Below are 115,343 nucleotides of genomic sequence, written 5' to 3'. Positions count from 1 at the left end.
CGACTGGCTGCGCCGGATCTCCGGCGAGCTCGCGACGGCGACCCTCAAGCGCCTGGAGGACACGCTCCCCTGGTACGCGGAGATGCCGCCTGGGCGGCGCTCTGCCGTCGGACTCGTCGCACAGGCCGGCATCAGCTCGTTCATCTCCTGGTACGACGATCCTCGGTCGACGCCGTGGATCGCAGCTGACGTGTTCGGGGCGGCTCCTCGTGAGCTGCTCCGTTCCGTCAGCCTCCAGCAGACGCTGCAGCTGATCAAGGTCACCGTCGAGGTCGTCGAGGAGCGGGTCGCGTCCGGCAGCGTCGACCTCCGTGAAGCGATCCTGCTGTACTCGCGTGACATCGCCTTCGCCTCCGCCGACGTGTACGCACGCGCCGCGGAGGCACGCGGCCTCTGGGACGCACGGCTCGAGGCGCTCGTCGTCGACTCCATCCTGAGCGGTGAAGCAGACGACGAGCTCCCGAGCCGGATCGCTGCCCTCGGCTGGCACGGACACGGCGAGGCGTGTGTGCTCGTCGGCACCACCCCCAAGATCCTCGACGTCGACATGCTGCGCCGCACGGCCAGGCACCTCGACGCCGACGTCCTGATCGGCGTCCAGGGCAACCGGTTGGTCCTCGTGATCGGCCGGGCGGAGCTCCCGGGCGCCGAGTCGGACGAACAGGCCGCCGAGCAGCTGACGTTCCTGGAGATCGCCGGGCGGTTGGAGCACGGATTCGGTGCCGGCCACCTCGTGCTCGGGCACACTGTTCCGTCGCTCATCGAGGCCTCACGGAGCGCGCGAGCGGCTCTCGCCGGGTTCGCGGTCGCACGATCATGGCGGCACGCACCCCGCCCGGTCGCAGCAGACGACCTCCTACCAGAGCGCGCCCTCGCCGGCGACCCGCTCGCGAAGACGACCCTCATCGAGCGCGTCTACCGGCCGCTCAAGGCATACTCGGCCGAGCTCGTCACCACGCTCTGGTGCTACCTCGACAACGGGCGTTCCCTCGAAGCGACTGCCCGGGAATTGTTCGTGCACCCGAACACGGTGCGCTACCGCTTGAAGCGCGTGTCCGATGTCATCGGCTGGGACGCCACGGGAGCGCGCGAGTCGCTCATCCTGCAGGCGGCCCTCATCCTGGGATCCATCGCCGAACCGGAGCCGTCGCGCCGACGCATCACGAGCTGAGCGAAGCGGCCGGGACGTCCGGCCGCTACCGGGCCGAACCGTCGATGACGGCCCGGCCCGATCCGGTCAGCTGTGCAGTTCGCGGATGAAGCCCTGCACGTGTTCCTGCAGTTTGAGCATCCGCAGTTCGCGTGCGGTCTCACGGTCGTATCCCTCGTAGGCGAGGGGCGGCAGCATGCGCACGTTCTTCGAGCACCCGAAGTTCGCGCAGATCAGCGTGCCGAGGGTGTCCCCCTTGCGACCAGCGGGTCCGGCCTTCTTCGCAGCGAACAGCTGGACGTCGTTGCGGAGGGTCACGTCGTGGCACCAGGAGCACTGTGCCCTGGCGAGGGTGCGCTGTTCCGCCTGCTGCAGCAGGACGGAGGCCGGAGCGCCGTCCTCCGTCGTGGTCACGACGTAGGCACGCCTGGGCATCTTCGGATCGGACCACCCGAGGTAGTCGATCGTGTCGAAGTCGATGTCGGTGAACCCGGCCGGCAGGGTCAGGGACGACGCCTCTTTGCGGGAGGCGTTGATGAAGGAGTCGCGGAGTGCGCGCTCGTCGATGGGAAACATGTTTGCTACTGCTCTCTGCCTCGGTCGAGGCATGGCGATGAAGCGGCACCGTCGGTGCCTGCTGAAGGACGGCTGCATTGCGCAGCCCGGTGATGATCCGACGGGCGCAGCCCGCGGATACGACGAACGACCGACGATCTCAGTCGATCGTCGGTCGGGGCATCAGCCTCTACCGCCGGCGCGAAGAGCACCGGCGACCTCCTTCGGCGCCACAACGGCGCTCATCGCGACAAACATGCTTCGATCATAACCGCCCAGTGGCGAGGACGTGCCGGTCGCGGCTCGCAGACGCCCCGGTCACCAGCTGAGCGCCGAGCAACACGATGAGCGCGACGATCGGCACTCCCCATCCGCCGGTCACCGTGTGCAGCGCGCCGATGCCGAGCGGTCCGAAGCCCGCGAGCAGATAGCCGGTGCCCTGCGCCATCGTGGAGACGTGCGCGGTGTGCCTCGCGTCAGGCGACCTGAGGACGATGTAGGTCAACGACAGGGAGATGGAGGCGCCCTGCCCGAGCCCCAGCAGCGTCATCCACAGCAACGCGAGGCTCGTCGGGGCGATGAGCAGGCCGGCGAAGGCGACGGCGCAGAACACCGCGGCGATCGCGACGAGGACCCAGCCCGGCCGGACCCGGTGGACGACCACCGGCACGATCAGGGCGGCCACGATGCCGGGGAGGCTCGTGTAGGACAGCGGCAGCCCGGCGTCATGGGCCGAGACACCGGCGTCCTGCAGGATCGTGGGGACCCAGGTCAACGCCGCGTAGTAGCTGAGGCTCTGCAACCCCATGAATCCCGTGACAGCCCAGGCGACCCGATCGCGGAAGAGCCGCGCGAGCTTCGGTTCGTCACGCGCCTCGATCACCGCATCGACGGGCACGGATGTGCCTGGTGCGCGTGCCGGGGCGTTCACCGCCCTCGGGATCCAGACGACGAGGGCGACCAGGGCCGGGACAGCCCAGAAGCCGAGGGCACCACGCCAGGATCCGTCGAATGCGGACAGGAGCGGCACGGTGAACGCGGCTGCCACGGCGGCTCCGATGAACATCGAGGTGGAATACAGACTCATCATGAGTCCGACGCGGTGGCCGAAGTCCTGTTTGATCGCAGCTGGCATGCACACGTTCGCGACCGCGATGGCCGCACCGACGAGCACTGTGCCACCGAATAGCGCAACGGGCGACGGGATGAGGCGGAGACCGATGCCGAGGGCGACGACCGCCATCGTCACCCCCAGGAGGCGGTGCAGCCCGATCAGGCGGGTGAGGGCAGGCGTGAGGAAGGCGAAGGCGCCGAACGCGAACACGGGGATGGTCGTGAGCAGGCTCGCCGTCGACGGCGAGACGCCGAGGTCCTGTTCGATGGGTCGGAGGACCGGGCCGACCGAGGCGACGCCGATGCGCAGGTTGAACGCGATGAGCAGCAGTCCAGACGCCACGTACACGGCGAAGACGGCGCCGCCTCGCTGTCCTGTGCGGTGTCCGCTCGGGATGGATCCGGTGTCCGGTGGGTCGGTGATCGTTGTCATGACCGGAGTCAAACAGGGACCTGGATGCGCGGGAAACACGTAAACTACAGCCGTATGTCGATTTCGCGCCAATCTCCGAATCTCACCGAGCTGACCCTCGATGGGGACGACCTGTTCGCCATGGAGGGGTCCTACCAGTTCGACCACGCGGAGACGTCCCCACCCCACTCCCACCCGCTCGGACACCTCGTCCACGCCGCGCAGGGGGTGCTGTCGCTCCTGACCGACTCCGGATCCTGGATCGCGCCGTCGAACCGCATCGCCTGGGTGCCGGCGCGCTTCGAGCACTCCCACCGCGCGCACGGCCGCACCGACATGCGGGTCGTGTACATCCACGATGCGCTCGCATCCCTGTTGCCGAGCACGCCTGCCGTCCTCGTCGCGACGCCGCTGGCACGGGAGGCGGTCCGCGCGGCCACGGCTGGACGTGGGCGCACCGATGCATCACTCGATCGCCTGCGGCACGTCATCGTGGACGAAGCGACCACGGCCCCAGAGCAACCGCTGCACCTCCCGGAACCCCGCGACCCACGACTCAGAGCCGTCGCCGACGCCGTCGCGGCGGACCTCGCCACCCCGCAGTCGCTCGCCGAACTCGGAGAACGGACCGGGACGGGCGCCCGCACGCTCAGCCGGCTGTTCCAAGCGGAGACGGGCATGGGTTACCGGCAGTGGCGTCTGCAGCTGCGAATGCACCGCGCGCTCGTCCTCCTCGCCAACGGCGCGAGCGTCTCGCGGGCGGCAGCCGAGTGCGGCTGGGCGACGACGAGCCAGTTCATCGAACAGTTCACCCCGCTCATCGGCATGACGCCCGGGCAGTACCGCCAGACGGACCGAGTCGGCGACGTCCCGCCGCTCTGATCGATGCATCGAGACGCGCCACGCCCGCTAGTTGTAGACACGTACAAACGATTTCAAGATACCTTGTCGATGTCCTCCACCTCTGATTCCGAACTGATTGGCAGACTGAATACGTGATCGTCATCGCTTGCCCTGGTCAGGGCTCACAGACCCCAGGCTTCCTCGAACCGTGGCTCACCGACGCGTCCGCGCGTGAAGCCCTCGAGCGCTTCTCCGACGAGGCCGGACTCGACCTCGTCAAGCACGGCACGACGTCGGACGCGGACACGATCCGCGACACGGCCGTCGCGCAGCCGCTCATCGTCGCCGCCGGCATCGTCGCGCTCGACGCGCTGCGCGCAGCAGCTCCGGTCGGAGCCTTCGGCGGCATCGCCGGACACTCGGTCGGCGAGATCACCGCGGCCTACGGGGCCGGCATCCTGAGCGACGCCGACGCGATGAGCTTCGTGAGCGAACGCGCCGTCGCGATGGCCGAGGCCGCAGCAGCAACCCCCACCGGCATGGCAGCCGTCCTCGGCGGCGACCAGGACGAGGTCGTCGCCCACGTGCGCACCTTCGGCCTTGAGCCCGCCAACTACAACGGCGGCGGCCAGATCGTCGTCGCCGGCGCAGTCGACGCACTCGCCCGCCTCGCTGACGAGCCACTCAAGGGCAGACGCGTCATCCCACTGCAGGTTGCCGGCGCGTTCCACACCTCATACATGTCCGCTGCACGCGACTGGCTGGCCTCGGCCGACCGCACCGTCGCACCGCAGGACCCCTCGCTGCGCATCTGGACAAACCACGACGGCACCGTCGTCGAATCCGGCGCAGCGTTCTTCGACCTGATGATCGGCCAGGTCGCGTCGCCGGTACGCTGGGATCTGTGCATGGAGGCGTTCGCCGCCGACGGCATCACCGGCATGATCGAACTCGCGCCGGCCGGCGCGCTCGTCGGCCTCGCGCGGCGCGGACTGAAGGGGGTGCCGACGGTGGCCATCAAGACTCCCGACGACCTCCCCGCCGCACTCGAACTCATCGCGCAGCACAGCTAGCCAAACGGAGACCTGTAGATGTCAACACCCACCCTCAAGCAGTCCCGTGGGCCCGAATTCACCCGGATTCTCGCGCTCGGAGCCGCACGCGGCGACCTGAGCGTCCCCAACGACGACCTCGTCGGCCCGATCAACTCCTCCGATGAGTGGATCCAGCAGCGCACCGGCATCGTCACCCGCACCCGTGCATCGGCCGGTGTCTCGGCGACCGATCTCGCGACCGCGGCTGCGAAGGAGGCCATCGAGACCTCCGGCATCGCGCCGGAGCTCATCGACCTCGTCATCATCGCGACCATCAGCAACGTGCAGCAGACGCCGTCCATGGCTGCAGTCGTCGCCGACCGCGTCGGCGCGAACCCCGCTGCGGCGTACGACATGAACGCCGCCTGCGCCGGCTACGCGTACGGCGTCGCCCAGGCGGACGCCCTCATCCGCGCAGGAGCGGCGAAGTACGCGCTCGTGATCGGCGCCGAGAAGCTCTCGGACATCGTCGACCCGACCGACCGCTCCATCTCCTTCCTCCTCGGCGACGGAGCGGGCGCCGCGGTGATCGGCCCGAGCGAGACCCCCGGCATCGCGCCCACCGTGTGGGGCTCCGACGGGTCGAAGGCCGATGCCGTCGGTATGAACTCCACGCTCGTGGAGTTCCGCGACGGCTCTGCGCCATGGCCGACGCTCCGCCAGGAGGGCCAGACGGTCTTCCGCTGGGCCGTCTGGGAGATGGCCAAGGTCGCCAAGCAGGCGCTCGAAGTCGCCGGGGTGACGCCGGACCAGATCCAGGCGTTCATCCCCCACCAGGCGAACATGCGGATCGTCGACGAGTTCGCGAAGCAGCTCAAACTGCCGGAGACCGTCATCATCGCGCGTGACATCGAGACGACCGGCAACACCTCGGCTGCCTCGATCCCCCTCGCGACCCACCGTCTGCTCCAGGGACACCCGGAGCTCAGCGGCGGACTCGCCCTGCAGATCGGCTTCGGCGCAGGCCTCGTGTTCGGCGCGCAGGTCGTCGTTCTCCCCTGATCCGATCCCCCAAGGTCCCCGGGCCGAGCGCCCGACCCGACTACACTCGACTACGGTCAAACCACACCCAAGGAGATAACAATGGCATTGTCCACCGAAGAAGTCCTCGCCGGCCTGGCCGAGCTCATCAATGACGAGACCGGCATCGCGACCGACACCGTCGAGCTGGACAAGTCCTTCACCGACGACCTCGACATCGACTCCATCTCGATGATGACCATTGTGGTCAACGCCGAGGAGAAGTTCGACGTGAAGATCCCGGACGAGGAAGTCAAGAACCTGAAGACCGTCGGCGACGCCGTCGACTTCATCACCAAGGCTCAGGCGTAATTCAAGCCCCGTTCATCGGGTCGGTCCGGCGTTCGTCCGACCGACCCGGTGAACGTGCTGTTCTCCTTCATCCACAGAGAGTGTGATTCAATGACCGCGAAACGCATCGTCATCACCGGTATCGGCATCACGTCGCCCCTCGGCGGCACGACGCAGGACACCTGGAAGAACCTGCTCGGCGGTATGTCGGGCGCCAGCTCCCTCCAGCAGGAGTGGGCCAAGACCTACGAGCTCCCCGTTCACTTCGCTGCCCAGGCCGCCGTTCCGGCCGTCGACGTGCTGCAGCGCATCGAGACCAAGCGTCTCGACCCCTCGAGCCAGTTCGCGCTCATCGCCGCCCGTGAGGCCTGGCAGGACGCCGGCGCCCCGGAGGTCGACCCCGAGCGTCTGCTCGTCGACTGGGCGACAGGCATCGGCGGCGTCTGGACGCTCCTCGACGCATGGGACACGCTCCGCGAGCGTGGACCGCGCCGCGTCCTCCCCATGACCGTTCCCATGCTGATGCCGAACGGCCCCGCCGCGGCGATCGGCATGGACCTCGGCGCCCGCGGCGGCGAGCGGACCGTCGTGTCCGCGTGCGCCTCCAGCACCGAGTCCCTCGCGAACGCCTACGACCACCTCCAGGCCGGCCTCGCCGACATCGTGGTGGCCGGCGGCTCTGAGGCAGCCATCCACCCGCTCCCGCTCGCATCCTTCGCAGCGATGCAGGCGCTCTCGAAGCGCAATGACGACCCGTCGATCGCTTCGCGCCCCTACGACGTCGACCGTGACGGCTTCGTCCTGGGCGAGGGTGCAGCAGCGCTCATCGTCGAGACCGAAGAGCACGCGAAGGCCAGAGGCGCTCGGATCTACGCCGAACTCCTCGGTGGCGCCGTCACGAGTGACGCGTACCACATCACCGCTCCGGACCCTGAGGGCTCGGCCGCGGCCCGCGCCATGCGTGCCGCCGTCGAGAACGTCGGCTACTCGCTCGAGGACGTCGTCCACGTGAACGCACACGCCACGAGCACACCCGTCGGCGACATCGCAGAGTACAACGCGCTCCGTCGCGTCTTCGGCGATCACCTCGACTCCATCGCCGTCACCGCGACGAAGGCGTCCACTGGACACCTGCTGGGCGGCGCCGGTGCGATCGAAGCGGCATTCACGGTCCTGGCGCTCTCCGAGCGTGTGATCCCGCCGACCATCAACCTGGACAACCAGGACCCGGAGATCCCGTTGGACGTCGTCACGACGCCGCGTGAGCTCGGTTCAGGCGATCTGCTGGCGATCAGCAACTCGTTCGGCTTCGGCGGCCACAATGCCGTCGTGGCGCTCAAGAGCGTCTAGCGGCAGCAGCTCGAACCTCTCCTCCCGGCCTTGAGCCGGACACACGAAGACCCCGGCGCGGGAAGCCATTCCCACCGGGGTCTTCGTGCATGTCAGGTGTTCGTGCTTCGTCTCATCGCACTCGCCGGGGATTCCGCCGACTTGTGCGGTACGCGCCGCCCTGTACCTGGCGAATCGTGTTCAGTTGTGGATCGGTGCTGCACGATGCGTATCGTGCGTCAGCCGACGTTGTGCAGCCAGACGACCGAGGTGTCGTCGCTCGCGTGACGGAAGGGTTCCAGTTCGTCGTCCCAGGCCTGTCCGAGCGCGACGCGCAGTTCACGCTGCAGCTCGTCCATGCTGCCGGCCGCGACCTCCATCGCGTACCTGATCCGGTCCTCAGGGATGACGATGTTGCCGACGCTGTCGGTCTGCGCATAGAAGATCCCGAGATCCGGCGTGTGCATCCACCTGGCGCCGTCGACCCCGCTCACGGGATCCTCGCTGACCTCGTAGCGGAGGTGCTCCCACCCACGGAGTGCCGATGCGATGGCTGCACCTGTGCCGTGCGGGCCCTCCCAGAAGAACTCCGCGCGCTGAGCACCACGAAGGATGGGCTGGTTCTCCCAGGTGAAGTTGACGGCGCGACCAATGGCGCGTCCTGCTGCCCACTCCAGGTGCGGGCACAACGCTCGTGGTGAGGAGTGCACGTAGAGCACGCCCCTCGTCATCGGTGTCGACATGGCTTCCTCCGCTTGCTCTTGGGTACGTCTTCCCCAACGACCCTGCAAGCGATGCCACACGACGGTCCGCTGACCGACATCTTCTGAAATTCTTCCGGCTCACGCCGTTACTGGCATTATGCCTCACCTGTCTGCGTGAGAACAAGCATCGGATGCCCGGTGCGGCGTGTCGAGGCGATCGCGGCGCGCCACGATCCCGAAGGACTCCGCTCTCCCCCGCCGAACGCCTCCACATGCAGAACGGCGGCCCCGGCATCAGATGCCGGGACCGCCGTGTTGCGCTGCTGTGGGTGTGTTACTGGCGGGTCAGCGGCTCGAGGGTCGGGTCGTTGGCGTACGCCTCAGCTGCGTTCTCCTTGGTCACGATGACCGGTGCGAGCAGGTACGCGGGGACGATCTTCTTGCCGTTGTCGTACGACTTGTCGTCGTTGACGTCGACCTTCTCGCCCTTCTGGAGCTGCTGCGTCATCTTGATGGCCTGGTCGACGAGGGCACGGGTGTCCTTGTTGATCGTGGAGTACTGCTCGCCGGCCATGATCGACTTGACGGATTCGACTTCAGAGTCCTGACCGGTGACGATCGGGATCTGCTTGCCGGCGGCCTTCACCGAGGTGATGATGGCGCGGGCCAGGGTGTCGTTCGGCGACAGGACGCCGTCGAGCTCCTTCGAGCCGTAGGTGCTGGTGAGCAGCGAGTCCATGCGGCTCTGTGCGTTCTCAGCCTTCCAGCCGGCCGTAGCCGTCTGCTTGATGTCCGTCTGGCCGGAGCCGACGACGACGTCGCCCTTGTCGATGGCCGGCTGCAGGACGCTCATGGCGCCGTCGAAGAAGACCTTCGAGTTGGCGTCGTCCGAGGAGCCGGAGAACAGCTCGATCGTGTACGGACCGGTCGCCTTGCGGGACTTCATGCCGTCGAGCAGGGCCTGACCCTGCAGCTCGCCGACCTTGAAGTTGTCGTAGGCCACGTAGTAGTCGACGTTCTCGGTGTTGAGGATGAGGCGGTCGTACGCGATGACGACGGCACCGGCGTCGTGCGCCGCCTTCGCCTGCGTCGCGAGCTGCCCACCATCGGCTGCACCGATGATGATGACCTTGGCGCCCTTGGTGATCATGGACGAGATCTGGTCCTGCTGGTCCTTGACCGTGGTGGACGCACCGGCGTACTGGACGTCGCCCTTGAAGCCGGCCTTCTTGAGGCCGTCTTCGAAGAGGCCACCGGCCAGGACCCAGTTCTCCGACGTCTTCGACGGAAGGGCGACACCGATGAGCGAGTCGGCCGCGAAGCCGGACGCCTCACCGGACGAGCCGGAGCCGCTGCCGGCGTCACGCGAGGAGCAGCCGGACAGGGCCAGGGCTGCGACTGCGGCGACTGCCGTCGTCGCGAGAAGGATTTTCTTCATCGTTGAGTACTTTCTCTCTGTGTGTGGTGCGGGTTGTGGTGCTGGGATGGGTAAGCGGGTTGGTGTGGCGGGTCAGTTGGGCGTGACTGCCGGCGGACGAGCCGTGTCCGGAGTTCCGCCTTCGGGGACGATGTTGTCCGCCGAGTCGATGAGCACGGGTTCGTCGGCGGCCTTGTTGCCACCATCCGATCCGCGCTTCCTGGTCATAAAGCCGATGAGCGACGGACGACCCTGCGTCTTGTTCCAGACGTCGAGGCCGACGGCGATCAGGAGCACGAGGCCCTTGATGATCTGCACGCGGTCCGCGCCGACGCCGAGCAGCTGGAGGCCGTTGTTGAGGACCGCCATCACAAGACCACCGATGATGGAGCCTGCAACGGTGCCGATGCCGCCCGAGACGGCCGCGCCACCGATGAAGACCGCCGCGATCGCGTCGAGCTCCCAGCCGAGGCCGTCCTGCGGGCCGGAGGCCTGCGAGCGTGCGACGAAGATCATGCCGGCGAGGGAGGCGAGGATCGACATGTTCATCATGACGAGGAAGTTGACGCGGCGCGAGCTCACACCGGACAGTTCAGCGGCGTGCTTGTTGCCACCGACGGCGTAGATGTGACGACCGAAGATCGTGTTCTTCGTGAGGAACGCGTATGCGAGGACGAGCACACCGAGGATGAGGCCGGAGATCGGGAAGCTCGTGCCGACGCGTCCGCCTGCGAACAGGAAGGTGACGAAGATGATGAGGGCGACGAGGACGACGACCTTGACGATGCTGACCCACAGCGGCGCCTGCTCTGAACCCATGGTGCGCTGCGTACGACGCGCACGCCATTCGTTCCAGACGACGGCCGCTGCGATGATGATGCCGAGCAGCAGCGTGAGGTTGTTGTAGCCCGTGTCGGGGCCGACCTCCGGGAGGTAACCTGCACCGATCGAGGTGAAGCCGTCCGGAACGGGAACCGTGTCCGCGTTGCCGAAGAACTGGTTGCCACCGCGGAAGATCAGCATGCCCGCGAGGGTCACGATGAACGCCGGGACGCCGACGAACGCGACCCACATGCCCTGCCACGCGCCGATGAGGGCGCCGATGACGAGGCCGTAGAGGATGGCGACGGGCCAGGGGAAGTGCCAGTCCTGCATCGCGAGGGCGACGAGGATGCCGGTGAATGCGGCGACCGAACCGACGGAGAGGTCGATGTGGCCGGCGATGATCACCATGACCATGCCGATCGCGAGGATCAGGATGTAGGAGTACTGGCTGACGAGGTTGATCAGGTTCCCGGGCGAGAGCGTCAGACCGTCGGTCAGGATCTCGAACAGGAAAACGATCGCGATGAGGCTGAACAGGATGCCGAACTGGCGGGCGTTAGAGGTGCCCGACCCGAACATCTTGCCCAGGTCCTTGATCGAACCCCGCTTCTTCACGGGGACTGCACTGGTGTCACTCACGGTTAAGCAACCTTCTTCTTCTTGGAGGTCATGTTCCTCATCAACGTTTCTGGATCTGCCTCGGCCACCGGCAGGTTGTTCGTGATCGTGCCTTCGAAGATCGTGTAGATCCGGTCGGAGACGCCGAGCAGTTCTGGCAGCTCGGACGAGATCATGATCACGCCCTTGCCCTGGGCTGCGAGCTCGCGGATGATCGCGTAGATCTCGGCCTTCGCGCCGACGTCGATGCCGCGGGTCGGCTCATCGAGGATGAGCAGGTCCGGGTCGGTGAACATCCACTTGGCGAGGACGACCTTCTGCTGGTTGCCGCCGGAGAGCTTGTTCACACCCTCGTCGACGGTCGGGGTCTTGATGCGGAGGCTCTTTCGGTACTCCTCCGCGATGCGGTACTCCTCGGACTCGTTGACGACCTCGGCGCGGGAGATCTTCGTGAGCTTCGCGGAGACGACGGAGCGCTTGATGTCGTCGAGCAGGTTGAGGCCGAGGGCCTTGCGGTCCTCACTCACGTAGGCGAGACCGTGCTTGATGGCGTCGGAGACCGTCTTGACGCTGATCTCCTTGCCGTCCTTGATGATCTGGCCGGAGAGGAAGTTGCCGTAGGAGCGGCCGAAGATGCTCATCGCGAGTTCGGTGCGCCCTGCGCCCATCAGTCCTGCGAATCCGACGACCTCGCCGCGGCGGACGGTGAAGCTGGAGTTCTTCACGACCATGCGCTCCGCGACCTGCGGGTGCTGGACGTTCCAGTTCTTGACCTCGAAGAAGACCTCGCCGATGTTCGGCGTGCGGTCAGGGAACCGGTTCTCGAGCGTGCGGCCGACCATCCCGCGGATGATGCGGTCCTCGTTCACGCCGTCGGCCTTGACGTCGAGCGTCTCGATCGTGTGGCCGTCGCGGATGATGGTGATCGCGTCTGCGACCTCTTCGATCTCGTTCAGCTTGTGGGAGATCATGATCGACGAGATGCCCTTGCCCTTGAGGCCGCGGATCAGGTCGAGCAGGTGCTGCGAGTCGGACTCGTTGAGCGCTGCGGTCGGCTCGTCGAGGATGAGGAGCTTGACCGACTTGTTGAGGGCCTTCGCGATCTCGACGAGCTGCTGCTTGCCGACGCCGATGTTCTTGATCTGCGTGTCCGGGTCATCGGTCAGTCCGACGCGGGCGAGCAGCTCGATCGCGCGGCGCTTGGCCTCGACCCAGTTGATCGCTCCGAAACGCGTCGGCTCGTTGCCCAGGAAGATGTTCTCGGTGATCGAGAGTTCCGGGATGAGTGCGAGTTCCTGGTGGATGATCACGATGCCGGCTGCTTCGCTCGACTTGATGTCGCGGAAGCGCATGACCTCGCCCTGGTAGACGATGTCCCCCGAGTAGGTCCCGAACGGGTAGACGCCCGAAAGCACCTTCATCAGCGTGGACTTCCCGGCACCGTTCTCCCCGCAGATCGCGTGGATCTCGTTCGCGCGCACCTTGATGGAGACATCCGCGAGCGCCTTGACGCCGGGGAATTCCTTCGTGATCTGTCGCATCTCGAGAATGACCGGACCGGTGGTTCCTGCCGATTCGAAAGCGTTGGTGCTCAACTCCACGGACCCGACCTCCTTGTCTTCGTAGCAGCGCCACCTTGGGCTGCTGATGTAGTCAACATCGTCTTGACGCTGTGGTCAAGTTGTTAACGCAAAACGTTGCTTACGAAACGATCACGAAATCGTCGACGTCCAGTTCCTGCAATCCGAGCGATGCGGCGCCGAGCGCTTCTGCGCGGTCGGTGAACGACGACATGCTCAGCCTCGTGTTGGCGCCGACGATGGGCGCCGCATAGCGCAGGAGCCCCTCTCTGACGGGCCCGAGCAGGAGTTCACCCAGCCCGGCGAGCGGTCCGCCGACGACGATGACCTCCGGATTCACGAAGTTCGCGATGGTTGCGAGCGAGCGCCCGACGGCGAGTCCAGCGTCATTGACGACCCGCAAGGTCGCCGTATCGCCGGCGAGAGCGGATTCCACGAGTTCCGCCGCGTTGGTGATGTGCTGCGGCGACCGGCTGAGGAGCTCGATCATGATGGCCGTGGACGCAACCGTCTCGAGACACCCGCGGTTGCCGCATCGGCAGACGAGTCCATGGTCGTGGACCGGGATGTGGCCGATTTCACCGCTGACTCCCAGGCTTCCCTTGAACAGGCTCCCGTTCAGAATGAGGCCACAACCGATACCGGTTCCGATCTTCACGAAGACGAGGTTGGAGACGCCGCCGTGCGGCCCCCACGTCACTTCGGCGAGGGCGCCGAGGTTGGCGTCGTTCTCGATCCTCACCGGGAACTGGAGGCGTTCCTCGATGTAGGAGGCGGTGATGCCGACCCACTCCGGCAGGATCGTTCCGTCGATGACTGTTCCCGTACGCCCGTCGATCGGCCCAGGAATACCCACTCCGACGCCCAGGACGGCGGTTCTGGCCACCCTCGCCTCGAAGAGGAGACGTCCGAGGAGCTCTGCCGCGGTCTGCAGCGCGTCGTGGGCCTGGTGCCCGAGCGGCAGCCGGATGACCTCCTCCGCCACGACCCGGTAGTCCAGCGTCGTCACCGCGATCCGCACGTGCGAGCGCCCGAAGTCGATGCCGACGGAGACGGCTCCGTCTGCGGACAGGCTCACTTCCAGGGCGCGTCGCCCGGAACTCGTCGTCGGCTCCGTCTGCAGGATGCCCCGCGCGACGAGAGCCTTCACGATATTCGATACCGTTGCAGTAGACAGTCCCGTATGTCTGGACAATTCAGCCTGGGTCAAGGGCCCTCGCACGAGCAGCGCTTGCAGAATGCGTTGCTGATTGGACTGACGGAGGGCGGATTGCGACCCCGGATTGCGATGTCGACGAGGTCGTTGGGGTGGCTTGCTCACAGATGCTACGGTGGCGCAGTCTCCTGTTGTAGTCAAGTAGTGAACACAAAACGGATTGAACGAGATCATCTTGTGATGATGTGAAAGGGGCAGCGTGGATTACGCTCTTGCGATCGACCTCGGCGGTACGAAGGTCGAGGCGGCACTCGTGTCCGCTGACGGCGTCGTCGACCCGGCCACCCGATTCCGCGGACCGACCGGAGCGGCATCGAGCAGGGAGGACATCGTCCGCTCGGTCGTCGAGACGACCAGGCAGGCGTTCGCGTCGCTCCCGGACGGCGCGAACCTCATCGGTGTCGGCATCGGATCCGCCGGACCCATCAATCTCGTGGACGGCACCACCTTCCCCATCAACCTCCCGGCGGCGGCAGGATTCGACATCGTCGGCGCCGTCGCATCGGCCGTCGACCCCGGCACGGATGTCGTCCTCCGACTCGACGGCACCTGCATCGCCCTCGCAGAGCACTGGAAGGGCGCGCTCCGCGGCACCGTCAACGCCATGGGCATCGTGGTGTCCACCGGCATCGGCGGAGGCATCATCATCAACTCCCAGCTCGTCGCCGGACGCTCTGGCAACGCAGGCCACCTCGGGCAGATGCAGTTCCGTCGTCGTCGGCCGGAGCTGCCCAACGCGCCCTGGACTCTCGAAGGACGCGCCTCTGGTCTCGCGACGGTCCGCTGGGCCCGTGCTCACGGGTGGTCGGGCGCAACGGGTGAGGAGCTGGCAGCGGACTACGCCGCCGGCTCCCCCATCGCACTCCGCGCCGTCCGTCGTTCTGCCACGTCCGTCGGTGAGGCGCTCTGCAGCATCTCCACCCTCCTCGACCTGGAGAAGGTCGCCGTCGGCGGCGGGTTCTCCCGTGTCGCACCGGACTACCTCGACCTGGTCCAGGCCGCAGCGACCGACAGTGCGCTCACAGAATACGCCGGCGCCGTCCGTGTCGTCCCGTCCGGCCTCGACAGCGACGGTCCGCTCATCGGCGCCGCGGCGCTCGTCCACCTCAAGACGGCGAGCTGACGCGCTCCAGAGTCATCTGAGACAGGAACGGGCCGGGCGATCATTCGCCCGGCCCGTTCCGTCGTTCCGGTGTCCGTGTTGTAGGGCGGGTGGGACTTGAACCCACGCATCGTTCGGTTATGAGCCGAATGCCTTCACCAGCTTGGCTACCGCCCCGTGCAGAGACCAGCATATCCACAGGGCGCGGATCGGCTCTGCCGCCGGCACCGATCAGGCGGACTCGGTCGCCGGATCCGTCGCCGGGACATCGGCTTCGGCCGACTGCTCCGCGACGCGCTCGCCCCGGTACAGCGCCTCGAAGGTGTTGAGCGTGCGCTCGATGTCGTGCACCTCGACACCCGTGAGCGAGGCGTCTTGCAGACGCCGGTACTCCTCCGGGGACGCGGTCAGGACGGTCCGCAACCGCTCGGCGAGCTCCTCGACGCTGCCAGGGGTGAACAGGTAGCCGTTCTCCCCGTCGTGCACGAGGTGCGGCAACGCCATCGCGTCGGCGGCCACGATCGGCAGGCCGGACGCCATCGCCTCCATCGTCGCGATGCTCTGCAGTTCGGCGATCGACGGCATCGCGAACACCTTGGCGTTCGTGTATGCGGCCTTCAGGTCTGCATCGCTGACCTTGCCGAGGAACGTGACCCGGTCCCCCAGCCCGAGCTGTTCGACGAGCTGCTCGAGGTGCTTGCGCTGATCGCCTCCCCCGACGATGTCGAGACGCGCATCGAGTTCGGCCGGCAGCGTGGCGAGCGCACGGATCAACACGTCGATCTGCTTCTCCGTCGTCACCCGGCCGACGAACAGGATCGTGTTCGGCTTCGGCTCGAAGCTCGGCGTGTACAGGTTCGCCTCGATGCCGCACGACACCGCGTGCACGCCGGTCAGGCCGGTGAACTCCTCGAGGAACTCCGCTGCCTTCCTCGTGGGCGTCGTGACCGCACTCGCGCGGACGAAGCACTTCTTCGCCGCCTGCCACTGCTCACGGACCAACCACTCCTGCGTCTTGGCGGGGATGAGGGTGAAGTCGAGGATGTTGTCCGGCATGATGTGGTTCGTCGCCACCATGCGGATCCCGCGCTTCTCCGCCTCGATCGACAGGCCTCGGCCGACGATGATGTGCGATTGGAAGTGGACGACGTCCGGCTTCACCTGATCCAGGATCTTCGCGGCGTTGCGCTTGATGGTCCACGGCATCGCGAACCGCAGCCAGTCGTGCGGGTACCAGCGCAGGCTGAAGAGCCGGTGCACGGTCATCCGCTGCCCCTCGTGCGTCTCCTGCCACGTGCCGAACTTCGCTGAGCCCGCCGGTGCGACGATGTGCACCTCGTGCCCGCGGCGGACGAGGCCGGCCGCGAGGCGTTCAGCGAATCGTGCTGCGCCGTTGACGTCCGGTGAGAACGTGTCGGCGCCGATGACGATGCGCAGGGGTCGTTCGCCCGTGCGCTCGCCCGTGCTGGACGATTGGTGCTGGTCGTTTGGAGAAGTCAAGGTGGTGGTGATTCCTCTGTGTCTGGCCAGTTGACGAGCCGTCACACGTGATCGGTCTCGTCCCGGAAAGGCGGGGTACGCCGCTTCCAGCATACCCGGAGGGCCGTTTTCGCTCGGGGTTACGCCCGCGAGTCGACTTCAGCGGCGTCCTCTGCGGCGTTCTCCGATTCGCGGTTCGCAGCGGCGGCATGCGGCGTCGCGTCGACCTGCGGGTGGTGCTTCGCCAACTGGAAGACACCCCAGACCGCGATGGCGCCGGCGACGACGAACCCGAATCCGGCCCACAGTGGCGCAGCGCTCGCCTCGCCCAGCACAACGATGCCGATCCCGACGGCGACCATCGGGTCGATCACGGTGAGTCCGGCGATCACGAGGTCGGGCGGACCGGACGAGTACGCGGTCTGCACGAAGTAGCCGCCGAGGATCCCCGCGACGAGGAGGCCGGCGCCGCAGGTGATCGTGAGCCACTCGACATCACCCTGCTGCAGTCGGCCGATGATGACCTTGGCGAGCGTTGCGACGAAGCCGTAGAGCACTCCGGCGCCGATGATGTAGAAGATCGCCGTCGCCCGTTTGCGCAGCACGACGAACGCGCCGCCGAAGACGACGAGCACCCCGGCGAGCAGCAGGAGGATCGTGATGAGCTCCCCGTCGTCCACGGGGTGCTCCACGGCGAACACCGCTGCGATCGTCACGAAGAGGCCGACGCCGCCGACGCACGCGATGATCGCGATGACCGACCGTCGGTTCAGGCTCACCTTGCTGATGCGGCTGTTCATCACCGCCGTGATCACGAGCGCGAACGCGCCGAGCGGTTGCACGACGGTGATCGGTGCGATCGCGAGACTGCTCAACTGCAGGACGATCGCGAGTCCGAGCATCAGCGTGCCGAGGACCCAGGACGGCCGGCTCAACAGCGCGAACAGCTGCTTCAGATCGAGACCCGCCGCGCCGCCCTTCCCCGTCGACACTTCGACCTTGACCACACCGCGGTGCTGCAGCTGCGCACCGATCGAGAGGAACACCGCCCCGATGAGGGCGAGCGGAATACCGAGCAGCAGGGCTGGATTCCGGGTGAAGTCGACGGCGAGGTCGGCAAAGTCAGTCGCGGAATGGAGCACCCCTCGACTGTAACGTGCGGGTGCGCCGGATAAGCTCAACGAATGGCACTCCTCGAAATTCGCGTCACCGGCGATCCAGTCCTGCACACCGTGGCCCAGCCCGTGACCGACGTCGACGACGAGCTCAGGCAGCTCGTCGCCGACATGTACGAGACGATGGACAAGGCTCCAGGCGTCGGTCTCGCGGCTCCGCAGGTCGGCGTCCCGTTGCGCCTCTTCGTCTACAGCTATGTCGATGACGACGACCAGCCCTGGCGCGGCGTCGCGATCAACCCCACGCTGTGGATCAGCCCGGCGGACGTCGAGGAACTCGACGAGGAGGAAGAGGCGGAAGGCTGCCTCTCCGTCCCTGGCGAGCGGTTCCCGCTGCGCCGCGCAGCATCAGCGTTGCTCATCGCGACGGATCTGGAGGGCGAGCCGGTCGAACTCCGTGTGGACGGCTGGCGTGCACGCATCCTCCAGCACGAGTTCGACCACTTGAACGGCGTGCTCTACGTCGACCGGTTGATCATGCCGTACTCGCGCCGCGCAGAGAAGGCCGTCCGCAAGTCCGGTTGGGGCGTGCCCGGCATCAGCTGGCTCCCTGGCCGCGACGACCTCGAAGGCTGACCGGCCAGGCTCCTGTCTCCCGCTGGCCCTGACCGAACACCCCCGTTCTCGGGCGAGGTGCCGAACATCGGCGCGAAACCTCGCACGAGAACGGGGGTGTTGTGCGTTTCGGGGGTGTTGTGCGTTTCGGGGGTGTTGTGCGTTTCGGGGGTGTTGTGCGTTTCGGGCGTGTCGGCCACACGTGCACAAAAAGACATTCCCGCGCAGGCATACAAAAAAGCCCCAGGTCGTGGAGGACCTGGGGCTTTCGCTCCCCGACTTGGACTCGAACCAAGAACCTACCGGTTAACAGCCGATTGCTCTGCCAATTGAGCTATCGAGGAATGTGTTTTTGTTGCGTGACTACTTTACCAAAAGATTCGCGTAGACCAAATCGAGCGGAGCATCAATCCGTTCCGACGGCCTCCGGCGTCTCGTACTGGGTCTCCGTGCCGCCGGACTGCGCGAGCGCTGCGAGGAACTCGTGCGGCGGATCGGCGAGCAACGAGTCGATGGGGCCAAGCCCGACGACGCGTGACTGGTGCAACGCCAGGACGTTCTGGGTGACCTCGCGCAGCATGCCGAGATCGTGCGTGACGACGATGATGCTGCCGCCCTCCCGCTGCACGCCGGCAAGCAGGTTCGTGACCGTGTGGCGGACCGTGATGTCGATGCCGGCGGTCGGCTCGTCCGCGATGAAGAGCTTGGGGCCCAGCACGAGCGCCCTGGCGATGGCGATGCGCTGACGCTGGCCGCCGCTCAATTCGTACGGATACTTGTCGAGGCTCGCGAGCGGCATCTGCACCGCGTCGAGGAGCGTCGCCACACGCACGCCCAGCGCCTTCTGGCTGTATTTGCGGTCCCGGATGAGGATCGGTTCGGAGATGAGCTCCGTCACCGTCAGATCGGGCGTGAGGAGCGTTCCGGCCTCCTGCGGCAAGAACGACACGTCGAACGTGAGTCGTCGCAGCTCCTTCTTGCCGATCTTGCGGAGCTGCCGGCCGAGGACGGTCGCATCGCCGCCGCCGATGACGGGGCGGGAGTCGCTGGCCTTGCCGGCGAGATGACGACCGGACAGCACCCGCAGGAGCGTGCTCTTGCCCGAGCCGGAACTGCCGACGATCCCGAGCGCACCACCCTCCGGCAGGGAGAAGCTGACACCGTCGAGCGCCCGGTTCGCCGGACTCACACCGTGCGCCGGATAGTCGACGCTCAGGTCGCTCGCCACTGCGGCGAACCCGCCTGTGTCTGGTTCCTTCATCGAATGCTCTCCTGCCGCGAAATACCCACTGAGTGTACCCGGCGGGGATTCGAGTGCTGGGGCGGCGCGCTCAGCGGTGACGTTTGGCCCGTCATCGGGAGGCCCGCCATCCGATCAGGACTCCGTGCGGAGGGAGCGGCGTTCGGATTCGACGTCGGTGATCTGGCGTCCGACGGCCCGGTAGGCGTCGGCGTCGTTCGGGTCGGTGCGTCGCAGGGTGCCGAGGAGCTCGGCCTTCCGTCGGAGCAGGTCCCGTTCGATGAGGGAGATCGTGATGTCCTTGACGTACGCTCCGAGCTTCTCCTCGTTGCCCTCCGGCACGGATGCGAGACCGAGCTCGTGCACCAGGCTCGTGAACGTCGGAGGCACCTGCGCGGCGACCGACGCAAGCCAATTGGGTCCGTCGGCATCCGCGAGGCTCACCGACATCGCGTCGCGGACGACCGCGAGGGTGCCGTTGGTGAAGCCCGTCTGCACGGCGCGATCGAGCAGCGCCTGCCCGGCGAGTGACGGGTACTGCAGGAGCGCCATGACCGCGTCCCGCTCCAGACGGGTGTTCGGGTCGGTGGGGAGGTCAGACATCGACGCAGGGCGCTCCACGCGCTCTGCGGGAGCGTCGGAGGAGCCCCGGTCCGCGCCGTCCCGGGCGCTGCTGCTCGACGGGCCGCCTGCGGCGTCCTGCCGCGTCTGACGGCTGCCGGCCGCCCGTACCGCCCTGGTGACCTCGTCGAGGTCGAGACCGAGCTGCTTGGCGAGCACACGCGTGTATCCCGGACGGAGCGACGGGTCGCGGATGTCGGCGACGACCGGCGCAGCAGCTCTCAGCGCACCGACACGACCTTCGACGGTCTCCAGGTTGAATGAGGCGAGCGTGCGCCTGATGATGAATTCGAACATCGGCTCACGGCCGTCGACGAGTCGCCGGATGGCCGCGTCACCACGCGTGACCCGCAGATCGCAGGGATCGAGGCCGTCGCTCGCGACGGCGACGTAGGTCTGCGCCGCGAAGCGCTTCTCCTCGCCGAACGCGCGCACGGCCGCCTTCTGCCCTGCCTCATCCGGGTCGAAGGTGAAGATGACCTCACCGACGGCGGACTCATCGCCCATCACGCGTCGCAACACCTTGATGTGATCGACGCCGAAGGACGTTCCACAGGTCGCCACGGCGGTCGTCTCCCCCGCGAGATGGCACGCCATCACATCGGTGTACCCCTCGACGACGACGACCCGGTGCTGCCGCGAGATGTCGCGCTTGGCAAGATCGAGCCCGTACAGGACCTGGGCCTTGTGGTACACCGCCGTCTCCGGCGTGTTGAGGTACTTCGGACCCTTGTCGTCCTCACGGAGACGTCTGGCGCCGAACCCGACGGTCTGTCCGGTGAGATCACGGATCGGCCAGACGAGGCGCCCGCGGAACCGGTCGTAGATGCCGCGGTCACCGCTGCTGACGAGCCCGGATGCCGCGAGCTCCTCGTCGCTGAATCCGCGCTTGCGCATCCCGATGATGAGCCCGTCCCAGCCGGCAGGGGCGAAGCCGATCCCGAATCGTTCGGCGGCCGCGGCGTCGAACCCGCGCTCACCGAGGAAGCGGCGCCCGAGGTCGGCGTCCGCGCCGTGGAGCTGCTCGCGGAAGAATTCACCGGCCGCCTCGTTCGCGGCCAGGAGCCGGGCACGGTTGCCGTGGTCGACCTGGCCGCCCTGCCCGTCCTCGTACTGCAGCTGGTAGCCGATGCGCTGCGCCATGCGTTCGACGGACTCCGCGAACGTGACGTGGTCCATCCGCTGCAGGAAGCTGTAGACGTCGCCGCTCTCGCCACAACCGAAGCAGTGGTACAGCCCGACGCCCGGACGGACATGGAAACTGGGGCTTCGTTCGTCGTGGAAGGGGCACAGCCCCTTCATGGAACCGACGCCGGCGGACTTCAGCTGGACGTAGTCGCCGACGACGTCCGCGATGTTGACACGGGACTTGACCTCTTCAACATCGCTCTGTCGAATCCGGCCTGCCATACGCCAATCCTAGCCGCGCCGGCGACCCTCCCGCCCTCTGCCCGCGAACTGTCAGTCGTGGCTGCTCTGCAGCCGGTCGAACCAGCCACGACTGCCCGCTCGCGAGAACGGTCAGGACAGGTGTGAGCGCTCGTGCCAGGAGAGCGCGCTCTGGTCCGTCAGACTCGCGATCTGGTCGACGACGACGCGCTTGCGGGCGACATCGTCCGATGCTGCACGCCAGTCCGCCGCGAATCCGACGTCGAGTGCCGACTCGCCCGCCGCGAACACACTGTCAGCGAGGGAGGTGAGGATCTCACGCTGGCGCACATACAGCGGCTGCCTGGAATCGTTGTACATCACGAACGCCGCGACAACACCCTTGAGCAGCGCGATCTCCGCTTGGATGCTGTGCGGCACCACAACATCGGCGCCGAACCGCACGAGCGAGGACTGCTGGAAGCTCTCCCTCGTCGCCGCGGTCGCCGCGCCGGCGAATCTGCCGATCATCTGACTCGTGAAGTTCTTCAACCGCCCGAGGTCGCGCCGTGAGCCGTCCCAGGAGGTGATCCAGGTGTGCGAGCTGGAGAGCCGGTCGAACGCAGCCGCCAGGTCGTCGTGCGTGAAGTCGTCACCGGCCCACGCGAGCGCTGTGCCGATGAGCGCCTCATGCCCGGCACGGGCGTTGAGGAACGCCGGGTCGATGTACTCCCCCACCACCGCGTCCTCGAAGTCGTGCACCGAGTACGCGATGTCGTCGGCCAGGTCCATCACCTGCGCCTCGATGCAACGCACCCGCTCCGGAGCGCCGGCTCGCAGCCACCGGAACGCGGCCTCGTCATCGTCGAAGAATCCGTACTTCGCACGGCCGCCGGGATCCGCGACGGCGTGCGATGCCGGCCACGGGTACTTGCAGCTCGCGTCGAGACTCGCCCTCGTGAGGTTCAGGCCGTAGGGCTCGCCGTCCGGACCGAAGACCTTCGATTCGAGCCGCGTGAGGATGCGCAGCGTCTGCGCGTTGCCCTCGAACCCGCCGATGTCGATGGACCAGTCGTTGAGCGCCCGCTCGCCGTTGTGGCCGAAGGGCGGGTGCCCGAGGTCATGCGCCAGGCATGCGGTGTCGACGACGTCCGGCGCGAGATCGAGACTCGTTGCGAGCTCCCGGCCGACCTGCGCGACCTCGAGCGAGTGCGTGAGGCGATTCCTTGCGAAATCGACGCCGCTCGTCGGGCTGAGCACCTGCGTCTTCGCGGCGAGGCGTCGGAGCGCACTCGAGTGGAGCAGCCGCGCACGGTCCCTGGCGAAGTTGGTCCGTCTGGTCGAGTGGTGCTCCGGCAGCCAGCGTTCCTCATCGTGGGACGAGTAGCCAGCGGCGTCGGATGGCGTGTCCTGGACGGTGCCTCCCGCCCTATCCACCACTGTGGTCCAGCTCTGCGCCGGCGATCTCGCACTGCTCCTCGACGCCGAGCGACTGCGAATCGAGCCAACCGTCGGGCAGCGCGGGACGCTTCGGGGTGCCGGCGCGGCCACGTGGGCCCTCCGCGGACTCTCCGGGGTACGGCTGCTCCCAGTCGAGCGTCGCAAGGAGCTCGTCCATCTGTTCGAGCGACTCGACGGTCGCGAGCCGCGCCCGGAGGTCGCCGCCGACCGGGTACCCCTTGAAGTACCAGGCGACGTGCTTCCGGATGTCGCGGCAGCCGCGCTCCTCGCTCTCGAAGAACTCCGAGAGGAGCTCTGCGTGGCGACGGAACGCCGCGGCGACCTGGCCGAGGCTCGGCTCCGCTTTGGTGGTCTGGCCGGAGAATGCGGCGGCGAGGTCGCCGAACAGCCACGGACGCCCGAGGCAGCCACGCCCGACGACGACGCCGTCGCAGCCGGTCTGCTCGACCATCGCGAGAGCGTCCTCACCGGACCAGATGTCGCCGTTGCCCAGCACGGGGACGCTCGTGATGGTCTCCTTGAGCTTCGTGATGGCGGCCCAGTCGGCGTGACCGGAATAGAACTCGGCAGCGGTCCGCGCGTGGAGGGCGATGCTCGCGACACCGGCTCCTTCAGCGATCCGACCGGCTTCGAGGTAGGTGAGGTGATCGCTGTCGATGCCCTTGCGCATCTTGATCGTGAGCGGCACGTCGCCGGCCGCCTTGACGGCGCCCTCGACGATGTCACGGAACAGGCCCGTCTTCCAGGGCAGTGCGGCTCCGCCGCCCTTGCGGGTGACCTTGGGCACCGGGCAGCCGAAGTTCAGGTCGATGTGGTCGGCCCGATCCTCCGCGACGAGGATGGTGACGGCTTCGGCGACGGTCTTGGGATCGACGCCGTACAGCTGGATGGACCGGAGCGTTTCGCTCTCGTGGTGCTGGATCAGCCGCATGGTCTCCGGGGTGCGCTCGACGAGCGCTCGCGAGGTGATCATCTCGCTCACATAGAGTCCTGCGCCGAATTCTCGGCAGAGTCGACGGAACGCGGTGTTGGTGATCCCGGCCATCGGCGCGAGGACCACCGGCGCGTCGAGCACGATCGGACCGATCGTGAGCGGCGGCCGCTTGCTGAGAGTGGTAGGAAGAGACATCACCACCTATTCTCCCAGAAGGCGACGGCACATGACGACGAACGTCCAGGAAACCCCAGGTCCCATCGGTCGGGAGCGCGTCGAGCAGGCCGCGCGCGAACTCGGTCTCGACGTCGAGATCGTCGAGCGCCCGGCCGCGAACAGCCTCGAAGAGGCGGCTGAACTCCTCGGCATCGAACCGTTCGGCATCGTCAAGACCATCGTCGCGAAGCGCCACAGCGGCGACTACCTGTTCGTGCTCGTCCCCGGCGGCCGGAAGATCTCCTGGTCCAAGCTGCGGACACTGCTCGGCGTCAACAAACTCTCCCTGCCCGATGCGTCGACGGCATTCGCCGCAACCGGATACGAGCGCGGCACGATCACGGTGCTCGGCAGTGAACAGGCGTGGCCCGTGTACGCCGACACCACGATCGTCGGACGCCGCATCGCCGTGGGCGCCGGTGAACACGGGTACAGCGCGTTCGTCGACGCCGACGACTACCTCGAGGCGGTCGGCGCAGTCATCGCGGACGTCACCGACCCGGAGTGACCGCTCCGAGTCAGTGATCGTGCGATGGGTCTAGGAGTTCTCGACGGGCGGGACGGACTCCGCCCCGGGGATCAGGCAGGCATCGCCCTCGCACGCCGCCGCGCCCGGATCACCGAGCAGACCCAGCAGCGGCTTGACCACAGGCTTCGTGTCGCTCACGCCGTGACCTCATCGGCGACCGTCTCGTCTCCGGCGGCGCTGCGGTCGGTCCAGACCTGTTCGAGCACCTGGGCGAAGGTGGTGGCCTCCTGCGCCCCGGAGACGCCATAGGCGCCGTCGATCACGAAGAACGGGACGCCCTGGATGCCGTAGCTCTGTGCGAGCGACTGGTCCTCACGCACGTCCGCCAGAAACTCGTTCGATTCGAGGGAGGCGACCACGGCGTCACGGTCGAGGCCGACCTCTGCTGCGAGGTCCGCCAGGTCGCCGATCCGCCCGACGTGCTTCCCCTCGGTGAAGTACGCCTTGAGGAGTCGCTCGGTCATCTCGAGCTGCTTGCCCTCGCGCTTGGCGAAGTGCAGGAGCTCATGCGCCTTGACCGTGTTGGTGTGCTGCAGGATGTCGAAGTCGTAGCGCAGTCCGGCGTCGGCGGCGATGCCCCCGACACGGTCGAGCATCTGCTGCACCTGACCGGACGGCATGCCCTTGTGCTTCACGAGGAAGTCGATCTCGCTCCCGTCGAAGTCGACCGGGGTATCCGGCGCGAGTTCGTAGCTGTGGTACTCCACGACGACGTCCCGGCCTTCACCGGCCTGGGCGAAGGTGGACGCCCCGGCTTCGAACTTGCGCTTCCCGATGTAGCACCAGGGGCAGGCGATGTCGGACCAGACGTCGATCTTGATCGGTTCACTCATGTCAGTCGCAACCCATCAGCCCTCGTGGGCATTCCCCGCCGCTGCGGGTTTCGGTGCGTCGAGCGCGCCACCGAATCGACGGTTGCGGCCCGCGTACCGTTCGATGCCCTCCCACAGGTGCTCACGCGTGAAGTCCGGCCACAGCGTGTCGAGGAAGACCATCTCGGCGTACGCGGACTGCCACAGCTGGAAGTTGCTCGTCCGCTGCTCCCCCGAGCTGCGCATGAACAGGTCGACGTCGGGGACGTCCGGGATGTACAGGTGGTTGCGGATCGTGCGCTCGGTGATCGCCGACGGCTTCAGCCGGCCGGCCTGCACCTCCTCGGCGATGGACCGCATTGCATCGGTGATCTCGTTCCGGCCGCCGTAGTTGACGCACATCGTGAGGACGAGCCGATCGTTGTCCTTCGTGAGCTCCTCGGCGATCTGCAGTTCCTTGATGACCGAGCCCCAGAGTTTCGGACGGCGTCCTGACCAGCGGATGCGGACGCCCCACTCGTTCAGCTGGTCACGCCGGCGGTGCAGCACGTCCCGGTTGAAGCCCATGAGGAAACGCACCTCGTCAGGCGACCGCTTCCAGTTCTCGGTGGAGAACGCGTACACCGAGAGGTACTTGACGCCGGCCTGCACGGCGCCCGCGACGACATCGAGGAGCGCGAGCTCTCCGTGCTTGTGGCCTTCGACCCGCGTGAGGCCCTGGCGGTTGGCCCATCGGCCGTTGCCGTCCATCACGATCGCGACGTGGCCGGGCACCTCCCCCTTCGCGAACTTCGGCGGGTACAGACCCGTCCAGTCGAGTGGCCGATACGGCTCGGCCTTGCGGTGGGTAAACGGTTTGGGAGTCACCCGGTGATCCGATCCTGTTCGAGATGCGCGAGCGAACGGAGCCCGCGGTCCAGATGCCATTGCACGTACGCGGCGGTGAATCCGCTCGCCCGTGCAGCCGTCGCTTCGTCGGCGAGTGCGACGTCGTCCCAGTCGCCGGAGAGCAGCGAGCCGAGGAGTCCGAGGGTGCCGTCGTCGAGCCGTGGGCTGCCAGGCGGAGCACAGTCGTCGCAGACGACGCCGCCGAGTTGCACAACGACGTGCGAGAAGTCGCCCTCTTGCCCGCACCTCGAGCATGAGCCGAAGCTCGGCGCCCAACCGGCAAGGGACAGCGCGCGCAACAGATAGGAGTCGAGGGTCAGTCGTGGCGCGTGCTCGTGGCGCGAGAGCGACCGGAGCGCGCCGACGAGCAGCAGGTATTGCTGCAGCGACCCCTCGGACTCCGTGAGGCGGTCGGCCGTTTCGACCATGGCGTTCGCAGCCGTGTAGCAGGCGTAGTCCGCGCTGATCTCGGCGCCGTACGACCCGAGCGTCTCCGCCTGGGTGATGGTGTCGAGAGTTCGACCCTCGTAGAACTGCACGTCCGCGACCATAAACGGTTCGAGGCGCGAACCGAACTTCGATCCGGTCCGTCTGACACCCTTCGCGACCGCACGGATCTTGCCGTGGCTCCGTGAGAGCATGGTGACGATGCGGTCGGCCTCACCGAGCTTGTGGGTGCGGAGCACCACGACTTCGTCTCGATATACCGGCACACATCGATTATCCCGCGTGGACGTCGATCCGTGTGCCGTGACACTGTGAGAGTCGTGACAGCGCCGACGTCGTGCGTCTCGTCTGGCCGTGGAGGGAGCCGCATGACCGAGGTGTTGTTCGTGGTCCCGCTCTGGACCGACCTCACGGCCGTCGCGATCGGCGCGGTCCAAGGTGCGATGTTCGCAGCCCGGTTCCGGGACAGGCAGCTCGACTGGTTGGGCGTCGCGATCATCGGGGTGGTCGTCGGTCTCGGCGGCGGTCTCATCCGCGACATCCTGCTGAGCCAGGTGCCGGCATCGCTGCAGAGCGACTGGTACCTGCCCGTCGCGTCCGGCGCCGCACTGCTCGGGATGTTCCTCCTGAGCGTCATCACGAAGCTCGGCCCCGTGATCATCGCGCTGGATGCCCTGACGATCGGCATGTTCGGCGCGATCGGTTCGACGAAAGCGCTCGCGATCGGGCTGCCGATCATCCCGTCCATCTTCGTCGGCGTCGTCTCAGCCGTCGGCGGCTCCGTGCTCCGGGACGTGATGCTCGGCGTCCCGGTCGCGCTGATGCACGTCGGGTCGCTCTACGCGGTGGCCGCCGGCGCCGGGACCGTTGCGCTCGTGGTCCTGTGGAGCCTCGGTGTGCCGATCACGGTCGCCGCGATCGTCTGCGTCGCCCTGACGACGCTCATCCGGCTCCTCGCGGTGCGGTTCGGATGGACGCTGCCCGAGCAACGGCAGATCGGCCGCTGGCGGACCTGGCGGCGCACACCCCGCTAATTGGCACCTGCTGGGCTGATGCGCGACGCCTGGGACGAGGTGAACCGCCCCGCAGAAGGTCCGTTCCTCACGGAACGTCCTCCTGCTGCGCGGTTCACCTTGTGCGGCGCTGGGCGCGGAACGCTCGGCTCAGTCGACGGCGAGGGCGGCGACCGGGGCGATGCGCGTCGCACGTCGGGACGGCGCGACTGCGGCGGCCGCGGTGAGCACCGCCGCGAGCACCACGATGACACCGACCACGACCCACGGCACGGCCGGCACGATGAGGCCGGGGTGGCCCGTGACCGACCCGAACATCGATTGCGCACCCGCCCATCCGTAGCAGGCCCCGAGGACCAGACCCACCAGCACGGAGGCGGTGGTCAATTGGGCGCTCTCCACGAGGATCATCCGACGGATCTGCGCGGCGGAGAACCCGAGCGCACGGAGCAGGCCGAGTTCCCTCGTCCGCTGCAGCACGCTGAGCGACAGATTGTTGACCATCCCGACCGCGGCGATGAGTGCGCTCAGGCCGATGAGAGCTGAGAACACGCCGACGGTGACGTTCACAACCGTTTCCGTGCCCTCGTAGACCTCCGGCTGAGCGGCCTGCGCCTCGGCCATGAACTGCTGGAAGCTCGCAGCGGCAACGGCGAACATCGTGATGAGGGTGATGCCGATCACCAGGCCGATCGTCGTCCGCGAACTCCGTTCCGGATACCGCACGGCGTTCTCAGCGGCCAGCCGGGCCGGAGCGCTCGACCCGAACAGGCGCCCGACGAGCCGCAGCGCCGGCGGCATCACGAGGTGCGCCCCGAGGATGAGGCCGGAGAACGAGACGATGCCGCCGACGATGCCGATGAGCACGCCGAGCAGGGAGACGAGCCCGACGCCGACGCCCGCCATCAGCAGGAGGATCCCGACGGCGAACAGCGTGATCGCGGTCGCGTTGCGACCGGGCCTTGCGGAGGACTCCTCCGAGCTGAGTTCCTGGGCGCCGCTGATCGCCTGCATGGGGCTGACCGTCAGCACCCGTCGTGCGCCGATCCAGGACGCGAGCCAGGTGGTGAGCACAACGGCGATGACCGGCAGGGCGACCGACGGTGTGATGACCGGGTATTCGATCGCCGGCAACGTTCCGATGGCGATGCCGACACGGACGAACCCGAACGCCAGCAGCACCCCGACCGCAAGGCCCGCGACGCCCCCGATCAGCCCCACCGCAAGCCCCTCCGAGGCGAACGCCCTGCGCTGCGCCCGTGCACTGGAGCCGATGAGCCGCAGCAGCGCGATCGTCCGCGTCCGCCCGGCGACGATCGTCGCGAAGGTGTTCGCCGTGACGATGGCGCTCACGTACACGGCGATGGACACGAAGATCCCGGCTGCGAGCATCAGCATGACCGAGACCGTGCCGCTCGACCCCGTGACGTCGTCGTGCCTGATGATCGCGTCGATGCACGCCGTCACGAGCAGCAGCACGACCCCGAATGCGCTGCTCAGGGTGGCGACGAGGAGGCTCGATCGGTGATCGGCAGCGGTGAACGTCTTCACGCCGCACGCTCCATGCCGAGCATGTACGCGGAGATCTCCTCCGGTGTGGATCGACCGCGATCGAGCGCCACCTTGCCGTCGGCCAGGAAGATGATCCGGTCGGCGTAGCTCGCGGCGATCGGATCATGGGTCACCATCGCGATGCTCTGCCCGTACTGCGTGCTCGCCGCAGCCAGGAGCGCGAGCACGTTCCGCCCCGTCCTCGAGTCGAGGTTGCCCGTCGGCTCGTCCGCGAACACGAGGTCCGGCCTCGTTGCGAGTGCACGCGCGATGGCGACCCGCTGCTGCTGACCGCCCGAGAGTTCATGCGGCCGGTGCGCGAGCCTCGATCCGAGACCGAGGGTCGTGATGAGCTCGTCGATCCAGGCCTGTTCCGTCGCGCTCGGCTGCCGTCCGTCCAGCTCGAACGGGAGCGTGATGTTCGCCTGCAGACTGAGTGTCGGCACGAGGTTGAACGACTGGAAGATGAAGCCGACCCGGCGACGCCGGAGGATCGTGAGCGCGTCGTCGTCGAGGGAGGTGATGTCGGTCTCCCCGAGACGGACGCGCCCGCCGGACGCCTGGTCGAGCCCGGCCATGATGTGCATCAGCGTCGACTTGCCGGAGCCGGACGGCCCCATCACGGCGGTGAACTCGCCCCGCCGGAACCCGAGGCTGACGTCATCGAGCGCGGTCACGGGGTTGTCCGCCGTCCCGTAGCGTTTGCTGAGGTGTTCGACCTGCGCGACGAGGTCGGAATTCGCTGAAATGTCCATACTTCGACGCTACGGATGCCCGACAGATGCAGCATCCGGCGCTGGATCGATCCGCCCTACATCGCCGGGATGATCTCCACCGGCGTCAGACGAGTCCGTGCTCGAAGGCGAACACGACCAGCTGCACCCGGTCTCTCACCTCGAGCTTCCCGAAGATGCGAGAGATGTGCGTCTTGACCGTCGCCTCGCTCAGGAATTCCTGCGCGGCGATCTCCGAGTTGCTGAGTCCCCTTGCCGCGAGGAGGAAGATCTCCCGCTCCCGGGAGGTCAGCTCGGAGAATCGCGCCGGTGCGACGGGGGCGGCCGGACGCGAGTCGAAGTGCGCGAACAGCTCTCGGGTGGCGGAGGCCGCAATGACGGCGTTGCCGGCGTGGACGGTGCGGATGGCGGCGAGCAGGAACTCCGGCTCGGCGTCCTTCAGCACAAAACCGCTCGCTCCGCTGCGGATGGCGGTCGCAGCCGCTTCGTCGAGGTCGAACGTGGTCAGGACGAGCACCCGCGGGATCTTCCCGCCGCGGCGTTCCGCTGCCGCCAGGATCGCCTTGGTCGCCTCGATGCCGTCGAGCACCGGCATGCGGATGTCCATCAGGATGACGTCCGGGTCGGTTGCCGCCGCGAGCTGGATGGCTTCGGCGCCGTTGGACGCCTCCCCGCACACCTCGAGGTCGGGCTGTGAGGAGACGAGCATCGTGATGCCGCCGCGGAACAGGGCTTGGTCGTCGACGAGGGCGACCCTGATCGTCTCGCTCATGCTGGAACTCCTTCGAAGGTGCGTGGGATGGCGGCGTACGCGACGAACCGGCCGTCGCTCGGACCGGCGGCGAACCGGCCTCCGACGAGCGACGCCCGCTCGTTCATCCCGGCGAGGCCGTGACTGAGGCCGGGCTTCGCCGCCATCGGATCGTAGGAGTTCACGACCCAGAGCTGCAACTGCGGCCCGGTCCAGTCGAAGTGGACCTCGATGGCCGAACCGCGATCGCCGTGCCGGAGCGCGTTCGTCAACGCCTCCTGGACGATGCGGTACACCGCGAGCTGAGCACCGGTCGGCATGACCGCTTCCGTGCCGACGGTCCGGACGTCCACCTCGACGCCGGCACCGCGGACCTGGTCGTACAACCGTACGAGGTCGGCCATCATCGGCTGAGGCCCGGCCTGCTCCTGATACCGCAACTGCCCCAGCAGGACGCGAACGTCCGCGAGTGCCTCGCGTGAGATCCCGGCGATCGTGCGCAGCGCGGCGTCCGCGGAGCCAGGATCCGAGGCGAGCGCATACCGCGCACCGTCCGCCTGGGCGATCACCACGGCGAGGGAGTGCGCGACGACGTCGTGCATGTCGCGGGCGATGCGGTTCCGCTCCTGCTCGACGACGACGTCGCGTTCCGCCCGCAGCTGCGCTGCCCGGCTCTCGCGTCCCCGACGCCACGTGCGGACGAGGACTCCCGCCGTCCACGCGAGTGCGAACATCGCGAGGAAGGAGAAGAACACGCTCGCAGCGATCGTGGCGACCGCCAGCGGTTCCATGGTCCTCGATTCCCACAGACCGATCCGCGAGGCGAGCCCAGGGATGCTGATGGGCAGGATCGTCGTGTAGAGCGCCACGAGCGCTGCCCCGGCGAATGCGGACCCGAAGGCGACCCAGCGCACGATGTTGCCGCCGTAGACGGCCGCCGAGTACAGGATGGCGAGGATGGCGAAGTTGGAGGGGTCCGGCGCTCCGCCGAGCGCCATCTGCACGATGGCCGTGACCCAGGCGATGGCGAGCGCGATGCCAGGCGACAACCGCCGGAACACGAGCGCGGTGCACATGCCGAACAGGACGAAGATGAGCACGGTCGACCGGTCGATGTAGACCGAGAGCGCGACGAAGAACAGCACGGTCGGCAACACGATGTCGACGACGAGCTGGCCGGTGCGGAGCGGACGGAACATCCCTCTACGCTACGGCGTCACCGGCCGATGACGTCTGCTCGGGGCGGGATCCCATCCCGATTGCCGACGAAGATCATCCTGTGGATGTATCGGACCCGGCCACCGGAGGGCAGAACGTGTGCGGGAGTCGCCTGGTCGAGGCGTGCTCCCGCACACGAAGCGCGACGCGAGCGGTGTGGTGCCCACGCTCGGCGCTTGCGGAGACGACGGCCGTCACCGGCACGCCGCTCCGGTCTAGATGGCCTGGAGTTCGCGCTCTGCGACAGTCGCGCGCACGGCGCGGTTCACGGCAGAGACGACGGCCTTGAGCGACGCGGTCGCGATGTCCGCGTCGATCCCGACGCCCCACAGGCGGTGTCCGAGGACATTCAGTTCGACGTAGGAGGCGGCCTGGGCGTCTCCGCCGGCACTGAGCGCGTGCTCGACGTAGTCGTACAGCGTCACCTCGATGCCGCGGGCCGCGAGCATGTTGAGGAAGGCCGCGATCGGACCGTTGCCCGTCGCCGTGCAGTCCTCGACCTGCTCGCCGTCACGCAGGGTGACCTCGAGCTCGACGCTGCCGCCGAGGTCGCTCGACGTGCGGGTGGACTGCAATTCGAACCTGCCCCACTTCGCATCGTCGGCAGCCGCGGGCAGGTACTCGTCCTGGAAGATGTCCCAGATCTGGGCGCTGGTGACCTCTCCGCCCTCAGCGTCCGTCTTCGTCTGGACGACTCCGGAGAACTCGATCTGCAGTTTGCGCGGCAGGTCGAGCGCGTGGTCGGTCTTCAGCAGGTAGGCGACGCCACCCTTGCCGGACTGCGAGTTGACGCGGATAACGGCCTCGTAGCTGCGGCCGAGGTCCTGCGGGTCGACCGGCAGGTACGGGACGGCCCATTCGAGCGCGTCGACCGTGGTGCCCTGCGCTGCGGCGGTGACCGCCATCGCCTCGAAGCCCTTCTTGATGGCGTCCTGGTGGGAACCGCTGAACGCGGTGAAGACCAGGTCTCCGGCCCACGGACTGCGCTCCGGCACCGGCAGCTGGTTGCAGTACTCGGCAGTGCGCTTGACCTCGTCGATGTCGCTGAAGTCGATCTGCGGGTCGACGCCCTGCGTGAACATGTTGATGCCCAGTGCGACGAGGTCGACGTTGCCCGTCCGCTCGCCGTTGCCGAACAGGCATCCCTCGATGCGGTCCGCGCCGGCCAGGTAGCCGAGCTCTGCCGCGGCGATCGCGGTCCCGCGGTCGTTGTGCGGGTGCAGCGAGATGATGATGTTCTCGCGGTTGGCGAGGTTGCGGCTCATCCACTCGATCGAGTCCGCGTAGACGTTGGGCGTCGCCATCTCCACGGTCGACGGGAGGTTGATGATGACCTTGCGCTCAGGCGTCGCTTCGAGGACCTCGACGACCTGGTTGCAGATGTCGACGGCGAACTCGAGCTCCGTGCCCGTGTAGCTCTCCGGCGAGTACTCGTAGTAGATCTCGGTCCCGGGGACCGTGGATTCCATCGAGCGGCACTTGCGCGCACCGTGGAGGGCCAGGTCGATGATGCCCTGCTTGTCGGAGCGGAACACGACGTCGCGCTGCAGGATGCTCGTCGAGTTGTAGAGGTGCACGATGGCCTGTTTGGCGCCGTGCAGCGACTCGTAGGTGCGCTCGATCAGGTGGTCTCGCGCCTGCGTCAGCACCTGGATGGTGACGTCGTCCGGGATCGCGCCGTCTTCGATGAGGCTGCGGACGAAGTCGAAGTCCGTCTGACTCGCGGACGGGAACCCGACCTCGATCTCCTTGTAACCCATCTTGACCAGCAGGTCGAACATGATGCGCTTGCGTTCGGGGCTCATCGGGTCGATGAGCGCCTGGTTGCCGTCACGCAGGTCGACGGCGCACCAGCGGGGCGCGACGGTGATCTGCTTGTCCGGCCATGTGCGGTCTGGCAGCGAGACGCTGAACTGCTCCTGGTACGAGCGGTAGCGGTGGATCGGCATGGCCGATGCGGTTTGTGCGTTCTTCATGATGTGTGGTTCTCCTCGTGGATGTCTGCAGCCGACGACGAACTCCGCGACGAGGGAGGCCTGGAACTAGGACTCGTCGCGGCAGCTAAGGAGAAGCAGACCGAACACGTTTTCACTGTACCACCATCGTCAGTTCCGTGTGGCGGCGGCCGTGTGGATCGTGGCTACGCGACCACTGCGCTACTGCCTGACGAGCGCGGCCGCGTCGCGCACCGACATGTCAGGCAGGTACGCCCTGGCGACGGCCAGCCCGATCTGCGGCAGGGCGATGGGATCCGCGTAGCAGAGCAGGAGCACCCGCTCCTCCGGCTGGAACTTGTTCTTGAAGGCGAGCAGGGAACGGAAGCCGTACACCGGTTCGAGGGCGTCTCCGAGGTAGCGGAGCAGTCGTTCGATGACACCGTCGTCCGCCGGATCCGAACCGCCGAGCTGCGCGAGCGGCGCAGCCGACAGGCTCATCTCCTGGATGCCGTCGGCCTGGAACCGCAGGGCGGCCTCGGCGATGAGGTACTCCATCACGCCGTTCATGCTGTCCGAGCGGCGGCGCATGAAGTCCAGCGTCCAGGACACGACTGCCCCGTCGCCGTACACCGGCAACCAGCTCGTGACGGCGTGGACGACGCCGTCACCGTCGACCGCGATCAGGAGCCTGACCTCCGGCGCCTTGAGCTCTTCGAGGCCACCGAGGGTGAAGCCCATCTCCGGCAGTTCCTTGTCAGCGACCCACTCTTCGGAGATCTCGGTGATCTGCCTGGCCACACCGACGCTCAACGCGCCGTAGGAGCTCCAGATCGTCTGCATCCCGGCACGGTCCGCGCGGTTGATCGAGGAGCGGATGTCCTGCCACTTCTTCCCGGTCGTGCTCCAGGTGACGGGATGCAGGACGGTCTCCTGGGCGACCTGCAGCGATCGCCACCCCATCTCGTGGAACACCCGGCCGTAGTCGGCTCCGACACTGTAGAACGCGGGCGTCCAGCCGTTGTCGTCGCAGAACGCCGCGAACCGTCTGACGACCTCCGGGTCGTGGCGGTCCGCGCCGAAGGGCTCCCCCGTCGTCACGGCGACGCCGGAGATGACGCGATACCCGATGCCGGCATCGGCCGCCTGGTCGAACCAGTAGCGGTTGCCCTGCCAGGTGTTCATGTGGGAGATCGAGTCCCCGCCCTGGGCGAGGAGCTGGCCGACGCGCTTGACGTCGGCGCCGTGGAGTTCGTCGAGCACGCTGCGCAGCGGCCAGATCGTGCCGAGCAGCACGATCGACCACCAGATGGGGCCGACGGCGTGGTACAGCGCGCCGGCCTGCTCGTCGATCGGCAGGAATCCGGGCACGAAGTGGCGCAGATAGGAGACAGGGATGAATCGCTCCGGAGCGCTCAGGATGATCGTCCAGAGGTCAGGCCTCGGCGAGAGCTGGTTGCTGTAGATGGACGATCCGACGACGAACACCGTCGCGAGGACGAACCAGGACAGCACAACGATCGAGAGGTAGCCGACGATGCTCTGCCTCGTGGACCTCACGCGGAAGCTTCGACGGAAGACGATGAGCAGGACCGCGACGGTGAGCGGGACGAGGACGGACGCCCACAGGGCCACGGCGACCTCGACGGCGTGCAGGTGGGTGCCGTCCGGCTTGGCCGCGACGCCGAAGCCGAACGAGACGACGCCGGCGAACGCGAACACCGAGAGGAGGATCGCCGCGAACCAGACGGCGAATCGCCGTCCTCGGACGAGCCCTCGTGCGGCGAGCAGCATGGCGACCATCGGGACGAGGGACAGCAGGATGGAACCGGGCCCGTCGATCCGCAGGAGTGTCAGGTCGTGGATGCACTGCATCGAGTTGCCGTTGAAGCGGCACTGGTCCACGGCGCCGTTCGCGTCCGGCACGTTGTCCTGCAGCAGGAGCGCGATTGGTGCGAGCGGACCGAGGTGGCGCGAGGAGAGGATCGTGATGAGCGGACCGATGCCGAGCATCGCGACCGCGGACGCGAGCAGCACCCTGATCTCGTGGTGGGAGCTGCGCTGCCGCTTGCGGATGATGCGCCGCCTGGCGAGGAGCTCGCCGAGCGCAACGCCGATGCCGACCGCCAGGATGCGGTACAGGTCCTGCGGCAGGCCGGAGTACAACACGAACATCAAGGTGCCGAGGAGGCTGATCAGGCGGATCCGTCTGCGCCAGAGCGGACCGGAGAACGCGCTCGCGGTGACGAGCGCCCCGAGCGCAGCCGTCACCGGGTCGAAGACGACGAAGGTCGCGACGTGCGCGGACCACAGCTCGCCGCGCGAGTCGCCGAACGCCTGCAGCCCGAGGCCGATCCAGGTGCCGACACCGGCGGTCACGACCATCGCGAGCACGGTCCGGGCGGCTCCCAGACGCCGCTCGGCGTAGACGAGGGCCGGAACCCCGACGAGCAGGAACAGGACGAGCGATGCCACGGAGTCCGCAGCCAGGACGGCGGTCAACGGCGTCCACCACCGGCCGGCCACAACGGCCTCCGAGTAGCCGGTGCCGAGCAGACGGTGCAGTTCGGACTGCCATGAGGCGTGCGCGGGGTGCCCCGGCGTCGAGTGCACCGGGGTCAGCAGGATCGTGCCGATGATGACGATCACGGTGTACACGATGGTCACCCATGAGGTCCTGACCGTGTCTCGGATCACGCGCAGCAGTGGCGTCGTGGACGTCTTCACCGCGGGAGCCGCCGGCTTCTTCGCGGCTGGCACGGTCGGCCTGTGCGTCTCGTCGGGCGCACCGGGCGCGCTCGGTGTCGGCACCTCGGTCATGACGTCAATCCCATCCGTACGGCCATCAACGGCAGCGCTTCGGAGAATACCCGGTGCACCGTGTGCCAGTCGTGAGCCGTGCCGGGCGACACGATCATCGTTGTGCGCATCCCGGCAGCGTCCGCAGCATCGTGCATCTCGCGGATCCGCGGACCGTAGCGCTGATCGTCCTGGCCGACGCCGAAGATGGCGTCGGTGTCGGCGTAGGGGCCCTTGGCCTTCATGATCGCGATGGGCGCTGCCGCAGCGTAGGCCGCTGCATCTCCCTTGAAGCCCTTCTCGACGGTTGTCGGGCCGATCGTGGGGACGACCTCGCCGGAGATGTCGAGGATGCCGCCGAAGAGATCGGGGAACCCCGCGCCGAACTGCATGGCGCACGTGCCACCCTCGGAGAAGCCGGCGATGAACCAGTCCTTGCGGTCCGTGGAGACGGGCAGGTTCTTCGTGATCCAGTTGGGCACGTCGACGGTCATGTACGTGGCGACGTTCCCGAGCGGGCCGTCGACGCACATCGGATTGTGATCGGCGGCGCCGAGCTGATCCGGGATGACGACGATGGGCGCGATCCCGTTGTGGCTGGCCGCGTACTCGTTGAGGACGGTGTCGATCTGGCCGGACTGGAACAGGTCGGAGGGTTGTCCGGGCTGCCCGCTCATCATCTCGATGACCGGAAGCTTCGGAGGCGAGGAGACGAGTGCGGCCGGAGGCAGGTAGACGAGTGCGTGGCGCGCGGCGAAGTGCGAGGACGTCGCCGGGATGTCGACCCAGCGGATCTCCCCGCTCTTCGGCAGGTCGGCCGGCTTCTCCCATGAGGCGACCGTCGCGGTCGTCACCGGTGACAGCGTCGAGGCGTCCAGTTCACGGTACGGGCTGATGCCGAGGGCATCGCGGACGGTGCGGAATTCACCGAAGTCCTGGTTGACCCCTGCTGCGCCGACGATCACCACGAGCGGGATGACGATGATCGCGATGGTCCGACGCCACCAGGACGCCTTCCACAGGCTCGCGACCGCGAAGAACACGCCCGCGAACGCGGCGGCGGTCCACCAACGCGTCGTCGGCGTCAACGAGATGCCGAACAGGTTCAACTGATCGCCGAGCAGCCAGCTCGTGCCGAATCCGACTCCGAGGCCGACCAGGCCGCTCAGGACGGGCACCACAATGCGCCGCACTCCCCCGCCGCGCACGAGCACGATCAGCAGGAGCGCTGCGGTGATGGACCCGAGCACGATGAGAAACTCTGGCTTATCGATGCGCAGGTTCAGCAACCAGTTCAACACGTCAACTCCTCGACATGACCGTCTTTCCGCATGTCCGCCACCCAGTATGTCGGTAGCCGAGGTTCCTGGGAGGCTGGAAAGAGCTTCCCCAGGGGAGTCCGAGGGACCTCACACCGGTTCCCCAGTGTTCTCAGACGACTTCCAGTGGACGTTCAGTAATGTGCTGCGGCCGTCCGCGACGGACTCAGAAGCCCAAGCGGCCGAGGAGCTTGGGATCCCGCTGCCAGTCCTTCGCGACCTTGACGCGGATGGACAGATAGACCTTGGAGCCGATGAGCGGCTCGATGCCGGCGCGGGCGCGGGCGCCGACGTCGCGCAGCCGCGATCCGCCCTTGCCGATGATGATGGCCTTCTGGCTGTCGCGCTCGACGAAGACGTTGGCGTAGACGTCGATGATGTCCTGGTCCTCGCGCTGGATCATGTCGTCGATCGTCACCGCGAGCGAGTGCGGGAGTTCGTCCTGTACACCTTCGAGTGCCGCCTCTCGGATGAGTTCTGCGACGCGGTCGGTCAGGTTCTCGTCCGTTGTGGCGTCGGCCGGGTACAGCGCCTCCGACAGTGGCATGAGCTTGAGGAGCTCCGTGACGAGGATGTCGAGCTGATCGTCGGTGACGGCGGAGATCGGGATGACGGCATCCCACTCGCGCAGCTCGGAGATGGCCATGAGCTGCTCCGCGATCGTGGCCTTGTTCGCCGTGTCCGTCTTCGTGACGAGGGCGACCTTCTTGGCCCGGGGGAAGGAGTCGAGCGTGTCGTTGATGAAGCGGTCGCCTGGGCCAAGCTTCTCGTTGGCCGGAATGCAGAACCCGATGACGTCGACGTCGGAGAGGGTGGACTGCACCAGATCGTTCAGGCGCTGGCCGAGCAGTGTCCGAGGGCGGTGCACGCCGGGGGTGTCCACCACGATGAGCTGGCCGGCATCCGTGTGGACGACACCGCGGATGGCGCGCCTGGTGGTCTGCGGCTTCGAACTCGTGATGGCGACCTTCTCCCCCACGAGCGCGTTGGTGAGCGTGGACTTGCCCACGTTCGGTCGTCCCACGAAGGAGACGAATCCTGCCCGGTATTCCGGTGTCCCGGTTGCTTCGGTCATGTTCACTCCTGTTGTTCGTTGAATGCGTTCTGCGCATTCGTGAGTTCTTCGCTGCGGCGGGCGATCACCGTGCGGATCCTGCCTCGTCCGCGTTCGACGCGCTCGGCCGTGAGGACGAGTCCGCTGACCGTGACGGAGGATCCGACGACAGGCAGCCGTCCGAGCGTCTTCGCGAGCAATCCGCCGACGGAGTCGACGTCGTCGTCATCGAGTTCGATGCCGAACAGCTCGCCGAGTTCGTCCACCGCGAGACGGGCGTCGACGCGGAAGCCTCCGTCGCCCAGATCGGTGACGTCCGGCACGTCGGTGTCGTACTCGTCGGAGATGTCTCCGACGAGTTCTTCGATGAGGTCCTCGAGCGTCACGAGCCCGGAGATGCCGCCGTACTCGTCGACGACCATCGCGATGTGGTTGGAGTCGAGCTGCATCTGCTGCAGCAGCGAGTCGGCCTTCTTCGATTCCGGCACGAAGCTGGCCGGGCGCAGCAGCGCGCGCAGCGGTTCCGTCTCAGGTGCCGCGTCGGCCGAGGTCCGTCCGTCGCCGGCATCGAACATCGCCTTCACGAGGTCCTTGAGGTACAGGATGCCGAGCATGTCGTCGATGTCGCCGTCGGTCACTGGCGCGCGGGAGATGCCGGTCTCCAGGAAGACGTCGAGCGCTTCACGGACGGACAGTCCGAGCTGCAGGGTGACCATGTCGGTCCGCGGCACCATGACCTCGCGGACGACGGTCTCGTTGAACTCGAAGATCGAGTGGATGAGTTCGCGATCGTCCTCCTCCAGCACCGACTGCGCAGCGGCTTCGTCCACCATGCTGAGCAGCTGCTCCTCCGAGGTGAAGGAGACGGAGCGGGAGATCCCGGGCGTCACACGGTTGCCGAGCGCGACGAGGGCGCCTGCGACGGGACCGAGGAGCACCCGGACGAAGTGGATGAGGGGCGCGCTGAACTGCAACAACGCCTTCGCATGGCTCCGCCCGACACCACGGGGACTCGCACCGACGAGGACGAACGATGTCCCCGTCATGATGAGCGCCGAGAGCACGAGGGCTATCCAGGGCACGTCGATCGTGAACGCGAGTGCGAGCGTCACGAGCACGGCGGCCGTCGTCTCCGCGAGGATGCGGGTGAACCCGATCGCGTTGATGTGCGCATCTGGGTCCTGCGCGATCGCGCGGAGCGACCTGCGGGACCTCGAGTGCTCCGCGAGGTCGAGGATGTCGGCGCGCGACTGCACCTGGATCGCCGCGTCTGCGGCCGCCATCAGCCCCGCGAACGCGACCAGGAGCACCGCGGCGACGACGAAGACGGTGATGAAGGTCATCTGGAGGAGCCGCGCCTGTTCTTCACGGCGAACGCCAGCAGGATGTCGCGCTGGATGCCGAACATCTCGCGCTCCTCGGCCGGTTCCGCATGATCGAATCCGAGCAGGTGCAGGATCCCGTGCGTCGTGAGCAGCTGCAGCTCATCGATCGTCTCGTGTCCGGCCGTCTCGGCCTGGGACTCCGCGACCTGCGGGCACAGCACGATGTCGCCGAGGAGCCCTGGGCCTGTCGGCTGGTCCTCGGTGCCTGGACGCAGCTCGTCCATCGGGAAGCTCAGGACGTCGGTGGGGCCTGGCTCGTCCATCCACTGCACGTGGAGCTGCTCCATGGCAGCCTCGTCGACAAGCACGATGGCGAGCTCCGCATCGGCGCTCACGTGCATCGCGTCGAGCGCGAACGCCGCGAGGTCGAGGATGCGGGCCTCGTCGACGACGACGCCTGATTCGTTGTTGATCTCGATGGTCACGATCGTCCTCGCTTCGGCAGGTTGTCTCTGGTGGATCCGCGGCGCTCGGCGCGATTGGCGAATTCGGCGGCCTGCTCCCGCTCGAACCGCTGCGCCTGCCGCACGGCGTCGTATTCTCCGTACGCATCGACGATGCGGCCGACGAGCGAGTGGCGCACGACGTCCTCGCTCGTGAGCGTCGCGAAATGGATGTCGTCGATGTCCTTCAGGACGCGCGTCACGAGCCGAAGCCCTGAGGCGCCCGTCGGCAGGTCGATCTGCGTCACGTCACCCGTGACCACGATCTTCGAGCCGAAGCCGAGTCTGGTCAGGAACATCTTCATCTGCTCAGGGGTCGTGTTCTGCGCCTCATCGAGCACGATGAAGGAGTCGTTGAGCGTCCGGCCGCGCATGTACGCGAGCGGTGCGACCTCGATCGTGCCTGCCGCGAGCAGCTTGGGGACGACCTCGGGGTCCATCATCTCGTTGAGCGCGTCGTACAGCGGACGCAGGTACGGGTCGATCTTGTCCGTCAACGTGCCCGGCAGGTAGCCGAGACGCTCCCCGGCCTCGACGGCCGGGCGGGTGAGGATGATGCGGTTGACTTCCTTGCGCTGCAACGCCTGCACGGCCTTGGCCATGGCCAGGTAGGTCTTGCCCGTTCCGGCCGGACCGATTCCGAACACGATCGTGTTCTCGTCGATGGCGTCGACGTACTGCTTCTGACCGGCCGTCTTCGGCTTGATCGTCTTGCCGCGCGTCGACAGGATGACCTGCCCGAGCATCTCGGAGGGCGACGCCGTGCCGTCCTTGCCGAGGATGCGAGCGGAGGTGCTGACCTCCGCAGGCCCTGGATCGTGTCCTTCTCGGACCATGGTGATGAGCTCCTCAACCAGTCGCAGCGCCAATCTGGCCTGCGACGATTCTCCGCTGATGGTGATTTCGTTGCCGCGGACGTGCACGGAGACGCCGGGGTGTTCCCGTTCGATGGTGGTCAACAGCCGGTCCTGAGGACCGAGCAGACGCACCATCGCGATGCCGTCCACGAGGAGGGTGAACTCCTCAGTCACGTCGCCGTCCTGCGCCTCACGCTCCGGCAAGGGTGCCCTCCGCCAGCGCGCCGCCCAGGAGGTGCGCGTGGACGTGGAAGACCGTCTGCCCGGCCGATGCTCCCGTGTTGAAGACGAGACGGAACTCCCCACCGGTGTGCTCCTCGGCGAGCGACTTCGCCACGGCGATCACTTCTGCCAGCAGATCCGGGTCTCCGGCCGCGAGCTCGACGACGTTGTGGTACTCCTCGGTCTTGGGGACGATGAGGATGTGCACGGGAGCCTGTGGCGCGATGTCCGGGAAGGCGATGACCCGCTCGGTGTCGGCCAGGAGGGTCGCCGGGATCTCGCCCGAAACGATCTTGCTGAACACCGAACGCTCTTCACTCATACGTCCATCCTAGAGTTCTCCAGGCGAGTCACCAACGGCGAAGCAGGACGCTGAGGGCGGAGATCGCAGCCGGGCCCGCGGTCGAGGTGCGCAGGACGCCGGAGCCGAGACGGACCGCGACGGCGCCAGCTTCCGCGAGACGGTCGCGTTCGTTCGGCGAGATGCCGCCCTCCGGGCCGACGACCAGCAGGATCTCGGTCGTGCCGTCATCGATGACCGTCTCGCTCAGCGCGTTCGCGGCGGTCGGCTCAAGGACGAGCACCAGACGACCCTCGACGAGCGAGGTCAGCTGCTTCGTGTCGACGACGTCGGCGACCTCTGGAACGCGAGCTCTGATCGACTGCTTCGATGCCTCGCGCACGATCGTCTGCCACCGCAGACGGCCCTTGCTCGCCTTGTCGCCCTGCCACCGGGAGATGCTGCGCTCAGCGCTCCACGGGACGATCCGGTCGACACCGAGCTCCGTCGCGGCCTGGATGGCCAGCTCGTCCCTGTCGCCCTTCGCGAGCGCCTGCACCAGCACCATCGCGGGCCTCGGTTCTGGATGGACGACGACGGAATCGACACGGATCTCGAGTTCGCCCGGCTCACTCTTTGTGACCGGACCGCTCGCGATGAGACCACGACCGTTCCCGATCGACGTCGACTCCCCGACGCGGAGCCGGCTCACCGAGACCGCGTGCTTCGCCTCGGGTCCGCGCAGCGAGATGGTCTCACCGACACCCGTCGATTCGAGGTCCTCGCGGAAGTACAGCGAGCTCACGTCAGCTCGCGCCGTGGAAGCGGTCGCGGATCTTCGCGAACAACCCCTGCTGGAACTGCGCCAGCGCCGGCGGACCCTGCTTGCGGCCGTTCGCGAACGTCTTGACGAGTTCACGTTCCTTGTGGTCCAGCTTCGTCGGCGTGATCACCTGGATGCCGATGCGGAGGTCGCCTCGGCTGTTGCCGCGCAGTCTCGTGACACCGCGGTCCTTGATCGTGATGACCTCGGAGCTCTGCACACCCGGCTTGAGTTCGAGGTCGACATCGCCGTCGAGCGCGTGCACGGTGACCTGGCGGCCGAGGATCGCGTCCGTCATCGGCACTTCGAGCGTCGCGAGCAGGTCGTCGCCGTCGCGGCTGAAGACGTCGTGGTGGCGCACCTTCATCTCGAGGTAGAGGTCGCCGTTCGGGCCGCCGGCCGGGCCGACCTCGCCGCTGCCGGGCATCTGCAGGCGCAGACCGGTGTCGACACCGGCCGGGATGTCGACGGAGACCGTACGACGGGCGCGGATGCGACCCTGCCCCTGGCAGGTGACGCACGGCGTGGCGATGATCGTGCCGTACCCGCGGCAGGTGCCGCAGGGCGAGGACGTCATCACGTTGCCGAGGAGCGAACGGACGGCGCGCTGGATGCTGCCGGTCCCGTGGCAGATGTCGCACGTCACGGGTGACGTGCCCGGCTGACAGCAGGACCCGTTGCACGTCGCGCAGAGCACGGCCGTGTCGACCTCGAGGTCGCGGTGGGTGCCGAAGATGACCTCGTCGAGGTCGAGGTCCACGCGCAGGAGCGCGTCCTCGCCACGGGCGCGACGCGACTTCGGTCCACGGTTGCCGCCTCCGCCGCCACCGAAGAAGGTGTCGAAGATGTCGCCGAAGCCACCGAATCCGGCGTCGCCGAAGCCACCGGCCTGCGGGCCGAGGTCGTACTGCTGGCGCTGTTTGGCGTCACTCAGGACGTCGTAGGCGTGCGTGACCTCCTTGAAGCGCTCCGACGCATCGGAGCCGGGGTTCACATCCGGGTGCAGTTCGCGGGCGAGCCTGCGGTAGGCCTTCTTGATCTCCTCGGGACTTGCGTCGCGTGCGACGCCGAGGACGGCGTAGTGGTCGGGCTGGTCAGCCACTGCGGGCCTTTCGTTCAGGGGACGTTCCGGCGCTCTCCCCGGAACGAGGTCGTGCACACCCCGCGAGAGCTCGGGGAAGTTCGATCACTCGGCGTCGAGTATGCGCGAGAGGTACCTAGCGACGGCGCGCACCGCCGCCATGTTGGTCGCGTAGTCCATTCTCGTCGGGCCGAGCACCCCCAGGCGCGCGATTTCGCCACCAGAGGAACGGTAGTTGCTCGCGACGACACTCGTCGTCTCCAGACCGAAGGACGCGTTCTCGCGGCCGATGCTGGCCGCGACGCCGTCCTGCTCAGCTTCCATCTCGCCGAAGAGGCGCAGGAGGACGACCTGCTGCTCGATGGCGTCGAGCACCGGGTAGATGCTGCCGGGGAAGTCGTCCTCTGTCCGTGCGAGGTTGGCGGCGCCGGCCATCACCAGACGGTCCTGACGTTCAGCGGAGACCTGCTCGCGCACGGCGTCGACGATGCGGCCGGCGATGTGGCGATCGGGCTCGGGGACCGCGTCCACCACCGCACCGAGCGCGTCGTGGGCTTCGAGGAGCGCACGCCCGGCGGCCGCCTCGTTCAGGCGCTCGCGAAGCTGGGCGATGAGCGCATCGTCGACGAACTGCTCCGTCTCGACCAGCCGCTGCTCGACCCGGCCGTTGTCCAGGATGATGACGGCGAGCACCCGGGTCGAGGTGACCCCGACGAGTTCGAGATGGCGGACGCGCGCGCGGGAGAACACGGGGTACTGGACGAGCGCGACCTGATTGGTCAGCTGCGAGAGCAGACGCACGGTGCGGTGCAGTACCTCGTCGAGGTCGCTCGACGCGCCGAGGAACGTCTCGATCGCGAGACGCTGCGGCGCACTCAGCGGGCGTCGATCCGCGAGATGGTCGACGAAGAGCCGGTACCCCTTGTCCGTCGGGACGCGCCCGGACGAGGTGTGCGGGGCGATGATGAGTTCCTCATCTTCGAGCTGCGCCATGTCGTTGCGGATGGTGGCCGCAGAGACGCCGAAGGCGTGGCGATCGACGATCGTCTTCGATCCGACGGGTTCGCGGGACGCCACGTAGTCCTGCACGATGACTCTCAGTACTTCGAGACCACGATCGGACACCATGTCGTCACCTCCCGTTAGCACCCACATGTTGCGAGTGCCAATCATATCGCGCCGTGTGACCGGGGAGGCTTGCGGTGGTCCTCCGGTGAGGAATAGCGTGTGCGGAAGGCGTACCTGAACGTCAGCTTTGAACCGTCACGCTACGCTCGCTGGACACACTGATTTTCCAACCGTGAAAGGTGCGAAACATGTCTGATCCGAACACGCAGCCGCCAGTCGACCCGAGTTCGGGTGGATCGGTTCCCCCGGTACCGCCCGCAGGCGGCAGCGGCCAGACGCCACCGCCGCCAGCCCAGACGCCTCCTCCAGGCGCGTACCCGCCGCCTCCTGCCGGCGGATACGCTCCGCCGCCGGCCGGCGGTTACGCTCCGCCGCCAGCTGGTGGATACCCGCCTCCCCCCGGTGCTCCGTACGCCTCGGCTCCAGGCTCCAACCAGCTGAGCCCGTCCGACGAGAAGCTCTGGGCGACGCTCATCCACGTCGGTGGCGCCGTGTTCGTCTTCACAAGCATCGCCGCGTGGCTGCCGTCGCTCATCGGCTACCTGGTCCTCAAGGACCGCGGCCCGTTCATCCGCTCGCACACGCAGGCGGCGCTGAACTTCCAGCTGACGATGATCATCGCGTTGATCGTCGGCTGGATCACGACGCTCATCTTCATCGGCTGGATCATCGTCCCCGCCGTGGCGATCGTGACCGTCGTGTTCAGCATCATCGCGGCCATCAAGGCCAACCGGGGCGAGCTCTACACCTACCCGCTCAGCATCCCGTTCATCAAGAACTAGCGCGAATCACTCGCCGACGAGTCGTCTGACGACGGCGTCGGCCATCAGCCGCCCTGTGCGGGTCAGCTCCAGCCGACCCTGCAGGGCGGCTTTCGCGTTGACCAGTTCGTCCGCGATGAGTCCGGCGACGGCCGTACGGGCCTCGGGTGCGAGCGTGCGCAGCGGGATGCCGTCCCTCGTCCTCGTGAGCAGCAGGATCCGCTCAATCTCCCGGGTGTCGTCGTCGAGCGTCTCACGGCCGGCGGCCGGAGACTCGCCGGCCGCCATGCGCTGCGCGTAGGCGGCCGGGTGCTTGACGTTCCACCAGCGCACGCCGCCGACGTGGCTGTGCGAGCCGGGGCCGACGCCCCACCAGTCCTCGCCCGTCCAGTAGGACAGGTTGTGCCTGGAGCGGTGGTCGTCGTCCTTGGCCCAGTTGCTCACCTCGTACCAGTCGTAGCCGGCGTCCGAGAGCATGCCGTCCGCCAGTTCGTACATGTCGGCCTGCAGGTCCTCATCCGGTGTCGCGACCTCGCCTGAGCGGATCTGGCGTGCGAGCTTCGTTCCAGCCTCGATGATGAGGGAGTACGCGGAGATGTGGTCGGGGTCACAGCTGATGGCCCGGTCGAGCGATGCCTTCCAGTCGTCGAGCGACTCCCCCGGCGTGCCGTAGATGAGGTCGAGGCTCACGTCGAGGCCGGCGTCCTTCGCCCACTGCACCACGAGCGGGATGCGCTCAGGATCGTGGGTGCGTTCGAGGGTCGCGAGGACGTGGGGCACCGCGGATTGCATGCCGAACGAAACGCGGGTGAATCCGGCCTCCGCCAGTCGGCCGAGGTACTCTGCGTCGACGGAGTCCGGGTTGGCCTCCGTCGTGACCTCGGCACCCGGTTCGAGGCCGAAGGCGTCGACGACACCGTTGAACATGCGCACGAGGTCGTCACTCGGCAACAGGGTCGGGGTCCCGCCGCCGAAGAAGACAGTCGACGCCGGTCTGGCCGGGACGCCGGAGCGGTCGAGGATCGACCGGCCGAAGTGCAACTCGCGGACGGCCTCGTCGGCGTAGTCCGACTGCTTCGCGCCGCGGAGTTCCGTGGCCGTGTAGGTGTTGAAGTCGCAGTAGCCGCAGCGGACCCGGCAGAACGGCACATGCAGGTACACGCCGAAATGGCGGTCACCAGCACCGACGGCCGCGAGCTCGGGAAGCAGACCGTCGGCCGGCGCCGGGTCGGCGATGGGCAGTGCTCCAGGCACGGGGTCGCCTACTCAGCCGACGCGCGACGGCAGCAGCGCGTGCAGGTAGGCGAAGTTCAGCTGCTTGCGGCGGCGCTTCGCGAGGGCGCCGACGAGCTTGTACTTCGTCGCCGTCGGGATGAAGAACGAGCGGACCGTGATCCACACGCTGTCGTCCTCGCGCTGTTCGATCGTGAACGCCTGCTCGCCGCTCTCCGGGTCGCCCTCCATCGTGCCGAGGGCGAGCGACACGTACGTCGGCTCCTCGACCACGTAGATGACCCGGTGCGGGCCGTTCACCGGCTCCCCGTTGGCGGTGCCGGACAGGGTGACCGTGGTGCCGGCCGTGATGAACGGCGTGCCGTCCTCTGCGAAGCGCTGCTCGGCGTGAGCCTCGATCGGCTCGACGGCCGTGCCGTCCGCGTCGAACGCGATGCCGCCGTACTGCACCCCCGTACCCGGGTGCACATCGGTGACCTCGATGCCGCACGCGCGCTGCAGACCCCAGGTCAGGAGCGCGGCGGACGCCAACGCGAACCGCTCATCGCCGCTGCCCAGACGGAACTCGTCCTGCGAGGGCGTGTACCCGTCCGGCGGGTACTGCATGAGGTCCCGCGCCTGGGTCGCACCGACCGCGGCGTAGTCGACCGCTTCGTCCTCGAACGATGCGCGGCGCATGACTACTTCTTCTCCTTGGACTCGACGTCCCCGGAGAGCGCAGCGATGAAGGCCTCCTGCGGGACCTCGACCTTGCCGACCATCTTCATACGCTTCTTGCCCTCCTTCTGCTTCTCCAGCAGCTTACGCTTGCGCGTGATGTCGCCGCCGTAGCACTTGGCGAGGACGTCCTTGCGCATCGCGCGCACCGACTCGCGGGCGATGATCCTGGCGCCGATGGCGGCCTGGATCGGCACCTCGAACTGCTGGCGAGGGATGAGCTTCTTCAGCCGCTCGGTCATCAGCACGCCGTACGCGTACGCCTTGTCGCGGTGCACGATGGCGCTGAACGCGTCGACCTGTTCGCCCTGCAGCAGGATGTCGACCTTCACGAGGTCGGCCGCTTGGGAACCCGAGGGCTCGTAGTCGAGCGAGGCGTAGCCCTGCGTGCGGCTCTTGAGGTGGTCGAAGAAGTCGAACACGATCTCGCCGAGCGGCATCGTGTACCGCAGCTCGACGCGGTCCTCACCGAGGTATTCCATGCCGAGGAGCGCACCGCGGCGGCTCTGGCACAGCTCCATGATGGTGCCGACGTAGTCCTTGGGAGCGAGGATGCCGACTTTGACCATCGGCTCCTCGACCTGGGAGATCTTGCCGCCCGGGAACTCGCTCGGGTTCGTCACGGTGACGACCCGCTTGTCCTCCGTGGTCACTTCATACGTGACCGAGGGGGCGGTGGCGATGAGGTCGAGGTCGAACTCGCGCTCCAGACGCTCCGTGATGATCTCGAGGTGCAGGAGGCCGAGGAAGCCGACGCGGAATCCGAAGCCGAGGGCGACGGAGGTCTCCGGCTCGTAGTTGAGCGAAGCATCGGACAGCTTGAGCTTGTCGAGGGCGTCTCGCAGGATCGGGTAGTCGCTGCCGTCGATCGGGTACAGACCGGAGAAGACCATGGGCTTCGGGTCCGTGTAGCCGGGCAGTGCGTCCTCGGCCGGCTTGATCGCCGTGGTCACGGTGTCGCCGACCTTCGACTGGCGGACGTCCTTCACACCGGTGATGAGATATCCGACCTCGCCGACGCCGAGTCCCTTCGTGGGGATGGGCTCGGGCGAGCTCACACCGATCTCCAGGAGGTCGTGCACGGCGCGAGTCGACATCATCTGGATGCGCTCGCGCGGGCTCAGCTGGCCGTCGATCATGCGGACGTAGGTGACGACGCCGCGATAGGTGTCGTAGACGGAGTCGAAGATCATCGCGCGGGTCGGCGCGTTCGGGTCGCCCTTGGGGTTCGGGATGCGGCCGACCACACGGTCGAGGAGTTCCTCGACGCCCATGCCGGTCTTGCCGGAGACGCGGAGCACGTCCTCCGGGTTGCCGCCGATGAGGCTCGCGATCTCCTTGGCGTATTTCTCCGGGTCTGCCGCCGGCAGGTCGATCTTGTTGAGGACCGGGATGATCTCGAGGTCGTTCTCGAGCGCGAGGTACAGGTTCGCGAGCGTCTGGGCCTCGATGCCCTGCGCTGCGTCGACGAGGAGGATCGCGCCCTCGCAGGCCGCGAGTGATCGCGAGACCTCGTAAGTGAAGTCGACGTGGCCAGGCGTGTCGATCATGTTGAGCGCGTACGTGGCGCCGTCGACCTCCCACGGCATGCGGACGGCCTGGCTCTTGATCGTGATGCCGCGCTCGCGCTCGATGTCCATGCGGTCGAGGTACTGCGCGCGCATGTCTCGGTCGGAGACCACACCGGTGATCTGCAGCATCCGGTCCGCCAGCGTCGACTTCCCGTGGTCGATGTGCGCGATGATGCAGAAGTTGCGGATGAACGCCGGGTCGGTCGAGGCCGGCTCGAGGGCCTTCACAGCTTTGGGGCTCACGCGTTCCTTGGGGGTTTGAGAAGAGAGGACAAAACGGGCAACGTCCATTGTCCCACGGCGGAGGCCGCGTGGGAGAATCGGACCAGAGGCGGAACCCGCTCCCGCGCGCGAGCGCCGTGTGCACGCGGGCACGAAGCCTGATTGTCTATCCGGCCCGATACCGCGTATAGTTGTCTGTTGGCTTGCGTGTGAGTTGAGACCACACGAGAACTCGCCGGAAAGCGCCCTCTTCGCGGACCGGCATCAGACAGACACATCCTCAAAACGAAAGTGACACAAACGTGGCAAACATCAAGTCGCAGATCAAGCGCATCGGCACCAACAAGAAGGCCCAGGAGCGCAACAAGGCCGTCAAGAGCGAGCTGAAGACCGCTGTCCGCGCAACGCGCGAGGCCGTCCTCTCCGGCGACAAGGCGAAGGCCGAGTCCACCCTCAAGCTCGCCACCAAGAAGCTCGACAAGGCCGTGAGCAAGGGTGTCATCCACGAGAACCAGGCAGCGAACCGCAAGTCGGCTATCGCCAAGCAGGTCGCAGCGCTCTAAGCAGCACCGCTCGTCACACTCGTGACGCACTGAAGAATCCCCCGGCCTCGGCCGGGGGATTTCTCGTTAACGCTGTGCCGCCGCCCCGAGCGTCCGCAATGTGACACCGACCCTCAGCGCCCACCCTCAGCACAGACTGGTCGACGCAACGGTCGGCAGTCCCTTCGGTCAGGCTGCTGGATCGATGCCGCGGGCGGCGACGACCGAAACGAGACGTTCGAGGGCGAAGACGGGGTCGCGGCTGGCGCCCTTCACTCCGGCGTCGGTCTCGGCGAGCATCTGGATGACCCGCCCGAGGCCGGCATCCGTCCAACCGGAGAGGTCACGACGCGCACGGTCCACCTGCCACGGAGCAAGGCCGAACTGCTGGGCGATCTGCGACGACGCACCTCTGGCCGAGGACACCTTGGCCATGGTGCGGATCTTCATGGCGAACGCCGCGACGATCGGCACGGGGTCCGCTCCGGAGTCGAGCGCCTGGCGGAGCGAGATGAGGGCTTCGCCGTAGCGGCCGGCGATGGCCGAGTCGGCGACTTCGAACGCGTTGGTCTCGACGCGGCCGCCGTAGTACTTGGCGACGGTCTGCTCGGTGATCTCCTCCGACGCGTCGGCGATGAGCTGGCTGCATGCAGCTGCGAGCTCCGCGAGGTCGTCGGAGAAGGCACCGACGAGGGCGCGGAGTGCCGAACCGGTGATGCGTCGACCGGCGGCCTTGAACTCGGCGGCGGCGAATTCGGACTTCTCGGTGTCGCGCTTGAGTTCCGCGCAGATGATCTCGACCCCGCCACCCGTACCGGAGCGGATCGCGTCGAGCAGCTTCTTGCCGCGGACTCCCCCACCGTGCCTGAACACGACGTACGCGCCCTCCGGCGGCGATTCGAGGTAGCGGAGCGCCTCCACCATGAACTGATCGGTGCACTTCTCGACCTGGCTGATGCGGACGAGCCTCGGCTCGCCGAAGAGCGACGGGCTCGCCACCGTGATGAGTTCTCCCGGCGCGTAGCTGTCGGCGGCGATGTCGTTGACTTCAAGCGAGGGGTCCTCGGACTTCAGGAAGTCGCGGAGTCTGCGGATGGCGCGCTCAGCCAAGAAGGTCTCGGAGCCGGACACGAGCACGATGGGCGCCGGACGGACGTCGGCCCAGCCGAGCTGCGGGATGGCCGCCTGCATCTTGGCGCGACCGGCCGATTTCGCCGAACCTCGTGCTGCCGCCATGTCTCAACCCTTTCGACACTCAAGTGTATCGGCGCGCTCCGACACCTCAGGGCGCAGGTGGTGCACGCTCCGACCACACGCTGAATCGACCCGCTCGATCATGCCCGTCATCGGCCTCCAGCGCCCTGTCCGCGTTCGCCGTCACACTCAGCAGGAGGAGGCCGGAGTGGTCGGTGCGCAACGGCACAACCCCTGTCAGCTCAAGCAGCGCGAGCAGCGAATCCGTCGGATGCCCGTATCCGTTGTCCGCGCCGACCGACAGGATGCCGATGCTGGCGCCCAGCCGCTCATAGAGCCGATCGCTCTGATCCCCTGAGCCGTGATGCGCAACCTTCACCACGTCGATCTCCGACCCCAGGCTGTGGCGCGCGAGGAGACGGTTCTGAGCGTCTTCTCCGAGGTCGCCGAGGAACATCGCGCTCCATGCCGCAGCTTCGTCGACTGTTTCTCGATCTCCGAAGACGCCGCTGTCGAATCGAACCACGATGCTCGCGTCATTCCCCGTCTCAGGCTCGGCGTCACGCATGCTCCGCGACTCGGCCGGCCAGAGCACGGACCAGCCCACCCCGCCCAGCCGACCGGCGAGTCCGGCCCTCCCCTGCACCACCTCGGCGCCCTGCGCGCGGAGCGACTCCAGGAGTCGGTCGTCGGCCGCATCGGCGGTCGGACCGACGATCGCGGTGCCGACCGATCCGAGGACCGCAGCGAGGCCGCCGACATGATCCGCGTCGTAGTGCGTCAGCACCAAGAGATCGATCCGGTCGACCCCGAGTTCCCGCAGGCAGTCGTCCAGCGGCTCAGGGTCGGGTCCGACGTCGACGAGCGCGATCTGGCCGGAGCTGTCCCTGACCAGCACGGCGTCGCCCTGCCCGACGTCGCAGGCTGCGATGATCCAGTCTGCCGGTCTCGTCAACGCAGTCGTCACCGTATCGCCGACGAGACGACCCGCTGACCCGGCGAGCACACACACGAGGAGGCCGATGCAGCCGATCATCGCTGCGCGGGGCAGCGTCCGCCGGAACACGATCAGGAGCGCGAGTGCAACGGTTGCCGCGGCCAGCACCAGGACACCCCAGGCGCCGGGAATCCAGGGAAGCCTGGCGTGCTCCCACGCGGCGAACCAGCGCGCGATCGCCGCGATCCAGGCAGCGGGGAGCCAGGCGATCCATGCGATGACGATCCCGAGCTGCGGCCACACCGCAGACATGAGACAGGAGGCAAGCCCAACGACCGTCGCGGGCGCGGCGGCCGGAGCCGCCAGCAGGTTGGCCGGGACGCCGCCGATCGGGATGGCCGGATCGAGCAGCAGGAGCACGGGCTGGCACGCGAGCTGCGCGGCGAGCGGGATCGCGATGAGCATCGCAAGCGACGTCGGCATGCATCTCGACAACACGGCGGCGAGCGGACGAGCGAGCACGATCAGGCCGAGCGTCGCGAGCACCGACAGCGCAAAACCGATGTCCCGCGACAACCACGGGTCCATCGTCAACAGCAGGACAACGGCCAGAGCGAGGGCCGCCAATCCCCGGGCCGGCCGTCCGAGTCCTCCGGCGACGAGCACGATGCCAGCCATCACCGCCGCCCGCTGCACACTCGGCTGTGGCGTGACGAGCAGTACAAACGCGCCGAGAGCCACAAGCGCGGCGATCGTGCGCGCCGCCCGAGGCAGCCGGCAGCGCGCGGCGCAGCCGAGCACGAGCAGGACGATGACGGCGCAGTTCGCACCGGAGACGGCAGTGAGGTGGCTGAGCGAGCTCGCCTTCATCGCAGCGTCGAGATCTGGCCCGACCCGACTCGTGTCGCCGATCGACAGACCGGGCAACAGCGCACCACCGTCACCAGGCAACGATGCTGCGACTTCGGCGAACCCGCTTCGCAAGCCGGCAGCCCAATCGATGCCGCCGTGTGCGACATCGATCCGGGTGGGTTCCGACCGCGCGAACACGATGGCGGCAGAAGTATCCTCCGGCGGGTTCCAGCGAAGCGTCCCCTCGAACCGCCAGCGTTCGCCGATACTCGGTGCGACGGCACCTGAGGCGAACACCAGGATCGGCACGCCGAGTCCGTGAACCGAACCGTCACTCTGCTGCGTGTTCGGCTCGCCCGCGCCGCCCTGGGCCCGTGTGCCTCCGGTTCTGCCGGTTCGCTCGGGCATCGTCGCCGACTCCCACCTCCCCGCGAATCGGAGTCGCTCCCCCGGCAGGCCGCGCGACGACCCGGCAGACGTCCGCACCGGATCACCGGTCACGAGCACATCGAACATCAGTCGATGGCCTCCCGTCGCAGGCCGTTCCGCGGCAGGGCGGCTGTCATCTCCTGCACCAACAAGCACATCCACAACCGCCGGTTGCCTGGCCGGTGCATGAACGGCGATGGCCGCCGAGACCAGCCCGGTGCAGAGCAGCGAGACCGCCACCGTCATCCAGAGGTGCCGCGTCCGCTCACTCGGACGGGTCGAGCCGCGAACGACGCGACACAGTCCGCCGGTCGCGACGAGAACGACGCACACGGTCGCGAATGCGCAACCGACGGCAATCCACCCGCCCGTCTCCGGCAGCGCCACCACACTCGCGGCCACGACCCACATCGCACCGGCCGGCCACACGAGGGCCGGCACCTGGCCAGACGCCGGGACCAACGACCGCGGCTCCGTCACTGCGGTCGTCGGCGCCTCCGCACGGCGCAGCATCAGACGCTCACCAATGGACGCAGACCCTCAAGCGTCTTCTCACCGATCCCCGCGACGGAGCCGAGGTCATCGACGGCGGTGAATCGTCCGTTCGCCTCACGCCACTCGATGATGCGCGCCGCCATGGCCGCGCCGATCCGAGGCAACGTCTCCAATTCGGCTGCCGTCGCCGTGTTCAGGTTGACCGATCCGCCGTTCCCGCTGCCGCCGCCACCTGGACCACCACTCGCGCCAGATGAAATCCCGCCGACAGGTTCTTCGCCGAGCAGCGGCACCACCAATTGCTCACCATCCGAGACGAAGCGGGCGAGGTTGACCGATGTCTCGTCAGCGCCCTCCGCGTATCCGCCTGCAGCGGCGATGGCTTCGAACCCGCGTGCGCCGTCATCGAGTCGGTAGAGCCCGGGGCGATTCACCGCTCCGAGCACGTGGACGAAGATCTCGCTCCCGCTCCGTGCACCGCCAGCGTCAGAGCCTCGGCCGGCACCGGGCGACGCACTCGCCGTCGGGTCGATCGTGGTCACCGCCCCGCGAGGGCTGAACATCGACATCACGATCGCGATCGCCACGGCGACGAGCCCGAGCACAACAACCGCCCCGACGCCGACCCTGGCACCTCGAACCCGCCTGGAAACCACGGCGACGCTCGACAGACGTCGCTCTAGCAGCGTCTCGTCCCCATCCATCCTGCGACGCTAGACGCCTCTCGACCTCGACCATGCCGTGTGTGAACGAACTGTGCACAATCGCTCGCGAACAGCGCCCTGTGGAGGGATGCGGGAAGCACGAGATTACAGCCCATCGTGTCACTTGCCGTTGCTTAAATGCCACACTGATGTGAAGCTGGAAGGACGAAGAAGCCGACTGGCGAAAGGCGTGATGACGATGGTGGCCGATGATGCATTCTGGGACGACCTTCGGGAAGACCTCGCCGACCCGGACTTTCTTCGCGCCTACGTGACGAATTGGGTTCGGGTTACGACGACAGACTCGATCATCAACGGCTTAGATGACGCCCGACAGACGGCGCAGCTCACCAAGGCAGCACTCGCCCGCGCGATCAACGCAGACCCGTCAACGCTTCGGAGGCTGTTCGTGGCCGGCAGCCACCCGAACCCGACTATCGGAACGGTCGCCGAGATGGCGTCTGCGCTCGGGATGCGGTTGACCCTGGAACTCATGCCTGCCGCCCACATCGAAACGACGACCAGAGCACTCCTTTCCGGCGAGATCGACGACATCGACATCCGCACGTTGGTCACGAGTGTCGGTGCGGTTCACACATCGTCTCCATAGAGTGAACGAGGATTCCTCGCCCGATACTCAGCCCCGAGGTCGCGCACCTGCGCATAGTCCCGGTCAGAGAGTGTTGTGCGGAACGCCTTCATACGTCCGTCGATGATCACGAGCAAGGGTTTGTCCGTCTGGTGGGCTTCGTAGTCGAGCAGACAATAGAGGCGATAGTGAGTTCTGCGCGGGCCGTCGACGCGGACTTCGTACCAGCCCGTCATCGCGCGGCGCATTGCTTCCCAGTATCCCCCGCCGGAGAATCGCTTCGGTGGAGCCGCGGCCACCGCCACGAGTATCGCCCTCGCCTTCGCCCGGACGCCGACCGGCCAAGAATTCAGACGTTCACGTCCTGGCGAAGAGGCACTCGGGTCATCTTCTCGGTGTCGTCGAAAGTAGACGATGTTGTGCCCATCGTCACTCGAACGCGCAGACGGTGCAAGATCTGCCAGTGGACCCTGCTTGGATCTCGCCTGTGCGCGACCCCGCTTGTCAGGGGGCACCGGAGATCACCAACCCGGCCATTCGCATCGACGGGAGCCGACACCGCTGAAGACACGCGTGGGTCGTCCTCACTTCTCCCCGGTCGACTTCCATCCTGCGACGCTAGCGAGGGATGTACCAGCGCCCGCGGCCAATCAGCCGAATTGTGGAGAGCGTCCGCAGGCAGCGTCCTGTGGAGGAGCCGGGAACGCAGAGCGAGCCGGCCCGCAGAGGACCGGCTCGCTGCAGAACGCTGCAGATCGGCGCGGGCGAATCGCCCACACCGACCAGGAGCGATTACCCCTTCGTGGAGATGCTCACCACCCGCGGCGCACGCACCACGACGTTGACGATCTCACGCTCGTCGACACTGCGGACGACCGCCGCGCTGGCACGGGCGAGGGCTTCGAGCTCCTCGGGCGAGATCTTCGGCGAGACCTCCAGGCGGTCACGGACCTTGCCGTCGACCTGGACCACCGCGGTGACCTTGTCCTCGACGAGCAGCGTCTTGTCCGCCTTGCGCCACGTCACAAGCGCGACACCTGGCTCGTAGCCGAGCTTCGACCACATGTCCTCTGCCGTGAACGGCGCGAAGATGTCGAGCGCCATCGCCATGACCTCGGCCGCCTCACGCACGGCCGGATCGCCGGTGCCAGGACCTGCATCGATCGCCTTGCGGGTCGTGTTCACCAGCTCCATCAGACGCGCCACGACGACGTTGAACTTGCCCGACTCGATGAGACCGGGCGCCTCCGCGAGGAACCGGTGCGTCGCCTTGCGGAGCGCGACGTCGCCGTCCTTCCACACCACGTCGGGCGTGCTCGTCACATCGTGGGCGATGCGCCAGGCGCGACCGAGGAACTTCGCAGAACCGGCCGGCGACACGTCAGCCCAGTCGATGTCGTCCTCCGGAGGACCGGCGAACGCCATCGTGACACGCAGCGCGTCGGCGCCGTACGCCTTCAGCTCCGCACCGAACTCGACCAGGTTGCCCTTGCTCTTGCTCATCTTGGAGCCGTCGAGCAGCACCATGCCCTGGTTCAGCAGCGCGCTGAACGGCTCGGTGAAGCCGACCTTGCCCAGGTCGTAGAGGACCTTCGTGAGGAAGCGCGAGTACAGCAGGTGCAGGATCGCGTGCTCGACGCCACCGACGTACTGGTCGACGGGAGCCCACTTGTCCGCCTCGGCGGAGTCGAACGCGACCTCGTCGGAGTTGGGGTTGAGGAAGCGCAGGAAGTACCACGAGCTGTCCACGAAGGTGTCCATCGTGTCCGAGTCGCGCTTCGCAGGAGCACCGCACTTTGGGCAGGGGACGTTGATCCAGTCCTCGGCGGCAGCGAGTGGGCTCATGCCCTTCGGGCGCAGGTCGAGGCCCTCCGCGGACGGCAGGAGCACCGGCAGCTGGTCCTCCGGAACCGCGACCTCACCACAGTCGTCGCAGTGGATGATCGGGATGGGCGTGCCCCAGTAGCGCTGGCGGGAGATGAGCCAGTCGCGCAGGCGGTAGTTCTTCGCGGGAGCGCCGATGCCGCCTGACGCCAGAGCCGCGGTGACCTTCGCGATCGCGGTGTGCTTGCTCAGGCCGTCGAACGGACCCGAGTTCGTCAGACGCCCCTCACCCGTCAGCGCGACACCGGTCTTCGCCGGGTCGAGCGAGGGCAGGTCGTCCGGCAGCTCGCCGTCGACGATGATCGGGATCGCTCCGGTGACCGGCTGCGTCGTGTCGACCACAACGCGGACCGGCAGGTCGAATGCCCGTGCGAAGTCGAGGTCGCGCTGGTCGTGCGCCGGAACGGCCATGATGGCGCCGTGGCCGTAGTCGGCCAGGACGTAGTCCGCGGCCCAGATGGGCAGTCGCTCACCGTTCAACGGGTTGATCGCGTAGCGCTCGAGGAAGACGCCCGTCTTCTCACGCTCGCTGCTGAGGCGCGAGATGTCGCTCTCACCCTTGACCCGCTCCAGGTAGTCCTGGAAACGCAGACGCACCTCGACCGAGCTGCCGGAGACGAGCTCCGCCGCGAGGTCGGAATCCGGCGCGACCACCATAAACGTCACGCCGTGCAGCGTGTCAGGACGCGTCGTGTAGACGGAGATCGGTTCCGTGCGACCCTCGATCTGGAAGGTGACGTCGGCGCCGCTCGACCGGCCGATCCAGTTGCGCTGCATGGACAGCACCTTCGCCGGCCAGCTGCCCTCGAGCTGGTTCAGGTCGTCGATCAGACGGTCTGCGTAGTCGGTGATCCGGAAGTACCACTGCGTGAGGTTCTTCTTCGTGACCTCTGCACCGCATCGCTCGCATCGGCCGTCGACGACCTGCTCGTTCGCGAGGACGGTCTGGTCGTTCGGGCACCAGTTGACGGGGCTCGCCTTACGGTATGCGAGGCCCTTCTCGAACAGCTGCAGGAACAGCCACTGGTTCCAGCGGTAGTATTCGGGGTCGCTCGTGTGGATCTCGCGGTCCCAGTCGAACGATGCACCGTACTGGCGGAAGCTCGCCTTCTGCTGCGCGATGTTCTGGTACGTCCACTCGCGCGGGTCGGTGCCGCGCTGGATCGCCGCGTTCTCCGCCGGCAGGCCGAAGGAGTCCCAACCGACCGGGTGCAGCACGTTGAAGCCCTGGTGGCGCCAGTAGCGCGCGACCGTGTCGCCGAAGCCGAACGCCTCCGCGTGTCCCATGTGGAGGTCACCGGACGGGTACGGGAACATGTCGAGGACGTACTTGCGCGGACGCTTGTCGGCCGGGTCGCCAGTGGTGAACGGCTTGAGTTCGTCCCAGACCGGGAGCCACTTGTCCTGGATGGCCTGGAAGTCGTAGCGCTCGCCCTGACGGGGGTCCTCGACGTCGGGACTCACGGTCGCTGGTTCCACGGTGTTGCGTTCGTCTGACACGTCACTCTCAATCGCTGCCTGTGCTGATGGACGGCGCCTGTCCGTCGGGGAGGATGGACAGGGCTGGAACGCTCGACGGCATTCCGTCCGAGGATCCAGCCTACCGGGATTCCGCGGGGTCGCCTTCGATCCCGAGGGTGCGGAGGAGGGCTCTCGCCTTGGTCTCGGTCTCCGCGAGTTCCTCGGCCGGGACGGAAAGCGCGGTGATGCCGCCTCCCGTACCGATCGTCGCCGTGTGGCGGCCGACCACGATGCTGCGGATGACCATCGCGAGGTCGGTCGCGCCGTCGTCCCAGAACACACCGAACGTGCCCGCGTACACTCCGCGGGGTCCGCGTTCCAATCCGTGCAGGATCGTCATCGCACTGCGCTTCGGGGCGCCGGTCATGGAGCCGGCCGGGAAGCACGCCTCGATGGCGTCGACGACGCCCACCCCCGGACGCAGACGGCCCTCGACCGTGCTCACCAGCTGGTGGACGTGCGGGTAGCTCTCGACGACGTGCAGCCCCGTGACGGCGACCGATCCGACCTCGGCGACCCGGGCGAGGTCGTTGCGCATGAGATCGACGATCATCAGGTTCTCAGCGCGCTCCTTCTCGCTCGCCAGGAGCTCACTCGCGAGCTGTGCGTCCTCCTCTGGCGTCGCACCGCGCGGCCGCGTGCCCTTGATCGGCTTCGTCCGGACGATCCGATCGGTGCCGATCTCGAGGAACTGCTCAGGCGAGGCGCTCAGGAGCGCCGTGTCGCCGGCCCGCAGGAACCCGCCGTGATGGCTGGGACTGGAAGCGCGCAGGCGCAGGTAGGTGGCGACCGGGTCGTGCGTGCCAGGAACGCGCAACTGGTTGGTCAAGCAGAGCTGATAGGCGTCTCCAGCGCGGATCCGCTCCTGACAGGCTTCGACGAGCGCACGGTACTCCGCTCCGCTCCATCTGGGCGTGGCGTCGCCGCCGACGGCGGGGTGGTCGGCGAGGAACGCGACGACCGCGGAATCAGGCGATGCTTCGATCTCGCCGAGGGCGCGCGCCGTTCGTACGATCCAGTCGGAATCCGAGGACACGAGCATCACACGTCGTACGGCGTGATCGAAGACGATGACGTCATCCGCTCGGAGGAGCACCGCCTCCGGCGTCTCGGTCCGCGCCACCGGGACGCCGACGGCACTCGCCCCGGCCTCGTAGCCGAGCCAGCCGACCCAACCACCCCAATAGCCGCGGTCGCCGCCGGTCGGATCCCCTAGGGTCTCGGTCCGTGCAGAACCATCCGGTGACCAGGGGCCCGTTCCCCCCAGGATCTCTCGCAGGAGATCGAACACCGATCCGTCCCGCAGCACCGGCGCGCCGTCGTCATCGATCACGCGCACCCGACCGACGGCCGCTGCGGTCGCCGTCACGTCCGCATCGATCAGCTCGGCGACGACCGTCCGCGCAGCTCTGCCCATCACGCTGAACCCGGTCTCGGCGTCGGCGCCGGAGTCCAGCCAGAACACCTGTTCCGCGTCCGCGAACAGCCGGACGAACACCTCTGCCGGATCGAGCCAGCCGGCCTGGCTGGTCTCGATCCGCCTCGAAGCGGCCACGGTTCAGCCCACCTCTGCCGGTCGCACGCCGGTACGGACCGGCTCCAGCCGGAGACGCTGCGTGACGAGCTCCTCGGCGACGGGCGTGTGGGAGATCACGATGATGGCCCGGCGATCCGCATCGGCCGCCCCCAGCAGGTCGGCGAGCAGCGCGTCGGCGCGTTCCGGGTCGACGTTCGCGGTCGGTTCGTCGAGCACCAGCACGGGGAAGTCCCGCAGCAGCGCGCGGGCGAGTGCGATGCGCTGCGCCTGTCCGCCGGAGACGAGGCCGCCGTGTTCACCGACCGACGCATCGAGTCCGCCGCGCTCCACCAGCCACGTCCCGAGGCCGACGCGGTCGAGAACGGCCTCGAGTTCGTCATCGGTGGAGGTATCCCTGGCGAACAGCAGGTTCTGACGGATGTCGGCGTCGAAGAGGAACGGGCGCTGCTCGATGAGTCCGAGCACGCTCCTGACCGCGTCGGGGCGGAGCGAGGAGACGTCGACACCGTCGATGCGGTAGCTGCCGCCGTGGTCGAGGAACCGGACGAGGCTGTGCGCGAGGGTCGTCTTCCCAGCTCCGCTGTCGCCGGTGACGAGCAACCGGTCCCCCGCCGCAATCGTGAAGCTCACGGGTGCGAGCGCGTCGACCTCGGCGCCAGGCCAGCGGGCCGTGAGCTGTTCGACGACGATCGTGGGAGCGGAAGCAGGTGCCGCGTCCGTGCCGTCCTGGTGTTCCGCACTGTCGGATCCGCCGGACGATCGCACTGCGCCGGGCAGGATCTCCGAGCCGAGCGCGTCGTCCGGGATCCCGGCGGGAACCTCGTCCGGCACGGCGGCAGCGACGCGCTCGGCACTCGCCCTGGCCTCACGCCACGCGCCGAGCGCGAGCGGAACCATCCCGCACACCTCGAACACGGCGAGCGGGACGAGGGCGATGACCGTGAGTGCCGGTCCGCCGATGGCGCCGAGCGACGGGATGCCGAACCACAGGGCAGCGACCGTCGCGAGACCGGCCGCGAGCGACACGACCGCCCCAGCGATGCCTGCCCCTGCCGCTCGTCTGACGGTCGCACGGGTCAACGCGTCATCGGCCGCGACGACCTTCGCCTTGGCGCCGTCGACCGCGCCGTACGCGGTGAGGACGTCGAGGTTCGACACGAGGTCGAGGATCGCCTCTGACACGGCTCCGCGCAATGGCGCGATCTGACGCTCGGCCTTCGCGGCGACGAGCCCGACCAGCGCCCAGGACACGGCGAACGCGAGGATGAGGCACAGCGCGAGGGCGATGCCGGCCGGCGGGTGGACGATCCAGACGAGGACCACGGAGCCGAGCGCGACGATCCCGGAGATCAGCAGCGGCTGCACGACCCGCAGCGGTACGTTCTGGAGTTCGTCGACGTCGGATACGAGGCGCGTGAGCAGGTCACCGCGCCCGGTCTGTTGCAATCCATCAGGGGCGACTGGGATGATCCGGCCGACCATGCCGGCACGCAACTCGGCGAGCTGCCGGAAGGCGGCGTCGTGGCTGAGGAGCCGCTCGAGGTAGCGGAAGGCCGCTCTCGCGAGCGCGAACGCCCGGACGCCGACGACGGCGACGCCGAGTTCGACGATGGACGGCTGCTCGCCGGCCTTCGTGATGAGGTAGGCGCTGGACGCGAGGAGTGCCACCGCAGCGCCGGCGGACATGATCCCGGACAGCAGCCCGGGCAGGAAACGTCTGGTGCTCGGCATCGAGAGCCGCAGGATGCGGCGGACGCGGTCATCCACGGGCCACCTCCAGCGTCTCTGAGGCGGTCGAAGGGTCGGCGCCCCGATCCAGGTCGCGAGCAGGCTGGACGACGGGTTCGATGTGCACTTCACGATCCGCAGCCGCGATGAATGCCGGACGATGGCTCACCACGATGACGACCGAACCGGCTTCCGCCGCCGCTCTCGCCGCATCGATGACCATCTGCTCCGACTCGGCGTCGAGCGCGGAACTGGGTTCGTCGAGGAGGAGCACCCCGAACGACGACGTGGCAAGCGATCCCTCAAGCCGATACAGCGCCCTCGCGAGTGCGACGCGTTGCGCCTGCCCGCCGGACAGGCCGTCGCCGACGACGCCGACACGGTCGTCGAGGCCGATGCCCGGCAGTCCGACCCGGTCAAGGACGACCCTGGCACTCTCGCGCGAAGGCGCATCGTCGCCGAGAGCGATGTTCTCCAGCACGCTGCCGCCGATTAGAGCGGCGCGCTGGCCCGACCACGCGAGCCAGGGACGATCCACGAACCGCTGTGCGCCTCGCGAAGCCGCGTCTCGGAGCGGGACCCCGCCGTACGCGATCGTCCCCTCGGCGGGGGCGAACCCGAGCACGGCAGCGAGGATCGTGGATTTGCCTGCCCCGCTCTGGCCGGTCAGCACGGTGAAGGTGCCAGGGGCGAACGACGCAGTGAACCGGTCGACGGCGAGCATGTCGCCGTAGCGCACCGAGACATCGGCGAATGTCAGCGTCCCTGCAACGTCCCGCCCCTCGCCCGCCACCGACGAACGAGGCGCCTCGACGACCGTGCCGCCGTCGGCCGTGGAAGCTGCCTTGGCCTCGTCGAGGACGACGAAGGCGTCCTCCGCTGCGGCGACCCCCTCGGCGGCGGCATGGAAGTTGGTCCCGACGTTCCGCAACGGCAGGAACGCCTCTGGCGCCAGGATGAGCACGAACAGTCCGACGGAGAGCAGCATCGATCCGTCGATCAACCGGATCCCGATGCCGACGGCCACAACGGCCACCGCGAGGCTCGCCGCGAGTTCGAGCGCGAATCCGCTCATAAACGACACCCGCAGCACCTTCATCGTCTGCGCGCGGTAGTCCTCGGTGACCGCTCGGATGCGCGTCACCTGACGGTGCTGGCGGCCGAACACCTTGAGCGTGGCCATACCGCCGACGAGATCGAGGAAGCCGCGGGAGAGATCGCCGAGCGTCTCCCACTGCTTGCGCTGCAGCGTCTGGGTCGCGAGCCCGATCAGCACCATAAACACCGGGATGATCGGAAGCGTCACGATGACCGTGATCCCGCTGATCGTGTCCTGGAGGAGGATCACGAGCACGATGATCGGCGTCGAGACGGCGGTCAGGATGAGCTGCGGGACGTACCGTCCGAAATACGGGTCGAGCGCGTCGAGGCCGCGCCCCGCGATCGTCGTGACCTCCGCCCGGTTCCGCCCGGCGAGCCAGCCGGGTCCGAGGACGGTCACGGCATCGATGAGCGCACGCCGCAACTGGCTGCGGACGAGCACGGACCCCCTCGCGTTCACCGTCTCCATCGCGAGCACCACTGCGGCGCGCAGCACGACCACGGCGACGAGCTGCCACAGCATCGGCACGAGCACGGAGAACGACTCCCCCGCGATCGCCTTCGTCACGAGCTGCGAGACGAGCCAGGCGAACCCGAGCGTGCACGCCGTCTGGAGCAGGGCGAGGACGGCGCCGATCGCGAGGACGGAACGTGCCGCCCCCGCGTATCGGAGCAGTCGTGGATCGAGGGGGCGCACGTTGAACAGGTTAGTGCGCGTGCGCTTCGATGTGTTTCCGGGTGATGCGCTTCCGGAAGATCCAGTACGTCCATGCCTGGTAGCCGACGATGAGCGGCAGGAAGGCGAGGGCGGTCCAGGACATGATCTCCAGCGTGTACTGCGACGACGAGGCGTTGGCGATCGTCAGGCTGTTCGCCGGGTCGTTGCTCGCCGGCATCACGGCCGGGAACAGCGCAGAGAACAGCGTCAGGACGGCAGCGGCGATCGTGATCGCCATGAGCGCGAACGCCACGCCTTCACGTCCGCGCAGGTTCGCGACCCACGAGGCGATGAGTGCGACGGCGGCCACGAGGGCTCCGGCCAGCACGCCGGGCGAGAAGTGCGCGATGAGCGTCCAGGCCAGGAACGTCGCCGCGACGACGATCGCGAGGACGCCTGAGCGGACGGCGATCTTGCGTGCGCGATCCCGGATGTCGCCCTCTGTCTTGAGCGAGACGAACACAACGCCGTGGGTGAAGAACAGCAGGAGGGTCGTGAGGCCGCCGAGCAGACCGAACGGGTTCAACAGGGTGAAGAGGTTGCCGGTGAAGTTGTGTCCGGCATCGAGCGGGACGCCCTGCACGATGTTCGCGAACGCGACGCCCCACAGGAACGACGGGACGGCCGAGCCGACGATGATGAACAGGTCGAAGCGCTTCTTCCAGCTCGACTCCGGCCGCTGGTGGCGGTACTCGAACGACACCCCGCGGATGATGAGCGCGAGCAGGATGAGCAGCAGCGGCAGGTAGAACCCGCTGAAGAGCGTCGCGTACCACTCCGGGAAGGCCGCGAACAGGCAGGCGCCGGCGACGATGAGCCAGGTCTCGTTGAGGTCCCAGACCGGGCCGATCGTGTTGATGAGCACACGCTTGTCCGTCTCGTCCTTCCCGAGGAACGGGATGGACATGCCGACGCCGAAGTCGAAGCCGTCGAGGACGAAGTAGCCGATGAAGAGTGCGGCGATGATCCAGAACCAGAGGATGGTGAGGTCCATGATGCGCTCCTAGTAGACGGTGAGGGCCGGGGCGGTGCGACGCGAGTTTTCATCGCCGTCGTCCGAGGGGAGTTCGACCGGTTCAGGGCCGGTCCTGATCGCCTTCGCGATGAGTCCGAACTCGACGACCGCGAGCGAGCCGTAGACCACGGTGAACGCGATGAGCGAGATGAGCACGTCGAGCCCGGTGGTGTTTGGCGAGACGGCGTCCTCCGTCTTCAGCAGGCTGAACACGATCCACGGTTGCCTGCCCATCTCGGTGAACACCCAACCGACGGTCATGGCGAGGAACGGGAGCGGGAAGGCCCAGACGGCGATCTTCCACATCCAGCGCTTCGGTTCGCGACCCTTGCGCGTGAACCACAGGCCGGCGATCGCGACGAGCACCGATGCCACGCCGAGGCCGATCATCCAGCGGAACGCCCAGTAGGTGACCCAGATCACCGGGGTGTAGTCGCCTGGGCCGTAGAGGGTCGTGTACTGCGCCTGCAGGTCGTTGATGCCCTCGACCGTGCCGTTGAGCGTGTGGGTCGAGAGGAACGAGAGGAGGTACGGGATGCGGATCGAGAACAGCTCGTGCACGCCGTCCGGTGTGCCGAGGGTGAAGATCGAGAACGATGCGTTCGCCCCGGTCGCGGTGTTGTAGAGCGCTTCGGCGGCCGCCATCTTCATGGGCTGCGTCTCGACCATCGCGAGGCCGAGCTGGTCGCCGGCGAGGAAGGTCGCGCCGCCGGAGATGATCATGGTCCAGAGCCCGAACTTCAGGGCTGGACGCATGGCTTCGACGTGCTGGCCCTTCGCGAGGTGGTAGGCCGCTGCCGTGATGATCACGGCCGCCGACACCATGAAGCACGCGAAGATCGTGTGCGGGAACGCCGCGAGGGCGACCTTGTTGGTGAGCAGGTCCCAGATGCTCGTGAGCTCTGCCCGACCACGCTCCGGGTTCAGTCGGTAGCCGACCGGGTTCTGCATAAACGCATTGGCGGCGATGATGAAGTACGCCGAGAGGATCGTGCCGGCGGCCGTGATCCAGATCGTCGCGAGGTGCACCTTCTGCGGGAGCTTGTCCCAGCCGAAGATCCACAGGCCGATGAACGTGGCCTCCAGGAAGAAGGCGAGCAGGCCCTCGAGGGCGAGCGGAGCGCCGAAGACGTCACCGACGAAGCGCGAGTAGGTGGACCAGTTCATCCCGAACTGGAACTCCTGCACGATGCCGGTCACCACGCCCATGGCGAAGTTGATGAGGAAGATCTTGCCGAAGAAGCGCGTGAGGTGCAGGTAGTGCAGCTTGCCGGTGCGCACCCACGCCGTCTGGAAGATCGCCACCGTCGACGCCATGCCGATGGTGAGCGGCACGAAGATGAAGTGATAGACGGTGGTGAGGCCGAACTGCCATCTCGACAGCAGCAGGGGGTCGAGCAAATCGTTCACGATGAACACTCCGTAGGTCGCGGCATCCACTTGTGGCGGGAGGCGAACGGTCGGCCCGTCCGGAGTGGTCATCTCCGTGGCTTCGACCTGTGTCGTCGGCATCAGACTACACCAGTTGGGCTGTGTGGTCAGACCACAGGACGCCCCACGATCGCCCGAATCAAATCGTGTACGAAAATGCTCCCTGAACAGCCAGGAAAAACGTGTCGGCGCACCCGCGGAAAACTCGTTCGGAGAACTGTTCCGCCCCTCCTGGAACCACGGCAGTAGGCTCCGAAGGGTGAACGATCTGCTCAACCACCTCCTCGACCTGGTGCAGAGCGTCGACCCCGTCACCCGGACGATCCTGGCGGGCATCGGCATCATGCTCGAGACCTCCGTCCTCATCGGACTCGTGGTGCCGGGCGACACGATCGTCATCGTCGCGAGCACCGCGGTCTCGGGTCCTGTGGAGTGGGTCTCGATGATCGTGGTCGTCATCATCGGCGCACTCGTCGGGGAGAGCATCGGGTTCACGCTCGGACGGTGGTTCGGGCCGAAGATCCGCGCGAGCGCGCTCGGCCGTCGGATCGGAGCCCACAACTGGGAGCGTGCGGAACGCTACCTCGAACGGCGAGGCGGCATCGCGGTCTTCGTCTCCCGATTCCTCCCCGTGCTCCACTCGCTCATCCCGCTGACGGTCGGCATGAGCACCATGACGTATCGCAAGTTCATCCTCTGGACCGTTCCGGCGTGTGTGATCTGGGCGAGCGCGTACGTCTCGGTCGGAGCCATCGCGGCAGGGAGCTACCGCGAACTCTCCGAGCGCCTGCACTGGGCCGGATACCTCTTCGTCGCGATCATCGTCGCCTTCCTCATCGCCGTCGTCGCCGTCAAGAAACTCCTGGAGCGCAGCCAGGCACGTCACATGGAGGCGACCGTCGCACCGATCGCAGACGACGGCGAAGCGACCGACGAGCACAACGACAGCGCACCCCGCGCCTGAGTCCCGCACCCGCGCAGCACGCCGGGCATGAAAGACTGTTCCTGTGAAGGCACCCGAACGACCCGAGTCCGGATCCGACGCCGGCGCTCAGATCCGGCACCGCGCGGCGCGCATCGAGGATGCCGTTCAACTCTGGCGGCAGCGTCGGGCCAGGAAGCGCGGTCGTGTCGCGACCGTCATCCCGTTCACCGGATACGGCTCCCCGGAGTGGATCCGCGTCCTCGCCCGTGTTGTGCTCACCCACCCGGGCGCCGAAGGCACCAGACCGCAGCAGAAGGTCCGCGGATGGCGAAGCTTCTTCGCGCTGAGCGTGACCGACCCGGTCGTGAACGTGACCGTCGACATCGGCGGCGCCTCCCACACCGTCACGGGCGACCGGGGCGGGATCGTCGACGTCGTCATCCCGGCGAGCCTCGAACCCGGTTGGCACACCGTCTCGTTGAGCGCCGAGGGTTCAGAGCCCATCACGGCTCCGATCTTCATCATCGGCGAGGACGTGCGCTTCGGCACGATCTCCGACGTCGACGACACCGTGATGGTGACGGCGCTCCCCCGTCCGCTCGTCGCCGCCTGGAACACCTTCGTCCTCGACGAGCACGCCAGGACCCCGGTCCCCGGCATGGCCGTCTTCCTCGAACGGACCGTCCGCGACCACCCGGGCTCCCCCGTCATCTACCTCTCCACGGGAGCATGGAACGTCGCACCGACGCTCACGAGGTTCCTCTCCCGCAACCTCTACCCGGCGGGCGCCCTGCTCCTGACCGATTGGGGCCCGACCCACGACCGCTGGTTCAGAAGCGGCCGTCAGCACAAGCGGACGAACCTGGCCCGACTGGCCGAGGAGTTCCCGAACGTCAAGTGGCTGCTCGTCGGCGACGACGGCCAGCACGACGAATCGCTCTACCGCGAGTTCGAGCACGCCCACCCCGACCGGGTCAGCGCGGTCGCCATCCGCCAGCTGTCCGCCGGAGAAGCCGTCCTGGCCGGCGGACGCTCCCGCGCGGGGGCGGACGAGGACGACGAAGCCCCCTGGGTCTACGCACCGAACGGCGCCGGGCTGCTCGACCAGCTGGCCGACAAGCTCTGACGCCTCGCGTTTATGGTTGAACGGTGAGTTTCGTCCCCAGTCTCCGCACGAGGTCTCGTCTGCCGATCCTGCAGGCACTGAAGACCGCGCTCTCCGCGGTGCTCGCCTGGACGATCGCGATCAGCATCCTGCCGGCGCAGCTTCCCGTGTTCGCCGCCGTCGCAGCACTGCTCGTGGTGCAACCGAGCGTCAACCAGTCGTTCGGCAAAGCGCTCGAACGCACGCTCGGCGTCATCACCGGCGTCATCGTCGCAACGATCATCGGGCTCGTCTTCGGCGACAACACCTGGATCGTGCTCCTCGCGATCGTCGTCTCCATCCTCGTCGCGTGGCTGCTGAAGCTCGGCCCGGGTTCGGCGAACCAGATCCCGATCAGCGCGATGCTCGTGCTCTCGATCGGCTCCGCGACGCCCGACTACGCCGTCGACCGCATCATCGAGACGATCATCGGCGCGGCCGTCGGGCTCATCATCAACGCGCTCGTCGTCCCGCCCGTCCTGCTCGCACCGGCCAAACGCGCCGTCTCGGACCTCGCCATCGCGTGCGCCGAAGGACTGGATCGCCTCGCCGACGGACTCAGCACGACCCAGACCGGCACCTCACTGATGGACCTCCTCGTCCAGGCGCGCGCCCTCCGACCGATGCGAGCGGCGGCGGAACAGGCCGTGAGTCAGGGCGAGGAGAGCCTGATGCTCAACCCACGCAGATCACGGCACCGCGACGAACTCGAAGCGCAACGGGAGATCCTCGAGCGCCTCCAACCGATCGTCACCAGGACGCTCGGCATGACGCGAACCTTCCACGACCACTACGACGACACGCTCCAGGAGGAGCCGACGATCGAGGAGATCGTCACCGAACTGCGCCGAGCGGGCCACGACCTGCGCCTGCTCGTCTCAGAGGCGCCGGTCGACCGTGCGCCGGCGACCGCCGAACTGCCCATCCTCACCGCACCGCTCGTCATCCGCCAGCCGCACCCGCTGCACTGGATCCTCATCGGCTCGCTCATGGAGGACCTCAGGCGGGTGCACGACGAGATCGTCGGGGACGACGCGGACGGCGACAGCGGCCGGGAGGGCACTGCTGAGCGTCCGAACGACGGACAGCCGGGCGACCGCTCCGCCTGATCTCGACCCGTCGGCCGTCGTGCTCCGGTTCCCGGCCCACATGCCGAAGGGCCGGCGGGAGCTGAGCTCACCGCCGACCCTTCGAGTCGTGCACGAGGGGAATCCTCGTTCACCCGTGCAAGCGATCAGGCTGCGAGTGCCGCCTGCAGCTCGATCGTGATGGTGACCTCGTTGCCGAGGAGCACACCGCCGGTCTCGAGGGCTGCGTTGTAGGTGAGGCCGAAGTCCTCACGGTTGATCTTCGCAACAGCGGTCGCGCCGGCCTTGTAGTTGCCGTAGGGGTCGCCGCCGAAACCGCCGAACTCGAGCTCGAAGGTGACGGGCTTCGTGATGCCCTTGATCGTGAGGTCGCCGTCGACGAGGAAGTCGTCGCCCTTGACGCGGGCGCCGGTCGACACGAAGTCGATCGTCGGGTAGGTCTCGGCCTCGAAGAAGTCGCCCGTGCGGAGGTGACCGTCGCGGTCGGCCTGGTTCGTGTTGACCGATGCGACCTCTGCCGATGCGGTGACGCTCGCCTCGAGCGGGTTCTCCGGCGTCACGAACGTCGCGTTGAACCGCTCGAACTTGCCCTTGACCTTCGAAACCATGATGTGGCGGATGCTGAAGCCGACCTCACTGTGCGTCGGGTCGATGTTCCAGGTGCCGACCTTGTAACCGGGGATCGTCAGGGTGTCGCTCATGTGTGTCTCCTTGGGTGAAATCCGTGCAGCGCGCTTGCGCCGCAATCTATGCAAACGCAAGTAGTTCGACGGTATTCCCGTCCTCCGAAAACTTTCCGATGAATTCTTCGAAGCCGGAACGACGATCGGCTCACGATCGGATCAGCGGCGAGCGGCACCGATCTCGATGCGCAGAGTGAGCAGTTTCAACACCGCGTCGTCCACGAGTTGCGCAGGAATCCGCCCGGATCGCACAGCCTGCGCGAGATCGCTCACCAGCACGGTCGGATCCACCCCGGACACCGCCGGGTCCCCCGCGAGGTCGTAGAGCAGCATCGTGTTGCCGGCCAGGACCGCGCGGATGGCGTTCTCCGACGGGTTCTGGAACTCGGCGATCCCGGAGTGCTGCAGCATCAGCATGTCGTCCGTGATGCTCACACCGTCGAACCCGAGCTGATCCCGCAGCATGCGGTGCCAGATCGCGGAGAGCGAGGCGGGAGCACTGTCGACGCTGGTGTACGCGAGGTGACCGAACATCACGAACTCGGCCCCCGCATCGATCCCGGCCTGGAACGGCAACGCGGCACTCGACGCCCATTCCTCGGCGGACATGGGCGTCGACGGGAGCGACGAGTGCGAGTCACCCGGCGCCGCCCCGTGCCCTGGGAAGTGCTTGAGTGTGCTGAGGACCGTGCCGTGCTCGCCGAGAACGGCTTGAGCGACCCGAGCCGATGCGTCCTCCGGCGTCGTGCCGAGCGCACGTCCGAAGATGAACGAGTCCGGATCGGCCGTCTCATCGGCCACGATGCCGAAGTTGACCGAGCAGCCGGCGGCCCGCAGCATCGCCGCCCGACCGGAGAACGCCGCTCTCGTCTCGGCCGGGGGCAACGACTTCAGCGTGTCAGCTCCCGCGAACGCGTCCTCGTCGATGCGCTGCACCTCTCCGCCCTCCTCGTCGATGCCGATGAGGAGCGGGAGCGAGGCGTCCGGACTGATCGAGTCCGTGACCTGGGGAAGCGCGGCCAAGCCGGGCATGTTGTCGCCCATCAGGATGAAGCCGCCCGGCTGGACCGTGTCGACGAAGGAACGCAGGACGGCCGGGTCGGTGCCGGGGGTGTGCAGCATCAGCATGCTCGCCACCCGCTGTTCGAGCGTCATCGCATCGAGGACGGAGTGCGCTCTGGCGGCGATCGGATCGACCGTTGGCGACACGGACGGTGCAGGCGCTGCGGACGGCGCGGGCCGGCTCGCTGGTCCCTGGCTTGCGCATCCGGCCACCACAAGCGTCACCGCGGCCAGCACGACGGCGAGTGTTCCGGTGGACCTCCTGCTGCGCATTCTCACCAGCATACCGAGCGCCGGGAACACCGGACCCGGCTCCTCCACGATGCCCGTTCGGGCGATCTCCAGCGGGCGCGATGGCCCACACAGCAATCGCACAGGCCCAACGACGCGCCGGAAAACACGGATCGAATGCAGAGATCGTGGTTAAACTCGACGCGTGACGAAACCGGGCTCCCTCCTCCAGCGGACCACGATGCGGACGACCGCCATCGCGGCAGCGGTCCTCGTCGCGATCTCCGTCGCAGCACCAGCACACGCGGACGACTATCCCAGCTGGGCAGACGTGCAAGCCGCCATGGCGAACGAGGCCGCCCAGCAGGCGGAGGCCGATCGCATCTCCGGCATCCTGCAGAACCTCCAGGCCGAGTCGAACACGCTCGGCGATGAAGCCGTCGCTCGCGGCGCGGCCGCCGGTGAAGCGGCAGCGGCCCTCGAAGCGCAGTCCGAACGAGCCGATGCGATCGCAGCGCAGGCGGCGGCCGCAACCACGCAGGCGGCGACCGCCAAGCGCCAGGCAGGAAACGTCATCGTCCAGATGTCGCGCTTCGGCGGCACCGATGCAGCCCTCGCCGTCGTGCTGGCCGGCAAGGGCGACCAGGCCACACTCCTCGACCGGCTGAGTTCCATCGGCAAACTGAGCGAGACGACCGCGCACACCTACGCCCAGGCCGTCGCCCAGAGCAACACGGCCGCCGCACTGTCAAAGCAGGCCGCCGACGCGAAGGCGGAACGCGAGCGCCTGTCCACCGCGGCGACCGAGAGCTACCAGAGCTCTCTCGCGGCGAGCAAGGCAGCAGACGCAGCCGTCGCTGAGCAGCAGGCGAACCGCGACCGGCTCTACGCCCAACTCGCCACGCTCAAGAACACCACGGCCGCGACCGAACAGGCCTACGCCGTCGGCCAGCAGAAAGCTCAGGAGGAGCAGGACGCCCAGAACGCCGGCGGCAGCGGCGGCGCCGACAGCCCGCCGCCTCCCGGCCTGTCAGCGGACCCGGACGGCGCCAAAGCCTACGCGAGCGGCGCCATCGGCTCCTACGGTTGGGGCGACGGCGAGTTCCAATGCCTCATCCGCCTCTGGACGCAGGAGTCGGGCTGGCGCGTGAACGCGTACAACACCGACAGCGGGGCCTACGGCATCCCGCAGTCGCTCCCCGGGAGCAAGATGGCCTCGGCCGGCGACGATTGGCGCACGAGCGCAACCACGCAGATCAACTGGGGTCTCAACTACATCTCCGGCCGATACGGTTCGCCGTGCGGCGCCTGGTCGCACGAGATCGCGTACAACTGGTACTGATGCGCCACGATCGCGGCGCATCCGCTCAGGGCGTGAGGCTCGTCCCGCTCAGACCGTGAGGCTCGTCCCGCTCAGGGCGAGCTGCACGGCGATGATGAGGGCGGCGGCGATGATCAGCTGGAACAGAAGCCGGGACGGCGGGCGGATGACGACGAGACGGACGCCGACGACCGCGATCGCCAGGACGACGACGCAGGCGGCCCAGGAGAATACGCCGGGCGCCCGCCCGGTCGCGATCCACGGCCCGACGAGCACGACCACTGCCCCGAGCGCAAGCGCGAGGAACGCCGTGATCCCGGACGGGACCAGCCCGAGGCGGTGCGGCAAGCCGCGCACCCCGGTCGTTGCATCGTCGGCGAGATCCGGCAAGACGTTGGTGAAGTGGATGGCGACCCCGAACACCGCGCCGACGACGACCGCCCACGGCGCGGCGAACACGGGAACCGGTGACGCGAGCGTCACCACGGCCGGCAGGATGCCGAAGCTCACGATGAACGGCAGCACGGAGAGGGCCGTGCGTTTGAGTCCGAGGTTGTAGGCCCACCCGGAGGCGACGAGCACCAGATGCGCGATCCCGGCCAGAGCCCCGAGCGCGAAGGACAGCGGGACGGTGACGACCGCGCTCACGATCGCCGCGGTTCGGACGGCCCCGACCCCGATCAGCCCCTGCGCGACCGGCTTGTCCCGCCGGCCGACGCTCCGGTCCCGCTCGGCGTCGATCCAATCGTTCGACCAGCCGATCGACAGCTGCCCGACGAAGATCGTCACGGCGACGAGCGCGCACCGCGCCGGGTCGAAGCCGAGGGCGATGGCCAGGACGGTCGCGAGCGCGGTGACCGCGAGCGTCGGCCCGGGGTGGGAGGAGAGCGCGAGCCGCCTCGCCATCGTGAGCACAGCTCCAGCATAGGGATCCGAGCGGCGCGCGTGGCACGGCTCGCGGAGCGCGTCCGGTTCGACCGGCCGGGCCTCCCGCCTTCCCCGACACTTGCGGGGTTACAATCCGGTATGTCTGTCACAGTGAGGTCGATCGGAACCGCCGTCCCACCCACGGTGCTCAGACAGGCGGATGTCTCAGACGTCTTCCGCGCCCAACCCTCGGTGACGAAGCTCGGATCGCGGATCATCGGCGCGGCATTCGGCGCCTCCGCGATCGAGACGAGGCACACCGTCATCGACGAGTTGTCCTTCCCGGCGGACGGCCGGAAGGACACGAACACCGCGCCAACGCCCGTCTTCTTCGACGCCGCGACCAACCGGATCCTCGAACCCTCGACCGGCACTCGCAACGACGTCTACGCCGCAGCCTCGCCGGCTTTGTTCCTGGAAGCCGCCACACGGGCGATCGACGCGGCCGACGGCATCGACCTCGCCGACATCACCCACGTCGTGTCCGCATCGTGCACCGGATTCTTCGCCCCCGGCCCCGACTACCTCCTCGTGAGGGACCTCGGCCTCTCCCCCTCGACCCAGCGCTACCACCTCGGTTTTATGGGCTGCTACGCGGCGTTCCCGGCATTGCGCGCCGCGCACTCGTTCTGCGAGGCGGATCCGGATGCCGTGGTGCTCGTGGTGTGCGTCGAACTGTGCTCGCTGCACCTGCGCTCCTCCAACGACCCGGACGCGATCGTCGCCTCCTCCGTCTTCGCGGACGGTGCGGCAGCCGCCATCGTCACCGCCAGGCAGGCCCCGAGCGGCACGACGGTGCTCGACCTCGATACCTTCCGCAGCGTCGTCATCCCGGAGGGCGAGGGCGACATGGCCTGGACCATCGGCGACCAGGGCTTCGACATGGTGCTGAGCAGCTACGTCCCGCGCATCATCGAACAGCACATCAGCGATGCACTCGCGCCGCTCATCGCGACCGACGAGACGCTGACGGACCGACCGTACCGCGACATCGAGCACTGGGCGATCCATCCCGGCGGGCGGAGCATCCTCGACCGGGTCCAGGAGACGCTCGAACTCGACGACGCGCAGCTCGTCCCCTCGCGCTCGGTCCTCCGGGACTACGGGAACATGTCGAGCGCGACCGTCCTGTTCGTCCTCCAGACGATTCTGAACGACACGTCGTCCACACGGTCCCAGGCGACGGGCGCCGTACCGGAGCGCGTGTGCTCGATGGCCTTCGGGCCCGGCCTGACCGTGGAGACGGCGCTCCTGACGAAACGGACGATCGCGTGACCCCGCTGTCCCACCGCGACGTCACCTCGATCGAGCTGATGGACGATCCGGACTGCGACCTCGACCGTCTGGAGCACACCTATGCGCAATTCACCGCCGTCAACCGGCTCGTCTCCGGATGGCGCACCATCTACCTGAGGCGCATCAAGCCCCACCTCACGGCGCACACCGACACCTCACTGCTCGACATCGGGTTCGGCGGCGGCGACGTCCCACGAGCACTCGCGAGCTGGGCGGCGGCGGACAGGCTCAGGCTCTCCATCACCGCCATCGATCCGGACGATCGCGCGCGACGATTCGTCGAGGCCCGACCAGCGATGCCCGGTGTCACCTTCCGCCAGGCCTCCAGCGCGGATCTCGTTGCGGACGGCAGCCGCTTCGACCTCGTCACCTCGAACCACCTACTGCACCATCTCGACGCCGACGCGCTCGCGAGTGTGCTCGACGATAGTCGCAGACTCGCGCGTCGCCTCGTGGTGCACAACGACATCGAACGCAGCCGGGTCGCGTACGCCGCGTACTACCCGATGACGGCGCCGTTCTCCCGCGGGTCCTTCATCCACCAGGACGGGCTGCTCTCGATCCGGCGCAGCTACCGACGTGCGGAACTCGAACGCGTCGTGCCGGACGGCTGGCGGGTCGAGCGGCTGTTCCCGTACCGGCTGCTGCTGCTCGCAGACGGGACTGCCGGGTGACGAGCGCCAGCAGCTCCCGGATCTGCGACGTCCTCGTCGTCGGCGGCGGTCCGGTCGGACTCTTCGCCGCAGTGCTCCTCGCACAGGCGGGGCTCGACGTCGTCGTGTGGGAGCGGCGGACGAGTCCGAGCACACACTCGCGGGCGATCGGCATCCACCCGCCGTCACTGCACGCCTTCGCCGCCGCCGGGCTGGTGGACGACGTCCTGGACGCGGCCGTCCACATCGGCGCCGGCGATGCGCGCAGCCGCGGCAGGACGCTCGGCACCGTGAGTTTCGCAAGCGCCGATGCGCAGTACCCGTTCGTCGCCTCGCTCGGCCAGTCCGCCACCACCGGGATCATCCGAGCGGCGCTCCTCGCGAACGGCGGCGTCGCCGTGGACCACGGCGTGGAGCTCACCGGGCTGCGATTCGAGCCCGACCACGTGCACGCCACCGGACGGTCGCTCGGCGGCTCGGCAGAGGGTGATCCCTCGGGTGGCGACGTCGACGTCGAGGTCAGCGTCTCCGCACGCTTCCTCGTGGGCGCCGACGGCGCACGGAGCACAGTCAGGAGCATCCTCGGCATCCGCGCCGGGGAGCACGAGTACCGCGACCGCTACGTCATGGGCGACTTCGCAGATCAGACCGGCGAAGGGGATCTGGCCGTTGTGCACCTCGAACCGGCCGGAGTCGTCGAGTCGTTCCCGCTCCCGGACGGCGTGCGACGCTTCGTCGCGTGGACGGGCTCGGCTGGCCGCCCCGACAGCACGGCGCCCACCGCCGCCGACCTCGCCGCCCTGGTGACCGCACGGACCGGCGTCCCCGTCGACCCTGCCTCGAACTCCATGCTGAGCGCCTTCGGCGTTCGGCGGCGCATCGCGGACCGGATGACCCTCGGCCGCGTCGTCATCCTCGGCGACGCAGCGCACGAGATCAGCCCGATCGGCGGCCAGGGCATGAACCTCGGTTGGGCCGATGCCGTCGCCATCGCCCCGCTCATCGCCCGGGGAGTCCGGGCCGGACGGCCGCCGCGAGAAGCCTTGGAACACGTCTCCCGAATCCGACTCGACGCTGCGGCGCGTGCCGCGACCCAGGCGGAGGCGAACATGGCGCTCGGCCGCCCGGTCGGCGAAGTCGGACTCGTCGTGCGCGACGCCCTACTCCGCGCGACGCTCCACTCACCGGCTGCGAGGGTCCTGGCGAACGCATATACGATGCGCTGGCTCTGACACGGGTCAGCGCTCGGCCGAGTCCGCTCCTGCGCCGGCTCCGGTTCCGGCGCCGGCCTCGTCCTGCTGCGCCCTCCTGCCCGTCTCCCACTCGACGAGGAGTGCCGGCATCCGCCATTCGAGGAACCGGAAGAAGTCGCTCATCTCTTCGAGCCGCGCGCGACCGCGTGGGCCGAGCGTCGGAGCAGCCTGCTCAGCCAACGAGGCGATGAGCGTGTACAGCTCGTTCTTCCCGAGGGACGCCGTGTACCAGGCGTGCTGCGGCAGCTCGTAGACGTACCGCCTGCTGCCGCCGAGTTGATGCCTCGCGATCATTCCGACGGTGCCCAGGTACTTGACCGCACCGGAGACCGCCGCAGGACTGGCTTGCAGCTCCGCACAGAGCTGATCGGCGCTCAGCGCGGCCTCCTCGCTCGTCATGAGTGTCATGAGCACCGCAGCCGGCATCCGTGGGAAGCCGTTGGCGCTGAGCGCGCTGACCGTCTTGGCGATGGGGTCGTCGCGGAGCCGTTCGATCTCGTCCGCCTCACTCATGTGGTCAGCTCCCGTCGCCTGATGAGGATCGTCGAACCGGCGACGAGCACGATCGCAACGATCACCAGGACCCAGGCGCCGCTCCAGTCGACCGCACCCGCCGGAAGGGCCGGCGTATGCACGAACGGACTCGCATCGCGCACCCGCTGCGGCACGTGCAGCAGTCCGCCCATCTGACCGACGACGACTCCCAGCGCCAGCAACGCCCAGGCCGCCCAGATGGTCAGGCGCGGCAGCACCGCGAAGAGCAGCGCGGTGACCGCGATGTACACCAGCGCAGCCGGGATCTGGGCCAGGCCTGCGCCGAGACTCGACCAGAAGCGGTCCGCCCCGGCGCCGGAGCCGAGGAACGCGAGACCGGCTGCGAGCCCGGCCGCCGCGGAGACCACCACGACGGACACGACCGCGACGATCACGTAGTCGAGCAGCCACACCGTTCGGCTCACGGGAGCAGCAAGGACGAGTTCCGCCCGGCCGTCGGCCTCCTCCGATCTGCCGCGGAGCATCGCCTGCACTCCGGCGGCGGCCGCGAGCACACCGGCGAGGCTCATCACCGCAGCGACGAACAGATCCGCGATACCGCCCTTGCCGCCGGGCACTAGACCAGCGACGACCTTCGAGATGCTCGAATCCGCGGCGAGGCCAGAGGCGATGCTCGCAGCCAGTCCGCCCGCGAGCAGCCCCATCACCACACCGCCGACAGCCCATCCGACGACGGTCGGCCAGTGCAGCCGCCAGACGAGCGCGCGGTTGGATCGGAATCCCGCTCGACCAGACACACGTCCGTCACGCTCGCGCACGAGGCTCGATCCGAGGTCACGACTCGACTGCACCGCAACGGCTGCTGCGACGGTCACGATGACGAGGCCGACCGCCAACAGCAGCGGCGCAGGTCTCGTGGCGGTGAATGCGAACGTCTGCTGTCCCCAGCCGATGGGCGACAGCCACGACGGCCAGGCCGAAACGACCGACAGACCGTCGGCGGTCGGAATGCCGAGGGCATCACCGGCCGCACGCAGCACAAATGCGAGTCCGACGAGTGCGGAACCCATGCCGTTGACGGCCCGAGAGGTCGGGAGGAGCTGGGCGAGCAGCGCCGTCAGCCCGACGAAGCAGGCGCCGACGGCCGCGACGGCGAGACCCGCAAACCAGGCGCCGCCGGCCGACAGCCCCCCGGCAGCGTACGCGAGCCCGACCGCCGCCCCGATCAGGACGTTCGCGATCAACCCGAGGAGCACGGTCGCCCACAACCCGGCGGTGCGCCCCACCGGAGCGGCACCGAGCAGCTCGAGGCGCCCCTGCTCCTCGTCAGCGCGTGTATGCCGCGTGACGAGGAACACGCTCATCAGCGCTGCGACGATCGCGAGGTACACGAACGACTGGAAGAAGACGTAGGAGCCGAGACTCGGTCCGTCCGGAACCCCACGAAGGGCCAGAATCGAGGGCGTCCCGACGGCGACGCGGAGCAGGGCGGTCCGATCGGCCGCCGGACCCACCTCGGCGCCGACCGCCGAAGCGCTCGTATATGCCAGGAGCGCGCCGCCGATGATCCAGACAGGCACCTGGATCCGGTCTCTCCGCGCGAAGAGGAGGAGCAGTCTGAACATCAGGACGCCGCCTCGACCCGGTCGCCGTAGTGGCGGAGGAACAGCTCCTCCAAGGACGGCGGAGTCGCGGTCATCGCTTCGATCCGGTGTCCGGCGAGCACAGCGGTCACCGCGCCGACGGCATCGGTGCTGACATCGAAGTGGAGCGTCTGCAGACCGGAGGCCGCCTGGTCGCCCGTCGAGGCGTGTAAAACGCCCGGCAGCGATGCGATGGTGTCGAGCGGCGCGTCCGTCACCACGGTGAACGCGGTACTCGTCAGGTGCCGCATCTCGCTCAGCGTGCCCCGCTCGACCGCGACGCCGGCGCGGATGATCGTCACGCGGTCGCACAGCTCCTCGACCTCGCTCAGGATGTGGCTCGACAGCAGCACGGTCGCCCCCTCGGCCCGCACCCGCCTGACCTGCTCGCGGAAGACCGCCTCCATCACCGGGTCGAGGCCGCTCGTCGGCTCGTCGAGCAGGTAGAGGTCGGCGCGCCTCGCGAATGCGGCGATGAGCGCGACCTTCTGCCGGTTGCCCTTCGAGTAGCTCCTGGCGTGCTTCTTCACGTCCAGTTCGAAGTCGTCGACGAGCTGCTTGCGCCTGACCTGGTCGGCCCCGCCGCGCATCCCCGCGAGCAGATCGATGGTCTCGCCGCCGGACAGGTTGGGCCAGAGGGAGACGTCGCCCGGCACGTACGCGAGGCGACGATGGATGGCGACCGCGTCCCTCCACGGGTCCAGGCCGAGGACGGAGACGCTCCCACCCGAGCGCTTCGTGAGGCCGAGCAGCACACGCAGCGTGGTCGACTTCCCGGCCCCGTTCGGGCCGAGGAAGCCGTGCACCTCCCCCTCGTCGATGCTGAGGTCGAGACCGTCCAGGGCGTGTACTCGGCCGAACTTCTTCGCGAGGCCCACGGCCTCGATCACGGTGTCCATGCTCGAAATGTACCAAATTCACTGAATAGTGAAGATGAGGAATCCATGAGAGATTCCGCGGCGATCCGCGCCCGGGCCGACCGCGCATCGGCCCGGCTCAGAGCAGCGAACGCAACGCCTCGACGACGCCTGGGCCGGCCGCGAGCACCAGGTCGGCATCCGGCGCCCCGCCCCGGCCGTTCTCGACGACCCCGCCGGCCTCTCGCACGATGAGCGCGCCGGCGGCGTAGTCCCACGGACCGAGCCGCCGCTCGTAATACGCGTCGAGACGGCCGGCCGCGACGAGGCACAGATCCGTCGCCGCCGAACCGCCCATCCGGATGTCACGAACGAGCGGGGCGATCGTCGCAACCGTCGCCGTCTGCTCCTGGCGGACCACCCGGTCGTAGGCGAGCCCAGTGGACACGAGCGCGAGGTCGAGCCGGGACTCCCTGCTGACGCCGATCCGCTCCCCAGCCGCCGTCGCCCCGCCGTCGCGACTCGCCGCGTAGGTCACCTCCTCCGTGCACACCACGACCACACCGACGAGTTCCGTCCATTCGGCCGGGTCCGCCGGGCCGGACACCGCTGCGATGCTGACGGCGTACGGTCCAGCGCCGTAGAGGTAGTTGACGGTGCCGTCCAGCGGGTCGACGACCCAGGTGACCCCGCTCGTCCCCTGCACGGAGCCGGTGCCCTCCTCCCCCAGGAATCCGTCGTCCGGCCTGGCAGCGAGGATCCGTTCGCGGATGAGCTCCTCCGCCTGGCGGTCCGCCTCCGTCACGATGTCGATCTCGGTCGACTTCGTCCCAGCGACCGCCACTCCAGCGACACGGCTCGCCCGGAGGAAGGCTGCAGCCTCCTCGGCGGTCCTCGTCGCGAGTTCAAGCAGTTCGGTGAGCTCTGAGGTGTTCACGGGGTCCAATCGCTTGCTGATGGTTCGTTGATCCAGAACGACGTACGGTCAATGCGCATCGGCGTGCCGGATCGTCGGCTGGGGCACAGTCGCGCGCCGGGGTGAATTCCAGGTGCACATTCCCCGAAGAACCGGGGAAATGCGGATGCGTCTGGGTAGGTTGGGAATCGCCGTGCACCACGGAGCGCAGCGCGATGCCGCGCGGTGTACGGCTGGACAGAACTTCGTTCGAGGAGGACATCATGGCGGACGTCACCACAGACACGCCTCGCGACTACACCGTCGGAAGCGTCGCCCGCGCACTGTCGGTCATCGACATCGTCGCAGAGGGCCCACGGGCCGGCATCACCCTCACCGAGCTGACCAAACAGCTCGGCACCTCCAAGAGCACGGCGTACTCGCTCGCGCGGACCCTGGTCGACGCCGGCTTCCTGCGGGACGTCCAGCCGGGGCCGAGGTACCGCCTCGGCATGGCGCTCGTGCGCCTCGGCGACCGTGCGGCTGAAGCGCACCCGCTCGCCGACGTCGTCAAGCCGATCCTGCACGACCTCAGCCGCCGCACCCAGATGACCGCGCGCGCCGCCATCAACGACGACGGCTACCCCATGTTCATCTCGCGCGTCGACGCACCGGGGAACATCCGCTTCCACACGCCGATGGGCGTCCGCGAACTGCCGCACTCCTCCGCGGCGGGCAAGGTCATCCTCGCGCACCTCCCCGTCGCCGAGATGGAGCGCATCGTGCAGGAGACCGGGCTGCCCTTCCGCACCAGGAAGACCATCACGTCCATGGCTGATCTCCGCGAAGAGCTCGTCCTGACCCGTGAGCGCGGGTACGGCATCGATGACGAGGAGGACCAGGACGGCGTCTTCTGCATGAGCGCCCCGGTGTTCGGCCACACCGGCGACGTCGTCGGAGCGGTCTCGGTGACCGGCATCAAGGTCGAACGCTCCGACCGCCGGGTCGCCGAGCTCGGGAACCAGCTGCGCAAGGCGTCCGCGCAGATCACGGCGCAGCTCGCCGGTCGCGCGCTGTGACGACGACGCCGACCGGGCGTTGTGAGCACTGAAGCCGGAACGATGCGCGCACTCGAAGTGTCGGCCCCCGGGCGCATCGGCATCGTCGATCGCTCCGTGGCCGGTGTGGGACCAGCCCGCAACGAGCCGGATTCCGTGCTCGTCAGGCCACGTCTTGTGGGACTGTGCGGCACCGACCTCGACATCATCGACGGCGGTGTCGATCCCGCGTTCGTCCGCTACCCGATCGTCCTCGGCCACGAGTGGGTCGGCGAGGTCGTGCACGGCGATGGTGACGACGGCATCGGCACCGCCGAACTCGTCGTCGCCGAGGGCATCGTGCCGTGCGAGACATGCCACGCCTGCCTCGACGGAGCCACCAATCTCTGCGAGACCTACGAGGAGTTCGGATTCACCAGGGACGGTGCTGCGACCGGACTCCTGTCCGTGCCCCGCCGGCTCATCCATCCGCTCGGGCGCTCGGTCGGCGCCCGCTCGGCCGTCCTTGCGGAGCCGGCCGCCGTCGTCCACCACGCGATCGCCCGTGCGCATCCACGCGCAGGAGCCCGCGTGCTGGTGATCGGGGACGGGACGATCGGACTCCTCGCCACCCGCCTCGTGCGCGCATCGGCCCCGGAGATCGTCGTGGTCCACGGCCGCCGCTCCGCACAGGAGGAGCTCGCGATGATGGCCGGCGCGGATGCCTTCCACGTCGATCGGACGCCGAAGGCCCGGCACTACGACCTCGTCATCGACGCCTCCGGCAACCCTGAGGCGATCGCGGGATCGTTCTCCGCCGTCAGACGCGGTGGCTCGGTCGTCCTGCTCGGCTACGCCGGCGCCAGCGCGACGGCCCCGCTGCCGATCGACGACGCGATCAACCGGGAGGCCACCGTGACCGGCAGCTTCGCGTCGACCGCGGCCGATTGGCGCGCAGTCGTCGCGAAGCTCGCCGCGGGCGAACTCGACCTGTCCTGGCTCGTCACGCATCAGTATCCGCTCGACGACTTCGAGGCCGCCATCGCCGAGCTCCGTCGACCGAGCGGACCACGCGGGAAGATCGTGCTCATCCCCTCGTGACCTGGGCGGCTCATTTGATGCCGGAACGCAGGAAGCTGTTGATGAACCCGCGCTGACCGATCACAAACGCCGCGAGCAACGGCGCGATCACGATGACCGTTCCGGCCGCCATCTTCGGGAAGTCGAGACCGGTCTCCGGGGCGAGGAAGCGGACGAGGCCGACCGTGATGGGACGGGTGTCGTCCGTTGTCGCCACGATGAGCGGCCAGAGGAAGTTGTTCCACTGTGTCGACACCGAGACGAGCGCGTAGGCGATCAGGCTCGGCTTCGCGGCCGGGATGAACACCTTCCAGAGGATCTCCAGACGCGAAGCCCCTTCGACCTCGGCGGCTTCGACGAGCTCGTTCGGCACGGTGAGGAACGCCTGCCGCATAAAGAAGATGCAGAAGGCGCTCGCGACGTACGGGAGCCCGATGCCCGTGATCGTGTCGAGGAGTCCGAGCGACGCGATCGTCCGGTAGTTCTCCGACATGAACACCTCGGGGAAGATCATCAACTGGATGAGCACGAAGATGAACAGCGCGTCCTTGAACGAGAAGCGGTACCGCGCGAAGGCGTATGCGGCGAAGACGCCGATGACGAGCTGCGCGAGGGTGATCCCGACCACGAGGATCGTGGTGTTGAGGTAGTACTGGCCGAACGGCGCGCGTTCCCACGCCCCGACGAGGTTCTCGAACCCGAAGGACACGCCGCCGGGCGACTCGATGATGAACGCTCGGATGATCACGTAGGCGAGCGGCGCCAGCCAGAGCAGCCCGGCGATCCAGGCGAGGACCATCTCGAACCGGTCTGACGCGGTGAGGATGCGATCCATGGTGACTCCTAGCGGTAGTGGATCTTGCGATCGATCAGGCGGATCTGCAGCACGGCGAGCACCACGAGGACGACGACGACCACGATCGAGATCGCTGCGGCGTACTGGGGCCAGTGCTGGGAGAACGCGACCCGGTAGATGTAGAAGAGCAGCAGGGTGCTGGCGTTGTCAGGCCCGCCCTGCGTCATCACGAACACGAAGTCGACCATCTTGATGCTGTCGGACAGCGCGACGATCGCGGCGAAGAGCGTCGTCGGCATCAGCAGCGGGAAGCTCACCTTCCAGAAGTGGCGGAACTTGCTCGTGCCCTCCAGTTGCGAGGCTTCTTCGAGCTCGGGGTCGATCGCCTGGAGCCCTGCGAGGTAGAAGATCATAAAGAACCCGGCCTCTTTCCACACCATCATGACCATGAGGGACGGCAGCACGAGCGCGGGGTCGCCCAGCCAGTTCGGCGTCGGCAGCCCGACGGCGCCGAGGATGCTGTTGAACACGCCGATGTTCGGCTGGTAGAAGTACATCCAGATGACGGCGATGGCGACGACCGGCAGGATGGCGGGTGCGAAGACGCCGGCCCGGAGGAACCCGCGGCCGCGCATCTGCTGGTGCAGGAGCACCGCGAGGAACATCGCCAGCGCGAGCGAGACGGGCACCGTGATGAGGGAGAACGCGAGGTTGTTGGTGAGCGAGCGGATGAAGACCTCGTCGGAGGCCAACGCGGCGTAGTTGTCGAGGGTGAATTCGTCACCGGCTCGGTTGCTGAAGCTGCTGACCACCGAGGCGAGCATCGGCTTGACCGTGAAGAGGATCAGGAAGACGAACGCTGGGACGAGCAGGAGGTACGCGAAGGGCGTGTCCGGCAGGCGGCGGCCGGCCCGGAAGAAGTTCCGGACCGACCGCTGCTGCTGGTCAGGCGCCACGGGGGCGTCGATCATGTGGTGAACCGATCAGAGAGGGTGTGGCACGCCTACTTGTGGGTGGCGAGGATGGCGTCGATGTCCTTCTGGGCCTTGGCGAGCGCGGTCTTGGCATCTGCACCGTTCAGGAGGACGGACTGCAGTGCCGGAGCGAGCGTCTGGTAGACGACGCGGTCGCGGTCGTAGGTCGCCATCTCGGGGATCGCGTCCGCGACGGCGTCGTGTGCCGCCTGCGCCTGCGGGAACTCCTTGACGTACGCCTGCATCTCCGGCGTGTTCCAGGCTGCGTCGGACGTGGCGATGTAGCCGGACTTCACCGAGACGTCCGCAGCACGCTCGGGCGTGGTGAGGAACTTGGCGAGGGTGACGGCGGCTTCCTGCTGCTCCTTGGAGACGCCTGCGTTGAACAGCATGAGGCTGCCACCGCCGGTCGGAGCTCCGACGCCCTTGCCGGCCGGGAGCGCCGAGACGCCCCAGTCGAACGCGGCCTTCTTCTGGATGGTCGCCATACGGCCGGACGTGGTCCAGAGGATGCCCGTCTGACCGGCGATGAAGTCGTCGGTCGACGTGCCCCACGCGACCTCGGTGTCAGGGGCGACACCCTCGGTCTTGCCGAGCGACGCCCAGAACTCGAGCGCCTTCACGTTCTCAGGCGTGTCGAGCGTGACCTTCGTGCCCGCGGCGTTGCTGATCGCGCCGTCGCCGCCGGCCTGCTGCACGAGCGCCTGGTAGAGCCAGTACGCGGTGCCGGTCGAGGTGGGGATGAAGACGCCCCACTTGGCCTCGGCCTTCTCCTGCAGCGCCTTGGCGTCGGCGACGAGGGAGTCCCAGCTGTCCGGGCCCTTCTCGGGGTCGAGGCCGGCCTTGGTGAAGAAGTCCTTGTTCCAGTACTGGACGATCGTGGAGCGGGCGAACGGCACACCCCAGACGTTGTCCTTGTCGTCGATCGAGTTCGACATGAACTGGGGGTAGAAGCCGTCGAGCCACTGCTTGTCGTCGTCGGTGGTGAGGAAGTCGTTCCAGCTCGTGATCGCCTTGCGCTCGACCAGGTCGTGCATAAACGACTGGTCCATGATCGCGAGCGCGGGAGCCTTGTTGCCGTCGATCGCCGTGTTGACGGCGGTCAGGGTCTGGTCGTAGTCACCGGAGTAGACACCCTTGACGTGGATGTTCGGGTGCTCCTTGGCGAAGTCCTTGAGGTAGCCGTCGATGAGGGTGCCGAGCGTGCCGACCTGGTCAGGGTAGTAGAAGTCGATGCTCACCTCCTTGGAGGAGGTCTCGCTTGCGCTCTGCGAGGAGCAACCGGCGAGGAGCGTTGCAGCGATCGCTGCCGTGCCTGCGACCGCGATGAGCTTCGTGCGGGTGGATGACATGGGGCTGTTGGTCCTTTCTTGAACCGGTGTGTCGGGTGTGATGTGTGGAGCGTGGTGCGAGGGAGGGAGAGGTTGTGGGGACGGTGATCCGTCAGGCGATGGCGGCGAGCGTCTCGCGCGGCGCCGGCTCGATGCGGTGCTGCGTCGCCCGGTCGAACAGGTGGACCTGGTGCATCGGGACGCGAAGGGTGTCCACGACGGGCAGCGGATCGCTCGCTTTGACGCGCACGTGGACCCGCTCGCCGCCGACGAGGTAGGTCACGAGCCGGTCGGCTCCGAGGAGCTCCTGACGGCCGGGGACGGCCGGGATGCTGAGCGCGGGCCCGAGCGTCCGGTCGGCGGGAGCTCGCCCGACGAGCACGTCCTCCGGCCTGATGCCGACGAGGAGCTCGCTCGGGAGCTCTGCGGCGTGACCGGCGAAGAGCTCGGTCGCATCGAGGCGCGTCCCGTCGCCGAGCACGAGGTCGAGCCCGTCGCGAGCTGCCTCCACCAGGTTCATGGGCGGCGACCCGATGAAGCGTGCCACCGGTGCTGAGGCAGGGCGCGCGTACAGTTCCTCCGGGGAGGCGATCTGGTCCACGCCGCCGTCGCGCATCACGATGACGCGGTCGGCCATGGTCATGGCCTCCACCTGGTCGTGGGTGACGTAGAGGACGGTGAGCCCGAGGCGCTGCTGCAGTTCGCGGATCTCGGTGCGCATCTCGGCGCGGAGGCGAGCGTCGAGGTTCGAGAGCGGCTCGTCCATGAGGATGAGCTGCGCGCCGCTGACGAGGGCCCGACCGAGCGCGACGCGCTGGCGCTGGCCGCCTGAGAGCTGACCAGGACGGCGGTCGAGGTAGGGCTCGAGGCGCAGCTGCTTCGCCGCTTCCGCGAGGCGGGTGTTTCGCTCGTCCTTCGACAGGTGCCTGACCTTGAGCCCGAAGACGATGTTCTCGGCGACGCTCAGGTGCGGGAAGAGCGCATAGTTCTGGAACACCATCGCGAGCCCGCGCTCCGAGCTGGGCACGGCGGTGACGTCGCGTCCGCCGATCGAGATGCTCCCGGTGTCCGTGCGCTCGAGACCGGCGACGATGCGGAGGGTCGTCGACTTCCCGCAGCCGCTCGGGCCGAGGATCGCGGCGAATTCGCCGTCCGGGACGGTGAACTCCACGTCGTGGAGGGCGTGGTGCTTCGCCCCTCGTGCGCCAGGGTAGGACTTCGAGAGCGAGCGGAGAGAGACGTCGGGCACGGCGGTCCTTGGGGTCGGAGCGGATGGATGCGGACCGTCGGGTGCGGATCCGAGGTGTTCAAGCACTTCCGCGGATTCTGTTCGGCAGAGCAGAACCGGGGTTTGCTTACGTGAACACAGTGGCAGAGCGAACCTCTCGATTCGGGGCCCTCCGAACGACTGCGCGGTGAACAGATCGTGAATGTCGAGGGACTCGGTTCTGTGCTCCAGAACCCGCCCGGCACTCCCCCTGGAACTCGCCCGGCACTCCCCCGGAACGACCAGAGCGGCCCGCCGGGCGCAAGCCGACGGACCGCTCGTTCAGTGGAGCCTGGTCAGTTCAGCTTGTAGTGCTGCAGGTACATGAAGATCGACTTCCAGCCGGAGCCGACATTGAGCACGTCGAGCTGGAAGTCGTTGCCGCCACGGTCGATCGCCGTGATGCCCTGCACCTCGTCACCCGGTTCGACGTCCTGGTTGAACTCCCACGTGACCGCGCCGGAGGTGAGGTCGATCGAGTACACGGATTTGTCGCCCTTGATGTCGACCGATGCGTACAGCTTGCCGCGGAGCATCGTGGCTCCCTGGATGCGGCTGAGCGCGCGTGACAGCGTGATGGTCTTGACCACCGGGATGGTGGAACCCGCCGGGAGCGTCAGCAGGTCGTTGAGGCTGTAGGCCACGATCTGGTTCGTGCCCTGAGCGACGTCCTGGTTCCACGGTGCCGTGTAGACGAGCCCTGCGGCTTCGTCGACGGAGACCCACGGCACACCGCCGGGCATCGTTGCGAGCGGCAGCTGCACGTAGCGGCCCGTGTAGCCGAGCGTGTTGGCGTCGTAGAGGGCCAGGAGCGGGTGCTGGTAGCCGGCCTTGCCGTCCTCGAGCGGCGCGACGACGAGACCGCCCGTGTAGTCGATGTCGCCGATGTGGTCGACCTTGAACTGGCTGCTGAGCTGGCTCGGGATGGCGGCGGCGCTCGATGCGACCTCGTGGTCGTTCGAGATCGTGGCCTTCACCATGCTGTACGGGCCGTTGTAGTAGTAGTACGTTCCGTCGGTGGCGACGCCCTGGCCGCGCTCGAGCGCGTTGAAGCCGGTCCAACGCTGGTAGTCCGGCAGTCTCGTCCAGGCTGCTGCACTGGCCATCTGCGGTGCCGCCGTGAGACCGATGGCGATGACGAGGCCGAGCGCGAGCCCGGCACGGGTACGAGTGGATTTCACTGAAACTCCTGAACCTTGCGGATGGTGCACCGAGCGGCGCACGGGACCCACCCCATCAGGGGGTCGTCAGGACGACAACGACCGGCGGATGAACTCCCCGTTGGTCGGCCGTGAACCGGGGATGACCACCACGATGCTCCACAGGCGGCGCCCATCCGGCGACCGGGGTCGGACGGAATCGGTTCGGTGCTTCCGAACGAGTGTTCGTCACGCCGTGAGGGTGAAATCGATGGCGCGCACCAGCCGTTCACCTCCCGCTCGCCGATCGGACACCGCTGTCCACAACAGTTGACGCATGCCGCGCGACTCCAGCCCCGTCCCCGACGCATCGAACGACGACGCCGACCCCCTGCACCATGCCGATGTCGAGGTGCACGTGCTGAATGTCGGGCAGGGCAGCTGCACCGTCATCCTCGGCCCGCACGGCCGGGTGAGCGTCGTCGACGGCGGAGACGAACGCGCGTGGCCCGGACGGATCGACGCCACGACGTGGTTGCGGCGCGCCGGGGTCACCCACGTCGACGCACTCGTCCTCACCCACCTCCACCGCGACCACGCACAGGGGCTCCTCGCCGTCGCGCGGGAGTTCCCGGTCGGCGTCGCACACCTGCCGTACGGACGGTTCGCGCGCCCGGAACCCGGCGCGGACTGGCTTGTCGGGTTCGAACGGAACGCCGACGTCGACAGCCCCCACGGACAGTTCCAGCTCGTGACCGAGTACCTCGATCTCCTGACGATCCTCGGTGACGGTGGAACCGACATCCGCACTTGGGACGCGTCACCGGCCGAGGAGCTGTGGTCCGACAGCGGATGGCGCCTCGACCGGGTGCATCCGTCCGCGAATGAGCAGACGCCGACCGCGTCGCTCGTCGGACGGCTCGCCCAGGCCGGTGACGGCGGGCTCGCCGAGATCCTCGACGAGCTCTCGGAGGGTACGAACGACGACTCAGCGGTGTTTGTCCTCCGCGCCGACGATGCCGCGATTCCACCCGTGGTGATCAGCGGAGACCAGTGCGGTTCCGAGGAGCGCTGGCAGCGCATCGTCGACCGGGCCGATGCTGCAGGGTGCGTGTGGATCCTCCCGCACCACGGCGCACCCGACGGGCCGAGCGCCGCCGTCGCCGCGCGACTCGAACCCGGCATGCTGATCGCCTCGGCGGCGTCCGGTGCCGCCGCCGACGTCACGGGCTATTGGGCAGAACTGGCGGCTGCAACGGGGCGGCCGGTCATCGCCACCCACGAATATCCGGACGGGGAGCGTCACCTCTCGCGGTTCGGCCGGCTCACCGTGGTCGTCGGCGGCTGAACCGGTCACGCTCCGGCGCGGGGTTGAGTCCGGGTGCCACCGGCGCCGCCTGACGCCGCCTCATGGCGCCGGTGCGAACAACCCGTACGCGAGCAACGCCGTCGAGGTGAAGTCGAGGGCCGGTTCGGAGGTCTGCCAGGCGCCGACGTCGTCGAGGTATCTCGACCCGTTGCCGTCGAATTCCGCCCAGGGAACCCCCTCCGCGGCATCAGCTGAGCACGGTCGCATCCCCTCCATCAGATCGATGTCGGAGAACACGTCCTCGCCGTTCGGCCCGTTCACCACGGCGCCCGTCAGCACGGCCCCGTCGACGAGGTTCGCGACCTGGTGGGCCGGGCACTGCGGGAACACCTCCCCCGCGCCGATCACGAAACTCGTGCCCCACGGGTTCGCGCCGAATACCCAGTCCAGTTGCGCGGTCGCCATCGAGGAGTAGGAGTCGTCGCCCGTAGCGCGTTCGTAGATCGCAGCGGTCGCAACCAGGCCGAACGCGTGTGGGACGGCGTCGAATCCTCCGTAGTCGACCCCTGACGAGAACGGGTCGTCCGCAGCTGCAAGCGCGCCGCTGTCCAGCTGTCGTCTGAGGTCGGCGACGAGCGCTGGTGAGGATCGCTTGCCGTGGGCGATGAGTTCACCGTGTGCGATCGCGCTCACATCGGAGAGTTCGAGGGTGCCGACGGTGTCCGACGCGATGTACGCCGCCGCCCATGCGGCAGCCTGGGCCTGCCATTCGTCCGCACGAGCGTCGCCGACGACGCGCGCTGCGATCGACAGCTCGACGGCGCCGAGCTCCAGATCGTCCTGCCAGGACTCCTCCGGATAGAAGTTGTTCGGGAAGGTGGTCCTGAGCCCGTCCGGCGCGGTGTCTGCAAGCTGATAGACGGCCGCCGCCTTCTCGAACCCGGCCTTCGCCGCCGCCGGATCGGACTCCTGCTGCGCGGCGATCGCGAAGACCGCGGCTACCCGCCCGGCCAGGTTGGGGCTGATGGGCCCTCCCGGCGTGTTGGCGCGGAACACCGGCCGATGGGAGACGGCGTAGTCCGAAGCGGTCGGACTCGTGGGCCGGCTGTCATCGCTCTCCGGCAGCCGCCAGACGTCGTGATCCGTGAGCACGTCGTCGTTGCCGGAGCCGATGCCCACCTGGGCGTACAGGGTTCGGCTGGCGCCGTCCCACATGCGGTCAAGCCACCGCAGGCCGATGGCGCTCTCATCGGCGAGTCCGGGCACATCCGCCCTGGTCCGCTGGGTGAGGAGCAGCTCCATGGTCGCGTACGCCGTCGTCCCGGTGAACTTGAGGTAGTCGCCCGCATCGAACCAGCCACCGGCGACGTCGATCGGACCACCGGTGACGGTGAGCGGGGATTCGAGGACGTCCCCGTCCTCGGAGAACGTCGGATCCGCGTACACGTCCGCGGTGTGGTCGAGGAGGTGGGACGGCTTCCGATCCAAGACGGTCGGTACGACGTCGTCCCCGTCCCGCTGCGCTTGGAAGAAGGTGACGGTGTCGGCGAGCATCGGCTGCATCAGCTCGTCGCGTGATGCGATGCGGAATCGTGGCGAGGCGACCACGTCCGCACCATCGCCGTGCTCGATCCGGTACTCGCCCGGGCGGTCGAACGCGGTGAAGTCGATGCGGCGGACGCGCTCGTAGCGGTCGTTCCAGGCACCGGTCACCTTCCCGGCCTCGGCCGTCACCACGGTCCGTCCAGCGTCATCGACGATCCGGAACCCGTCGGTGTCGGATGCCGCCGCAGCGCTCTCCAGGACGTAGGCGCTCTTGCTGTCGCCGATGCCATAGCCGAGCTGGTTCACCCGAATGACGAGGGGAGGCGGGGTCGGCTGCGCCACGGTGTCCCCCGCGGCCGGCTCCGAGACGACAGACCCGACCCAGCCAGCACCGGAGAGGCACACGGCCACCGCGAGGACGACGCCGAGGACGGCGGCCGCCCGGCGGAGGGGGCTGAGCGGTCGTCGAGTCATGGGAGAAGAATATCCAGCACTCCTCCCTTCTGCGCATCTCGTATGCTCATGGGGTGGCCCCGACCATCCGCATCGACGACCCCCTGCACGACATCGCAGAGTGGCGACGGCGCTACGAGCCGGGCGGTTCCGACGCCCCCATCCGACTCGCGTCCCACCGCATCGAAACACCGGCGAGCGAGGTCGACGGCCAGTCGTGGCCCATGCACGCACATCGGGCGCACGAGCTGCTCTGGGGCATCGAAGGTCCGCTCACCGTCAGCACCGCGCAGGCCGTGTACACGATCCCGGGCGGAGCGAGCATCTGGATCCCGGCGGACGTCCCGCACGAGGTGCACGCGGCGGCCGGCAGCTCGCTGCTCTGCAGCTGGCTCGCCCCAGATGACACCCGACCGGGACTCGAACAGGTCGCGGTCCTGGTTCCGCCTCCACTCCTCGACCAGGTGCTGTCCCACCTGATGCAGGACGACCTCGACGACACCGCGAGACGGCACGCTGAGGCGTTCGCCCTCGACCTGCTCGTGCCGACCCCGCGTCTCACGGTCGACCTCCCGTTGCCGTCCACGCCGTGGGTGCGCGTGGTGACCGATGCGATCCTCCGTGACCCTGCGGATCCCCGGACCATCGAGGAGTGGGCCGCGGACGCGAAGGTGAGCGTCCGCACGCTCACGCGGCGATTCCGCTCGGAGACGGGTCTGACCATCTCGGACTGGCGTCAGCGGGCACGCATCAGATTCGCGATGCAGAGACTGTCCAGAGGCGATGGCGTCGCTACGGTCGCCAGGGCGACGGGGTTCCGCACTGCGGCGGCGTTCGGCGCGTCATTTCGCCGGATGACCGGAGTGACGCCGGGTTCCGTCGCTCGTCGGGCGAGCCAGGATGACGCCGGTGACCGATTCACGATGGAAGTCGACCGATCCACGGCCTGAATCTCGTGATTCTGACTTGCCCACGCAGTCACCCACTCGTCAGAATTAGGTATCCCTAACCTAACTCGATGGAGTTTTCTGTGCCCACACCCCCAATGCATTCCATCTCCCCCGTCGCGACCGTCGCCCCCGCATCGCCACGTTCCACCCGTCGTGCAGCGCGTGCGCTGACCCGGGTCGTCGGCATCGCACTCGTTGCTGCCGTACTGACCGCCTGCAGCAGCACCACGGCATCGTCCGGCACAGCCTCCGGTGAGACCCACACGCTCACGACCGCCTACGGCACGGTCGAGGCCCCCGTCTCCCCCGAGCGCGTCGTCGCGGCGTCCTACGACACCCCGTGGCAGTTGATGTCCCTCGGCGTCAAGCCCATCGCCACCCAGGACTACGGCAAGTGGATCAAGGAGTTCACGCCCGAGGAGCAGCAGTTCGTGAAGGGACTGCCGACCATCGGCACCTTCGGCGAGGTGAACTTCGAGGCCATCGCGAAGGAGAAGCCGGACATCATCGTCGGTGATGCGGACGAGATCGATCAAGCGACGTACAAGCGGCTGTCGGCGATCGCACCGACGATCGTGGCAAAGGGGAAGAGCCGCGGCGACTGGGCTGCGGTCACCGAACAGCTCGCTGCCGCCGTCGGCAAGACGGACTCCTGGACGGAGGCGAAGGCCACCTACACGGCCACGCTCGACCGGCTGAAGTCGCAGTACGCGAAGCAGATGTCGAGCAACACCTGGGTGCACTTCTCCCTCGGCGACGACGCAGGGCAGTTCTCGATCCAGCAGCCAACCGGGTCGATCGGCAATCTGGTCGTCAACGAACTCGGTCTGAAGTACGGCCCGGGCGTGCCCGTCGAACAGGACGACAGCGGCTACGGCTCGTACCCGCTCGAACAGCTCGGAACGGTCTTCTCGAGCGTCACCGTCGCGGTGCACCCGCTCAACGCCGATGGCAGTGTCCCTCCGGCGATCCAGGCGATCCTCGACAACGAGCTGTTCACCCGCACCGAGGTCGCACAGTCGCACCACGTCTACGGCATGCGCACCATCATCACGAGCTACGTGACGGCGAACGAATGGCTCAAGGAGTTCGAGGGGACCGTGCTTGAGCACCTCTGACGCCGTCTGGTTCCGAGCCGCCGTGCTCGGGACCGCACGGGTGGCCCGCACGATGATGCGGGTCACCCTCGGCCCGGTCAGCGGTGGCAGTGGACACACGGACGCCGCGCTGTTCGGTGAGGACGTCGATGCCTCGACACCCGTGTTGGGCATCGAGTCGTTCATCTCCTCCGGCCGCGCGGACGAGTTCCTCTCCATCGTGTTCCCAGGCGCGTCCGCGCAGACGGATCGCTGCGACGGCGAGGACAGGACCGATGCGGATGTCTGCTCCGCATTGTCGGCCGCTCGCCCGTTCACCCGGTATTACACGGTGCGCCGATGGGACCCGGCGACGTGCACGATGGAGGTCGATTTCGTCCTGCACGGCCATGGGCCGGCCGCCGCGTGGGCTGCTGCCGCTCGCATCGGCGACGTCATCATGCTCGGATCGCCTCGCGGCCACTATGCGCCGCCGCCGGGGACGTCCTGGATCGCGCTCGTGGGTGATGCGACGGCGTTGCCGGCCATCGCCCGCATCCTCGAGGAGCACGCGGATCACCCGGACGCCCCGCCGGTGGTCGCCGTGCTCGATCTCGCCGAGCCAGACGCGCCGCCGCTCGCCCTGCGACCGACCGATCGTGTTGTGTGGGCCGCGGGCGACGAGCCGCTCGATCTGCTCGCGGAGGTCCGCCGGCTCACTGCGCGAGCGGAGCGCGGGTACGTCTGGTTCTCGGGCGAGGCCGGCGAGATGCGCGCCGTGCGCCGTCATCTGCGGCACGAACTGCGGTGGCCGACGTCGGACTGGATGACGATGGGGTACTGGCGACGGGACGCCGAACGCTGGCGTCGCCGCTTCGACGCGCTCGGGCCGGCGATCAGCGAGGAACTCGATGCCGTCTATGCGACCGGTGACGACGACGAGACCATGCGTGACCGTGCCGAGGCCATCTTCGCGGCCCACGGCCTCTAGTCCCTCGCGGTGCGGGTCGGGTCAGAACAGGGCCGAGACGTCGGCGCCGAAGCCGATGAGCGACTCGAACACGATGCCGACGAGGACGTAGAGTCCCAGGATCGCACCGAGCACGATCTCCCGTGCGGACCCTGTGTTCCCGAGGATCGGCAGGGCGACGTACCCGTTCGACATCCACATCCGGCTGAGGACGGGCGTCCTCCGCCAAGCCCGTGGCGGCCGCGGTTTGATCGGCCACAACAGCCCCGGCAGCCCACCGGTCGTCAGGAAGTCTCCGGCCAGGTGCACCACGAACCCGATCACCACGGCGTACGGGAACCACTCGATGCTGTCGGGCGCGAAGAACACCATCACCGTGCCGAGCAACGCGCCGATCACCCACGCGTACCCCCACGAGCGCACGAGTCCCCTGGCCTTCACCCCGAAGCACACGAGCGCCGCCGCACCGATCGCGGTCCCGATGGAGAAGGTGCCGAGCCCGTCGCGGGTCACCGAGAACAGCGTGAGCAGCCAGGCGATGGCCCCGACGACGGCCGCGGCGATGAGCGAGTGCGCGCCGTGGCGATGCCCGCCGGACACGGCGCCGACAGCTCCTGTCGCGAGCCTCCCGAACACCGGGACCGACTGCGCGATCGTGGCACTGTGATGGTCGGCGTCCGGCAGCAATGCGGCCCCGGCGCAGACGAACGACCCCAGAATGACCCCGACCGGATCGAGATGATGCATCCCCGACGTCAGGACCGGCATCGTTCCGGTGAACGCGATCCACACCGCGGCACCACTCGTCGCGTGGCTGACACCCATCATCCGAACCGACCGCACTCTCCGGCGATGACGCCATACCGACGAACAGCGTCGACACACGTCACGCCGGGGAAACGAAAAAGGTCCAACTTCTTCCGAGACGTTTCGGAGAGAAGTTGAACCTTCTTGGTGTTGTTTGGTGGATCTGAGGGGACTCGAACCCCTGACCCCCTGCATGCCATGCAGGTGCGCTACCAGCTGCGCCACAGACCCAAATTGTTTCCGCCGGAGCGGAAGCAACTCATCTAGATTACTACATCCTGGAAGTGGTTTTGACCACTTTCGCCGGAGAAGTCGATCCGATGTGTCCTGATTACTGGACCGGCTGGGGTTCGCTCGTCGTCAGCGGCAGGACGGGGCAGTCCTTCCACAGGCGTTCGAGCGAGTAGTACACGCGCTCTTCCTCGTGGAAGACGTGCACAACGACCTCGCCGAAGTCGAGCAGGATCCAGCGACCCTCGGACTTGCCCTCGCGGCGCAGGGTCTTGGTGCCGGCCAGGTTCAGCTGGTCCTCGATCTCACCCGCGATGGCGATGACGTTGCGTTCACTGCGTCCGGTGACGATCAGGAAGGCGTCGACGAACGGCAGCGGGCCGGAGACGTCGAGCGCGACGAGGTCGTCGCCGTTCTTCGACTCTGCGGCCGTGGCCGCACGCTGCACGATCTCGAGCGTGGTGTCGGCAAGGGTCATGTGGTGCACTCCTCTGCCGGTGCGCCGTGGCGCACCGGGTTGTTGTGTGACGGGATCAGAACGCCCCGCTGAAGTATCCGATGACGAGCACCGCGAGCACACCGGCAGCGAGTACCGCTGCCGCGATCGCGAGGGCCATCAGAAGTTTGTTGCTCTGGTTCGTGGTGGCGGGCACCACGTCCCTGGCTGAGCCGTGACTGCTCACGGCTTTGCTCGCCGCAACGGGCGACGCGGCCGTGACGGATGGCGGCATCTCGTCGGACTCGAACAGCTTGTCGACGTCTGCGCCGTCGAAGTGGTGCGGGTCCTGACCGGAGGCGCCGAGTCCGCGTGGGAGCTCGATCGATCCGGTGATGAGCACCTCACCCGTGGCGTTCGAGGTCGCTCCGGCGGCAGCCTGCGACGGCGCGACCGGAATGATGAGCGAACTCGTCGTCACGGATCCGGTGGACGTCATGCCGTTGCCGAGCAGATCCTCGAATGCGACGTCGCGATCGAGCTGCGCCTGCTTCTCGGCTTCGAGGGCCGCCACGAGCATGGAGTCGCGTCCGAATCCCTTGGAGAGGGTGGAGGCGGGATCCTCCGAGATGTCGTCGCGGTCGGAGACGTCGATCGCCTGCGCCGGAGCGAGGTCGGCCTGGCGTCCGCCGTTGGCTTGCTCGACGAGGGTCGGCATGCCGACGGGCGGCTGCGGCGTCCTCGGTGCGACGGGGTTCGCCGGGGTGGGGATGACGACCTGCTCGGCTTCTGGCTGTGGAGTGCGCGGCTTCTCGGCGCGCGGCTTCTCCGTGGGCTTCTGCGGGATGGGAGCCACCGGGCGCGGCGCGGGAGCGACCACAGCGGCCGGTGGACGTGGAGGCGTCGCGACGGGAGGAGCGACGTCCTCGACCGGAGGAGCGATGAGCGCAGCCGGCGGGCGTTCGAGCGACCCGGTGCGTTCGAGGTCGCGCAGCTGACGACGCGTCAGCCCACCGGTGGCGGCCGGCGCAGCCGGCGAGGTCGCCGGAGCGGCAGGTGCCGATGCGGCAGGCGTGGATGCGGCAGGAACCACGGGCGGCGCAGCGGCCCACTTGGCGTCGGCTTCCGCCTGCTCATTGACGGCTGGGATGGCTCCACCCGCGACCGGCTCGGACGTGGATGCACGGCGACGACGCGGAGCCTCGGCTTCCCCGCCGACCGCTCCTGCGGATGGCGCGGCGGATTCAGAGGTGCCGCCAGCGGTCTGCTGGGTCTCTCTTGCCTGACGCCGCGTGATGGGCGCGTTCTCTGGCGACGCGGTCATGAAACTTCACTCCGATACAGGTGGTGCTTGCTGATGTACTGCACGACACCGTCGGGAACCAGATACCAGACCGGAAAGCCCTTACTCACCCGGCTCCGGCAATCCGTGGACGATATCGCTAGGGCCGGAACTTCCAACAAGCTTACGTCGTGCTGTGGTAATCCGGAAACGTTCAAATCGTGTCCCGGACGACTCACAGCAACGAAATGTGCGAGGTCCCACACCTCCGCGGCGTCCTTCCAACTCAGAATCTGAGCGACGGCGTCCGCGCCGGTGATGAAGACGAGCTCGGCGTCCGGCCGAGCGCGATGCAGGTCCCGCAGGGTGTCGACCGTGTAGGTGGGTCCGTCGCGGTCGATGTCGACGCGGCTGACCGTGAAGCGGGGGTTGCTCGCCGTGGCGATCACGGTCATGAGGTAGCGGTGTTCGCTGTCCGTCACGCCGGATTTCTGCCAGGACTCCCCCGTCGGCACGAATACGACCTCATCGAGGTCGAAATGCTGGGCGACTTCCGATGCCGCGACGAGGTGACCGTGGTGGATGGGGTCGAACGTGCCGCCCATCACCCCGATGCGTTCGCGGCGACCGGCCGCGCGTGCGGACTCGGTCCCCGAACCGGTCGCGGTCCCGGCGCGCGACGAAGCAGGGGCCGAAGATGCTCCGGCCCCTGCTTCACGCGTGCTGAGTGCGGACAGGGCTAGTGACCGTGCTCGCCGTGGTGTTCGTGCGCCTGCGCCTTGGCAGCGTGGCGGTTGGCGACATCGCGGTAGCTGAACGTCACGACGCCGAGAATGGCGAAGATGACGAGCGCGACGGCTCCGAACACCCAGGTCGGTGCGCCCAGGTCGGCGTGGGCGGACTCTGCGACGACCGCGGATGCGAGCGCTGAAGCGGCAAGCGACATGATCTCTCCTTCTGTGGCGTTCGGTCACGCCACCTCCAGTCTAGCGACTACCGCCGTACGTGCCCTGAACCACGCACGAGCCACTTCGTGCTCGTGAGTTCCGGCAGCCCCATCGGACCGCGGGCGTGCAGCTTCTGCGTCGAGATGCCGACCTCTGCTCCGAAGCCGAACTCGCCTCCGTCGGTGAATCGGGTGGAGGCGTTGACCATCACGACGGCGGAGTCGACCTCGCCGAGGAACCGGTCGGCGTTCACGACGTCGTTCGTGATGATGGTCTCGGTGTGCTTGGTGGAGTACCGCTCGATGTGCTCGATCGCCTCGTCGATGCCCGCGACGACGCGGACGGAGATGTCGAGCGACATGTACTCGGTGGCCCAGTCCTCGTCCACGGCGTCGACCGCATCCGGGAAGATCGCCTTCGCTTCTGCGTCGGCGTGGATGACGACGCCCGCTGCTCTGAGGGCCCCGAGCACGGGCGGCAGCAGACGGGCTGCTGCGTCGCGGTGCACGAGCACCGTTTCGAGTGCGTTGCAGACCGATGGGCGCTGCACCTTCGCGTTCCGCACGATGTCGACCGCCCAGGATTCGTTCGCGGTCTCGTCGAGGAACGCGTGTACAACACCGGCGCCCGTCTCAATCACCGGCACGCTCGAGTCCCGGATGACCGTGTTGATGAGAGATGCGCTGCCTCGTGGGATGAGCACGTCAACGAAGCCGCGGGCGTTCATCAGCTCCCGCGCGCCCTCACGACCGAACTCGTCGATCGTCTGCACGGCGTCGGCCGGCAGCCCGACGCTCTCGAGCGCGCCTCGGATGAGGCGGACGAGCACGGCGTTCGACTGCTCTGCTGCCGTGCCGCCGCGCAGGAGGACAGCGTTGCCGCTCTTCAGCGCGAGCGACGCGATGTCGACCGTCACGTTGGGCCTGGCCTCGTAGATGGCGCCGACGACGCCGAACGGCACACGGACCTGCTCGATCTTCACACCGTCCGGCGTGACGCTCCCCCGGACGACCTGCCCGACGGGGTCGACGATCGCAACGACGTCGAGCACGGCGTCGGCGAGCGATGCGACCCGTTTCGCGTCGAGGCGGAGCCGGTCCTGCAGCCCGTCGCTGAGGCCGTTCTCCCGACCGTTGGCGAGATCGATCGCGTTGGCTGCGAGGATGTCGTCGATGTTGGCGTGCAACGCCTCGGAGATCGCGACGAGCGCGCGGTTCTTCGTCCCGGCGTTCGCCTGCGCGAGCAGTCTGGAGGCGCGCTTCGCCGCGACGAAGCGTTCGGCGAGCGGCACACTGCCTGCTGCGCCGGCTGGTGAGCTGCCGTCCTGGACGACATCTGCGGCGGAGGGAACAACGGCGGAGGTGTTCGACATGCTCCGATTGTAGTGACGATCGGAGGCCGTGTTCCCCGTGTTGCGACGCGCGTGACGGGTTACGCCGGGTCGAACCAGGTCCCGACGCGCTCCCCGCGCAGCGCGGCTGCGACGTTGGCGGTCGAGGTGATCAGCACGCCGGTGCCGGACTCCGCTGCGAGACGGGCCGCTGACACCTTGGTGCCGGCGCCGCCCGTGCCCACGCCGGCCGCACCGATGTCTCCGAACGTCACACCGTCCATCGAGTCTCCGAAGGGGACGTGGTCGATCCGCACGGCGCCCGGCTCGTGCGGCGGCTTCGTGTACAGCGCGTCGACGTCGCTCAGGAGTACCAGGACGTCCGCGGAGACGAGGGTGGAGACGAGCGCCGCGAGGCGGTCGTTGTCGCCGAAGCGGATCTCATGCGTCGCGACGGTGTCGTTCTCGTTGACGATCGGCAGGATGCGGAGTCCGAGGAGCCGCCCCATCGCACGCTGCGCGTTGCTGCGGTGCCCGGGGTTGTCGATGTCGCCCGCGGTGAGGAGCACCTGCCCGGCGACGATGCCGTAGCGGTCCAGGCTGTCCTGGTACCGGTAGATGAGCAGGTTCTGCCCGACGGCCGCCGCCGCCTGCTGCGTGGCGAGATCGTCCGGCCGCGTGTCGAGCCTGAGGAACGGCATTCCCGTTGCGATGGCGCCGGAGGAGACGAGGACCACTTCGGCCCCGCGTCCGTACGTCTCGGCGATCGCATCGACGAGCATCGCGATCTGGCCGGCGTTGTCGCCGCTGATCGACGAGGAGCCGACCTTGACGACGACACGCGCCGCCGTGCGGATCCCAGCAGGTTCGCGAACCGTCACAGGCGGTCGCCCTCCTCCAGGGATGCCTCGTCCTGAGGCGCTTCGTCCTCGTCGTCCTTCCACAGTCCGGCTTCGCGCTCCCGCTCGAGCTCTGCACGAGCCTCGGCCTTCGCGTCCATCCGGCCGAAGTACTCCTCGCGACGCTGGTGGCGCGTCGGGCGGTTGTTGGCGTCGAGCCTGGCATCCGTTCCACGAGGAGCGGTGAGGAGCTCTGCCGTGCTGGTGAGGGTGGGCTCCCAGTCGAAGACCACACCGCCGCCTGCGCCGATCATGACCGTCGCACCCGCGACGGCTCCTGCCTTGAAGAGCTGCTCTTCGACGCCGAGCTTCGCGAGGCGGTCGGCGAGGAAGCCGACGGCCTCATCGTTGTTGAAGTCGGTCTGGGCGACCCAGCGCTCCGGCTTCGCACCGAGGATGCGGTACAGGTTGCCGTAGGTGCCGCCCTCGACCGTGACCGTGAACTTGGAGTCGTCGACGACCTTCGGACGCAGGATGATGCGTGGCTTCGCCGCATCGGCCGCAGCGATGACGCGGCTCTCCTCGACGAGCTCGCCGAGTGCGTAGGACAGCTGACGGAGCCCCTCGCGGGACACCGTCGAGATCTCGAACACGCGGTAGCCGCGGGCTTCCAGGTCGGGCTTGATGAACTCGGCGAGTTCCTTCGCCTCCGGCACGTCGATCTTGTTGAGCGCGATGAGCTGCGGACGCTCGATGAGCGGCACCTGGCCCTCCGGGACCGGGTACGCCTCCAGCTCCGCCAGGATGACGTCGAGGTCGGTCAGCGGGTCGCGGCCCGGTTCGAGGGTCGCGCAGTCGAGGACGTGCAGCAGTGCTGAGCAACGCTCGACGTGGCGCAGGAACTCGAGTCCGAGTCCCTTGCCCTCGCTCGCGCCTTCGATGAGCCCTGGGACGTCGGCGACCGTGTAGCGGACCTCTCCGGCCTCGACGACACCGAGGTTCGGGTGCAGCGTGGTGAACGGGTAGTCGGCGATCTTCGGCTTCGCGGCGGACAGCGATGCGATGAGGCTCGACTTGCCGGCGGAGGGGTAGCCGACGAGTGCGACGTCTGCGACGGTCTTCAGTTCGAGGAAGACGTCGCCTTCCCAGCCGGGCGTGCCGAGGAGCGCGAAGCCGGGGGCCTTGCGCTTGGTGGACGAGAGGGCCGCGTTGCCGAGACCGCCCTGGCCGCCAGGTGCGACGACGAACTCCATGCCCGGCTCGTCGAAGTCGACGAGTTCGGTGCCGTCGGCGTCGCGGACGACGGTGCCGACGGGGACGGGGAGCACAAGCGTCTCCCCCAGCGCGCCGTTGCGGTGGTCGCCCATGCCGAATCCGCCGGAGTCGGAGTGGCGGTGCGGTGCGCGGTGGTAGCCGAGGAGGGTGGTGACCTGCGCGTCGGAGACGAGCACGATGTCGCCGCCGTGACCGCCGTTGCCGCCGTCGGGACCGGCGAGCGGCTTGAACTTCTCACGCTTGACGGAGACACAGCCGTTGCCGCCGTTGCCTGCTCGCAGGTGCAGTGTGACCCGGTCGACGAATGTGACCATGGAGTCTCCCGCCCTCTCTTGTTGCTTGTCGCTTGTACAGCTCGCTCAGTTCGGACGCGATCGCGTCCGACACTGGCTCAGAAAAAACAGAAGGCGAGCCGAAGCTCGCCCCCTGTGGAAAACGCGTCCTGCTACAGAGCAGCGGCCACGATGTTGACGACCTTGCGGCCGCCCTTGTTGCCGAACTCGACTGCACCGGCTTCGAGGGCGAACAGTGTGTCGTCGCCGCCACGTCCGACGTTCACACCGGGGTGGAAGTGGGTGCCACGCTGGCGGACGATGATCTCGCCTGCGCCGACGACCTGGCCACCGAAGCGCTTCACACCGAGACGCTGTGCGTTGGAGTCACGACCGTTGCGAGTGGAACTCGCACCTTTCTTGTGTGCCATCTCTTCTTCTCCTCGATGCCTTACTTGATGCCGGTGATCTTGACGCGCGTGAGCTCCTGGCGGTGGCCCTGACGCTTCTTGTAACCGGTCTTGTTCTTGAACTTCTGGATGATGATCTTGGGACCACGGAGGTTCTCGAGGACCTCGGCCGTGACCGTGATCTTCGCGAGCGACTTCGCGTCGGACGTGATGTTCTCACCGTCGACGTGAAGCACTGCGGGAAGCTCGATGGTGCCTTCCTTCGCCTTGATTCGGTCCATCGTCACGATGGTGCCGACCTCGACCTTCTCCTGCCGTCCTCCGGCGCGCACTACTGCGTAAACCACTTACGTACCCGTTCTTTGGGGAGCGAAAACGCTCCGACTGACTGTTGCTGGAAGTTACTGCACGGAAAGGCTCGAATACGTGGGATACCTCAGTGGCAGAAAACCGTGGGCGCAACACCGAAAAATTCAGTGCACACCAACGGTCGAGCTTACTTCATGATGAACATCAGGTCAAATACGCCACGGCGTCGGGGTGACCTGGATTCACCTCACCATCCTACCGTGCACTCCGGTGGCAGATCGCCGATGGCACGCGGCGCGTCACCGGATCACGCAGCTCGCGACGCCCCGACTCGGAAGGTCCGGCGCGGGATGCGCGCTTCCTAAGATGGTGGGATGACCGTGCTCATCGATCCCCCGCTCTGGCCTGCGCACGACCGGCTCTGGTCGCATCTCGTCAGCGATCGGTCGATCGAGGAGCTTCACGCGTTCGCCGAGCGTGCCGGCGTCCCGAGCCGGGCCTTCGACCTCGACCACTACGACGTCCCTGAGGAGCGCCACGCCGCCCTCGTGGCCGCCGGAGCGGAATCGGTGGATGCGCACGAGCTCGTCCGCAGACTCATCGCGAGCGGCCTGCGGATCACGGAGCGGCAGCGACGCGAGATCGGCCACCGCCACTGAGCCGGGCTGCGACCCGGAAGCGCTGCCCGACAGCATCACATGACGAAGCGGCGACGACCAGAAGGTCGTCGCCGCTCCATGCTGCCGCGCAGTGCGGTCGGATTACTCCGGGCGCTTCGAGGCGTCAGGCGCGATCGCCGAGCCGCCCGTGAGCGACGCCGTCGAGACGCGGCGGCTGCGGCCGCGGCCCTGCCCCGGCTTCTTCGGCTCCGGGAGCGCGTCGAGGACGGAGTCGAGCAGGTGCTCGGTGTCGACGGCGGTCGCCCGGCGAGGCTTGTCCACGATGGGCGTCAGCGGGATGTCGAGGATCGCGATGGGCGCGGGCTCAGCCGTACGCTCGGCGGCACGCTCTGCGACGACGAGGTCGTTCGTGAGCGCGTCGCGTGCTGCGGCGTCCGCACCGGCATCGCGCTGCGCACCGTCGCGCTGTCCACCGTCGCGCTGCGTGTTCTCGCGCTGACCGTTGTCGCGTCGCTCGCGCTTGTCACGGCGTCCACGGCGACCCTCACGTGCCGGCGGCACGTCTGCGTCGCGCTGCGTCTGCGTCTCGGACGGCGTCTCCTGGGAGGAGACCGGCTCTGCGGCGGCGGATCCGATCGCGTCTGCGCCATCGACGACCGCGGCTGCTTCCGCCTCGATCTCGTCGTGGTGCAGCGTCCTGGCGGCGATGAGCGCGAGCGCGTTCTTCGCGTCGTCCGTGATGCCGTGCGTCTGCGCGGCCGGCTTCTGCTGCGTGTTCGCGGCAGGCGCCGCACCGGTGTTCGGCTGGCCCTTCCCACGACGACGCTGCTCCGGCTGCGGGGTCTGACGGTGCTTCACGACCGGGTCGTGGTGCACGATGACGCCGCGGCCAGCGCAGGTCTCGCACGGCTCGCTGAACGTCTCCAGCAGGCCGAGGCCGAGCTTCTTGCGCGTCATCTGCACGAGGCCGAGGGAGGTGACCTCCGCGACCTGGTGCTTCGTACGGTCGCGGCTCAGGCACTCGACGAGGCGGCGCAGCACGAGGTCGCGGTTCGTCTCGAGGACCATGTCGATGAAGTCGACGACGATGATGCCGCCGATGTCGCGCAGTCGCAGCTGCCGGACGATCTCCTCGGCCGCCTCGAGGTTGTTCATCGTGACGGTTTCTTCTAGGTTGCCGCCCGAACCGACGAACTTGCCGGTGTTGACGTCGACGACCGTCATGGCCTCCGTGCGGTCGATGACGAGCGATCCGCCGGACGGCAGCCAGACCTTGCGGTCGAGCGCCTTCTCGATCTGCTCGGTGACGCGGTAGTCCACGAAGGCGTCGCCGGTGCCCTCGTAGGCCTCGACGCGCTCGAGCAGGTCCGGCGCGACACCGCGCAGGTAGCTCTCGATCGTCTGCTGGGCCTCTGAACCCTGGATGACGAGCTTGTGGAAGTCCTCGTTGAAGACGTCGCGGACGATCTTGATCAGCAGGTCAGGCTCGCTGTGCAGCAGCGCTGGCGCCTGAACGGTCTCCATCTGGCGGGAGATCTCAGCCCACTGCGACTTGAGGCGGGTGACGTCGAGCGTCAGCTGCTCCTCCGTCGCGCCTTCGGCGGCCGTGCGCACGATGACGCCGACGTTCTCCGGGAGGACGTCCTTGAGGATCTTCTTGAGACGTGCGCGCTCGGTGTCAGGCAGCTTGCGCGAGATGCCGTTCATGGATCCGTTCGGCACGTACACGAGGTAGCGGCCGGGCAGCGAGACCTGGCTCGTCAGACGGGCGCCCTTGTGGCCGACGGGGTCCTTGGTGACCTGGACGAGCACCTTGTCGCCGCCCTTGAGCGCGAGTTCGATGCGACGCGGCTGGTTGCCGGTCTCCGCGGCAGCCCAGTCGACCTCGCCGGAGTACAGCACGGCGTTGCGTCCGCGTCCGATGTCGACGAATGCCGCCTCCATGCTGGGCAGGACGTTCTGGACGCGACCGAGGTAGACGTTCCCGATGAGGGAGGACTCCTGGCTGCGTGCGACGTAGTGCTCGACCAGCACGCCGTCCTCGAGCACACCGATCTGGATGCGGCCGTTCTTGGAACGGACGACCATCACGCGGTCGACGGACTCGCGACGGGCGAGGAACTCCGCCTCGGTGACGACGGGACGGCGACGACCTGCGTCACGTCCGTCACGACGACGCTGCTTCTTGGCTTCGAGGCGGGTGGAGCCGCGGACCTTCTGCGGCTCGGTGATGAGTTCCGGCTCGCGCGGGGTGCGGACCTTGACGACCGTGTTGCGGTCGCCGGGCTCGTTCTGGCCGCCTTCTTCGCCTGCACGGCGACGGGTGCGGCGGCGCGAGGTGCCGCTCTCCGGCTCGTCCGGCTCGTCGTCGCGCTCCACGACGGGAGGCAGATCCGGCGCTTGGAAGAGCAGGACGGTCGTGGGAGCGCGCTTGACCGCCGGCTCGACGGCGTCCGCCACCACGAGGGGCTGATCCGCGACGTCCGCGGCGATCGCCTCCACGTCGACGACCTCGGTCGCCTCGACGCCGGCTGTTTCAGCACCGGTCGTTTCAGCAGCGGCCGACTCAGCACCGGCCGACTCAGCACCGACAACGGCGTCAGCGCCAGCATCTTCCGGCGTGGCCGCTTCGATCAGCGGTGATTCCTGGACATCGACATCATTCGATTCGCCCGAGGTGTTCGGGTCTTCGATATTCTCTTTCACCATTCCTGGTGCACTCCTCAACCGGTGCAGTGGCCGCGCCACTCCCGGTACCTCTTCTCGTGCGGGCCGCCGCTGTCGCGACTGCTCGCAAATCCTGTGTGACAGCCGGCTCTCCGAGCTCTAGCTGTCGTGTCGGCTCGTGCCGACGGGTACTGGGCTCTCGTTGCCCAACAAGCCTGTTGTGACTGCTGGCCGAGCGCGGCTCGACCTGTGTCGCATCGATTATCGCACGACTCGGTGCGTCAGGGCATGTTTCCAGCTCGACACGCAGGACCCCATGCAAGAATCGGGGCGTGTCAGTTCCTGTTATAGAGGCGCGCCCCAAGGGCCTCGCCATCTTCCTCATCATCGCCGGCACGATCGGCTGGATCGCGGCGTTCGCCCTGACCGTGGAGAAATTCCATCTGCTGGAGAACCCGGGGGGCAAGCTCGGCTGCGACCTCAGCATCCTCGTGCAGTGCCAGGCGAACCTCAACTCCTGGCAGGGATCGGTGCTCGGATTCCCCAACCCGATCCTCGGGCTCGGCGGCTGGGTCGCCCCCATCGCGGTCGGCGTCGCCATCCTCGCAGGGGCGCGGTTCCACCGCTGGTTCTGGATCGCCCTGAACATCGGCGTCGCCGGGGCGCTCGGCTTCGTGATCTGGCTCATCTCGCAGAGCATCTTCGTGCTCGGGACGCTGTGCCCGTGGTGCATGGTGACCTGGTCGGTCACGATCCCCACGTTCTTCGCCGTGACGCTGTTCACGCTCAGGACGGGCATCATCCCGACGAGCGCGGGGTTCCAGCGCTTCGCCGGAAGGGCGTCGTCGTGGATCGCCGTCATCACGCTCGTTGCGTACATCATCATCGCGGTCATCGCGCAGGCACGCCTCGACGTGCTGTCCTACCTCGTCTGAGCACTCGGCTCGGCCGGTCCGAGCGGAGTGCCCCTCACCACACCAGAACGCCCGCCGCCTGTGATCAGGCGACGGGCGTTCTGTCTGTCCGAACGGTACATCCGGACGATGCGTCAGGCGACTCGGCTCAGCTGAACCAGAGGCCGAGCTCGCGGCTCGCGGACTCCGTGCTGTCCGAACCGTGCACGAGGTTCTGCTGCACCTTGAGGCCCCAGTCGCGACCGAAGTCGCCACGGATGGTGCCCGGAGCCGCCGTGGTCGGGTCGGTCGTGCCTGCGAGGGAGCGGAAGCCCTCGATGACCCGGTTGCCCGCGACGCGGATGGCGACGACGGGGCCGCTCAGCATGAACTCGACGAGGGGCTCGTAGAAGGGCTTGCCCTCGTGCTCCTCGTAGTGCTTGGCCAGCAGCTCGCGGTCCGGCTGCACGAGACGGATGTCGACGAGCGAGTAGCCCTTCGCCTCGATGCGGCGCAGGATCTCGCCGGTCAGGTTGCGCGCGACGCCGTCAGGCTTCACGAGCACGAGGGTTTCTTCAACAGCCACTGTCAGTCCTTCACTTCTCGGTGGTGCGCCTGCTGGCGCTCGATCCGGTCTCCCGACACCATGCAGTACGTCCACACGGCGGCGAACAACGCACCGACGAGGAACATCATCGGCACGAACAGACCGGTTGCAACGATAGCGGCTTGCACGCCCCAGCCGAGCCAGTATCCCCAGCGGAATCGCAGGAGCGGGATCGTCACGATGATGATGAGGCACAGCAGACCGCCGCCGATGAGCGCGACGGGCGCCGGGGCCGCCTTCAGCCCGAAGATGACGAGCGAGCCGAGGAACATCACGATCATCTCGAAGCCGAGGACGATCGCGCCGAGGCTCTGCTTGACGCTCCTGGGTGCTCTCGCCCGCGGCGGCTTGCCTGCCCCTGCCGCGTCCGGTGCTGCTCCAGCCGCACTCATGCTTTCGCCTTCCAGTCCCGATCGGCCGCGATTTCGATCGCTTCGCCGACGAGGGTGATCGATCCCGTGATGACGACGAGCCTGCGCTCGCCCTCAGCGGCCCAACGACGTGCGTCGTCAGCGGCCTCGTCGAGGCGATCGTAGACCGGCAGCTCCGGAATGGACAGCGATGCGGCGATCCTGGCGAGGTCCTCTGCCGGGATGGCGCGCTCGGATTCCGACTGCGTGATGAAGAGCATCGATGCGGCCGGGGCGAAGGTCTCGAGGATGCCCTTCGCGTCCTTGTCCGCGACGATGCCGACGACGAACGCGATCTCGTCGACGTCGAAGTAGGTTCCCAGCGCCTCGACGAGCGCGCGGGCGCCGTGCGGGTTGTGCGCCGCGTCCACGAGGACGGTCGGCTCGGTGCCGACGAGCTGCAGACGACCGGGGGACGTCGCTTCCGCGAGTCCCTCCGCGAGCACTGCTTCAGCGAGCGGCTTGCTGCCGCCGCCGATGAACGCCTCGACGGCCGCGATCGCGAGGGTCGCGTTGCGTCCCTGGTGGTCGCCGTACATCGGCAGGTAGAGCTCCGGGTAGGTGCCGGCACGGCCGCGGACCGTGATGAGCTGACCGCCGACGCCGACGGCATCGTGTTCGAGCGCGAACTCGTCGCCCTCGAAGATGATGGGGACGTCTGCGGCGGCCGCCGCGGCAACGAGTTCACGGCGCGCGTCAGCCGTCTGCGCGGCCGAGACGACCTGCGAGCCGGGCTTGATGATGCCGGACTTGGTCTTCGCGATCTCGGAGATCGTCGAGCCGAGGCGCTGCATGTGGTCGAGGTCGATGGGCGCGAAGACCGCGACGTCCGCATCGGCGGCATTCGTGGAGTCCCACGCCCCGCCCATCCCGACCTCGACGACCGCGACGTCGACGGGCGCGTCCCCGAAGGCCGCGAACGCGAGGACGGTGAGCGCTTCGAAGAAGGTCAGGCGAGGTTCGCCGACGGCCTCCAGCTCCGCGTCGACGATCTCGACGTACGGGCGGATGTCCTCCCAGTTGCGTACAACGGCCTCATCGGAGATGCGGTCGCCGTCGATGCCGATGCGTTCGGTGAACCGGACGAGGTGCGGGCTCGTGAAGAGGCCCGTCCGCAGGTCGTGCGCGCGCAGGATGCTCTCGATCATGCGCGAGGTGCTGGTCTTGCCGTTCGTGCCGGCGATCTGGATGATCGCGTACGAGTTGTCCGGGTTGCCGAGGAGTTCGAGGACCCGCTTGGTCGGGCCGAGACGCGGTTGCGGTTGCGCCTCCCCCAGCCGCTCGAGCAGTTCGCGGTAGACCGCGTCAGCTGCTTCGACGTGATCAGACATCTGCCGACTCCTGTTCCTGTTCGTTCACATTCGCGACGCTCACGCGGAAGGCGCCCTGGTTCGCGAACTTTCCGGCTGCGAAGAGTTGCACGTGCCCAGCCGACGCGTCGACCGCGTCCGCGACGTCGACGACGAGACTTGTCGCAAGGGTCTCCCCCGCGATGTCGACGACCTCAGCGCCGGGGATGCTCGCGGCATCGACCTCGTCCTCGAACGTCAGCGTGAGCGCGATGCGGTCGCTGACGTCGAGGCCGGCGGCCTTGCGGGTGTCCTGGACGGCTCGGATGACGTCGCGGGCGAAGCCCTCTGCGCGCAGCTCGTCGGTCAGCTCGGTGTCGAGCAGGACGAAGCCGCCGGCCGGGAGCAGCGCGAGCGCCGCCTGGCCGTCCGCATCCTCAGCGGCCTCCATCACGAGGTCGTACTCGCCGACCTCGAGGGCGATGCCGCCGGCGGTAACGACGCCGTCCGTCTCGCTCCAGTCGCCGGACTTGGCGCCCTTGATGGCCTGCTGCACCGTCTTGCCGAGGCGCGGGCCGGCCGCACGGGCGTTGACGTTGAGCTTGGACGTGATGCCGAAGTCGCCTGCGCTCGTGTCGGTGAGCTGCACGAAGGAGACCTGCTTGACGTTGAGCTCGTCGCGGAGGATGGACTCGAACGGCGCGAGTGCCGCCGGGTCTGCGACCACCACGGTCAGGCCGGCGAGCGGCAGCCGGACGCGGAGTCCGGCCTGCTTGCGCAGCGCGAGCGTCGTCGAACTGATGGCACGGATCTCGTCCATCGCCTGGACGAGCGCGTGGTCCTCGGGGAACGATTCGGCGTCCGGCCAGTCGGTCAGGTGCACGCTGCGGCCACCCGTCAGTCCCGTCCAGATCTCCTCGGAGATGAGCGGGAGGAGCGGAGCGGCGACCCTGGTGACCGTCTCGAGCACCGTGTAGAGCGTGTCGAACGCCTCACGGCCTGGACCGCCGTCGGCGACGCCGCCCCAGAAACGGTCACGAGACCGACGCACGTACCAGTTGGTGAGCACGTCCGCGAAATCGCGCAGTGCAGCGGCGGCAAGCGTCGCGTCGAAGGCCTCGAGGTGCTCCGTCACGGTGGTGATGAGCTCGCGCGTCTTCGCCAGCAGGTACCGGTCGAGGACGTCGGTGGAGTCCGTGCGCAGCTCGGCCTCGTAGCCGCCCTCAGTCGCCGTGTTGGCGTAGAGCGAGAAGAAGTACCAGCTGTTCCAGAGCGGCAGCATGACCTGGCGGACGCCCTCGCGGATGCCCTCCTCCGTGACGATGAGGTTGCCGCCGCGCAGCACGGAGCTGGACATGAGGAACCAGCGCATCGCGTCGGAGCCGTCGCGGTCGAAGACCTCGTTGACGTCCGGGTAGTTGCGGAGCGACTTGGACATCTTCTGGCCGTCGTTGCCGAGCACGATGCCGTGGCTCACGACGTTCGTGAACGCCGGGCGGTCGAAGAGCGCCGTCGAGAGGACGTGCAGCAGGTAGAACCAGCCGCGCGTCTGCCCGATGTACTCGACGATGAAGTCGGCCGGGTTGTGCGTGTCGAACCACTCGCGGTTCTCGAACGGGTAGTGCACCTGGGCGAACGGCATCGATCCGGAGTCGAACCACACGTCGAGCACGTCGGTGATGCGTCGCATCATCGACTGCCCGGTCGGGTCGTCGGGGTTCGGACGGGTCAGCTCGTCGATGTAGGGGCGGTGGAGGTCCGTCGGGCGGACGCCGAAGTCGGCCTCCAGCTCGTCGAGCGAGCCGTAGACGTCGATGCGCGGGTACTCGGGGTTGTCGCTCTTCCACACCGGGATGGGCGATCCCCAGTAGCGGTTGCGGCTGATCGACCAGTCCCTCGCACCGGCGAGCCACTTGCCGAACTGACCGTCCTTGACGTTCTCCGGCACCCAGGTGATCTCCTGGTTGAGCTCCTCCATGCGGTCGCGGAAGTCGGGGACGCGCACGAACCAGCTGGAGACGGCCTTGTAGATGAGCGGCTGCTTGCAGCGCCAGCAGTGCGGGTAGGAGTGCTCGTAGCTGGCCTGACGGATCAGGCGCCCCTCGCTCTTGAGCAGTTGGGTGAGCGGCTTGTTGGCGTCGAAGACCTGGAGCCCCTCGACGTCGGACACCTGCGGCAGGAAGCGTCCACCGGCGTCGACGGAGACGATAACGGGGATCCCGACCGCCTCGCAGACCTTCTGGTCCTCCTCACCGTAGGCGGGCGCCTGGTGCACGATGCCGGTGCCGTCCTCGGTGGTCACGTAGTCGGCGACGAGGATGCGCCACGCGTTCTGCGTACCGAACTCCTCGGTGTCCGCGTAGTAGTCCCACAGTCGGTCGTAGGTGACGTCCTCGAGCTCGGCGCCGAGCACGGTGCGGGAGACCGCTGCCTTCGCGTCGTCGGCGGAGTCGTAGCCCAGGTCCTTCGCGTAGTTCCCGACGAGCGCCGTTGCGATGAGGTACTCGCCGCCGAGCACCTCGGTGCCGGTGTGCGACGCGTCGTCGTCCTCGCGCAGGACGGTCGCGTCCGGCGTGCCGTTCGGACCGGCCGGGACCACCGAGTACTCGATCTCCGGACCGACGGCGAGGGCGAGGTTCGTCGGGAGGGTCCACGGCGTTGTCGTCCAGGCGAGCGCGCGGACGGCGGTCAGGCCGAGGCTCTCCGCCTTGGCTCCCGTCAGCGGGAAGGTGACCGTGACCGTCTGGTCCTGACGCATCTTGTAGACGTCGTCGTCCATGCGGAGTTCGTGGTTGGACAGCGGCGTCTCGTCACGCCAGCAGTACGGCAGCACCCGATAGCCCTCATAGGCGAGGCCCTTCGTGTGCAACTGCTTGAACGCCCAGATGACCGACTCCATGTAGGTGATGTCGAGCGTCTTGTAGTCGTTGTCGAAGTCCACCCAGCGCGCCTGGCGGGTGACGTACTCCTGCCATTCCCTGCTGTAGCGGAGGACGGAGTCCTTGGCGGCCTGGTTGAAGGCCGCGAGTCCCATCTCCTCGATCTGGCGCTTGTCGGTGATGCCGAGCTGGCGTTCCGCCTCGAGCTCTGCCGGCAGTCCGTGGGTGTCCCAGCCGAAGCGGCGGTGCACCTGCTTGCCTCGCATGGTCTGGAAGCGCGGGAACAGGTCCTTCGCGTAGCCAGTGAGGAGGTGGCCGTAGTGCGGCAGGCCGTTGGCGAACGGCGGGCCGTCGTAGAAGACCCACTCCGGTGCGCCTTCCCGCTGGTCGATCGACGCCTGGAAGGTGCAGTCGCGCTTCCAGAAGGAGAGCACCTGCTCTTCGATCGCTGGGAAGCTCGGCGATGGCGAGACGGCGGATGCGTCTGCTGACGATGCGTCGCGTGATTTCGGGTAGCTCATGGGTCTCCTGGCAGGTCTCGATCTCCTGCGAGGACGACGACTGCTGTCATCGCGGTACCACCCCGCTTACGAAATGCCTGAGCCGTCGGAGCCACGAGGGATCCCGACGAGACGCTTCATCGCTTGTTCATTGGCTGTGACGGGCCAGCCCCGCGCGGTTCTACCAGGTGCCGGCCCGGGGGCTTCTACCGTTCTTCCGCGGACTCCCCGGTGATGGCCGGATCGATGTCGTTGTCACCATGGTACAGGCAGTGCGACGCGCGGCGCGCGTGCGCCCCGGCAGTCGCAGGCGTCGTTCAGGATGCGGCGAGCGCCTGGTCGAAGCCGTCGCGGACCGGGCCGATGGCGGTGTCGATGTACTCGGCGAGGGGCCGGCGGGACACGCCGGCGGATGCCCACGCTCCCCCGGCGGCGAGGATCGCCCCTGCGGACGCTGCGGCTGCGGCGCTCACGAGGAGCTGGTCGACGGGCGCGGCGTGTCTGGCGAGGTAGGCGCCGAGGACGGCTTGCAGGCGCAGGAGGCGTTCGAGCCCGGACGCGCGGAGGTCGTCTGCGGTGCCCATCAGTTCCGATTGGGTGAGCGCCCACGGGACGGCCACGGCTCCTGCGCGTGCTGCGACGTCGAGGATGGCGCCCGTGAGCGAGCGCATGGGCGCTCCGTCCCCGACCTCGCCCGCGAGCTCTCGTTCGAGTCCGGCGAGCGCCGCGTCGACGTCCACCCAGAGCACGTCGCTCTTGGAGCCGAAGTAGTTGAAGAAGGTGTTGCGGCTGACGCCGGCTCGTCCGGCGATCTGGTCGACGGTGGTGCGGGCGTATCCCTGTTCGAGGAAGAGTTCTGCTGCGGCTTCTTCGAGGGTGCGCTGGGAGGAGAGCCGTGGGCGGCCGACGCCGTTCCTGGGTGTAGTTGCCATGGGGCCTCCTCTCGCTCCCAGCGAGCCTACTCGGCACCCGGTGCTGCGCCGATTCCGGTTCGGGTGGGCGGGAAGAAATCCGCCCCTATGCTGGTTCCTAGACTGCGTCCAGTATTTCGACAGAAACGTGCCATGTCCCCACACACCGCAACCCCCATCGTCCGGCGTGCGCTCATTGCGCTCGCAGCGACCGCTTCGGCCGCCCTGCTCCTCGCCGGCTGTGCGCCGTCGTCGTCACCGACGGCGTCGAGCACGCCCGTCGCAGGCGGCACGCTCGTCTACGCGAGCGGCGACGCCGAGCCCACCTGCCTCGACCCGCACGTCGGAGGCAACTACCCGCAGGCGCTGCTCGCGACGCAGTTCCTGGAGTCGCTGGTCTCCCGGGACAAGACGGGCAAGATCATCCCGTGGCTCGCGACGTCCTGGAAGACGTCCGACGACGGCCTGCAGTGGGACTTCACGCTCCGCGACGACGTGAAGTTCACCGACGGCACCCCGTTCGACGCGGCGGCCGTGAAGGCCAACGTGGAGCACCTGCTCGACCCGGCGACCAAGTCGTCCACCGGCTACCTCGCGCTCGGCAAGGTCGCGAGCGTCGAGGCCGTGGACGCGACAACGGCGCGTTTTACGCTCTCCAGCCCTGACAGCGCCCTGCTCGAATCGCTCTCCCAGCCGTGGAACGCCATCGAGTCCCCCGCCGGCATCGCCCGGGGCATGGACGCGAACTGCGAGGCACCGATCGGCACCGGACCGTTCATCGTGTCGAAGTGGGTCAAGCAGGACCGTGTCGAGCTGACGCGCAACGACGCCTACAACTCCGCTCCGGCGGACGCCGCCCACACCGGGCCCGCCTACCTCAAGGCGATCACCTGGCGGTTCATCCCCGACTCCGCCTCCCGCTTCGCAGCCCTGCAGGGCGGCCAGGTCGACATCATCGACAACGCGCAGCCGGACACGATCGTGCAGGCGGAGAAGACGAAGACCCTCGTCGACCTCGACGCTCCCCGCCCTGGCGCCTCGAACCGCATCGAGCTCAACTCCGGACAGGCGCCGTTCAACGACGAGCGCGTCCGCGAGGCGTTTGTGAAGTCCGCCGACGTCAACGCCGGCATCTCCTCGCTGTTCTTCGGCACGGCCAAGCGCTCCTACTCGCCGCTGTCGAGCGCAGAGCCCGTCGCGTACTCGGACGAGTCGCTCTTCGGCTACGACCTCAAGCAGGCGAATTCGCTGCTCGATCAGGC

At 67.8% G+C, this 115,343-nt stretch carries 103 protein-coding genes and 3 tRNA genes (2 of these 106 cut by a window edge); 29 read left to right on the top strand and 77 right to left on the bottom strand.

Annotated elements, in window-relative coordinates; all coding sequences use genetic code 11:
* Window positions 1–1,171: the 3' portion of a PucR family transcriptional regulator gene (locus ACL9RL_RS15115; RefSeq protein ID WP_422781095.1), read on the top strand. It extends 26 nt beyond the left edge of the window; the window shows 1,171 of its 1,197 coding nt (coding positions 27–1,197); its start codon lies beyond the left edge, outside the window; it ends in the stop codon at window positions 1,169–1,171.
* A gap of 66 nt (window positions 1,172–1,237) precedes the next feature.
* Here the strand turns inward: ACL9RL_RS15115 and ACL9RL_RS15110 are convergent, their stop codons facing one another.
* Window positions 1,238–1,726: an FBP domain-containing protein gene (locus ACL9RL_RS15110; RefSeq protein WP_422781094.1), complete on the bottom strand. Its 489-nt coding sequence runs from the start codon at window positions 1,724–1,726 to the stop codon at window positions 1,238–1,240.
* A 244-nt stretch (window positions 1,727–1,970) separates the two neighbouring features.
* The gene (locus ACL9RL_RS15105) at window positions 1,971–3,251 is read right to left on the bottom strand and encodes a CynX/NimT family MFS transporter (RefSeq protein WP_422781093.1); all 1,281 of its coding nucleotides are present in this window, start codon (window positions 3,249–3,251) and stop codon (window positions 1,971–1,973) included.
* 54 nt (window positions 3,252–3,305) lie between these two features.
* Between ACL9RL_RS15105 and ACL9RL_RS15100 the strand changes: the two genes are divergently transcribed.
* The 5 genes from ACL9RL_RS15100 (at window position 3,306) to ACL9RL_RS15080 (ending at window position 7,828) form a co-directional block, all read left to right on the top strand.
* Window positions 3,306–4,112, top strand: coding sequence for an AraC family transcriptional regulator (locus ACL9RL_RS15100; RefSeq protein ID WP_422781092.1), 807 nt, complete (start codon window positions 3,306–3,308; stop codon window positions 4,110–4,112).
* Between the two features lie 113 nt (window positions 4,113–4,225).
* Window positions 4,226–5,146: an ACP S-malonyltransferase gene (locus ACL9RL_RS15095; RefSeq protein ID WP_422781091.1), complete on the top strand. Its 921-nt coding sequence runs from the start codon at window positions 4,226–4,228 to the stop codon at window positions 5,144–5,146.
* Window positions 5,147–5,164: 18 nt separating this feature from the next.
* On the top strand, window positions 5,165–6,169 hold the full coding sequence (locus ACL9RL_RS15090; RefSeq protein WP_422781090.1) for a beta-ketoacyl-ACP synthase III: 1,005 nt from the start codon (window positions 5,165–5,167) through the stop codon (window positions 6,167–6,169).
* Window positions 6,170–6,250: 81 nt separating this feature from the next.
* Entirely contained in the window at window positions 6,251–6,499 is a 249-nt protein-coding gene (locus tag ACL9RL_RS15085) for an acyl carrier protein (protein WP_422781089.1), read from the top strand.
* A 90-nt stretch (window positions 6,500–6,589) separates the two neighbouring features.
* Window positions 6,590–7,828, top strand: coding sequence for a beta-ketoacyl-[acyl-carrier-protein] synthase family protein (locus ACL9RL_RS15080; RefSeq protein ID WP_422781088.1), 1,239 nt, complete (start codon window positions 6,590–6,592; stop codon window positions 7,826–7,828).
* A 218-nt stretch (window positions 7,829–8,046) separates the two neighbouring features.
* Here the strand turns inward: ACL9RL_RS15080 and ACL9RL_RS15075 are convergent, their stop codons facing one another.
* From ACL9RL_RS15075 to ACL9RL_RS15055, 5 genes are all read right to left on the bottom strand, one after another.
* Window positions 8,047–8,550: a DUF3145 domain-containing protein gene (locus tag ACL9RL_RS15075; protein WP_422781087.1), complete on the bottom strand. Its 504-nt coding sequence runs from the start codon at window positions 8,548–8,550 to the stop codon at window positions 8,047–8,049.
* Window positions 8,551–8,845: 295 nt separating this feature from the next.
* Entirely contained in the window at window positions 8,846–9,949 is a 1,104-nt protein-coding gene (locus tag ACL9RL_RS15070) for a substrate-binding domain-containing protein (protein WP_422781086.1), read from the bottom strand.
* 72 nt (window positions 9,950–10,021) lie between these two features.
* Window positions 10,022–11,350, bottom strand: a complete 1,329-nt coding sequence (gene mmsB / locus ACL9RL_RS15065; protein WP_422781184.1) for a multiple monosaccharide ABC transporter permease — start codon at window positions 11,348–11,350, stop codon at window positions 10,022–10,024.
* A 44-nt stretch (window positions 11,351–11,394) separates the two neighbouring features.
* Window positions 11,395–12,912, bottom strand: coding sequence for a multiple monosaccharide ABC transporter ATP-binding protein (mmsA, locus tag ACL9RL_RS15060; RefSeq protein WP_422781183.1), 1,518 nt, complete (start codon window positions 12,910–12,912; stop codon window positions 11,395–11,397).
* A 160-nt stretch (window positions 12,913–13,072) separates the two neighbouring features.
* Window positions 13,073–14,272, bottom strand: a complete 1,200-nt coding sequence (locus tag ACL9RL_RS15055) for an ROK family protein (RefSeq protein ID WP_422781085.1) — start codon at window positions 14,270–14,272, stop codon at window positions 13,073–13,075.
* A 94-nt stretch (window positions 14,273–14,366) separates the two neighbouring features.
* Here ACL9RL_RS15055 and ACL9RL_RS15050 point away from each other — a divergent pair, with 94 nt between their 5' ends.
* Window positions 14,367–15,290: an ROK family protein gene (locus ACL9RL_RS15050; RefSeq protein WP_422781084.1), complete on the top strand. Its 924-nt coding sequence runs from the start codon at window positions 14,367–14,369 to the stop codon at window positions 15,288–15,290.
* Window positions 15,291–15,371: 81 nt separating this feature from the next.
* Here ACL9RL_RS15050 and ACL9RL_RS15045 read toward each other — a convergent pair.
* From ACL9RL_RS15045 to ACL9RL_RS15035, 3 genes are all read right to left on the bottom strand, one after another.
* Window positions 15,372–15,446: transfer RNA gene (locus ACL9RL_RS15045), tRNA-Ile, on the bottom strand.
* 54 nt (window positions 15,447–15,500) lie between these two features.
* A complete protein-coding gene (locus ACL9RL_RS15040; protein ID WP_422781083.1) occupies window positions 15,501–16,769 on the bottom strand; it encodes a glycosyltransferase in 1,269 nt (422 codons plus the stop codon).
* A gap of 119 nt (window positions 16,770–16,888) precedes the next feature.
* Window positions 16,889–17,890, bottom strand: coding sequence for a DMT family transporter (locus ACL9RL_RS15035; protein WP_422781082.1), 1,002 nt, complete (start codon window positions 17,888–17,890; stop codon window positions 16,889–16,891).
* A gap of 42 nt (window positions 17,891–17,932) precedes the next feature.
* Between ACL9RL_RS15035 and def the strand changes: the two genes are divergently transcribed.
* Window positions 17,933–18,499 (top strand): peptide deformylase, encoded by a 567-nt coding sequence (gene def / locus ACL9RL_RS15030; RefSeq protein WP_422781081.1) that lies wholly within the window; start codon window positions 17,933–17,935, stop codon window positions 18,497–18,499.
* Window positions 18,500–18,749: 250 nt separating this feature from the next.
* Here def and ACL9RL_RS15025 read toward each other — a convergent pair.
* The 5 genes from ACL9RL_RS15025 to dusB all read right to left on the bottom strand — a co-directional run bounded on the left by ACL9RL_RS15025 (window position 18,750) and on the right by dusB (window position 24,297).
* Window positions 18,750–18,822: transfer RNA gene (locus tag ACL9RL_RS15025), tRNA-Asn, on the bottom strand.
* Between the two features lie 62 nt (window positions 18,823–18,884).
* Window positions 18,885–19,739, bottom strand: a complete 855-nt coding sequence (locus tag ACL9RL_RS15020) for an ATP-binding cassette domain-containing protein (protein WP_422781080.1) — start codon at window positions 19,737–19,739, stop codon at window positions 18,885–18,887.
* Window positions 19,740–19,853: 114 nt separating this feature from the next.
* Window positions 19,854–21,749, bottom strand: a complete 1,896-nt coding sequence (dnaG, locus tag ACL9RL_RS15015; protein WP_422781079.1) for a DNA primase — start codon at window positions 21,747–21,749, stop codon at window positions 19,854–19,856.
* A gap of 111 nt (window positions 21,750–21,860) precedes the next feature.
* The gene (locus ACL9RL_RS15010) at window positions 21,861–23,144 is read right to left on the bottom strand and encodes a deoxyguanosinetriphosphate triphosphohydrolase (RefSeq protein ID WP_422781078.1); all 1,284 of its coding nucleotides are present in this window, start codon (window positions 23,142–23,144) and stop codon (window positions 21,861–21,863) included.
* Window positions 23,137–24,297: a tRNA dihydrouridine synthase DusB gene (dusB, locus tag ACL9RL_RS15005; RefSeq protein WP_422781077.1), complete on the bottom strand. Its 1,161-nt coding sequence runs from the start codon at window positions 24,295–24,297 to the stop codon at window positions 23,137–23,139. The genes ACL9RL_RS15010 and dusB overlap by 8 nt, the downstream gene beginning before the upstream one ends.
* A gap of 31 nt (window positions 24,298–24,328) precedes the next feature.
* Between dusB and ACL9RL_RS15000 the strand changes: the two genes are divergently transcribed.
* The gene (locus ACL9RL_RS15000; protein WP_422781076.1) at window positions 24,329–24,826 is read left to right on the top strand and encodes an aminoacyl-tRNA deacylase; all 498 of its coding nucleotides are present in this window, start codon (window positions 24,329–24,331) and stop codon (window positions 24,824–24,826) included.
* 30 nt (window positions 24,827–24,856) lie between these two features.
* Here ACL9RL_RS15000 and ACL9RL_RS14995 read toward each other — a convergent pair whose 3' ends face one another.
* The 4 genes from ACL9RL_RS14995 to recO are packed head-to-tail and all read right to left on the bottom strand — an operon-like array spanning window position 24,857 to window position 27,260.
* Entirely contained in the window at window positions 24,857–24,985 is a 129-nt protein-coding gene (locus ACL9RL_RS14995; RefSeq protein ID WP_422781075.1) for a hypothetical protein, read from the bottom strand.
* A complete protein-coding gene (locus tag ACL9RL_RS14990; protein ID WP_422781074.1) occupies window positions 24,982–25,680 on the bottom strand; it encodes a DsbA family oxidoreductase in 699 nt (232 codons plus the stop codon). Before ACL9RL_RS14990 ends, ACL9RL_RS14995 begins: the two co-directional genes overlap by 4 nt.
* A 15-nt stretch (window positions 25,681–25,695) precedes the next feature.
* The gene (locus ACL9RL_RS14985; RefSeq protein ID WP_422781073.1) at window positions 25,696–26,526 is read right to left on the bottom strand and encodes an isoprenyl transferase; all 831 of its coding nucleotides are present in this window, start codon (window positions 26,524–26,526) and stop codon (window positions 25,696–25,698) included.
* On the bottom strand, window positions 26,523–27,260 hold the full coding sequence (gene recO, locus ACL9RL_RS14980; RefSeq protein ID WP_422781072.1) for a DNA repair protein RecO: 738 nt from the start codon (window positions 27,258–27,260) through the stop codon (window positions 26,523–26,525). Before recO ends, ACL9RL_RS14985 begins: the two co-directional genes overlap by 4 nt.
* Before the next feature lie 102 nt (window positions 27,261–27,362).
* On the opposite strand from recO, the gene ACL9RL_RS14975 reads away from it, so the two are divergent.
* On the top strand, window positions 27,363–28,028 hold the full coding sequence (locus tag ACL9RL_RS14975) for a trimeric intracellular cation channel family protein (protein WP_422781071.1): 666 nt from the start codon (window positions 27,363–27,365) through the stop codon (window positions 28,026–28,028).
* A gap of 129 nt (window positions 28,029–28,157) precedes the next feature.
* Here ACL9RL_RS14975 and ACL9RL_RS14970 read toward each other — a convergent pair whose 3' ends face one another.
* The 15 genes from ACL9RL_RS14970 to hrcA all read right to left on the bottom strand — a co-directional run bounded on the left by ACL9RL_RS14970 (window position 28,158) and on the right by hrcA (window position 45,586).
* The gene (locus tag ACL9RL_RS14970) at window positions 28,158–29,558 is read right to left on the bottom strand and encodes an FtsX-like permease family protein (RefSeq protein WP_422781070.1); all 1,401 of its coding nucleotides are present in this window, start codon (window positions 29,556–29,558) and stop codon (window positions 28,158–28,160) included.
* Complete coding sequence (locus tag ACL9RL_RS14965; RefSeq protein ID WP_422781069.1) at window positions 29,555–30,313, bottom strand: ABC transporter ATP-binding protein; 759 nt, start codon at window positions 30,311–30,313, stop codon at window positions 29,555–29,557. Before ACL9RL_RS14965 ends, ACL9RL_RS14970 begins: the two co-directional genes overlap by 4 nt.
* 85 nt (window positions 30,314–30,398) lie before the next feature.
* Entirely contained in the window at window positions 30,399–31,064 is a 666-nt protein-coding gene (locus ACL9RL_RS14960) for a response regulator (protein WP_422781068.1), read from the bottom strand.
* Window positions 31,061–32,242, bottom strand: a complete 1,182-nt coding sequence (locus ACL9RL_RS14955; RefSeq protein ID WP_422781067.1) for a sensor histidine kinase — start codon at window positions 32,240–32,242, stop codon at window positions 31,061–31,063. Before ACL9RL_RS14955 ends, ACL9RL_RS14960 begins: the two co-directional genes overlap by 4 nt.
* Window positions 32,243–32,476: 234 nt before the next feature.
* A complete protein-coding gene (leuA, locus tag ACL9RL_RS14950; RefSeq protein ID WP_422781066.1) occupies window positions 32,477–34,237 on the bottom strand; it encodes a 2-isopropylmalate synthase in 1,761 nt (586 codons plus the stop codon).
* Window positions 34,238–34,417: 180 nt separating this feature from the next.
* Window positions 34,418–37,015 carry a bifunctional lysylphosphatidylglycerol flippase/synthetase MprF gene (locus tag ACL9RL_RS14945; RefSeq protein ID WP_422781065.1) on the bottom strand — a complete coding sequence of 866 codons (2,598 nt, stop codon included), beginning with the start codon at window positions 37,013–37,015 and terminating at the stop codon, window positions 34,418–34,420.
* Window positions 37,012–38,295: an alpha/beta hydrolase gene (locus tag ACL9RL_RS14940; protein WP_422781064.1), complete on the bottom strand. Its 1,284-nt coding sequence runs from the start codon at window positions 38,293–38,295 to the stop codon at window positions 37,012–37,014. Before ACL9RL_RS14940 ends, ACL9RL_RS14945 begins: the two co-directional genes overlap by 4 nt.
* 184 nt (window positions 38,296–38,479) lie before the next feature.
* Entirely contained in the window at window positions 38,480–39,388 is a 909-nt protein-coding gene (gene era / locus ACL9RL_RS14935; protein ID WP_422781063.1) for a GTPase Era, read from the bottom strand.
* Between the two features lie 2 nt (window positions 39,389–39,390).
* Window positions 39,391–40,710, bottom strand: coding sequence for a hemolysin family protein (locus ACL9RL_RS14930; RefSeq protein ID WP_422781062.1), 1,320 nt, complete (start codon window positions 40,708–40,710; stop codon window positions 39,391–39,393).
* Window positions 40,707–41,177 carry an rRNA maturation RNase YbeY gene (gene ybeY, locus ACL9RL_RS14925; RefSeq protein WP_422781061.1) on the bottom strand — a complete coding sequence of 157 codons (471 nt, stop codon included), beginning with the start codon at window positions 41,175–41,177 and terminating at the stop codon, window positions 40,707–40,709. Before ybeY ends, ACL9RL_RS14930 begins: the two co-directional genes overlap by 4 nt.
* Window positions 41,174–42,187 (bottom strand): PhoH family protein, encoded by a 1,014-nt coding sequence (locus ACL9RL_RS14920; RefSeq protein ID WP_422781182.1) that lies wholly within the window; start codon window positions 42,185–42,187, stop codon window positions 41,174–41,176. Before ACL9RL_RS14920 ends, ybeY begins: the two co-directional genes overlap by 4 nt.
* Before the next feature lie 55 nt (window positions 42,188–42,242).
* Window positions 42,243–42,596, bottom strand: coding sequence for an HIT domain-containing protein (locus ACL9RL_RS14915; RefSeq protein WP_422781060.1), 354 nt, complete (start codon window positions 42,594–42,596; stop codon window positions 42,243–42,245).
* Window positions 42,597–42,624: 28 nt separating this feature from the next.
* A complete protein-coding gene (locus ACL9RL_RS14910; protein WP_422781059.1) occupies window positions 42,625–43,359 on the bottom strand; it encodes a 16S rRNA (uracil(1498)-N(3))-methyltransferase in 735 nt (244 codons plus the stop codon).
* A 1-nt stretch (window position 43,360) separates the two neighbouring features.
* Entirely contained in the window at window positions 43,361–44,479 is a 1,119-nt protein-coding gene (gene dnaJ, locus ACL9RL_RS14905; RefSeq protein ID WP_422781058.1) for a molecular chaperone DnaJ, read from the bottom strand.
* 84 nt (window positions 44,480–44,563) lie between these two features.
* Window positions 44,564–45,586, bottom strand: a complete 1,023-nt coding sequence (gene hrcA, locus ACL9RL_RS14900) for a heat-inducible transcriptional repressor HrcA (RefSeq protein WP_422781057.1) — start codon at window positions 45,584–45,586, stop codon at window positions 44,564–44,566.
* Window positions 45,587–45,774: 188 nt separating this feature from the next.
* On the opposite strand from hrcA, the gene ACL9RL_RS14895 reads away from it, so the two are divergent.
* Window positions 45,775–46,368, top strand: a complete 594-nt coding sequence (locus tag ACL9RL_RS14895; protein WP_422781056.1) for a DUF4870 domain-containing protein — start codon at window positions 45,775–45,777, stop codon at window positions 46,366–46,368.
* 6 nt (window positions 46,369–46,374) lie between these two features.
* On the opposite strand, the gene hemW is transcribed toward ACL9RL_RS14895, so the two are convergent.
* Genes hemW through lepA form a run of 3 tightly spaced genes read right to left on the bottom strand, consistent with a single transcriptional unit; the run spans window position 46,375 to window position 50,111 of the window.
* A complete protein-coding gene (hemW, locus tag ACL9RL_RS14890; RefSeq protein ID WP_422781055.1) occupies window positions 46,375–47,601 on the bottom strand; it encodes a radical SAM family heme chaperone HemW in 1,227 nt (408 codons plus the stop codon).
* Window positions 47,602–47,613: 12 nt separating this feature from the next.
* Window positions 47,614–48,258 (bottom strand): DUF1990 family protein, encoded by a 645-nt coding sequence (locus ACL9RL_RS14885; protein WP_422781054.1) that lies wholly within the window; start codon window positions 48,256–48,258, stop codon window positions 47,614–47,616.
* Window positions 48,259–48,260: 2 nt separating this feature from the next.
* Window positions 48,261–50,111, bottom strand: a complete 1,851-nt coding sequence (lepA, locus tag ACL9RL_RS14880) for a translation elongation factor 4 (RefSeq protein WP_422781053.1) — start codon at window positions 50,109–50,111, stop codon at window positions 48,261–48,263.
* Window positions 50,112–50,392: 281 nt separating this feature from the next.
* On the opposite strand from lepA, the gene rpsT reads away from it, so the two are divergent.
* Complete coding sequence (gene rpsT, locus ACL9RL_RS14875; protein ID WP_422781052.1) at window positions 50,393–50,653, top strand: 30S ribosomal protein S20; 261 nt, start codon at window positions 50,393–50,395, stop codon at window positions 50,651–50,653.
* 168 nt (window positions 50,654–50,821) lie between these two features.
* On the opposite strand, the gene holA is transcribed toward rpsT, so the two are convergent.
* From holA to ACL9RL_RS14860, 3 genes are read right to left on the bottom strand one after another with little or no spacing between them, the layout of a single operon-like run.
* Window positions 50,822–51,868, bottom strand: a complete 1,047-nt coding sequence (holA, locus tag ACL9RL_RS14870; protein WP_422781051.1) for a DNA polymerase III subunit delta — start codon at window positions 51,866–51,868, stop codon at window positions 50,822–50,824.
* A gap of 46 nt (window positions 51,869–51,914) precedes the next feature.
* A complete protein-coding gene (locus tag ACL9RL_RS14865) occupies window positions 51,915–54,557 on the bottom strand; it encodes a ComEC/Rec2 family competence protein (protein ID WP_422781050.1) in 2,643 nt (880 codons plus the stop codon).
* Window positions 54,557–55,243, bottom strand: a complete 687-nt coding sequence (locus ACL9RL_RS14860; RefSeq protein WP_422781049.1) for a ComEA family DNA-binding protein — start codon at window positions 55,241–55,243, stop codon at window positions 54,557–54,559. Before ACL9RL_RS14860 ends, ACL9RL_RS14865 begins: the two co-directional genes overlap by 1 nt.
* A 151-nt stretch (window positions 55,244–55,394) precedes the next feature.
* Here ACL9RL_RS14860 and ACL9RL_RS14855 point away from each other — a divergent pair, with 151 nt between their 5' ends.
* Entirely contained in the window at window positions 55,395–55,853 is a 459-nt protein-coding gene (locus ACL9RL_RS14855; protein ID WP_422781048.1) for a helix-turn-helix domain-containing protein, read from the top strand.
* Here the strand turns inward: ACL9RL_RS14855 and ACL9RL_RS14850 are convergent.
* The 7 genes from ACL9RL_RS14850 to ACL9RL_RS14820 form a co-directional block, all read right to left on the bottom strand.
* Window positions 55,835–56,068: a hypothetical protein gene (locus ACL9RL_RS14850; RefSeq protein WP_422781047.1), complete on the bottom strand. Its 234-nt coding sequence runs from the start codon at window positions 56,066–56,068 to the stop codon at window positions 55,835–55,837. The two genes, ACL9RL_RS14855 and ACL9RL_RS14850, sit on opposite strands and share 19 nt — an antisense overlap.
* Before the next feature lie 556 nt (window positions 56,069–56,624).
* On the bottom strand, window positions 56,625–59,180 hold the full coding sequence (gene leuS, locus ACL9RL_RS14845) for a leucine--tRNA ligase (RefSeq protein ID WP_422781181.1): 2,556 nt from the start codon (window positions 59,178–59,180) through the stop codon (window positions 56,625–56,627).
* A gap of 136 nt (window positions 59,181–59,316) precedes the next feature.
* Window positions 59,317–60,792, bottom strand: a complete 1,476-nt coding sequence (gene pabB, locus ACL9RL_RS14840) for an aminodeoxychorismate synthase component I (protein WP_422781046.1) — start codon at window positions 60,790–60,792, stop codon at window positions 59,317–59,319.
* A 3-nt stretch (window positions 60,793–60,795) separates the two neighbouring features.
* The gene (gene cydC, locus ACL9RL_RS14835) at window positions 60,796–62,541 is read right to left on the bottom strand and encodes a thiol reductant ABC exporter subunit CydC (protein WP_422781045.1); all 1,746 of its coding nucleotides are present in this window, start codon (window positions 62,539–62,541) and stop codon (window positions 60,796–60,798) included.
* Window positions 62,534–64,300 (bottom strand): thiol reductant ABC exporter subunit CydD, encoded by a 1,767-nt coding sequence (gene cydD, locus ACL9RL_RS14830; protein ID WP_422781044.1) that lies wholly within the window; start codon window positions 64,298–64,300, stop codon window positions 62,534–62,536. The genes cydC and cydD overlap by 8 nt, the downstream gene beginning before the upstream one ends.
* Before the next feature lie 10 nt (window positions 64,301–64,310).
* Entirely contained in the window at window positions 64,311–65,315 is a 1,005-nt protein-coding gene (cydB, locus tag ACL9RL_RS14825) for a cytochrome d ubiquinol oxidase subunit II (RefSeq protein WP_422781043.1), read from the bottom strand.
* A 9-nt stretch (window positions 65,316–65,324) separates the two neighbouring features.
* Window positions 65,325–66,746 (bottom strand): cytochrome ubiquinol oxidase subunit I, encoded by a 1,422-nt coding sequence (locus tag ACL9RL_RS14820; protein WP_422781180.1) that lies wholly within the window; start codon window positions 66,744–66,746, stop codon window positions 65,325–65,327.
* 280 nt (window positions 66,747–67,026) lie between these two features.
* Between ACL9RL_RS14820 and ACL9RL_RS14815 the strand changes: the two genes are divergently transcribed.
* From ACL9RL_RS14815 to ACL9RL_RS14805, 3 genes are read left to right on the top strand one after another with little or no spacing between them, the layout of a single operon-like run.
* Window positions 67,027–67,731 (top strand): DedA family protein, encoded by a 705-nt coding sequence (locus tag ACL9RL_RS14815; protein ID WP_422781042.1) that lies wholly within the window; start codon window positions 67,027–67,029, stop codon window positions 67,729–67,731.
* Between the two features lie 43 nt (window positions 67,732–67,774).
* On the top strand, window positions 67,775–68,818 hold the full coding sequence (locus ACL9RL_RS14810) for an App1 family protein (RefSeq protein WP_422781041.1): 1,044 nt from the start codon (window positions 67,775–67,777) through the stop codon (window positions 68,816–68,818).
* 23 nt (window positions 68,819–68,841) lie between these two features.
* Window positions 68,842–69,945 (top strand): FUSC family protein, encoded by a 1,104-nt coding sequence (locus tag ACL9RL_RS14805; protein WP_422781040.1) that lies wholly within the window; start codon window positions 68,842–68,844, stop codon window positions 69,943–69,945.
* 125 nt (window positions 69,946–70,070) lie between these two features.
* On the opposite strand, the gene ACL9RL_RS14800 is transcribed toward ACL9RL_RS14805, so the two are convergent.
* Complete coding sequence (locus ACL9RL_RS14800; protein WP_422781039.1) at window positions 70,071–70,625, bottom strand: YceI family protein; 555 nt, start codon at window positions 70,623–70,625, stop codon at window positions 70,071–70,073.
* Between the two features lie 141 nt (window positions 70,626–70,766).
* On the bottom strand, window positions 70,767–71,942 hold the full coding sequence (locus ACL9RL_RS14795; protein ID WP_422781038.1) for a glycoside hydrolase family 3 N-terminal domain-containing protein: 1,176 nt from the start codon (window positions 71,940–71,942) through the stop codon (window positions 70,767–70,769).
* Between the two features lie 163 nt (window positions 71,943–72,105).
* Between ACL9RL_RS14795 and ACL9RL_RS14790 the strand changes: the two genes are divergently transcribed.
* The gene (locus ACL9RL_RS14790) at window positions 72,106–73,242 is read left to right on the top strand and encodes a coiled-coil domain-containing protein (RefSeq protein ID WP_422781037.1); all 1,137 of its coding nucleotides are present in this window, start codon (window positions 72,106–72,108) and stop codon (window positions 73,240–73,242) included.
* Window positions 73,243–73,290: 48 nt separating this feature from the next.
* Here ACL9RL_RS14790 and ACL9RL_RS14785 read toward each other — a convergent pair whose 3' ends face one another.
* Complete coding sequence (locus ACL9RL_RS14785; RefSeq protein WP_422781036.1) at window positions 73,291–74,136, bottom strand: UbiA family prenyltransferase; 846 nt, start codon at window positions 74,134–74,136, stop codon at window positions 73,291–73,293.
* A gap of 111 nt (window positions 74,137–74,247) precedes the next feature.
* Between ACL9RL_RS14785 and ACL9RL_RS14780 the strand changes: the two genes are divergently transcribed.
* From ACL9RL_RS14780 to ACL9RL_RS14770, 3 genes are read left to right on the top strand one after another with little or no spacing between them, the layout of a single operon-like run.
* The gene (locus ACL9RL_RS14780) at window positions 74,248–75,423 is read left to right on the top strand and encodes a type III polyketide synthase (protein WP_422781035.1); all 1,176 of its coding nucleotides are present in this window, start codon (window positions 74,248–74,250) and stop codon (window positions 75,421–75,423) included.
* Complete coding sequence (locus tag ACL9RL_RS14775) at window positions 75,420–76,118, top strand: class I SAM-dependent methyltransferase (RefSeq protein ID WP_422781034.1); 699 nt, start codon at window positions 75,420–75,422, stop codon at window positions 76,116–76,118. The genes ACL9RL_RS14780 and ACL9RL_RS14775 overlap by 4 nt, the downstream gene beginning before the upstream one ends.
* On the top strand, window positions 76,115–77,329 hold the full coding sequence (locus ACL9RL_RS14770; protein WP_422781033.1) for an FAD-dependent oxidoreductase: 1,215 nt from the start codon (window positions 76,115–76,117) through the stop codon (window positions 77,327–77,329). The genes ACL9RL_RS14775 and ACL9RL_RS14770 overlap by 4 nt, the downstream gene beginning before the upstream one ends.
* Window positions 77,330–77,335: 6 nt before the next feature.
* Here the strand turns inward: ACL9RL_RS14770 and ACL9RL_RS14765 are convergent, their stop codons facing one another.
* From ACL9RL_RS14765 to ACL9RL_RS14750, 4 genes are all read right to left on the bottom strand, one after another.
* On the bottom strand, window positions 77,336–77,863 hold the full coding sequence (locus ACL9RL_RS14765) for a GbsR/MarR family transcriptional regulator (RefSeq protein WP_422781032.1): 528 nt from the start codon (window positions 77,861–77,863) through the stop codon (window positions 77,336–77,338).
* The gene (locus ACL9RL_RS14760; RefSeq protein ID WP_422781031.1) at window positions 77,860–79,470 is read right to left on the bottom strand and encodes an ABC transporter permease; all 1,611 of its coding nucleotides are present in this window, start codon (window positions 79,468–79,470) and stop codon (window positions 77,860–77,862) included. The genes ACL9RL_RS14765 and ACL9RL_RS14760 overlap by 4 nt, the downstream gene beginning before the upstream one ends.
* Window positions 79,470–80,387, bottom strand: a complete 918-nt coding sequence (locus ACL9RL_RS14755; protein ID WP_422781030.1) for an ATP-binding cassette domain-containing protein — start codon at window positions 80,385–80,387, stop codon at window positions 79,470–79,472. The genes ACL9RL_RS14760 and ACL9RL_RS14755 overlap by 1 nt, the downstream gene beginning before the upstream one ends.
* A gap of 97 nt (window positions 80,388–80,484) precedes the next feature.
* Complete coding sequence (locus ACL9RL_RS14750) at window positions 80,485–81,282, bottom strand: inositol monophosphatase family protein (protein WP_422781029.1); 798 nt, start codon at window positions 81,280–81,282, stop codon at window positions 80,485–80,487.
* 242 nt (window positions 81,283–81,524) lie between these two features.
* Here ACL9RL_RS14750 and ACL9RL_RS14745 point away from each other — a divergent pair, with 242 nt between their 5' ends.
* Together ACL9RL_RS14745 and ACL9RL_RS14740 are read left to right on the top strand one after the other, a co-directional pair.
* On the top strand, window positions 81,525–82,319 hold the full coding sequence (locus ACL9RL_RS14745; protein ID WP_422781028.1) for an IclR family transcriptional regulator: 795 nt from the start codon (window positions 81,525–81,527) through the stop codon (window positions 82,317–82,319).
* A gap of 42 nt (window positions 82,320–82,361) precedes the next feature.
* Window positions 82,362–83,378, top strand: coding sequence for a zinc-dependent alcohol dehydrogenase (locus tag ACL9RL_RS14740; protein ID WP_422781027.1), 1,017 nt, complete (start codon window positions 82,362–82,364; stop codon window positions 83,376–83,378).
* A gap of 10 nt (window positions 83,379–83,388) precedes the next feature.
* On the opposite strand, the gene ACL9RL_RS14735 is transcribed toward ACL9RL_RS14740, so the two are convergent.
* The 5 genes from ACL9RL_RS14735 to ACL9RL_RS14715 form a co-directional block, all read right to left on the bottom strand.
* Window positions 83,389–84,192: a carbohydrate ABC transporter permease gene (locus ACL9RL_RS14735; protein ID WP_422781026.1), complete on the bottom strand. Its 804-nt coding sequence runs from the start codon at window positions 84,190–84,192 to the stop codon at window positions 83,389–83,391.
* 8 nt (window positions 84,193–84,200) lie between these two features.
* Complete coding sequence (locus ACL9RL_RS14730) at window positions 84,201–85,124, bottom strand: carbohydrate ABC transporter permease (RefSeq protein ID WP_422781025.1); 924 nt, start codon at window positions 85,122–85,124, stop codon at window positions 84,201–84,203.
* Between the two features lie 32 nt (window positions 85,125–85,156).
* A complete protein-coding gene (locus ACL9RL_RS14725; protein ID WP_422781024.1) occupies window positions 85,157–86,479 on the bottom strand; it encodes an ABC transporter substrate-binding protein in 1,323 nt (440 codons plus the stop codon).
* A gap of 91 nt (window positions 86,480–86,570) precedes the next feature.
* Window positions 86,571–87,707: an ABC transporter ATP-binding protein gene (locus ACL9RL_RS14720; RefSeq protein WP_422781023.1), complete on the bottom strand. Its 1,137-nt coding sequence runs from the start codon at window positions 87,705–87,707 to the stop codon at window positions 86,571–86,573.
* A 314-nt stretch (window positions 87,708–88,021) separates the two neighbouring features.
* Entirely contained in the window at window positions 88,022–88,906 is an 885-nt protein-coding gene (locus ACL9RL_RS14715; RefSeq protein WP_422781022.1) for a hypothetical protein, read from the bottom strand.
* A 295-nt stretch (window positions 88,907–89,201) separates the two neighbouring features.
* Between ACL9RL_RS14715 and ACL9RL_RS14710 the strand changes: the two genes are divergently transcribed.
* The gene (locus ACL9RL_RS14710; protein ID WP_422781021.1) at window positions 89,202–90,212 is read left to right on the top strand and encodes a ComEC/Rec2 family competence protein; all 1,011 of its coding nucleotides are present in this window, start codon (window positions 89,202–89,204) and stop codon (window positions 90,210–90,212) included.
* 60 nt (window positions 90,213–90,272) lie between these two features.
* Here the strand turns inward: ACL9RL_RS14710 and ACL9RL_RS14705 are convergent, their stop codons facing one another.
* The gene (locus ACL9RL_RS14705) at window positions 90,273–92,192 is read right to left on the bottom strand and encodes a glycoside hydrolase family 9 protein (RefSeq protein ID WP_422781020.1); all 1,920 of its coding nucleotides are present in this window, start codon (window positions 92,190–92,192) and stop codon (window positions 90,273–90,275) included.
* Window positions 92,193–92,245: 53 nt separating this feature from the next.
* On the opposite strand from ACL9RL_RS14705, the gene ACL9RL_RS14700 reads away from it, so the two are divergent.
* From ACL9RL_RS14700 to ACL9RL_RS14690, 3 genes are all read left to right on the top strand, one after another.
* Complete coding sequence (locus tag ACL9RL_RS14700) at window positions 92,246–93,121, top strand: AraC family transcriptional regulator (protein ID WP_422781019.1); 876 nt, start codon at window positions 92,246–92,248, stop codon at window positions 93,119–93,121.
* 80 nt (window positions 93,122–93,201) lie between these two features.
* Entirely contained in the window at window positions 93,202–94,239 is a 1,038-nt protein-coding gene (locus tag ACL9RL_RS14695; protein WP_422781018.1) for an ABC transporter substrate-binding protein, read from the top strand.
* Complete coding sequence (locus ACL9RL_RS14690; protein ID WP_422781017.1) at window positions 94,226–95,188, top strand: siderophore-interacting protein; 963 nt, start codon at window positions 94,226–94,228, stop codon at window positions 95,186–95,188. The genes ACL9RL_RS14695 and ACL9RL_RS14690 overlap by 14 nt, the downstream gene beginning before the upstream one ends.
* A 21-nt stretch (window positions 95,189–95,209) precedes the next feature.
* Here ACL9RL_RS14690 and ACL9RL_RS14685 read toward each other — a convergent pair whose 3' ends face one another.
* From ACL9RL_RS14685 to rplU, 11 genes are all read right to left on the bottom strand, one after another.
* Window positions 95,210–95,992: a metal-dependent hydrolase gene (locus ACL9RL_RS14685; protein WP_422781016.1), complete on the bottom strand. Its 783-nt coding sequence runs from the start codon at window positions 95,990–95,992 to the stop codon at window positions 95,210–95,212.
* Window positions 95,993–96,129: 137 nt separating this feature from the next.
* Window positions 96,130–96,205: transfer RNA gene (locus ACL9RL_RS14680), tRNA-Ala, on the bottom strand.
* A 100-nt stretch (window positions 96,206–96,305) separates the two neighbouring features.
* Complete coding sequence (gene rsfS, locus ACL9RL_RS14675; RefSeq protein WP_422781015.1) at window positions 96,306–96,683, bottom strand: ribosome silencing factor; 378 nt, start codon at window positions 96,681–96,683, stop codon at window positions 96,306–96,308.
* Window positions 96,684–96,738: 55 nt separating this feature from the next.
* Window positions 96,739–97,965: a hypothetical protein gene (locus ACL9RL_RS14670; protein ID WP_422781014.1), complete on the bottom strand. Its 1,227-nt coding sequence runs from the start codon at window positions 97,963–97,965 to the stop codon at window positions 96,739–96,741.
* Complete coding sequence (gene nadD, locus ACL9RL_RS14665) at window positions 97,962–98,537, bottom strand: nicotinate-nucleotide adenylyltransferase (RefSeq protein ID WP_422781179.1); 576 nt, start codon at window positions 98,535–98,537, stop codon at window positions 97,962–97,964. Before nadD ends, ACL9RL_RS14670 begins: the two co-directional genes overlap by 4 nt.
* A gap of 125 nt (window positions 98,538–98,662) precedes the next feature.
* On the bottom strand, window positions 98,663–98,869 hold the full coding sequence (locus ACL9RL_RS14660; RefSeq protein WP_422781013.1) for a hypothetical protein: 207 nt from the start codon (window positions 98,867–98,869) through the stop codon (window positions 98,663–98,665).
* Window positions 98,870–98,916: 47 nt separating this feature from the next.
* A complete protein-coding gene (locus ACL9RL_RS14655; protein ID WP_422781012.1) occupies window positions 98,917–100,242 on the bottom strand; it encodes a glutamate-5-semialdehyde dehydrogenase in 1,326 nt (441 codons plus the stop codon).
* Between the two features lie 59 nt (window positions 100,243–100,301).
* Window positions 100,302–101,081 carry a glutamate 5-kinase gene (gene proB / locus ACL9RL_RS14650; protein ID WP_422781011.1) on the bottom strand — a complete coding sequence of 260 codons (780 nt, stop codon included), beginning with the start codon at window positions 101,079–101,081 and terminating at the stop codon, window positions 100,302–100,304.
* Window positions 101,078–102,628, bottom strand: coding sequence for a GTPase ObgE (gene obgE / locus ACL9RL_RS14645; protein ID WP_422781010.1), 1,551 nt, complete (start codon window positions 102,626–102,628; stop codon window positions 101,078–101,080). The genes proB and obgE overlap by 4 nt, the downstream gene beginning before the upstream one ends.
* Window positions 102,629–102,759: 131 nt before the next feature.
* A complete protein-coding gene (gene rpmA, locus ACL9RL_RS14640; RefSeq protein ID WP_422781009.1) occupies window positions 102,760–103,017 on the bottom strand; it encodes a 50S ribosomal protein L27 in 258 nt (85 codons plus the stop codon).
* A gap of 20 nt (window positions 103,018–103,037) precedes the next feature.
* A complete protein-coding gene (gene rplU / locus ACL9RL_RS14635) occupies window positions 103,038–103,343 on the bottom strand; it encodes a 50S ribosomal protein L21 (protein WP_422781008.1) in 306 nt (101 codons plus the stop codon).
* A 336-nt stretch (window positions 103,344–103,679) separates the two neighbouring features.
* Here rplU and ACL9RL_RS14630 point away from each other — a divergent pair, with 336 nt between their 5' ends.
* Window positions 103,680–103,964: a DUF4031 domain-containing protein gene (locus ACL9RL_RS14630; protein ID WP_422781007.1), complete on the top strand. Its 285-nt coding sequence runs from the start codon at window positions 103,680–103,682 to the stop codon at window positions 103,962–103,964.
* Between the two features lie 102 nt (window positions 103,965–104,066).
* Here the strand turns inward: ACL9RL_RS14630 and ACL9RL_RS14625 are convergent, their stop codons facing one another.
* Entirely contained in the window at window positions 104,067–106,634 is a 2,568-nt protein-coding gene (locus ACL9RL_RS14625; protein WP_422781006.1) for an Rne/Rng family ribonuclease, read from the bottom strand.
* A gap of 290 nt (window positions 106,635–106,924) precedes the next feature.
* Here ACL9RL_RS14625 and ACL9RL_RS14620 point away from each other — a divergent pair, with 290 nt between their 5' ends.
* A complete protein-coding gene (locus ACL9RL_RS14620) occupies window positions 106,925–107,527 on the top strand; it encodes a vitamin K epoxide reductase family protein (protein ID WP_422781005.1) in 603 nt (200 codons plus the stop codon).
* Between the two features lie 127 nt (window positions 107,528–107,654).
* On the opposite strand, the gene ndk is transcribed toward ACL9RL_RS14620, so the two are convergent.
* From ndk to ACL9RL_RS14595, 5 genes are all read right to left on the bottom strand, one after another.
* A complete protein-coding gene (gene ndk / locus ACL9RL_RS14615) occupies window positions 107,655–108,071 on the bottom strand; it encodes a nucleoside-diphosphate kinase (RefSeq protein ID WP_422781004.1) in 417 nt (138 codons plus the stop codon).
* A 2-nt stretch (window positions 108,072–108,073) separates the two neighbouring features.
* The gene (locus ACL9RL_RS14610) at window positions 108,074–108,484 is read right to left on the bottom strand and encodes a DUF4233 domain-containing protein (protein WP_422781003.1); all 411 of its coding nucleotides are present in this window, start codon (window positions 108,482–108,484) and stop codon (window positions 108,074–108,076) included.
* Window positions 108,481–109,833, bottom strand: a complete 1,353-nt coding sequence (locus tag ACL9RL_RS14605) for a bifunctional folylpolyglutamate synthase/dihydrofolate synthase (protein ID WP_422781002.1) — start codon at window positions 109,831–109,833, stop codon at window positions 108,481–108,483. The genes ACL9RL_RS14610 and ACL9RL_RS14605 overlap by 4 nt, the downstream gene beginning before the upstream one ends.
* A complete protein-coding gene (gene ileS, locus ACL9RL_RS14600) occupies window positions 109,826–113,191 on the bottom strand; it encodes an isoleucine--tRNA ligase (protein WP_422781001.1) in 3,366 nt (1,121 codons plus the stop codon). Before ileS ends, ACL9RL_RS14605 begins: the two co-directional genes overlap by 8 nt.
* A 296-nt stretch (window positions 113,192–113,487) precedes the next feature.
* Window positions 113,488–114,102 (bottom strand): TetR/AcrR family transcriptional regulator, encoded by a 615-nt coding sequence (locus ACL9RL_RS14595; RefSeq protein ID WP_422781000.1) that lies wholly within the window; start codon window positions 114,100–114,102, stop codon window positions 113,488–113,490.
* A 132-nt stretch (window positions 114,103–114,234) separates the two neighbouring features.
* Between ACL9RL_RS14595 and ACL9RL_RS14590 the strand changes: the two genes are divergently transcribed.
* Window positions 114,235–115,343 carry the 5' portion of an ABC transporter substrate-binding protein gene (locus ACL9RL_RS14590; protein WP_422780999.1) on the top strand. The gene runs 553 nt beyond the window's last position, so only the first 1,109 of its 1,662 coding nucleotides appear in the window; it begins with the start codon at window positions 114,235–114,237; the stop codon falls past the right edge of the window.

This window comes from Plantibacter sp. Mn2098, assembly GCF_049319745.1.
Taxonomy (GTDB): domain Bacteria; phylum Actinomycetota; class Actinomycetes; order Actinomycetales; family Microbacteriaceae; genus Plantibacter.
This window is presented reverse-complemented; position numbering and strand designations above follow the sequence as displayed.

What these genes read in the sequence shown, in the direction of transcription:
- ACL9RL_RS14685 (WP_422781016.1), bottom strand. Translation starts at nt 95,992, where the DNA reads ATGGGTGTCAGCCACGCGACGAGTGGTGCCGCGGTGTGGATCGCGTTC.
- leuA (WP_422781066.1), bottom strand. Translation starts at nt 34,237, where the DNA reads ATGAAGAACGCACAAACCGCATCGGCCATGCCGATCCACCGCTACCGC.
- ACL9RL_RS14895 (WP_422781056.1), top strand. Translation starts at nt 45,775, where the DNA reads ATGTCTGATCCGAACACGCAGCCGCCAGTCGACCCGAGTTCGGGTGGA.
- ACL9RL_RS15070 (WP_422781086.1), bottom strand. Translation starts at nt 9,949, where the DNA reads ATGAAGAAAATCCTTCTCGCGACGACGGCAGTCGCCGCAGTCGCAGCC.
- ACL9RL_RS14780 (WP_422781035.1), top strand. Translation starts at nt 74,248, where the DNA reads ATGTCTGTCACAGTGAGGTCGATCGGAACCGCCGTCCCACCCACGGTG.
- ACL9RL_RS14800 (WP_422781039.1), bottom strand. Translation starts at nt 70,625, where the DNA reads ATGAGCGACACCCTGACGATCCCCGGTTACAAGGTCGGCACCTGGAAC.
- ACL9RL_RS15085 (WP_422781089.1), top strand. Translation starts at nt 6,251, where the DNA reads ATGGCATTGTCCACCGAAGAAGTCCTCGCCGGCCTGGCCGAGCTCATC.
- ACL9RL_RS14735 (WP_422781026.1), bottom strand. Translation starts at nt 84,192, where the DNA reads ATGGATCGCATCCTCACCGCGTCAGACCGGTTCGAGATGGTCCTCGCC.
- ACL9RL_RS14595 (WP_422781000.1), bottom strand. Translation starts at nt 114,102, where the DNA reads ATGGCAACTACACCCAGGAACGGCGTCGGCCGCCCACGGCTCTCCTCC.
- ACL9RL_RS14730 (WP_422781025.1), bottom strand. Translation starts at nt 85,124, where the DNA reads ATGATCGACGCCCCCGTGGCGCCTGACCAGCAGCAGCGGTCGGTCCGG.
- ACL9RL_RS14670 (WP_422781014.1), bottom strand. Translation starts at nt 97,965, where the DNA reads ATGACCGCGTCGCCAGAGAACGCGCCCATCACGCGGCGTCAGGCAAGA.
- rpmA (WP_422781009.1), bottom strand. Translation starts at nt 103,017, where the DNA reads ATGGCACACAAGAAAGGTGCGAGTTCCACTCGCAACGGTCGTGACTCC.
- rsfS (WP_422781015.1), bottom strand. Translation starts at nt 96,683, where the DNA reads ATGACCCTTGCCGACACCACGCTCGAGATCGTGCAGCGTGCGGCCACG.
- ACL9RL_RS14990 (WP_422781074.1), bottom strand. Translation starts at nt 25,680, where the DNA reads ATGAGTGAACCGATCAAGATCGACGTCTGGTCCGACATCGCCTGCCCC.
- ACL9RL_RS14860 (WP_422781049.1), bottom strand. Translation starts at nt 55,243, where the DNA reads ATGGATGGGGACGAGACGCTGCTAGAGCGACGTCTGTCGAGCGTCGCC.
- ileS (WP_422781001.1), bottom strand. Translation starts at nt 113,191, where the DNA reads ATGAGCTACCCGAAATCACGCGACGCATCGTCAGCAGACGCATCCGCC.
- ACL9RL_RS14710 (WP_422781021.1), top strand. Translation starts at nt 89,202, where the DNA reads ATGCCGCGCGACTCCAGCCCCGTCCCCGACGCATCGAACGACGACGCC.
- def (WP_422781081.1), top strand. Translation starts at nt 17,933, where the DNA reads ATGGCACTCCTCGAAATTCGCGTCACCGGCGATCCAGTCCTGCACACC.
- ACL9RL_RS15000 (WP_422781076.1), top strand. Translation starts at nt 24,329, where the DNA reads ATGACGACGAACGTCCAGGAAACCCCAGGTCCCATCGGTCGGGAGCGC.
- ACL9RL_RS14915 (WP_422781060.1), bottom strand. Translation starts at nt 42,596, where the DNA reads ATGAGTGAAGAGCGTTCGGTGTTCAGCAAGATCGTTTCGGGCGAGATC.
- ACL9RL_RS14795 (WP_422781038.1), bottom strand. Translation starts at nt 71,942, where the DNA reads ATGCGCAGCAGGAGGTCCACCGGAACACTCGCCGTCGTGCTGGCCGCG.
- ACL9RL_RS14960 (WP_422781068.1), bottom strand. Translation starts at nt 31,064, where the DNA reads ATGAGCGAGACGATCAGGGTCGCCCTCGTCGACGACCAAGCCCTGTTC.
- ACL9RL_RS15090 (WP_422781090.1), top strand. Translation starts at nt 5,165, where the DNA reads ATGTCAACACCCACCCTCAAGCAGTCCCGTGGGCCCGAATTCACCCGG.
- mmsA (WP_422781183.1), bottom strand. Translation starts at nt 12,912, where the DNA reads ATGCGACAGATCACGAAGGAATTCCCCGGCGTCAAGGCGCTCGCGGAT.
- ACL9RL_RS14930 (WP_422781062.1), bottom strand. Translation starts at nt 40,710, where the DNA reads ATGACCTTCATCACCGTCTTCGTCGTCGCCGCGGTGCTCCTGGTCGCG.
- ACL9RL_RS14740 (WP_422781027.1), top strand. Translation starts at nt 82,362, where the DNA reads ATGCGCGCACTCGAAGTGTCGGCCCCCGGGCGCATCGGCATCGTCGAT.
- ACL9RL_RS14660 (WP_422781013.1), bottom strand. Translation starts at nt 98,869, where the DNA reads ATGTCGCTTGCCGCTTCAGCGCTCGCATCCGCGGTCGTCGCAGAGTCC.
- obgE (WP_422781010.1), bottom strand. Translation starts at nt 102,628, where the DNA reads ATGGTCACATTCGTCGACCGGGTCACACTGCACCTGCGAGCAGGCAAC.
- ACL9RL_RS14655 (WP_422781012.1), bottom strand. Translation starts at nt 100,242, where the DNA reads ATGTCGAACACCTCCGCCGTTGTTCCCTCCGCCGCAGATGTCGTCCAG.
- ACL9RL_RS15110 (WP_422781094.1), bottom strand. Translation starts at nt 1,726, where the DNA reads ATGTTTCCCATCGACGAGCGCGCACTCCGCGACTCCTTCATCAACGCC.
- ACL9RL_RS14765 (WP_422781032.1), bottom strand. Translation starts at nt 77,863, where the DNA reads ATGAGTGAGGCGGACGAGATCGAACGGCTCCGCGACGACCCCATCGCC.
- ACL9RL_RS14725 (WP_422781024.1), bottom strand. Translation starts at nt 86,479, where the DNA reads ATGTCATCCACCCGCACGAAGCTCATCGCGGTCGCAGGCACGGCAGCG.
- ACL9RL_RS14625 (WP_422781006.1), bottom strand. Translation starts at nt 106,634, where the DNA reads ATGGTGAAAGAGAATATCGAAGACCCGAACACCTCGGGCGAATCGAAT.
- cydB (WP_422781043.1), bottom strand. Translation starts at nt 65,315, where the DNA reads ATGGACCTCACCATCCTCTGGTTCTGGATCATCGCCGCACTCTTCATC.
- ACL9RL_RS14955 (WP_422781067.1), bottom strand. Translation starts at nt 32,242, where the DNA reads ATGTTCCGTCCGCTCCGCACCGGCCAGCTCGTCGTCGACATCGTGTTG.
- ACL9RL_RS15080 (WP_422781088.1), top strand. Translation starts at nt 6,590, where the DNA reads ATGACCGCGAAACGCATCGTCATCACCGGTATCGGCATCACGTCGCCC.
- dusB (WP_422781077.1), bottom strand. Translation starts at nt 24,297, where the DNA reads ATGTCTCTTCCTACCACTCTCAGCAAGCGGCCGCCGCTCACGATCGGT.
- era (WP_422781063.1), bottom strand. Translation starts at nt 39,388, where the DNA reads ATGACCGAAGCAACCGGGACACCGGAATACCGGGCAGGATTCGTCTCC.
- ACL9RL_RS14630 (WP_422781007.1), top strand. Translation starts at nt 103,680, where the DNA reads ATGACCGTGCTCATCGATCCCCCGCTCTGGCCTGCGCACGACCGGCTC.
- ACL9RL_RS14605 (WP_422781002.1), bottom strand. Translation starts at nt 109,833, where the DNA reads ATGTCTGATCACGTCGAAGCAGCTGACGCGGTCTACCGCGAACTGCTC.
- ACL9RL_RS14760 (WP_422781031.1), bottom strand. Translation starts at nt 79,470, where the DNA reads ATGTTCAGACTGCTCCTCCTCTTCGCGCGGAGAGACCGGATCCAGGTG.
- ACL9RL_RS14850 (WP_422781047.1), bottom strand. Translation starts at nt 56,068, where the DNA reads ATGACGGGCTGGTACGAAGTCCGCGTCGACGGCCCGCGCAGAACTCAC.
- ACL9RL_RS14965 (WP_422781069.1), bottom strand. Translation starts at nt 30,313, where the DNA reads ATGGACATTTCAGCGAATTCCGACCTCGTCGCGCAGGTCGAACACCTC.
- ACL9RL_RS14865 (WP_422781050.1), bottom strand. Translation starts at nt 54,557, where the DNA reads ATGCTGCGCCGTGCGGAGGCGCCGACGACCGCAGTGACGGAGCCGCGG.
- ACL9RL_RS14745 (WP_422781028.1), top strand. Translation starts at nt 81,525, where the DNA reads ATGGCGGACGTCACCACAGACACGCCTCGCGACTACACCGTCGGAAGC.
- holA (WP_422781051.1), bottom strand. Translation starts at nt 51,868, where the DNA reads ATGGCGGCAGCACGAGGTTCGGCGAAATCGGCCGGTCGCGCCAAGATG.
- ACL9RL_RS14920 (WP_422781182.1), bottom strand. Translation starts at nt 42,187, where the DNA reads ATGGTGCGTCTGCTCGGTCCTCAGGACCGGCTGTTGACCACCATCGAA.
- ACL9RL_RS15105 (WP_422781093.1), bottom strand. Translation starts at nt 3,251, where the DNA reads ATGACAACGATCACCGACCCACCGGACACCGGATCCATCCCGAGCGGA.
- ACL9RL_RS14610 (WP_422781003.1), bottom strand. Translation starts at nt 108,484, where the DNA reads ATGAGTGCGGCTGGAGCAGCACCGGACGCGGCAGGGGCAGGCAAGCCG.
- ACL9RL_RS15100 (WP_422781092.1), top strand. Translation starts at nt 3,306, where the DNA reads ATGTCGATTTCGCGCCAATCTCCGAATCTCACCGAGCTGACCCTCGAT.
- ACL9RL_RS15075 (WP_422781087.1), bottom strand. Translation starts at nt 8,550, where the DNA reads ATGTCGACACCGATGACGAGGGGCGTGCTCTACGTGCACTCCTCACCA.
- ACL9RL_RS14975 (WP_422781071.1), top strand. Translation starts at nt 27,363, where the DNA reads ATGACCGAGGTGTTGTTCGTGGTCCCGCTCTGGACCGACCTCACGGCC.
- ACL9RL_RS15020 (WP_422781080.1), bottom strand. Translation starts at nt 19,739, where the DNA reads ATGAAGGAACCAGACACAGGCGGGTTCGCCGCAGTGGCGAGCGACCTG.
- dnaG (WP_422781079.1), bottom strand. Translation starts at nt 21,749, where the DNA reads ATGGCAGGCCGGATTCGACAGAGCGATGTTGAAGAGGTCAAGTCCCGT.
- ACL9RL_RS14705 (WP_422781020.1), bottom strand. Translation starts at nt 92,192, where the DNA reads ATGACTCGACGACCGCTCAGCCCCCTCCGCCGGGCGGCCGCCGTCCTC.
- ACL9RL_RS14755 (WP_422781030.1), bottom strand. Translation starts at nt 80,387, where the DNA reads ATGGACACCGTGATCGAGGCCGTGGGCCTCGCGAAGAAGTTCGGCCGA.
- ACL9RL_RS14945 (WP_422781065.1), bottom strand. Translation starts at nt 37,015, where the DNA reads ATGACCGAGGTGCCGACACCGAGCGCGCCCGGTGCGCCCGACGAGACG.
- hrcA (WP_422781057.1), bottom strand. Translation starts at nt 45,586, where the DNA reads ATGGTGTCCGATCGTGGTCTCGAAGTACTGAGAGTCATCGTGCAGGAC.
- ACL9RL_RS14885 (WP_422781054.1), bottom strand. Translation starts at nt 48,258, where the DNA reads ATGCGCCGCGCATCGTTCGAGGACGAAGCGGTCGACTACGCCGCGGTC.